Raw genomic sequence first — 80783 nt, 5'->3', positions numbered from 1 at the left:
CCTCACCCTCCCACGCTTCGCGCGGGCCCCTCCCTCTCCCTAAAGGAGAGGGGTCTTGGCGTTTAAGCCGTCATGCTCACCATCGACCCCGCCCCCTTCGGCATCTGGACCTCGTCCGTCGCGTCCGGCCCCTCCACCGCCTTGGCGGCTTCGGTCAGGGTCTTCTTGGCGTCTTCCATCTCGTCGGCGCCGTCGTCCTTGCCGCCCTTGCCAGTCAGCTTCTTGAACTTGGCCTCCTGGACGGCGGCCTCGTACATCTGCTTGGCGGCGCCGGCGAAGGTCTTGATCTCTTCCATGTAGATGTCGGCGGCGAAGCGCGGCTTGGCGCCCGACATCATCAGCGGCGAGGTGGTCGGTTGAGCCAGCTGAGCCCCCGTCGCGTCGGGCGCGACGACCTGGGCCTGAGGGGCGGCCTGGGCCTGCGGATCGACCGGGATCGGCGTCCCGTCGGTGGCCACCGCCGGCGGCGCGTTCGGATCGACCGGCTGGCCGGCCGCTTGAGCGGCATTCTGGGCCGCGTTCTGGTCGCTCTGCGCCTGGGCCGCCTCGCGGCCGCCGGCCGTGGCGTCGGCATAGTCCTTGGCCACCTGCGAATAGTCCTTGTAGAGCTTGGCCGCCGCCTTGGCGCGCTCCACCGGGTCCTGGATCAGGGTCAGGGCGATCAGCGCCTTGCTCATGTCCTTGAGCTTCTTGGCCACGTCCTGGCCGGGCGAGGAGCCTTCCTTCGCCGAGCCATAGGCCGAGGTCGAAGTCGGCGAGGCGTCCTTGGCCTCGTCGGCCTTGGCGCCGTCGGTCTTCGAGGGATCGACCGGCGTGAGCACCTTGGCCAGCGACAGCGAGGCGGCGAAGGTCGAGGACGTGACGTTCATGGCGAACACCTGACGCTAGGGAACTGCACGCGTTTAGAGCAGAATTCGGTTACACGATCGTTGCATGAGCTACACCGACGCCGAGATCGCCGCCCTGGTCGAGGGCCTGCTGGACCGCAGCCTGCCGAAAGAGCAGTGGACCCACGCCGCCCACCTGACCGCCACCCTGAAGCTGGTGCGCCTGCGCGACGCCCATCTGGAGCGCGACCTGCCGTGGGTGATCCGCACCTACAATGTCGCGGTCGGCGGCAAGAACACCGAGACGATGGGCTATCACGAGACCATCACCCAGGCCTATCTGGCCGCCATCCGCGCTTTCGAGGCGGCCCTGCCGGCCGGGACCTCGGACGCCCAGGCCGCGGCCCTGCTGCTGGCGACGCCGCTGGGCGACAAGGACTGGCCGCTCACGCACTGGTCGCGCGAGCGGCTGTTTTCCGTGGACGCGCGCCGCTGGTGGGTGGACCCGGACCTGAAGCCCTTGGCCCACCAGCCGACGCTGCCGCAGGTCTAGCCCGGCAGGCCTAGGGCTTGGGCCAGGGGATGAAGGCGCCCAGCTGGACGCTGCCGGTATAGCCGGCCGCGGCGCCGCGACCGCCGTTGTCGCCGGTGAACATGTTGTTGCCCTCGCACAGGCTGGGGGTGTCGCCGACGATCATCGTGTTGTTCGAGTTTAGCGAATCCACGCCGGCCGTCGGGCGGTTGACGTACAGCGTCGGGCTGCCGCGCAGGCGGTAGACGATGGCCGTGCCATTGATGATCTGGGTGGTGATGATCTTGCGCGTGTCGATGCAGTTGACGCTGGACAGCGCCGTGCGCCCTTCCAGCATCTTGGCCAGGGTCGCCTCGCCCTTGGCGTTCTCGGCCTGGGCGCCAGACGCCGCCAAGACTCCCAGCGCCGCCATCGCGACCACTGCCTTACCCCGAATACCCATGAAGCCCTCTGTACGATTCCGACTGTCGGAACCGGAGACGCTCAACTTTAAATAATCGAGAGTCAATGCGCGCTCGCGACCCCGGCTTTCCTTGAACAGCCTGTACAAAAATCGAAAGGACCCGCGCGGCCATTCGGTCTAAGACCGCCGTCCGATGACCTCGCTCCACGCCCTCGTTCGCGGCAAGACCCCCATCCGTCCGCTCGACGCCCTGCGCGGCGGCGGCGGCGCCCTGCTCGGCCTGCTGTTCGCGGGACTGCTGGGACGTTTCGCGGTTGGCGGAGGGGATTGGCTGCATCCGCTGCTGGTGGCGCCGATCGGGGCCTCGGCGGTGCTGGTGTTCGCCGTCCCGGCCAGTCCGCTGGCCCAGCCGCGCGGCGTGCTGGGCGGCAACATCGTCTCGGCCTTGATCGGCGTCACCGTGGCGATGCTGGTCCCGCAGACCCTGATCGCCGCGCCGCTGGCCGTCGGGCTGGCGATCGGGACCATGATGCTGCTGGGCTGCCTGCACCCGCCCGGCGGGGCCGTGGCGCTGATCTGCGTGATCGGCGGACCCAAGGTCGCCGAGGCCGGCTATCTGTTCGCGCTCAATCCGGTGGCCGTGGACAGCCTGCTGCTGACCGCCGCCGGCATGGTATGGGGCCGGCTGACCGGCCACTCCTATCCGCACCGCGCGCCCGCCCCGCCGCCGCGCGCCGTGGGCTACAACGCCGTCGACCTGGATGCGGCCCTCTCCCGCTACGGCGAGCTGCTGGACGTCAGCCGAGACGACCTGGACGCCCTCTTCCGCCAGGTCGAGCTGTCGGCCGCCCAGCGCCTGCACGCCCAGATCCTGTGCGGCCAGGTGATGACCAGGGACGTCATCAGCCTGCACCACGACCAGACCGGCGACAGCGCCTTGGCCTACCTGCGCGAACACGACCTGCGCGCCGCGCCGGTGGTGGACGCCGACAACCGCGTGATCGGCATGGCCCGCCGCGCCGAGCTGCAGACCAACCGCCATCGCACCGTCGAGGCGGCGCTCGATCCGTTCGTGCACAAGGTGATGGAGACCACGCCGATCGCGGCCCTGCTGCCGATCCTGTCCAGCGGCCATACCCACGAGGCCATGGTGGTGGACGGCGACCGGCGGCTGATCGGGGTGATCACCCAGACGGACCTGCTGGCGGTGCTGTACCGCGCGCATGTGGTCGAGGCGGTGGTGGCGGCGGAGTAGGCCGAGCGCCCCCTCCGTCTCGCTGCGTATCCGCAGCGATCCACCTCCCCCGTTTCACGGGGGAGGAGAAGACGCTCCCTCCTGCCCCGCTTGCGGGGGAGGTGGCGCGGCGCCGATAGGCGACGTGACGGAGGGGGCGCTAAGCCGCCCGGCGCACCCGCTCGCGCCCCAACCGGAACCGTCCCACCAGCTCCATCAGCCGCGCGCCCTCGCCCGCCAGCGCTTCGTCGGCCACCCGCGCCTGATCCACCATGGCCAGGTTCTCCTGCGTGAAGCGTTCGATCGCCGACACCTCGGCATTGACCGAGGTCAGGTCCTGGGCCTGCTCGCGGACCGACGAGGCGATGCGCGTGGCCGCCGCGTCGATGCCGGCCATGCGGTCCGCGACGCCATGCAGGGCCGCGCCGGTGCGCTCGACCTGGGCGACGCCCGCCTCGACCCGGGTGTTGGACTGGCTGATCAGGTCCTTGATCTGCTTGGCCGAGCCCGCCGAGCGTTGGGCCAGAGCTCGCACCTCTTGCGCCACCACCGCGAAGCCGCGACCGGCCTCACCGGCCCGCGCCGCTTCCACGCCGGCATTCAGCGCCAGCAGGTTGGTCTGGAAGGCGATCTCGTCGATCAGGCCGACGATGTCGCCGATCTGGCGCGAGGAGGCGTCGATCTGGTCCATGGTGCGGGCGGCCTCGGCGACGACGCCGCCGCCCTCGTCGGCCTCGCCCCGGGCCGAAGCGACCAGGCGGCGGGTCTCGTCGGCCCCGCCGGCCACTTCCCCCATCGCGCCGGTCACGGCGTTGAGCGAGCCCGAGGCGCGCTCCAGCCCTTGCGCCTGGCGCTCGGTGCGGCGGGCCAGTTCGGTGGAGGAGCGGCTCAGCGTGTCGCTGGCCGCGCCGATGGCGTCGGCCGCCTCGGCGATCTCGCCGATGGCCTGCTCCAGGCTCTGGACGGCGGTGTTGAAGTCGGCGCGCAGCGGCTCGTAGACCTCCGCGAACGGGCCGGCGATGCGGCGGCTCAGATCCCCGTCGGCCACGGCGGCCAGGGCCTCGCCCACCTGGCGGACCACGGTGGCCTGCTCGTCGATTGAGAGGGTCAGGGCGGCGGCGCGATCGCGGTCGGCGTCGGCGGCGCGGCGCAGGGCGTCCTGCTCGTCGCGCAGGGCCTGGGCGCGGGCCAGCTCCGCGCGCAGGGTTTCCAGCGCCCGGGCGATGGCCCCGATCTCGTCGGCGCGGTCGGTCTCGGCCACGGCCTGGTCGTAGCGGTGTTCGGCCAGCTGGCCGACGGCGGCGCGCAGGCCCAGCAGGGGCCTGGCGATCAGCTTGCGCGAGGCGACGGCCAGCACCGACAGCGCGGCGGCCAGCAGCACCAGGCCGCCGATCGCCAGGCCCAGGGCCAGCTTGCGCGCGGGGGCCAGCAGGGCCGCCTCCGAAACATCGGCCACCACCGCCCAGGTCGCGCCCGAGGCCAGCCTGACCGGCGCCACCAGGCGCTGGGCCTTGTGGCCGTTCAGCTTGACGCCCTGGATCAGGGCCGGCTTGCCGTCGGCCATCACCTGCTTGACCACGTCCAGGCCGGGATCGGCATAGGCCTTCATCCGCAGCGCCGCGTCGGGGTGGCTGACCCACAGGCCACCGGGCGAGACCAGCATGGCGCGGCCGTCGTCGAAGGGCTTCAGCGCGTTCAGGCGCGCGGCGATGTCGCCCAGGGCCAGGTCCGCGCCCATCACGCCCACGGTCTTGCCGCCCGCGATCACCGGGTAGGTGATCGAGGTCATCAGCACCATCTTCTGCTGGCCGCCGTCGGCGACATTGTCGGAATAGGGCTCCAGGATCGCCGGCTTGCCGCTCTTGAAGCTGGTGGTGAAGAAGGCCTCCTCGAACTCGCCGTCTTCCCCCTGTTCAGCGGTCAGGTTGGCGCCGTCGCGCACCCAGTAGCCGACGAAGCGGCCCAGCGGCGTCGAGCCCAGCTCGGCCTTGCCGGCCACGGCGGCGTCTTCGCCCAGGGCGTTCGGCTCGAACATCAGCCAGCCGCCCAGCATGCCCTTGGACGCGGTGGCGATCGGCTTCAGCTGGGCCATGTAGATGGCGCGGTCGCGCTGACCGGCGGCGTAGGTGGCCGAGAACATGCCTGCGGCCGAGCGCACCACGGCGTCGGCGTCGTCGAGGTCGTTCTTGACCCCCATGGCCGTCTCGCTGGTCAGGCTGGCGGCGTAGCGCTCGGCCAGGGTCCGCACGGCCTGGCCGCTGCCGACGCTGATCAGCAGTGACGCGACCAGCAGCAGAACGCCCAGGGCGGCGCCGCCCGCGGCCATCAGCTTCCCCGCCAAAGACAACCGCTTGAACGCTCCGGTCATCCGCACTCCCCGACTCGACTAGGGGGCGAGAAGAGCGAGCTAAACCTTGCCGAACGTTGAACGAACAGCGATCGTCGGTGCGACAAGTTATCCATAATGGGGACAACCCGATGCTCGTGGTCCATCACCTCAACAATTCGCGCAGCCAGCGCGTGCTCTGGCTGCTCGAGGAGCTGGGGGTCCCCTACGAGGTCAAGCGCTACCAGCGCGACGCCCAGACCATGCTGGCCCCGCCCGAGCTGAAGGCCATCCATCCGCTGGGCAAGTCGCCGGTCATCACCGACAATGGCCACGTGATCGCCGAGACGGGCGCGATCGTGGAGTACATCCTCGACACCTACGGGAACGGCCGGCTGATCCCGCCGGCGGGCAGCCCTGAGCGCCTGCGCTTCACCTACTGGCTGCACTACGCCGAGGGCTCGGCCATGACGCCGCTGCTGTTGAAGCTGGTCTTCACCGCCCTGCCGGCCCGCGCGCCGGGCCTGCTGAAGTGGCTGGTGACCTCGATCGCCGACAAGGCCCAGCAGGGCTTCGTCGATCCGCAGCTCAAGACGCATGTCGACTACTGGGAAGCCGAACTGACCAAGACCCCATGGTTCTGCGGGCCGGAGTTCACCGCCGCCGACATCGTGATGAGCTTCCCGCTGGAAGCCGGCGCGGCGCGGGCCGGGGCGGCGAGCCGGCCGCATGTGAAGGCGTTCCTGGAGAAGATCCATGCGCGGCCGGCCTATCAGCGGGCGCTGGAGACGGGCGGGCCGTACGACTACGCGTGATCAGCCCCCCCCAACACCGCTCATCCCCGCGAAAGCGGGGACCCAAGCTGGGTCAGCAGCTATGTCAACGGCGGCGCCACCTTCCCGAAGATCAGCTTGGGTCCCCGCTTTCGCGGGGATGACCGGATAGTGGAGAAGTTTTAGCCACTGCATTTCACGTAGCGTCGTTCTCCGGACTTTGCGTACACTCCCCCAACGAACGACGGCGGGGGCTCTCGTGAATACCGACACCATCACGCTCGGCCCGGTGGCCAAAGGCGCGCGCATCGACGCGCTCGACATCCTGCGCGGGGTCGCCGTTCTCGGCATCCTGCTGATGAACATCCCGGAGATGGGCCTGCGGTTCGACTGGGGCAAACCGCCCCTGCCGGTCGCGGCCAATGCCGACTGGATCGCCTTCGCCATCCAGACCGTCGGCTTCTCAGGAACCATGCGCGGCCTGTTCACCCTGCTGTTCGGAGCCGGCATGGTGATCATGCTGCGCCAGGCCGACGCCGAGCGCGCGAGCGTGGCGCGGCAGGCCTACTACACGCGCTGCTTCGCCCTGATGGGGCTGGGGGTGATCAACTTCGCCGTCTTCCTGTGGCCCGGCGAGATCCTGTTCAACTACGGCCTGTGCGGCCTCGTCTTGCCGCTGTTCCTGCGCGCGCCGCCGCGCATGCTGGTGACGGCGGCCGTGGCCATGCTGGCGGTGATGACCATCGGCATCGCGGGCCCGGCGCTGAAGAACGTCGAGGCCATGCGCACGACCGAGGCGGCGATGGCGGCCAAGGCGGCCGGCAAGACCCTGACCAAGGAGCAGAAGGCGGCGATCGAGAAGCGCGAGGCCCGGATCAAGGAGCGCCTGGGTCCCGAGGCCCGCGAGAAGGAACGCCAGACCCGCACCCACATGCCCGACCTGCTGGCCTGGAGCCTGCAGCAATGGAGCAACTTCAATCTCGACCTCAATGAAGGCGCCCATATGGGAATATTGGAGTCGCTGGCCTTCATGCTGCTGGGCGTGGCCCTGATGCAGACCGGCGTGCTGACGGGCGAGCGACCGGCCTCGACCTATTGGACCCTGCTGGCGGTCGGGCTGGTGGTGGGCGTCACGGTGCGGACCGGGGTCGTCTACGCGCGTTGGACCACCGGCTACCTGGCCAACTCGTTCGCCACGCCGCTGGAGCCGCTGACCTACGAGCTGGGTCGCCTGTTCATGACCCTGGCCTGGCTGGGCGGCCTGCTGCTGCTGATCAAGGCCCGGCTGCTGGGGGCGCTGGGCGGGGTGCTGGCGGCGGTCGGGCGCATGGCGCTGACCAACTACATCCTGCAGTCGGTGGTGACCTCGGTCCTGTTCTATGGCTTCGGCTTCTACGACAGGTTCGGCTTCGCCCAGCTGATGGGCGTGGCGGCGCTGATCTGGGTGGGCCAGGGGATCGCCAGCGTGCTGTGGCTGAGGGCCTTCGAGATGGGTCCGGCCGAATGGCTGCTGCGCTCGCTGACCTACGGGACGTGGCGCGCGATGCGGCGGGCCTAGAACCGTCCGTACAGCGCCAGGCGCGCGGTGCGGCCGATCGGGTCCTGGTCGTTGCGGCCATAGCCCGGGGCCGGACGACCGTCGCCCAGCCGAGCCTTGGCCCGGGTGTCGAACAGGTTGTTCAGCTCGAGGGCCAGCGACAGGCCGCGATTGCGACGGCGGGTCACCGCCGTGTCGCCGACCGGCGGCGGCGTGCGTTGGCTGAATTCGTAGGCCAGGGACAGGTTCGCCGACTTCAGGGGCGCGATCACCAGGTCGTTGGGCCCGTCGCGACCGGTCGCGGCGCGGCTGCGTCGCCCGCTGGTCCAGCTGCCCGCGACATTGACCTGCCATGGCCCGACCCCGCCACTGGCGAACAGACTCAAGGAGCGCCTCGCCACGCCGCCGCCGTCCCCCGCCAACCTGTCCATCCGGGGCAGACCGTCGCGGATCAGCGTACTGTCGGACAGGCGCCAGGTGTGGTTCAGCCCCACCTGGGCGAACCGCCTCCGCCCGCCGGGCGTCGCGGGCGCGCCGAGCGGGACCGACAGGTTCAGGCGCGTGGACAGGCTGGTCGAGGACGACGACTGGATGTTGATCGGCCGCTGGTCGATCGCCACCAGGCGGCCGGTGGCGTCGCGGGTGAAGCGCTCGGGGAAGGCCGCCTCGACCTCGGCCGTCGGTTCGGGCAGGCCGCCGATCGTGTCGGCGGCGACGGCGTGGCTCAGCTTGGTCGAGACGGTGGCCCGCCAGGGGGAGAACGGACCGAACCGCGCCCCGAAGTCCACCGAATCGCGCCGCGACGCGCGCAGGTCGGGATTGCCCCCGATCATCGGGGTGATCTCCACCGATTGGCCAGTCCGGAAGTCGTAGACCAGCCTGGGGTCGCCATAGTTGACCGGCGCGAAGCGCTGCGTGTCGGCGGGCGCATCCGTGCCGCGCGACCACGATCCGTCCAGGCCCACATACCGGCCTTTCGTCCAGTACAGCCCGGCCCGCAGGCTGTCGCCATGACCGGCGTCGGAGTCGATGCGGCTGGCCGACAGTCCAAGCGACAGGTCGCCCAGCCGGCCGCCCCACTGCTTGCGATCCGCCAGCGGTATGGAGACCGTCCCCCCGACCTGGCTGGTGCGGGAGGAATAGTCGACCTGGGACAGCCTGGTCCGGGCGCTGGTGCGCAATCCCGAGACCTGCCCAGACAGGTTGAGGCGCAAGGCGCCCGCCGGCAGGACCTTGAAGCCCCGCGAAAGGTTGACGCCCAGCGTTCCGCCCTGGCTGATCGTGCGCGACGCGGCCAGGCCCGAGACCCGGGTCCTTGTCGCCTGTCCCGTGGCGTTGGCCTGGATGTTCCACCGGCGGATCTCGCCGCCCCCGCCGGTCGACAGGTTCAGGCTGTCGACGCCCGTGCGGTTGACCACGGGCTGGCCGCCGGAGACCACGACCGAGCGGCTCTCCTGGGTCTGCGCCTGGAGGCCGAACACGCCGTTGGCCCGGCCAACCGTGCGCATCATGGCCAAGCTCGCGCCCTGCGACCGCGCTTCGGGCCGCAGGGTGGAGCCCTCGGCCGTGGGATGGGCCGCGACATAGTCCGGCCGCTCGTCGGCCCGCAGCGAGCTGGTCTGGCTGGCCTGGACGCCGGTGCTGGAGATGTTGTTGTTGTCGATCCGCCCCAGGGTGAGGTTCTCCACGACCGTGGCGGTTCCTCCCCGGATCGGCCCGTTGCGGCTGAACGTGGCGTCCTTGCTGACGAAATGGCGCTGCAGCACGACATTGATCACCCGCTGGCCAGGGGCCGTCGCGCCGTAGATCGGACCCGCGCCCGGCGGCAGAACCTCCAGCCGGACCAGGGCGTCGGGCGGAAAGGCCCGGACGATGGCGCCGTCCGCCACCCGCTGGCCGTTGATGATGACCACAGGCCCGCCCTCGCCGCCGTTACGGGCGTTGAGCTGGCTGATGACATCGCCGATGGTGTTGACGCCCAGGCCGTCGATCTCGTCGGCGCCGTACTCGACCTCGGGCGCAACCTCGGCCGCGCCGCGCCGGGCGATGACCTTGACGGGATCGACCAGGGTGACGGAATCGACCAGGGTCGCGCTCTCGGCGCTCTGGCGCGAGGCCTCGGGCGCCGGAGCTTCGACCTGGACGCCGGCCTCGGCCGCGCCGATCATCCGCGCCTCGCTCACCGCCGGCGCGGGACCCCACCAGACCATACGCCCCAACCCATACTGAATGGCGGGATGCAGACCACACCCGCCCCAAGGATGCAATCATCGACACCGCAGCCCTGGAACGAGTAGCCCCGCCCTGAATCCAAGCGCCGCCACGCCCCTCTTGCCTATCAGGGACTGGGCGCCTATCCTCCCAGCCCCCGGTTGCGAGCGCCCGCGACCGGAAGAATTTCCTCCCAAAGGCGTCCGAGCTAAAATCCGCAATGGAAAAAGTGCCGATGACCGTCGGTGGGTATCAAACCCTCGACGAAGAACTGAAGCGTTTGAAGACCATCGAACGACCGGCCGTGATCGCCGCGATCGCGGAAGCGCGCTCGCATGGCGATCTGTCGGAAAACGCCGAGTACCACGCGGCCAAGGAGCGTCAGGGCTGGATCGAAGGCCAGATCGCCGAGATCGAGGACAAGATCGCGCGCGCCCAGGTGATCGACGTGTCGAAACTGTCGGGCAAGCAGGTCAAGTTCGGCGCCACCGTGTCGGTGGTCGACGAGGACACCGAGGACGAGGCTCGCTACCAGATCGTCGGCGAACACGAAGCCGACGTGAAGTCGGGCCGCATCTCTGTCAGCTCGCCGCTGTCGCGCGCGATGATCGGCAAGGAAGTCGGCGAGGTGGTCGAGGTCAACACGCCCGGCGGCACCAAGGCCTACGAGATCCTCAAGGTGGAGTGGCTGTAAGGCGGCCCGCCGCCCCAGCTGCGCCATAAATCGAGTACAATGGAGCGAGGTCGCCATATCAGCGGCCTCGTTTCGTTTGCGTTGTCCGGGGTCGTCGATTTGACCGAAGCTCCCAAGCGTCCCTTGCCAAACCGCCCGCTGAAGGTCTGGGCCTTGTCCGACGGCCGTTCGGGCATCGAGGCCCAGGTCGTGGGCCTGTCGGACGCCATCGCGCGCCTGGTCCCCTGCGAGGTCACGGTCAAGCGCGTGGGCTGGAAAGGCGACACCGGCCGCCTGCCCTGGTGGCTGAATCTGCTGCCCAGGCGCTGGCTGACGCCCGAAAGCGGCATTCCCCGCGGCAAGGGCGAGGACTGGCCCGATGTCTGGATCGCCGCCGGCCGCGCCACCCTGCCCCTGTCGATCCGCGCCAAGCGCTGGTCTGGCGGCAAGACCTTCGTGGTCCAGATCCAGGACCCGCGCGTGCCGGCCACCATGTTCGACCTGGTGATCCCGCCCAAGCACGACCGCCTGACCGGTGACAACATCCTGCCGATCACCGGCTCGCCGCACCGGGTGACGCCCGCGCGGCTGGAGGCCGAGTACGCGGCCTTCGCCGATGTCATCGATCCCCTGCCCCGTCCGCGCGTGGCGGTGCTGGTCGGCGGCAAGTCCAAGGCTTTCGACCTGTCCAGCGAGCGGGCGGCCCAGATCGCCCACTCGATCCAGATCCCGCTGGAGCAGGACGGCGGGTCCCTGCTGATGACCTTCTCGCGGCGCACGCCCGAGCCGGCCCGGGCGCTGATGGCCGCCCGCCTGCGCCACCTGCCCGGCATGGTCTGGCCCAGCCGCAGCGGCGACAGCGAAGCTCCCAACCCCTATTTCGCCTTCCTGGCGGCGGCCGACTACATCCTCGTCACCGAAGACTCGACCAACATGGCCACCGAGGCGGCCTCGACCGGCAAGCCGGTGTTCGTGCTGAAGATGGACGGCTCCAGCCTGAAGTTCCGCCTCTTCCACGAGGAGCTGGAAAGCCAGGGCGCGGCGCGGCCGTACGGCGGCGCTTTCCACGGCTGGACGTATCAGCCGGTCGACGAGACGGGCCGAGCGGCGCGCGAAGTGCTGGCGCGGATCGGGGTGGAGATCCCGGAGCCGGTAGTCGAGGTCCCGGCGATCGAAGAGCCGCCGAAGCCGAAGCGCAAACCTCGGGCGAAGAAGGTCGAGGCGGTCGTGGAGGCGCCCGTCGAGAAGCCCGCGCCGAAGCCGAGAAAACCCCGCGCGGTGAAACCAAAAGCCTGATTTTTGCTGCTTGCGAGCACGCGAATGTTCGCGTTACGTTCGCAACATGGTTGAGACTGAGCTCCCACGTCCGATCAGCAAAGCCGCTCGCAACGAGCGGCGGAAGGCAATCGCGACTACCTGCAACGCCGTGTCCGTCGCGCTGATCGTCTCAGCAGGCCTTCAACCGCTAACGGCTGGCCATTTCAGCCTGCCGAACTTCGTCAGCGCCACCGCTGCCTTCATTGCTCTGCAGGCCGTTCTCCACTATGTTTTGACAACGTTGGAGGACTAATGGACCCTTTCCTTCAGTTCACCCTGACGATGGTGGGCGGCGCTGGCCTCGCGCTGTTGGTGTTCTGGCTGTCCATGCGCAGCGACCGCCGCTGAGCCTCGCCATCCTCCTGACATGACCCGCATCCTGTTCGTCTGCGCCGCGGGCCCCAGCGTCGGCGGCGGCCACGTCATGCGGTCGCTGACCCTGGCGCGGGCGCTGGAAGCACGCGGCGCGACCTGTGCGTTCCTGGTCTCGCCCGAAGTCGCCAAGGTGCTGGACGCCTTCGCCCCCGACATGCCCCGCGCTCAGGCCGATGAGGGCTTCGACGCCCTGGTGTTCGACAGCTACGCCCTGAGCGCCGACGATCACCGCGCGCTCGCCAGGGGCCGACCGAGCCTGGTCATCGACGATCTCGCCGACCGGCCGCTGGCCGCCGACCTGGTGCTGGACTCCGGCCCGGCGCGAAAACCGCAGGACTATGCCGGCCTCGTCCCACCAGCCGCCCAGCTGCTGCTCGGCCCGGCCTACGCCCCCGTCCGCCCCGCCTTCCCGGCCCTGCGCGAGGCCGCCCTGGCCCGCCGCGCTCAGCGTCCACCGGTGCGCCGCATCCTGGTCTCGTTGGGCCTGACCGACGTCGGCGGCGTCACCGGCCGCATCGTGGACCTGCTGCGCCCGATCGCCGGCGAGGCGACGCTGGACGTCGTCCTGGGCGGCGGCGCGCCCAGCTTGCCCGCGCTCTGGGCCCTGGCGGCCGACGACCCGCGCCTGACGCTGCATGTCGACACCCAGCACATGCCGGAGCTGGTCTTCGACGCCGACCTCGCCATCGGGGCCGGCGGCTCGACGACCTGGGAGCGCTGCGTCCTGGCCTTGCCGGCCCTGACCCTGATCCTGGCCGACAACCAGATCGCCTCCGCCCGCGCCCTGGACGCGGCCGGCGCGACGCCGTGCCTGGCGATCGACGCGCCCGACTTCGACGCCGCCTTCGTCCACACGGCCCAGGAGCTGCTGCTGAGCGCCGACCGCCGCGCGACCCTTTCGACCGCCAGCGCCGCCCTCTGCGACGGCCAGGGCGCGGATCGAGCGGCCGAGATCTTCCTGGCCTCCCTCTAGCGAACAGCGTTCACCTGGCTCTATCCTGGCCTCAACCCAGGGAGGGGCGAACATGGCGAAGAAATCGGTGGTGATCACCGGCGTGTCCACCGGCATCGGCTGGGGCGCGGTCAAGGTGCTGACGGGCAAGGGCTTCCACGTCTTCGGCAGCGTCCGCAAGCAGGCCGACGCCGACCGACTCAAGACCGAGTTCGGCGACGCCTTCACCCCGCTGATGTTCGACGTAACCGACGGCCCCGCCGTCCGGGCCGGCGCGCGCCAGGTCGAGAAGGCTTTGGCCGGGGCCACCCTGGCGGGCCTGGTCAACAACGCCGGCATCGCCGTGGCCGGGCCGCTGCTCTACCTGCCGGTCGACGAATGGCGCCAGCAGCTGGAGGTCAATCTCACCGGCGTCGTGATCGCCACCCAGGCCTTCGCCCCGCTGCTCGGCGCGGGCGGTTCTCAACCGGTCCAGGACCCCGGCCGCATCGTCAACATCTCCTCGGTCGGCGGCCGCAACGCCAACCCGTTCATGGCCCCCTATTGCACCACCAAGTTCGGGCTGGAGGGCCTGTCGGAGTCCCTGCGCCGCGAACTCCTGCCCTTTGGCGTCGATGTCGTGGTCGTCGCCCCCGGCGCGGTCGCCACCCCCATCTGGGACAAGGCCGACGAGACCGACACCGCCCGCTACGCCAACACCGTCTACGCGCCGGCCCTTGAGCGCCTGCGCCAGTACATGCTGGGCATCGGCAAGTCGGGCCTGCCGCCCGAGAAGATCGGCGAGGCCATCCACACGGCCCTGACGGCGGCCAGCCCCAAGGTCCGCTACGTCGTCTCGCCCTCGCCGATGCAGGTGCTGATGACCGAGGTCCTGCCCAAGCGGACGCTGGACAGGGTCACGGGCAAGCGGTTGGGGTTGATCGAGGGCTGAAGCGTATCGCGTCGCGACACCATTTCTTTGACAAACGTATCGCTCCACGATACATTCATCTCTGGAGGCGTTGATGGCTATCCAGAGCTTTAAGGATGAACGCGCGAAGGCGATCTTTGGCGGGGTTCACCCCGGCAAGGGTTTTCCTTCCGATCTTATCCACGTTGTGAGACGCAAGCTCCGAATGCTGAAAGACGCCGTATTTTTGAACGACCTTCGCTTTCCACCCGGCAATCGTCTCGAAGCGTTATCGGGTGACAGGCAAGGCCAGCATTCGATCCGAGTGAACGATCAGTTCCGATTGGTCTTTATCTGGACGGAAGCAGGCCCAGCCGACGTGGAGTTTGTGGATTATCACTGAGCGCACCAACCCGCTCAAGACAAAGGACGACGCGATGGCCGCCAACATCGCCGACGCCAGCGATCCCTTCGCCCCGATCCATCCGGGGGAGATTCTGCTGGAAGAATTCATGAAGCCGTATGGATTAACCGCTGGTCGGGTCGCGGCGAGGCTGAACATCGCGCGCCCCCGTATCGAAAAGCTAGTTCGCGGTCAGACGCCGATCACGATTGACACGGCTCTACGTCTCGAGCGCCTTTTCGGCTCCAGCGCCCAGTTCTGGCTGAACCTGCAGAACAGCTATGATCTAGAGATGGCCCAGCGCGGCGTCTCGCCAGACATCGCCAGCATCGAGCCCTTCGCGGCTTAGGGCGCCGCCTAGCCCACCATAGACCAGTCCAGCGGTTCCCCGCGCGCGATGTCGCGCGTCGCGGTCTTGCCCAGGACGTTGTCCAGCTCGGCCGGCGGCAGGCCGTTGCCCGGGCGGACCGAGCGGATGTTGGCGCGAGACAGCGGCTCGCCAGCCTTGATGTCGGACGTGACGTAGAGCGAGCGGCGGAACAGCAAGCTGCCCTGCTCGGCGCCCAGCACGTCGTAGTGGGCCGCGCCCAGGGCGGCCCAGGCGTTCTTGGTGTCGTCGACCAGGGCCTTGAACTCGATCGGCTCCAGGCTGAAGGCCGCGTCCGGGCCGCCGTCGGCGCGGGCCAGGGTGAAGTGCTTCTCGATCACGCAGGCGCCGACCGACACCGCCGCCACCGAGGCGGCCGTGCCCGGCGTGTGGTCCGACAGGCCGATCGGGCAGCCGAAGCGGGCGGCCATGTCCGGCACGGTGCGGACATTGGCGTCGCCGAACGTGGCCGGATAGCTCGACACGCAGTGAAGCAGCAGCACCCCTGCCGCGCCGGCGGCCAGGGCGGTGTCGCGCGCCGTCTGCATCTCCTGCAGATTGGCCATGCCGGTCGAGATGATCAGCGGCTTGCCCTTGGAGGCGGCGTACTTGATCAGCGGCAGGTCGACGGCCTCGAACGAGGCGATCTTGAAGGCCGGCGCGCCCAGGCCGTCCAGTAGATCGACGGCGGTCTCGTCGAACGGGCTGGAGAAGATCGTCACCCCGCGCTGCTTGGCGCGCTCGAAGATCGCCGCATGCCATTCGAACGGCGTCTGGGCTTCCTGGTACAGCTCATAGAGCGTGCGCCCGTCCCACAGGCCGCCCCTGATCTTGAACTCGGGCCGGTCGACGTCCAGCGTGATGGTGTCGGCGGTGTAGGTCTGGATCTTGATCGCATCGCAGCCGGTGTCGGCGGCGGCGTCGACCATCTGCAGGCAGCGCTCGAGGCTGCCGTTGTGATTGCCCGATAATTCACAGATGAGATAGGGCGAGAAGTCAGCGCCGATCTTGCGGCCGGCGATCTCGATGAAGGGGGCGGACATGGCGCAGAACTCGTTGAGCTTTCGCCCATATTAACCCTGAATTCGTGGACGAGACGTCAACCGGCGACGCAAGCCTATCGCCCGACCTCGACGATCGTCACGTCGCTCTCCAAGGCTTCGGACAGCTTGGGCCAGACCGCATCGATCCTGGCGAGCAAAGCCTCGCGTCGGATATTGCCAAACCGGACCCAGAGGATGCGCGCCTTGGGCGTTCGAGCCAGCGCCCAGTCCACGAAATCGCGGTCCTTGGTGACGATCATGGAATCTTCGGCGATCGCCCGCGCCCAGATGGCGGCGTCGGGCGCATCCGCCAAGTCCACATCGATCACGTGATGGGCTTCATGGCCTTTCGAGCGCAGCCAGGACGCCAGGCTTGGCGGGAGCTGGGCGTCGACCAGGAATCTCAAGCGGCGACGACGGCGGTGTCACCCACCGCCGCGGCCGCATAGGCCAGCGCGGCGCGAACGTCATCGGCTTCGAGATAGGGATAGTCCTCGACGATCTCCGCCGTGGTCATCCCGTTGGCCAGCATTTCCAGCACGTCCTGGACACGGATCCGCAGGCCACGAATGCACGGCCGCCCTCCGGCCTTGCCCGGTTCGATCGTGATGCGTTCCAGCAGCGGGTTCATGATCGCAACATAACCCCAATGACCAAGGGTCGCCACCGAGGTGAAAAGACTTCGACACGGTGTGAGTTTTTCACCGCCGCCTAGCCCATCGCCTCGCGGTGGAATCGACACTATATCTGCGGCCATGTCCACGACCACTCCTCGCCAGACCCGCTGCCTGATCATTGGTTCGGGCCCCGCCGGCTACACCGCCGCCATCTATGCCGCCCGCGCGCTGCTCAAGCCCGTGCTGATCGCCGGCATCCAGCCCGGCGGCCAGCTGACCATCACGACCGATGTCGAGAACTATCCGGGCTTCGCCGACGTCATCCAGGGTCCCTGGCTGATGGACCAGATGCGCGCCCAGGCCGAGCATGTCGGCACCGAGTTCGTCAGCGACATCGTCACCAGCGTCGATCTGTCCAAGCGCCCGTTCGCGGTCAAGACCGACAGCGGCCAGGACTGGATCGCCGAGACCATCATCATCGCCACGGGCGCCCAGGCCAAGTGGCTGGGCCTGGAGAGCGAAGCCAAGTTCCAGGGCTTCGGCGTCAGCGCCTGCGCCACCTGCGACGGCTTCTTCTATCGCAACAAAGAGGTCATCGTGGTCGGCGGCGGCAACACCGCCGTGGAAGAGGCCCTGTTCCTGACCAGCTTCGCCAGCAAGGTGACCCTGGTCCACCGCAAGGACGAGCTGCGGGCCGAGAAGATCCTGCAGGAGCGCCTGCTGGCCCACCCCAAGATCGAGGTGATCTGGGACAGCGCCATCGACGAGGTGAAGGGCGACTCCAATCCCATGGGCGTCACCGGCGTGCGCCTGAAGAACGTCAAGACTGGCGAGACCCGGGACGTGGCCGCCGACGGCGTGTTCATCGCCATCGGCCACGCCCCGTCGTCGGAGCTGTTCAAGGACCAGCTGGAAACCCACGCCGGCGGCTACCTGACCGTCAAGCCGGGCACGGCCTCGACCGCGATCGAGGGCGTCTACGCGGCCGGCGACGTGACCGACGACGTCTACCGCCAGGCCGTGACCGCCGCCGGCATGGGCTGCATGGCCGCCCTGGAGGCGGTGCGCTTCCTGGCCGAGGAAGACCACAAGGCCGCGCATCATCCGATCAGCCACAACGAGGCCAACAAGATCGGCGTCTGGTAGCGGCCCACTACATCGGCAGGCGCGGCCTTTCGTTGGGCTTGCCGGAATAGCTCTTCTTGGCCGGCGGCGGCGCGGCCTGCGACGCCGGCGGCGCCTCGACCACCGCTGGCGCCGGTTCGCTCACCGCTTCCAGCGCCTTGTTGATCCTGGCGATCTCGTCCGCCGTCGGGATCCGCCGGCCTGCCACCGTCCCCTGCATCGTGATCCGCTCGCCCGTCGGCGAGTTGGCGTCCGGCACCGAGACCAGCTTGGCGTCGGGCAGGACCAGGTTCGATACCCCCAGCATCTGCGCCATCGCGCCCGTCGGGACCGGTGTCCCGGCCGGGGCGTTCTGGGCGGCCAGCACCTCCGGCGGCGCGGCCTCCAGGGTGCGCGGGTCGGCGGCCATCAGGATGTCGGCGCTGACCGTCTCATTGCCCGAATACTTGCCGGTGAAGGCCTTCAGCATCCCGGCCGGACCGGTCCAGCGATAGAAGATGTGCTGGCCGAACTGCTTCAGCTTCACCAGCGTCGGGGCCCAATAGGGCGAGACGTAGTCGGCGTGGTAGTGGGTCGCCACGCCCACCGGCTTGAACACGAAGCCGTTCAGCGCCCGCTTGGCCACGGCCTGGGCGTTGGCCCACAGGACCGGCGGCGGCGTGCGGGCCAGCGAGCCGTCGCAGGCGAAGCTGAACTGGCAGCCGGTCGAGCGCGCCGCGCCCTCGTAGATCACCCCGCAGATCGACTTCGGATAGCCGGGGTGGCGCATGCGGTTGATCACCGTCTGGGCCACGGCCATCTGGCCCTCGCCCGGCTCGAACCCGGCCTCGTAGTAGACCGCCTGGGTCAGGCAGTTCAGCGCCTTGGCGCGAGCGTCGGCCGTGCCGGTCAGCACGAACGGCTTGGCGTATTCCAGGTCCTCGGGGACCGCCGGTCGCAGGGCGTTGATCACGCGGGCTTCGTCAAAGTCCGGGACGCGGTCGCCCAGGCGCGGAATGGCCTTCAGGTTGATGACCTCCCAGCCCTCGACGCGGCCCCAGTAGTCCTTCCTCGGGCGCGGATCGTGGCGCTTGGCCAGGGCCAGCATGGCCGGGTCGAAGTCCGCGACATAGTGGCGCAACCCACGCTCGCTGAAACTGCCGGTCACCCGCATCAGTCCGCCCTCGCGGCCACTACCGGAGGGCACGTAATAGGTCGCGCAGGCGGAAAGGCCGCCGACGACCAGCAGGGTCGCGGCGGCCTTCCAGGCTTGATGCGCGGTCAGGGTCCCCACCCCGTCCTCGGTCAGCTTACTTGCTACCGAGGGTCGAGCGGATCATCCAGGCGTGCTTCTCGTGCGCCTGCAGGCGCTGGGTCAGCAGGTCGGCCGTGGCCTCGTCGCCGGCGTCGTCGGCCACCGGGAAGGCGTCGCGCAGGGTGCGGATAACCGTTTCGTTGTCGGCCTTCAGCTCGCTCAGCATGGCTTCCCACTCATTCTCGGGATTGCCGTCCTTGAGGCTGGAGAGGTTGCCGAAGGCGCCGTAGCCCATCGGGGCCAGCTCACCCAGAGCGCGAATGCGTTCGGCGATATCGTCCAGCGCCGCCCATTCCTCCTGGTACTGACCTTCGAGCAAGACGTGCAGGGATTGGAAGTTGGGACCGCGAACATTCCAGTGATAACCGTGCGTCTTGAGATAGAGCGCGTAGCTGTCGGCCAGCACCTTGTTCAGCGAAGCGGCGATGTCCGCGCGTTGCTTGGCGCTCAATCCGGTGTTCAAAGCGTCGGCCATCGTGATCTCCTCGGTTGCGTGTCCTAGGTAAGCTCGTCCATGCTCTTGGCAAGACTTTTACGGGGAGCGGCAATGGAGAAAAAGGACGCCCCATCCTTGGTCTCCGATCAACGAACCGACGAGCTTGGCCCTGTCTACGGGCTGATTAGCGCCTGGTTGATCCCTCCGGTTCCGCCGCCCGCGTGGCGGTGCGCCGTGGCGTCGCTGATCGGCGTGGCCATGGCCGTGCTGATGCGCGTCGCGCTGCTGGGCCTGCACGGCGGCGTCGGCGCCACCCAGCCCTTCTTCCCGGCCATCATGCTGGTGACGCTGTACGCCGGCTGGCGCTGGGGGCTGGTCCCCCTGGTCGCCGGGGCGGGCTTCGGCTGGTGGCTGTGGAGCGACCAGGGCAGCGTCCCGATCTCCGAGGACGAGCTGGCCACCCTGGTCATCTACCTGCTGTGCGCGATCATGATCGTCGCCGTCGCCGAGGGCCTGCGCGGCGCGATGCGGGGCCTGGCCGAAGCGCGCGAGGAACGGGCCGAGGCCGAGGCCCGGCTGCGCGTCACCCAGACCGCCGCCGGCGTCGGTCCGTGGGACTACGACCTGCTGACCGGCGAAGTGAACATGTCGCTGCCCGCGCGCCGGGGCATGGGCATGCCGGACGACGCGGTGATCCGCCTGGACGACATCCCCCGCTACATCCACCCCGACGACCGCGCCATGATCCAGGAGCACGTGCGGCGCGCCCTCACGACCTTCGGGGACTACGAGGTCGAATACCGCCTGGCCGACACCAGCCAGGGCGAGCGCTGGATCCATGGTCGCGGCGAGGTGGTCCGCGACGAGGACGGCAAGCCGATCCGCATGATCGGCCTGAACTTCGACGTCACCAATCGCCGCCGCGCCGAGGAGAACGTGCGCGAGAGCGAGGCCCGCTTCCGCATGCTGGCCGACAGCGCCCCGGCCCTGATGTGGGTATCGCGCCCCGGCGGCATCCGCGAGTTCGTCAACAAGGCCTATGTCGAGTTCACGGGCCTCGACTACGAGGGCGCGGTGACCATGGACTGGCGCACGCGGCTGTACCCCGAGGACCTGCCCGACATCCTCAAGGCCCAGGTCCAGGGCGAGGCCTCGCGCAAGCCGTTCCACCTGGAGGGCCGCTATCGCCGGGCCGACGGCCAGTGGCGCTGGATGAAGTCGTTCTCGCAGCCGCGCTTCGGGCCGGACGGGGCCTTCACCGGCTTCATCGGCATCGCCTTCGACACCACCGACGCCAAGCAGGCCGAGGCCAAGCTGACGGGAGTCAACGAGCTCTTGGAAGAGCGCGTCGAGGCGGCCGTGGCCGAGCGCGACGCCGCCCAGGCCGCTCTCCTGCAATCGCAGAAGCTGGAGGCCATCGGCCAGCTGACCGGCGGCGTGGCCCACGACTTCAACAACCTGCTGACCGTGATCATCGGGGCGCTGGACGTGGTCGAGCGCCATCCCGGCGACGAGCGCCGCCGCGAGCGGATGATCAGCGCCGCCCTGGCCGCCGCCAAGCGCGGGGAGAAGCTGACCCAACACTTGCTGGCCTTCGCCCGCCGCCAGCCGCTGAAGCCCGAGGTGTGCCGCGTCGACCGCCTGATTGCCGAGTGCGAGGGCCTACTGAAACGCGCGCTGGGCGACGCCTACACCTTCAACCTGCGCCTGGGGGCGGGCGTGCGCGCCACCCGCATCGACGCCGGCCAGTTCGAGGCGGCCCTGTTGAACCTCGTCGTCAACGCCCGCGACGCCACCCCGCCTGGTGGCGAGGTGACCATCGAGAGCCGCCCGATCACCATAGCCAAGAAGCAGGGCGAGCTGGAGCCCGGCCGCTATCTGCGCGTGGCCGTGCGCGACACCGGCATGGGCATGGACCCGGCCACCATCGCCCGCGCGGTCGAGCCGTTCTTCACCACCAAGGCCCCCGGCGAGGGCACGGGCCTGGGCCTGTCCCAGGTCTACGGCTTCGCGCGGCAGTCGGGCGGCTCGGTCGATATCGAGAGCAAGCCGGGCCAAGGCGCCAGCGTGGCCCTGCTGCTGCCGATCGACGAGGGCGCACCGACGGGCGACACCGCCCCGGCCGTCGACCACGTCCAGGCCCAGGTCCCCTCGCGGGTGCTGCTGGTCGAGGACGACCCGCAGGTCGCCGAACTGGTCGGGGTGATGCTGCACGACCTGGGTCACTCGGTCGTCCGCGCCGGCGGCGTCGAGGAGGCCCTGGCGCGCCTGGCCCAGGACGACGGCATCCAGCTGGTGCTCAGCGACGTGATCATGCCGGGCGGCAAGAGCGGCGTGGACCTGGCCGAGAAGTTGGCGGCGGATCGGCCGGGCCTGCCGGTGGTGCTGTGCTCGGGCTACACCGGCGGCGACCAGGGCCGCGCCCGGGCCGGCGACTGGCCGTTCCTGAGCAAGCCGTTCTCGCTGGAGAGCCTGGCCCAGGCCTTGGCGCAGGCCCGGCCGCACTAGGGACGGTACGCCGAGCCCGGGCGCTCTAGGGCGGATCGACATTCAAGTCAGCGGGTCCGTCCTCGTCCTTCGACAAGCTCAGGATGAGGACGACTTCTCAGATCGGTTCAGTAGAAAACCTCATCCTGAGCTTGTCGAAGGACGAGGTTTTCGGCCCCTCGGCCTGAGTGTCGATTGCCCCTAGGCCGGCTTGCCCAGCAGTTCCTTGAGGCGCGGACCAGCCTTGGCGGCCATGGCCTCGCCCACTGCGGCGGCGGCGTTGGCCGGGCGGATCATCACCTCGAACTCCTTGATCTTGCCGGCGTCGTCGAAGGAGATGATGTCGATGCCCTTCAGCTTCTTGTCGCCGACGCGGGCGCTGAATTCGAGCACCACGGCGTCATGGTCGTCCGACCAGAACTCACGATTGTAGGCGAAGTCCTCGAAGACGGTGTTGACCGTGGCGATGATGTGGACCAGCGGCTCGACGCCGGGATAGGGCGAGAAAAAGGCCGGAGAGCGGAACACCACCGTCTCGGCGGCCAGCGGCCGGAGGCGATCGAACTCACGCTTCTCCAGCAGGTCATGCCAGGTTTCCAGCGCTTGCAGCGCCTGTTCGCGGGCCATGCCGCCCCTCCCTTGTTGATCCCGGCGTTCGAGCGCCGGCGGGCCGAGACTGGGAAATCCCCGGCCACGCGTCAATCTCGGCTCCGCCGCGCTACTCGGCGCGCGGCGTCACCCGCCGCCACAGGTCGTTGAACGCCAGGCTGTCGAAGAAGGCCGAAGCTTCGATGACCTTGCCGTCCTTCATCCGGAAGAACCAGGCATAGGTGTTGGCGTACGGCTGGCCGTCGCGCGCGGTTCCGGCGGCGTCGAAGAAGATCACCACCGCGTCGCCGTCGGCGTGGATCTGGCGGATCGTCGGCTTGATGCCCTGGCTCATGCGGGCGTTGAAGGGGCCGATCACCTTGGTCATGAAGGCCTCGCGGCTGGGATAGGTCCCGGCGGCGTCGGAATTGCCCACGATCGTCCAGCTGGCCTCGTCGGCCAAAAGGGCGAACGGGCCGCCCGTCCCGGCCCGCCAGGCGTCGAAGCTGGCCTGGACCGCGGCCTTGTTGCGAAGTTCGATCTGGGTGTTGGCGTCGGCCGACTGGGCCATGGCGGGGGCTCCGATGAGGACGGCGAAGGCGAGCGCGGCGAGCGTGCGATGCATGGGGATATCTCCAGGCAAGACGCCGCCGCCGGACGAGCCGGCGGCGGCCTTGGGGTTGGGCGAGACGCTAGATCTGGTTGTCCCAGGCGGCCGTCTGGTGGGCCTTGAGCATGTCCTCGATGACCTGCGGCACCACGTTGCGGAACTTGCCGGTGTCGGCCGGGACGATGTCGATCATGCGATCGATCATCTCCTCGGCGTCCATCTTGCCCTCGGGCGTGGCGAAGAAGTCGTCGAAGCCCTTCCGCAGATCGGCGCGCTTGGTGAAGTTCTTGGCGTCGTCCAGCCAGCGGAACGGATTGTCGGCCATCGTCTCGTTGTAGCCGGTGTAGTAGGCGCCCGGATTGATGGTCTGGATCTTGATCCCGTAGGCCGCCAGCTCCTGCTGCATGGCCTCGGCCACAGACTCCAGGGCGTGCTTGGTCGAGACGTAGGTCCCCCAGTTGGCCGGGGTGAACAGGCCGCCCATCGACGAGGTGAAGACCACCTTCTTGCCCTGGCTCTTGCCCTCGCGGACCCACTTCTGGACGACGCCCTGGGTCAGGGTCAGCGGCAGGAAGACGTTGACCTCGAAGTTCTTGCGCACCAGGTCGACGGGGATCTCCCAGACCGGCCCGGCCTCGCCCATGCCGGCGTTGTTCCACAGGATGTCGAAGTCCAGGCCGATGGCCTGCTGGATGTCATAGGGGTCGGTCAGGTCCAGGCGATAGACGGTGATGCGGTCGGAAAGCCCGAGGGCGGCGACCTCCTCGCGCAGGGCGGTGACCTGCGAGGAGACTTGCACCGTGGCGATGACGTCGTGGCCGTTCTTGGCCATGCCGAGGGCGGCGCCCTTGCCGAAGCCGCCGGCCGCGCCGGTGATCAGGATGGTCTTCTTGGTCATGGTCTTGGTCCTTCTGGATTTGGGTTGGGGTTCAGGGGTTTGGAAAAATCAGATCGTCAGCGCGGCGATGGCGGCGTGGGCGATTTCGGCGTCCTGGTCTGGACTGCCGCCGGACACCCCGACGGCGCCGAGCAGACGGCCCGCCGGGTCCCGCACCGGCGCGCCGCCAGGGAAGGTCATCAGGCCGCCGTTGCTGCGCTCCAGGCCGGGGGCCGGGGCGCCGGGCTTGCAGTAGTCCCAGACGGCTTCGCTGGTGATGCCGAACAGGGCCGAGGTGCGGGCCTTGCCCAGGGCGAGGTCGATGGAGCCCAGCACGGCCTCGTCCATCCGCCCGAAGGCCTGGAGGTGCGCGGCCGCGTCGAGGACGGCGATATTGACCGGGACGCCGAGGGCGGCGGCGCGGGCTTGGCCGGCGGCGATCGCCGCCTGGGCCTGGCTCAGGGTGAGCATGGCGTTTCCTTTCTCGAGGTTGAGGGTCTTGGAGGTTCAGGCGGCGGGGTAGGTCCGCTCCCAGCCGGCGGCGGGATCGTTAGCCAGGTCCCAGAAGGCGTCGGCGACACCGGCGGCTTCGACCGAGGCCGGCGCCACCAGGGTGGCGACGGTGGTCAGGCCGATCCGGACGTTCCGTTCCCGCAGGGCCGGGACCAGACCTTGGACAACGTTGCGCAGCGCGGCCTTGCCCAGGCCCAGGCTGGCCCAGTCCGCGTGAGGCGAGAGCGCCAGGCCGCCGCCGGTCACCAGGATGGTCCCGCCCCGATCCGCGAACAGGTCGGCGGCGGCGCGGATGGTGTGCAGGCCGCCGGCGATGTTGACGGCGAGGTCCGTCTCGACCTCGGCGTCGGTCATGCTGAAGAGGTCTTGGTTACGGACCTTGGCGGCGTTGTAGAGCACCGCGCTCAGCCCGCCGGTCAGGCGGTCGGCGGCGCGAAGTCCGCTGCGCACGGCCTCGGCGTCGGTGGCGTCGATCACCAGGGCGTGGGCGTCGACACCCCGGCCGACCAGCCGGGCCACCATCGGGTCCACCGTCCGGGGGCTGCGGCTGGCCAGCACCACGGTCCAGCCTTCGCGGCCGAACCGCTCGGCGGTCGCCTCGCCGATGCCGGGACCGGCGCCGACGATCAGCAGCGCGCCGCTCACGACAGCACCTCGGCCAGCTCGATCAGGTTGCCGAAGGGGTCGCAGAAGAAGGCCAGCTTGCGGCTGATGGCTTCCAGCACGAACGGCTCGGTGACGATCGTCACGCCCCGGCCGCGCAGCTTCTCGACGGTCTCGTCGACGCTGGCGACGTTCAGGCACAGATGGTGGTAGCCGGCGTATTTAAGGCTGTCGCCCAGGTCCGTGTACGGCTTGACGTCGACCGGCGTCGGTTCGCCGCCGCCCAGGACCTCGATGTAGAAGTGGTCGTCCGTGGCCGGGGCCAGATAGGCCAGCTTCTCGTCGGCGTAGTCCCATTCGGCCACGACGCGGAAGTCCAGCTTGCCGACGTAGAAGGCCTTGGCCTCGTCCAGGCTGGGCGTGCGGATCGCGACGTGATGGCCGCGCATGTCGGCGAAGATCGAGCCGGTGTTCGGGGCCGGCGGAATGAAGTCTGGCATCGCGTTTCTCCTTGTTTCGCTTGGGGCCGCGTCAGCGCCGCCCGTCTGTGAGGAGGAGAATTGCGCCGATCGATCTCGGCGATTAGATTTGAAATATTCCGATCAATGCTGAGTCATATTCAGTAATGAGAACCACCGATCTTTCCGAGCTGGCCGCCTTCGATGCAGTGGCCCGGCACAAGAGCTTCCGCCGGGCCGGCGAGGAGCGCGGGGTCACGGCCTCGGCCATCAGCCATGCCGTGACCAACCTGGAATCGCGGGTCGGCATCCGCCTGCTGAACCGCACCACCCGCAGCGTGTCGCTGACCGACGCCGGCGCCATGCTGCTGTCGCGGCTGTCGCCGGCCTTCGACGACATCGGCTCGGCGATGGACGGGCTGAACCAGTTCCGCGACACGCCCTTCGGCAAGGTGCGGATCAACGCGCCGATCTCGGTCGCCTCGTTCGTGCTGGGTCCGGCCGTGGGCCGCCTGGCCCAGGCCCATCCGCACCTGCAGCTGGAAATCATCGCCACCGACCGGCTGGTCGACATCGTCGAGGAGGGCTTCGACGCCGGCGTCCGGCTGGGCGAGAGCCTGCGCGACGGCATGACGGCGGTGCGGATCAATCCGCGCCTGCGCTTTTCCCTGGTCGGTTCGCCCGCCTATTTCGAGAGCCGGTCGGTCCCGCGCACGCCGGCGGACCTCAAGGACCATGTCTGCTTCCAGAACCTCTATCCCAGCGGCGTGCGCTACGCCTGGGAGTTCACGCGCGACGACCGCACCGTCGAGTTCCAGCCGTCCGGCCCGTTCGGCTCCGACGACCACGAGCTGTTGATCGCCGGCGCCCTGGCCGGGGCGGGCCTGGCCTATGTCTGGGAGCACCGCGCCGAAGCCCATGTGCGCGACGGCCGGCTGGTGCGCTGCCTGGAGCCCTGGTGCCAGCCCGAGGACTGGCTCTATCTCTACTATCCGACCCGAAAATACCTCTCGGCGGGCCTGCGGGCGGTGATCGAGCTGCTGCGCGCCTAGGCTCCGTCCCGCCTACGCAAAATCCTTCCAACCTCCACCGTGACTCCGGCCGACTTCCCTCATAGGGTCCCGTTCCGCGCTCGCGGATTGCGCTTGAGGGGTATTGGGAATGGATCGTCGGCTGACGGCGCTGGCCGCCTTGTTGTTGATGTCGGGCTCGGCTCTGGCGCAGACCGCGCCGCCCGCGGCGGGCGCCGCCCCGGCCGCGGATGCGGCCAAAACTGACAAGCCCGCGAAGTGGGACGTCAACGCCCCGCCCGGCGTGACCACCCGCGAGGTCAAGATCGCCGTCGACAACGGCACCTGGATGAACGTCGACGTCTCGCGCGACGGCAAGACCATCGCCTTCGACCTGCTGGGCGACATCTACACCATGCCGATCGCCGGCGGGACGCCGACGCGGATCGCCGAGGGCCTGGCCTATGACCACCAGCCGCGCTTCTCGCCGGACGGCAAGCGCATCGCCTTCACCTCGGACCGGGGCGGCGGCGACAACATCTGGGTGATGAACCTGGACGGCAGCGACAAGCGTCAGGTGACCAAGGAGGACTTCCGCCTCCTGAACCAGCCCAGCTGGAGCCCGGACGGCCGCTACATCGTGGCCAAGAAGCACTTCACCACCGGCCGCTCGCTGGGCACCGGCGAGGTGTGGATCTACCACGTCTCGGGTGGCGGCGGCGTGCCGCTGGTCAAGCGCCCCAACGAGCAGCTGCAGAAGGAGCTGGGCGAGCCGATCTACGCCGCCGACGGCAAGAGCATCTTCTACGTCCGCAACGTCACCCCGGGTCCGATCTTCGAATACGCCCAGGACTCCAACACCGACCTGTTCGACATCGAGCGCTATGAGCTGGAGACCGGCGAGGTGACCACCGCCGTCTCGGGCGTCGGCGGCTCGGTGCGCCCGACCCCGTCGCCGGACGGCAAGAAGATCGCCTTCGTCCGCCGCGAGCGCGCCAAGTCCAAGCTGTATGTGAAGGACCTGGCCTCGGGCGAGGAGAAGAAGATCTATGACGCCCTGGACCAGGACGTGCAGGAGACCTGGGCGGTCACCGGCGTCTATCCGAACATGGCCTGGACGCCGGATGGCTCGACCGTGGTGTTCTGGGCCGGCGGCAAGATCCGCCGCGTGAACGTGGCCGATGGCGCGAGCAGCGTCATCCCGTTCAAGGTCGACGACACCCGCGTGGTCATCGACGCCACCCACCCGCAGATCGAGGTCGCGCCGGACAAGTTCCAGACCAAGATGCCGCGCTGGGCCAATGTCTCGCCGGACGGCAAGACCGTGGTGTTCGAGACCCTGGGCAAGCTGTGGGTCAAGCCGACGGCCGGCGGGACCGCGCGTCGCCTCGTGACCAACGACGAGGCCGAGTTCGAGCTCTATCCGGCCTGGTCGCGCGACGGCAAGACCATCGTCTTCGTCGGCTGGACCGATGCGGGCCTGGGCCACATCCGCACCGTCTCGGCGGCCGGCGGCGCGGCCAAGGACGTGATGAGCCAGCCGGGGCACTTCGGCTTCCCGCAGTTCTCGCCCGACGGCAAGACCATCGTGTTCGAGCAGCGCCGCAGCGGCGGCCTGACCTCCGGGCGCTGGTCGCAGAACCCGGGCGTCTACCGCGTCGCCGCCTCGGGCGGCACGCCGGTCCGCATCTCGCGTGAAGGTTCGGAGCCGCAGTTCGGCGCCAGCAACGACCGCGTCTTCATGCTGATGTCCGAGAAGGGCAAGCGCCAGCTGGTCAGCACCAATCTCGACGGCGAGGCCAAGCACGTCCACGCCAGCGGCGAGCTGGTCAACGACTACCAGGTCGCGCCGGACGGTGCGAACGTGGCCTTCCGCCAGAACTACGAAGCCTTCGTCATGCCGCTGCTGCCCGGCACGCAGGACGTCTCGGTCGACCAGAAGGGCGGCGCCCTGCCCGTCACCCGGGTCAGCGCCGAGGGCGCCGAGTTCATCAACTGGTCGAACGGCGGCGCGCAGATCCACTGGAGCATGGGCCCGACCCTGTTCACGGCCAATACCGAGGCGCTGTACGCCAACGCCCCGGCCGCCGCTGACGCCCCCAAGGACGCCGGCAAGTTCAAGCCGATCTCCACGGGCCTGTCGCTGTCGATGGAAGTCACGGCCGACAAGCCGACCGGTGTCGTCGCCCTGACCGGCGCGCGCATCGTGACCATGGCCGACAAGAGCGGCGGCGTCATCGAGGACGGCGTCATCGTCATCAATGGCGACCGCATCGTCTCGGTCGGTCCCAAGGCCAGCGCGGCGATCCCCGCCAACGCCAAGGTCATCGACGTGGCCGGCAAGACCATCATCCCGGGCCTCGTGGACGCCCACGCCCACGGCCAGCAGGGCGAGGACGACCTGGTCCCGCAGCAGAACTGGTCGTCGATGGTCAACCTGGCCATGGGCACGACCACGATCCACGATCCGTCGGCCCGCGCCGCCGAGATCTTCGTGGCCGGCGAGATGCAGCGGGCCGGCAAGATCCTGGCCCCGCGCACCTTCTCGACGGGCGAGATCATCTACGGGGCCAAGTCGCCGGAGGTCTATGCCGAGATCAACAGCCTGGACGACGCCCTGGCCCACGTCCGCCGTCTGAAGTCGCAGGGCGCCCACAGCGTCAAGAACTACAACCAGCCCCGCCGCGAGCAGCGCCAGATGGTGGTGATCGCCGCCCAGAAGGAGGGGATGGAGGTCGTGCCGGAGGGCGGCTCGCTCTACAGCATGGACATCAGCCTGGTGCAGGACGGCAATTCGACGCTGGAGCACAACCTGCCGGTCGAGCACTTCTACGACGACGTCGTGAGCCTGTGGTCGCAGACCAAGACCAACTACACCCCGACCTTGGTGGTGGCCTACGGGGGCCTCGCCGGCGATCCCTACTGGCGCCAGCACATGGACGTCTGGAAGCACCCGCTGCTGTCCAAGCACGCCCCGCCGGCCCTGCTCGCGGCGCGCAACGTCCGCCGCGCCTCGGCGCCGGAAGAGGACTATGTCGACGGCCAGACCGCCCGCGAGGCCAAGAAGCTGGCCGATCGCGGCGTGCAGGTGTCGATCGGCGCCCACGGCCAGCAGGCGGGTCTCGGCCCCCACTGGGAGCTGTGGTCGTTCGTGCGCGGCGGCTGGACCCCGGTCGAGGCCCTGGCGGCCGGCACGATCAACTCGGCGCGTTCGCTGGGCTACGCCAAGGACGTCGGCTCGCTCGAAGCCGGCAAGCTGGCCGACCTGCTGGTGCTGGACGCCGACCCGACGGTCGACATCCGCAACAGCGACAAGATCAACCGCGTGATGCTGGGCGGGCGGATGTACGACCCGACCACGCTGAACGAGGTCGGCACCGGCAAGCGCGTGCGTCAGCCGTACTGGTGGGAACGCTCGGGCGAAGCCTTCAGCGGCGCTCAGCCGGCGGAAGCCGATAGCGAGGACGTGGGGTAAACTCCCTCTCCCATAGGGAGAGGGTTGGGGTGAGGGGTTACGGAGTTCGACAGGGCGCCGGCACGCCGTCAGACCTCGTAACCTCTCACCCTCCCACCGCTTCGCGGCGGGCCCCTCCCTCTCTCTAAGAGAGAGAGGGATTCAGCCTCGCTCCATGATCCACGACTGCGCCGACCACAGGTCGCAGCGGTGCTCGAGCTCGAAGGCTCGCGCCGATCGCACCGCGTCACGCCCCGGCCGCAGCGCCATCAGCGCCCCGTCCTTCGCCGCCATCCGGGGCCAGCCGCCCCCCGGATCGCCCGTGCGGACGAACCGGCTCCAGTAGGCGATCATCCGGTCCGACAGGGTCCGCTGCTCAGGCTGGAGCCGCGCGGTGCGGCTGGCGAACCCGCCGCCGGGCCAGAGATAGGTCAGCTCGGCGCTGTGGGCCGCGCCGAAGCGGAAGCCGTCACCCCGCAGGTCGAACGGCGGGTCGGGGTCCTCGAACTGGTAGTAGTAAACGGTCGCCCGGCTAGACATCGCTTCCGCCAAAGCCAGGCTGGTGCAGCCGCCGAAGCCGCGCATGCCGCTGTCGGTGAGCACAGCGCTGACCGCATAGGCCGCCTCAAGGCCCGGTGCGCTCACCGGGTAGGCGGCTTCGATCCGCTGGGCGAAGGCCTCGGGGACCAGGCGGCGCAGCCAGGCGCGATAGGCGGCCGCGTCGAACCCCAGATAGGCCGGCCCGCCGATCCGGCCCTCCTCGCGATTGGCGCCCAGCAGCACGGGGACCGCGTTCCAGTCGCCGTGCTGGATGCGGTCGAAGGTCGTGGCGTCCACCCCGCCCGGGCCGCCGACATGCGGCGCGGAGAAGCCGCCGATATCGACCAGTTTCCCGGCCGGCAGGGCCCGCAGGCAGGCCGCGTCGGCGCAGTCCGCGCGCTGGGCCAGCGCCACGCCCCGCGCCTGGCTGGCCGCCCACAGGTCGACGTCGTGCAGGCAGTCGTCGCTGGAGATGATCGCCGCCCGGAACAGCGGCCGCGCGCTCGCCGAGGTCAGCAGCGGGCACAGCAGCGTGCCGCCGGCCGACTCCCCGCCCAGGGTGACCTTGGCCGGATCGCCGCCGAACGCTTCGATGTTGCGGGCCGTCCAGCGCAGGGCCGCCTCGACATCCTGCAGGGCGTAGTTGCCCGCCCGCCCCTCGCGGTCGGCCAGGGCCGGATGGTTCAGGAAGCCCAGCGCGCCCAGCCGGTAGTTGACGGTGAGGACGACGATGTCGCCCTGCCGCGCCAAGGCCGAGCCGTCGTGATCGATGCCCGCGCCGTTCGTCGCGCCGCCGCCGTGCACATAAACCAGCACCGCGCGCGGCGAACGGTTGGGCGTGGTCGGCCGATAGACGTTGAGGGTCAGGCAGTCCTCGACCTCGGACCGGGGCGCATCGCCGATCGGGGTCTGCGGACAGCGCGCGCCGGCGACGCTGGCGTCCCGCTCGCCGCTCCAGGCCGCGGGCGGGGACGGCGCGGCCCAGCGCAGCGGTCCCACGGGCGGCGCGGCGTAGGGCACGCCCAGGAACTGCTCGACGCCCTGGCGCACCGCGCCGCGCAACGCTCCGGTCTCGATCCGGGCGGTCGGCTCGGCATGAGCGCGAACGCCGCTGAGCAACGTGGCCAGCAGGATCAGGAACGGGATCAAGCGCATGTGACGCCCTCACAAGAAAAGAAGCCGCGTCCGGCAGGGGAGCTAAACGAACAACACCGGACGCGCCCCGGCCCTGACTGAACGCCAAGGCCGGGGAAGTCGATCGAGGATCAGAACGACTTGCTGATGCTGCCGTACAGGAACCGGCCGTACGGATTGTAGAGGCCGCCGTTGAAGCCGCCGGCCGACAGCGGCGGCAGGCGGTCGAACAGGTTGCGGGCCCCCAGGCGCAGCTTAGTGTTGTCGGTCCAGCCGTCGCCCTTCAGCTCGTACTGCACATAGCCGTTCCACAGCACCTGGCTCTTGGTGCGCCAGGGCGTGCCGTCCGAGGCCAGGAAGCCGGGGTCCTCGACATAACCGGTGAAGGTCTGCGACACGCCGACCTGCCAGTCGCCGCCCTTCCAGGTCAGGTTGGCCGACTGCTTCCAGCGCGGTTTGCCGTTGACGCGGATCTGGTTGCCCGGGTCCGACAGCGGCGTGGCGGCGTTGATGATCCCGGCGGCGCGGGCGACGAACAGGTCATCGACCCCCACCAGCGGCGAGCGCTGATAGCGGTCCATCAGCGACACCGTGAAATTGGCGTCGAAGCGGCCGAAGCGCTCGGTGCGCTTGCGCCAGGTCCCCGACAGATCCCACCCGCTCAGCTTCTGGGGCTGCAGGTTCTGGAAGGTGTCGCGCACGTCGGTAATGTTGCCCACCGCCGCCAGACCGGTGCCGGCGAAGGCCGCCACGTCGTCGGCGTTCGGGGCGGCGCGGACGATGCCAGGGATGCCCGAGCCTCCGGTGACGCGCGACAGATAGTCGGCGGCGACCACGTTGCCGGCCCCCAGCACGCCGACGATGCCTTCCTGGTTCAGCCGCCAGCGGTCCAGGGTGAAGGTGAACTGGCCCAGGGCTTCGGGGATGAAGGTCGGCATGAAGACCACGCCGACATTGGTCGAGGTGCTGGTCTCGGGACCCAGGTCCGGATTGCCCGAGATGAAGTAGCGGGCGGTCAGGCCGCGCGAGCAGGCGTTGAAGTTGGTTAGACGGCCCGCACGGATGTCGGCGTCGCACTTGTAGTAGTCGGTCACGCCCACGGCGCGGCCATAGGTGTAGTTGGCGGTCGTCTCCAGGTTCGGGGCCTTGAAGCCCTCTTGGTACGAGGCGCGGATACGGACGCTGGGAATGACGTCCCAAGCCATGGCGATCTTGGGCTTCGCGACCGAGCCGAAGTCGCTATAGTGCTCGTAGCGGCCGGCGACCTGGAAGTTCAGGGCGCGGACCAGGGGGATGTTCATCTCCGGCGAGACCAGCGGCACGGCGAACTCGGCGAAGGCCGAGAACACGTCGCGCGATCCGTGGCTGGAGGGCGTGACATTGACGCCGGTGGCGCTGGACGGCTGGGTCAGGCCGGTGACCGCGTCGAAGAACGGCAGGTCGCCGTTGACGTGCGGATCGCGATTGTCGCGCTGGGTCTCGTGGCGGGCCTCGACGCCGGCGGCCATGCCCAGGCTGTTGCCGCCCCACAGGTTCAGCACGTCCTTGTTGGAGACCTTGAAGTCGGCCAGCAGTAGGCCCGTCTTCGACCTGCGGGTCAGGCGGATCTTGGTGGCGTCGATGGCCGCCTTGGAGCTGGGCGTGCAATCGCCGCCGCCCGCGCCGTCCAGGCAGCTGCCGTTGAACGGGTTGTAGGCGTCGGGGGTCGACAGGGCGAGCTGTTTGTAGAGGGCGTTGCTGTCGACGCCGTCCGACACGTCCTTGGCCGTGGCGTACGAGTAGAGCAGCCCGCTATCCCAGTCCCAGCCGAACTTCTCGCCCTTCAGGCCGGCAAGGTAGCGCCACTGGTAGTTTGCGTTGTCGATATTGTCGGGGCCGTAGTCGTTGAAGCGGTAGTTGTTGAACGTCAGGGCCAGGCCCGAGGCCGGCACGTTGGTCAGGCCCGGCAGGCGGTTGGGATTGACCTGGCCGTTGGCGAAGGTCACCGGGCCGAACGGGTTGTAGTAGTTGCTCGCCGGCACGCCCACCGGCACCAGGCTGGTCGGCTGGGTCGTCAGCGAGTGGGCGGTGGCGTGATACAGCCCGAACTCGCCATAGGCCGTCAGGGTGTCGCTGATGTCGTAGTGGGCCGCCGCATAGACGTTCTGCCGGTGGATCGACGGCGAGATGGTCGTGTAGTTGTTGGCTGGCGCATTGTACTTGAGGATGTTGCCCGCGCCGGTGTTGCCCTGGGCGTTGCCGCCGGTGCCCAGGCACAGGCCATTGCCCAGCTGGGTGGCGCAGCCGGCGATGGTGTTGGGCTGGATGTGGAAGGCCCCGGCCGCCGTGGTGATGGCCGTCGTCCCCTGACGGATCGCCGTCGAGACCCCGACCAGGCTGCCATTGATCCACGAGCTCTGGTTGCCGCGCCCGTCGGCCGTGGCGCTGCCGGCCCACTTGGTGTCGGCGAACAGCGAGCGCAGGTCCTGATTGGCCGTGAACGGCATGTCGCCCGGATACTGCTTGGTGCGGTCCACCAGGCTCAGCGACATCGAGATGTTGCCCTTGCCGCCGGCGAAGTCATGGCCGGCGAAGACGTTGGTGCTGGTCTCCTTGCGATGCGTGCCCTCGGCCGCGCCGTACTGGGAAGAAACCGTCAGGCCGGTGAAGTTGGACTTCATGACGGTGTTGATGACCCCGGCCACCGCGTCCGAGCCGTAGATGGCGCCGGCGCCGTCGAATAGCACCTCCAGGCGCTCCAGGCCCGAGGCCGGGATCGAGCTGGAGTTGAAGCTGATCAGCGGCACGGTGTTGTTGCCGTTGCTGGTGGGGTGGGCCACCAGGCGGCGGCCGTTCAGCAGCACCAGGGTGTCGCCGATGCCGGCGTTGCGCAGGTCGATCGAGCTGATGTCGCCGCGGGCGGTGTTGCTGGTCTGGGCCTGGTTGGTTGGGTTGAAGAACACATCGCCCACCTGCGGGATCTGCCGCATCAGGTCATCGCCCGACACCGCGCCGGTGGCCTGGATCTGGTCCGAGGTGACGACCTGCACCGGCAGGGCCTCGGTGGTCTTGGCGCCCTTGATCTGCGAGCCGACGACGACGACCTCCTCGACCTTAGTCGCCTCCGACGCCGTCTGGCCGTATGCGCTGGAGCCCGCCAGCAGGACCGTGGCGGCCACGCCGTGGATCAGGACGCGCTTGTAGTGCCTGTTCATGGTTGTTCCCCTTCCTAGGTTTTCGGCCCTTGAGACCGTGGTCTTGGCGCGCGAACTCACGCGGAGCCGCGCGCAGCTTCCGTCCGGCGCGAGGCGCCGAGCGTTCTGATGTCGAGGGTCGCGCGGGCCTCCCGGCGCCGCGACGAGGCGTCCCCCTAGGACGCGATGTCTGGCGGTATCGTCTTCACACTGATGGATGGCATGTGTTGCCCCTGTTCCTGCCGGTCCTCTCGGACCGCGCTCCCTGCCGCGCTCGTGATCAGCGCCTGGGAAGAACCATGTTCGGTCATGGGAAATGCCGCAACGGGCAATGCAAAAACTTTAAGCCAATGATCTTGTTGGCATAATCGGATTGTTGCAAAATTTGTCTCAAGACATCGGTCGGCGTTTCCGCGCGGATTTCCGCCAGTTTGTGCGGAACGCCGCACAAGTTGGGAGCGCTTCCGGACAACGTTGTCAGGCGGCCGGCGCGAAGTAACCGGTGTCTATCCCTGGCGCTTTTTTGAGCGAGCAGCGGTTCGCGAGCAGATCAGGACGCCCTGACCAATGGCGCCAAAGCAACACTCGCTAAAAGTAAGTAATCTTTCACTGAACTGACATCGATTTCCCTCTATAGCGCGGAAGCGCTCGGGCGCGGGGAGCTTGCTCCCTCGCCGCCGGCGCGTCCTAGACGGCCACAAAGGCCGCGAACCAGGGGTCTCTCAACACCATGCGCACTACCCACACCAACAAGCTCGCCCTGCTCCTGGGCGCGGCCGCCGCGACCCTGATCGCCGGCGCCGCCCACGCCCAGCAGGTCGCCGCCAACGACGCCCCGTCGACGGCGCTGGACGAAGTCGTCGTCACCGCCGAGCGCCGCTCGGAAAACCTGCAGAAGGTGCCGCTGTCGGTGGCCGCCGTCGCCGGCGACCAGCTGCGCGCCATCACCGCCGACGGCAGCGACATCCTCGCCCTGTCGGGCAAGGTCCCCAGCTTCTACGCCGAGACCACCACGGGCCGGATCTTCCCGCGCTTCTACATCCGTGGCCTGGGCAACATCGACTTCTACCTCGGCGCCTCGCAGCCGGTGTCGATCATCCATGACGACGTGATCATGGAACACGTGGTCCTGAAGTCGAACCCGCTGTTCGACATCGGCCAGGTGGAAGTGCTGCGCGGCCCGCAAGGCTCGCTGTTCGGCCGCAACACCACCGCCGGCATCGTCAAGTTCGACACCATCAAGCCGAGCGAGGACTTCAACGCCCGCTTCTCGGCCTCGTACGGCACCTACGGCACGACCACCTTCGACGGCGGCGTCGGCGGCCCGATCGCGCCCGGCCTGATGTTCCGCGCCGCCGTGCTGTACCAGCACCGCGACGACTATGTGGACAACACCTTCGCCGGCGTCAGCGCCGACGGCACCAAGACCCCGCAGAAGAACGCCATGGGCGGCTTCAGCGAAAAGGACGCCCGCATCCAGGTGCTGGCCAAGCCGAACGACAAGCTGTCGGTCCTGGTCTCGGCCCACGCCCGTGAATATGCCGGCACCTCGACCCTGTTCCTGCGTCAGGCCCTGACCAAGGGCTCGAACAAGAGCAGCGCGCCGCGTGACCAGGTCGCCTTCGACGAAGCCAACAACAACCCGCAGGCCTACGACACCCAAGGCATCTCGGCCCACGTCGACTACGATTTCGGCCCGGTGACCCTGACCTCGATCAGCGCCTACGAGCACACCTCGGGCTACAGCCGTGGCGACACCGACGGCGGCGCGGCGGCCAACTTCCCGGTCGGCGGCGTGCCGAACGGCTTTGGCCAGTCGCAAGGCCGCGTCCACGACCTGGACCAGCTGACCCAGGAAATCCGCCTGGCCAGCAACGGCGAAGGCAAGCTGAAGTGGCAGGTCGGCGGCCTGTACTTCGACTCGCGCGACAACACCGAATTCGCCCAGCGCGGCGTGTTCCTGCTGCCGACCTCGGCCGGCTACAACCCCAACAACTACGTGCTGCTGAACAACCTGAACACCTCGTGGGCGGTGTTCGGCCAGGTCAGCTACCAGCTGACCGACGCCCTGACGATCACGGGCGGCCTGCGCGACACCTACGACGCCAAGAAGACCGTCCTGGTGAAGACCTCGAACAACGCCGCCAACGTCTCGACCTATACCGGCCGCCGCTATGTCCGCCTGGCGGACGAGCAGGTCAGCTGGGACCTGTCGGCCAACTACCAGGTCAATCAGGACGTCAGCGTCTACGCCCGCGCGGCCAAGGGCTTCCGCGGCCCGACCATCCAGGGCCGTTCGGCGGTGTTCAACGCCGACTTCACCACGGCGGACTCGGAAACGATCCAGTCGTACGAAGTCGGTTTCAAGAGCTTCCTGCTCGAGAACACCCTGCGCTTCAACGCCTCGGCCTTCACCTATGATGTCAAGAACATCCAGCTGAACGGCAACGACAGCAACGGCAACGGCGTGCTGTTCAACGCCGACAAGGCCCAGGCCTACGGCGTGGAAGCCGACCTCGAGTGGCGTCCGGTCCGCAACCTGCTGCTGACGGCCGGCGCCAGCTACCTGCACAGCGAGATCAAGGACAAGCGCGTCTACGCGCAGGTCTGCGCCCTCAACGGCATCGTGGTCTGCACCGTCGAAAACCCGACGATCAAGGTGGGCGCCAACACCTTCGCCCAGATCGACGGCCAGCCGCTGCCGAACGCTCCGAAGTACAACCTGAACTTCACGGGCCGCTATGACATCCCGGTCGGCGAAGCCGGTCGCGTGTTCGTTTCGACCGACTGGAACGTCCAGGGCTACACGAACTTCGTGCTCTACAAGACCAAGGAGTTCTACTCGAAGGGTTCCTTCGAGGGTGGCCTGAAGCTGGGCTACGAGAACCTCGACAAGGGCTACGAGATCGCCCTGTTCGGCCGCAACATCACGAACGAGAAGAACCTCAAGGGCGTGATCGAGAACTACATGGCCGCCGTCTACAACGAGCCCCGCATCGTCGGCGTCTCGCTGAGCGCCAAGCTGAAGTAAGCGGAAACCGTTTCCTCCCCGTCCGGCCGACTATCCCCGGCCGGACCCTTTCTCACCCCGGAGCGCAAGCTCCGGGGTTTCTTTTTGCCAAAAGGTCCGGATCATCCGTAATCTCAGACAGGTTCTGAATTATGGATCGTCCAGCATGGATCCGCTCAGCGACATCATCGCCCTGCTCCGCCCCAGCGCGGCCATGTCCAAGCCGATCAGCGGCAAGGGCCGCTGGGGCGTGCGCTACGCCGCGCACAAGGCGCCGGGCTTCACGATCATCCTGAAGGGCGTCTGCTGGATCGCCTTCGACGGCGGCCCGCCCGTGCGGCTGAGCCAGGGCGACTTCGTCCTGCTGCCGTCCGCGCCGGCCTTCACGCTCTCCAGCCATCCCTATGAGCCCAGCGTCCCGCGCGAGCCGACCGACGCGCCCGTGCGCCATGGCGACCCGGACGGCGATCCCGACTTCGTCTCGCTGGGCGGGGCCTTCCGCATCGAGCCGGTCAACGCGCCCCTGCTGCTGGCCCTGCTGCCCGACATCATCCGCATCCCCGCCTCTGAGGGCCGCAGCGACCGGCTGACGCGGGTGATCGCGCTGATCATGGAGGAGTGCGCCAGCGACGATCCCGGCAAGGACATGATCCTGCAGCGCCTGCTGGAAGTGCTGCTGGTCGAGGCCCTGCGCCGCGATAGCCTCGCCGAGGATGCCGCGCGGGCCGGCCTGCTGAACGGCCTGCGCGATCCGGCCCTGGCGCGGGTGCTGCGCGCCGTGCACGCCGACGTGCGGGCCGGATGGACGGTCGCCAGCCTGGCGCGGATCGCCGGCCAGTCCCGCTCGGCCTTCGCCGCGCGCTTCGCCGAGGTGCTGGGCTGCGGGCCGATCGAATATCTGTCCCGCTGGCGGATGGCCCTGGCCAAGGACGCCCTGATCGGCGGCGACAAGACCCTGGACCGCATCGCCGAAGACATCGGCTACGAGTCCGCCAGCGCCTTCAGCACCGCCTTCCGCAAGCGCCAGGGCTGCTCGCCGGGCCGGTTCGCGCGCGAACCGCTGACTTTGGACAGTTGAGCAATAATTCCAGACTTCCGATTATGTAACGTCCGATCCGATCGCCGTATGCCGTGACCATCCCAACCCCACGGAGATCCCATGCAAACGATCCTGATCACCGGCGCATCCTCGGGCTACGGCCTGGAGACCGCTCGCCGCTTCCTGGCCGAAGGCTGGAGCGTCATCGCCACCATGCGCACGCCCAACCCCGAGGTCCTGCCGCCCTCGGAGCTTTTGCGTATCCTACCGCTGGACGTCACCGATGACGCCAGCATCGCCGCCTGCCTCGCGGCCGCCGGGCCGATCGACGCCCTCGTGAACAACGCCGGCATCGGCGTGATGGGCGCGTTCGAGGCCACGCCGATGGCCCATATCCGCAAGGTGTTCGACACCAACACCTTCGGCGTCATGGCCATGTGCCAGGCGGTGATCCCGCGGATGCGCCAGCGTCGCGCGGGGGCGATCGTCAACGTCACCTCCAGCGTCACCCTGGCGCCCTATCCTCTGGCCGCGCCCTACAAGGCCAGCAAGCAGGCGATCACCGGCTTCTCGCAGTCGCTGGCCCGGGAGCTGGCCTATTTCGACATCCGCCTGAAGATCGTCGAGCCCGGCTACGGCCCGACCACCCGCTTCACCCAGAACACGGCGATCAGCCCGATGGACCTGATCCCCGAGGCCTATCAGGGCTTCGCCGCGCCGATCTTCGCCAAGTTCGGCCAGCCGCAGCTGACCACCCAAGAAAGCGACGTCGCCCAGGCGGTGTGGGCGGCGGTCAACGACACCAGCGGCCAGCTGCATTTCCCGGCCGGCGCGGACGCGCTGCACCTGGCCAACGGCGGCGGCCTGGACGACTGACGAGCGCGGGCCGGTCCTCCGGGATCGGCCCATTTTTTCGCGGCGGGTTTGCAATTCCCGCCGCAAGGTCTATATGTGACGGGATGGTTATGCTCACTTTCAGCATAACCTCAGGCGCCGGAAGCCGAGAGCGGGAACGCTCAAGCTGGCCCGGCGTTTTTTGAGGCCCTGGAAATGCTCAGTTTGAGCATAACGGAGATTCAAATGGCCGACGGGTTTGCCGCTCCCCTGGAGTTCACCGCCGAGATCGAGGCGGAGACCAGCGGGATCTGGGACAAGGTCAAGCACCACGTCACCCCGCTGGAGTGGCGCGCGCAGGCCCCGTTGATCGCCGAGATCAACCGCCTCAAGCGCGAGAAGAACGCCGCCATCCTGGCCCACAACTACATGACGCCGGACATCTTCCACGGCGTGGGCGACTTCGTCGGCGACAGCCTGGCCCTGGCCAAGGAAGCCGCCAAGAGCGACGCCAAGATCATCGTCCAGGCCGGCGTCCACTTCATGGCCGAGACCAGCAAGGTTCTCTCGCCCGAGAAGAAGATCCTGATCCCGGATCTGAAGGCCGGCTGCAGCCTGGCCAGCTCGATCACCGGCGCCGACGTGCGGCTGATCAAGCAGCGCTATCCGGGCATCCCGGTCGTGACCTATGTCAACACCACCGCCGACGTGAAGGCCGAGACCGACATCTGCTGCACCAGCGCCAACGCCGTGCAGGTGGTCGAGTGGGCCGCCAAGGAGTGGGGCGTCGACAAGGTCATCCTGATCCCCGACGAATATCTGGCCCGCAACGTCGCGCGCCAGACCGACGTCAAGATCATCGCCTGGGCCGGCCACTGCGAAGTGCACAAGCGCTTCACCGCCAGCGACATCGCCGACATGCGCGCGGCCTGGCCGGGCGCGGAAGTCCTGGCCCACCCCGAGTGCCCGGCCGAGATCCTGGAAGCCGCCGACTTCGCCGGCTCGACCGCTGCGATGAACGACTATGTCGCCCAGCGGAAGCCCGCCCAGGTGGTGCTGATCACCGAGTGCTCGATGGCCAGCAACGTCCAGGCCGAAAGCCCGCTGACCCAGTTCATCGGCCCCTGCAACATGTGCCCGCACATGAAGCGGATCACCCTGCAGAACATCCACGACGCCCTCGTTTACGAGCAGTTCGAGGTGACGGTGGACGCCGACATCCTCGACCGCGCGCGCCTGGCCGTGCAGCGGATGGTCGACCTGCCGCCGCCGGCCGTTCCGGCTCGGTACGACCTGGTGAAGGCGCGGCATCACGTGAATGTCGAGCTGATCTGAAAACCCCCTTCCCCCTCGATGGGGGAAGGGTTGGGGATGGGGGTGACGCGGCCGATCCGCTTCCACCCTGTCCTTCGTCTTTCTCGGATGGTCGGACCGCCGTGTTCACCCCATCCCCGGCCCTTCCCCATCAAGGGGAAGGGAGTGGAGCGTGAGATGACCCAGTATCGCGTAGATTTCGACGGCCCCGTGATCCTCGGGGCCGGCTTGGCCGGTCTCTCGGCCGCGCTCGCCGCGCACAAGGCGCTGGTGCTGTCGCCGACGCCGCTGGCCACCGGCTGCTCCAGCGCCTGGGCGCAGGGCGGCATGGCCGCCGCGCTGGCCGCTGACGACACGCCGGCCCTGCACGCCGCCGACACCATCGCCGCCGGCGCGGGCCTCTGCGATCCCAAGGCCGTGGAACTGCTGACCACCGAAGGCCCGCAGGCCGTCCGCGACCTGGCCGCCCTCGGCGCGCCGTTCGATCGCAAGACGGGCGGGGAGTTCGTGCTCAGCCTCGAGGCGGCCCACGCCAAGGCCCGCGTCGCGCGGGTCGGCGGCGACGGGGCCGGCGCGGCGATCATGGCCGCCGTCATCGCCAGCGTCCGCGCCACCCCGACCATCGAGGTCCGCGAGAACGCCCGCGCCCGTCGGCTGCTGCAGGACAAAAGCGGCCGCATCGTCGGCGTCCTGGCCGAGATCGACGGCGAACTGGTCGAGATCCGCGGCCACAGCGTCATCCTGGCCACCGGCGGCATCGGCGGTCTCTACGCCGTCACCACCACGCCGAAGGAAGTGCGCGGCGAGGGCCTGGGCCTGGCGGCGCTGGCCGGCGCGACGATCGCCGATCCGGAGTTCGTGCAGTTCCACCCCACGGCCATCGACATCGGCCGCGATCCCGCCCCCCTGGCCACCGAGGCCCTGCGCGGCGAGGGAGCCATTCTTCGAAACGTCGATGGCGTGGCGTTCATGGCGGGCTACCACCCGGCCCGCGAGCTGGCGCCCCGTGATGTCGTCGCCCGCGCCATCCACGCCGAGCGCGAGAGCGGTCGCGGCGCGTTCCTGGACGCCGTCGCCGCCGTCGGCCCACACTTCCCCAAGGAATTCCCGGCCGTGTTCGAGGCCTGCCGCGCCGGCGGTCTGGACCCGCGCCGCGAGATGATCCCGGTCGTCCCGGCCGTGCACTACCACATGGGCGGCGTGGCCACGGACCTGGACGGCCGCACCAGCCTGCCGGGCCTCTACGCCGCCGGCGAGTGCGCCTCGACCGGGGTGCAGGGCGCCAACCGCCTGGCCTCCAACAGCCTGCTGGAAGCGGCCGTGTTCGGGGCCCGCGCCGGTCACGCGGCCGCGGCCGAGGAGGCTCAAGGCGGCGAACCGGTCAGCCTGGCGCCCTATCCCGACCTGCCCGACGCCAGCCTGCAGGTGCTGCGCAAGGCCATGAGCCGCGACGCCGGCGTGATCCGCGACGCGGCGGGCCTGACCCGCCTGCTGGAGGTGATCGAGACCCTGGCGCCCGGCTATACGCCCTGCCCAGTCCTGATCGCCGCGCGGCTGATCGTCGAAGGCGCCCTGGCCCGCCATGAAAGCCGGGGCGGCCACTTCCGCTCGGACTTCCCGGCCGCGGCCGAACCGGTCCGGACGTTCGTGACGCTTGAGGCGGCGCACGCGCTGCGCCAGCAAGCCGCCTGAAGGACCTTCCATGCCCGCCAATCTCGTGACCCCGCTGGACGACGTCCTCGTGCGCCCAATCGTCGACCACGCCCTGGCCGAGGACCTGGGCCGGGCCGGCGACATCACCGGCCAGGCCTGTATCGATCCGGACGCGAGGCTTTCGGTGGTCTGGGCCAGCCGCCAGGACGGCCGCGTCTCGGGCCTGTCCTGCGCGCGCCTGGCGCTGGCCGCCCTCGACCCGACCGCGACCTTCGAGGTGCTGACCCCGGACGGCGCCGACGTGCTGCCGGGCGCGGTGCTGGCCCGCGCCGAGGGCAATGCCCGCGCGGTGCTGGCCGCCGAGCGCACGGGCCTGAACCTGCTGGGCCGCCTCTCCGGCATCGCCACCCTGACCCGGGCCTATGTCCGCCTGGTCGAGGGCACGGGCGCGACCATCGTCGACACCCGCAAGACCACGCCGGGCCTGCGGGCGCTGGAGAAATACGCCGTCCGCTGTGGCGGCGGGGTCAACCACCGCTTCGGCCTGGATGACGCCATCCTGATCAAGGACAACCACATCGCCGCCTGCGGCGGGGTCGGCGAAGCCGTCCGCCGGGCGCGGGCGCATGCCGGCCATCTCGTGAAGGTCGAGGTCGAGGTCGACAGCCTGGACCAGCTGGAAGAGGCCCTGAAGCACGGCCCCGACGTGGTGATGCTGGACAATTTCAGCCTCGACCACCTGGAGATCGCCGTCGCCCTGGCCAAGGGCCAGGCGGTGCTGGAGGCCTCGGGCGGGGTGAACCTGACCACGGTGCGGGCCATCGCCGAGACGGGCGTGGACGTGATCAGCGTCGGCGCGCTGACGCACTCGGCGCCGGTGCTGGATATCGGGCTGGACGCCAACTAGCGGCAAAGCGAGCTCCCTCTCTCTTAGAGAGAGGGTTGGGGTGAGTGGTTACGAGGTCTGACGGAGTGCCGGCACGCCGTCGACCGGCGTACCCACTCACCCTCCCACCGCTACGCGGCGGGCCCCTCCCTCTCTCCATGAGAGAGGGGTTCTTAATCAGAAAATCCGCACCAGCTCCCGCACCACCATCGCCCCCAGCACCCCGGTGGAAATCACGAACAGCAGGAACCGCACCGGCACCAGGTTGACGCTCACCTGCAGCAGGCTGTGCAGCACCCGCACCCCGACATAGACCCAGGCGAAATGCACCGCCATCGGGTCCGCATGGCCCGCCACCTGAATAGCCAGGGCCGCCGCGTAGAAGATCGTCGGCTGCTCCATCAGGTGGTTGTAATTGTCGGCCGCCTGCCGCGCGGTGTCGGGCAGCCCGTCCAGCGAGCCCGGGAACCGGGCCTCCTGCGGCTTGATCCCGGCCTTGTGCATGGCCGGGATGCGGTGGATGTACATCCACACCCAGATCAGCAGCGACCAGGCCACCAGCACCATCACCGGCGCGATCATCGAGCTATTCACGTGAACCCTCCCCGTCTTTTGCCAGGAGGGTAGACGGAGAACGCCGGTATCGGAAAGGGTGACGTTCGGAGAGGCTGGCGCCGTCCCCTCCACCAGCTTCGCTGGTCCCCCTCCCCCAAAGGGGGAGGAGAGCCGCTCTATCCTCCCCTTTTGGGGGAGGGGGACCGCCGAACGGCGGTGGAGGGGCCTTACCCCCGATCCCTGAACGGATCGGCCGGATAAACCCCCAGAATCTCGAACTTCTCCGAGAAGAACCGCAGCTCGTCGAACGCCAGCGCCAGGCTGCGATCCTCCGGCCGGCCATCGACCTCGGCATAGAAGAACGTGGCGGTGAACGCCCCGTCCTCCATGTAGCTTTCCAGCTTGGTCATGTTGACGCCGTTGGTCGCGAAACCGCCCATGGCCTTGTAGAGCGCCGCCGGCAGGTTGCGGACCTTGAACACGAAGCTGGTCACGCAGCGGTGGGTGAACGGCGGCGGCGTGGGGCTCTTGTCGGCCGTCATCACCAGGAAGCGGGTGGTGTTGTGGCGCTCGTCCTCGATGTCGCTGGCCAGGATGTCCAGGCCATAGATCTCGGCGGCCAGGGCCGGGGCCACGGCGCCGCGGGTCGGGTCGGGCTTCAGGGCCAGGGCCTTGGCCGCGCCGGCGGTGTCGCCCGCGCCCTCGGTCGCCACGCCCAGCTTGCGCAGGCTGTTGCGGCATTGGGCGAGCGCGATCGGCATCGAGGCCACGACCTTGATGTCGGAGAGCTTGACGCCCTTGTTGGCCATAAGCTGGAAGCGGATCGGCTTGAAGCGCTCGCCGATGATCTTCAGGCCCGAGGCCGGCAGCAGGTGGTGGACGTCGGCGACGCGCCCAGCGATCGAGTTCTCGATCGGGATCATGCCCAACTGGCACACGCCGGTCTTGATGGCCTCGAACGCCTCCTGGAACGTGGCGCAGGGATAGGCCTCGTAGTCCGGGAAATAGGTGCGGCAGGCCTCATGGCTGTTGGCGCCGGGCTCGCCCTGGAAGGCGATCTTCTTGAGGATGCTCATCAATTCTTCCCTGCGGCTTGTCGCGCCGCTTCGAGGTCCGAGGGGTTGTCGACGGAGATCGGCGCTTCGACCGCCACGGCCGCGCGGATGGTCAGGCCCAGCTCCATGGCGCGCAGCTGCTCCAGCTTCTCGCGCTTTTCCAGCGCCGAGGGGGCGGTGTCGTTGAACACCACCAGCGCCTCGCGGCGATAGCCGTAGATGCCGATGTGGCGCCACACCGGCGCGTCGCCATAGAGGGTCGAGCGGGTGAAATAGAGCGCGCGGCCGCTTTGGCCGTCGTCCTCCATGGCCAGCACGGCCTTGACGACGTCGGGGTTCGAGCGGTCGGCGGGCGAGGCCTCGGGCGCCACGACGGTGGCGATGTCGGCGTCGTCGAACTCCTTAAGTATCCGGGCGCAGTCACTGAGCACGGCCGGATCGACGAACGGCATGTCGCCTTGCAGGTTGATCACCACGTCGTGCTCGAACCCCGGATCCAGCTGCGCCAGCGCCGCCAAGATGCGGTCCGAGCCGGAGGGCAGGTCGGGGTCGGTCAGCACCGCCACGCCGCCAGCGGCTTGAACCGCCTGGACGATTTCCGGATCGCCCGCCGCCACGGCCACGGGACCGATATTGGCCGCCAGCGCCTGCTTCAGCACCCGGACGATCATCGGCAGCCCGCCGATGTCGGCCAGCGGCTTGTTGGGCAGGCGCGTCGCCGCCATGCGCGCGGGGATCAGGACGATCGGGTTCATGGCTGTTCTGGGCCTCAAATCTTTGCGGACCGGTTGCGCGAGGGGCGGTAGCGTGTAAGAGACGCGAGCGCAACATGACGCGCGTTGGGGACTCGTCCTGGCGATTCCGACGCGCTGGTTTCAAGCCCGTCCTCGGTCGGGCCGACAAGAGGCTGACTAGGCTGAAATGAGCGACCTGACGTTCAACAAGATCGCTGGCGGCGTGCTGCTGACCGGCCTCGTAATCTTCGGTCTCCGCGAAGCGTCGGACATCGTCTTCAAGAAGCATGAAGTCGAGAAGGCCGGCTACGAGATCGCGGTCCAGGAAGAATCGGCCGGCGGCGCCGCCGCTGCCGACACCCCGCCCGATTGGGCCGCCGTGCTGACCCCGGCCAACGTGGCCGCCGGCGCCGCCGTCTCGGCCAAGTGCGCGGCCTGCCACAAGCTGGACGCCTCGAACGCCAACGCCACCGGCCCGGGCCTGTGGGACGTGGTCGGCCGCAAGCCCGCCGCCCACCCGGGCTACAACTATTCGGGCGCGATGAAGGACTTCTCGGGCAAACAGGCGGTGTGGGACTACGACGCCCTGTACACCTTCCTGAAGGCCCCGGGTAAGGACGTCCCCGGCACCAACATGACCTTCGTGGGTCTGAAGAAGCCGGAAGACCGCATCGCCATGATCGCCTATCTGCACAGCCTCGGCTCGAAGCTGCCGGTCCCGCCGCCGCGTCCGGCCGCCGCCGCGGCGGCTCCGGCTGCTGGCGCTCCGGCCGCCGAGGGCGCCGCCGCCCCGGCCGCTGCTGGCGCTGCTGCTCCGGCCGCCGCCGCTCCGACGACCCCGGCTGCCGCTCCGAAGGCCTAAGCCTTCCAGGCATCGAAGATCGAAGAGGCCGCGAAGCGAAAGCTCCGCGGCCTTTTTGTTTGGTATTCGCGTTAGTGGGGACGTCATGAGGGGTTTGGTCGTAGCCGCGCTGTTGGCGCTGGCTGTGGGTGGCGTCGCGCAGGCCGAGACGCTCAGCCCCGCGTGCAAGACGAACGGCCCAACGGCAGGCAAGCCGGTCGACCAGCAGGGCTATGTCGAGATCGGCGGCCTCAAGCAGTGGGTGGTGGTCGAAGGCCAGGCCTGCGCCAATCCGGTGCTGCTGATCGTCCATGGCGGTCCGGGCAATCCCAACACCCCCTTCGCCCATACCCTGTTCGGCGACTGGGCCAAGGCCTTTACGGTCGTCCAGTGGGACCAGCGCGGCTCGGGCAAGACCTACGAAGCCAACAAGCCCGCCGAGGACGAGGTGCTGACGATGCAGCGCCTGACCGCCGACGGCGTCGAGATGGCGCGGTGGGCTCAAGCGCGGTTCGGCAAGCGCCAGGTGATCCTGATGGGCGGCTCCTGGGGCTCGGCCCTCGCCACCAACATGGCCATGGCCGCGCCGGACCTGTTCAGCGCCTATGTCGGCACGGGGCAGCTGGTGGACTACCAGGCCAATGTGAAGATCGGCTACGCGCGAGCCACGGAACTGGCCACGGCGGCGGGCGACACCGACTCGCTGGACAAGCTGAAGGCCCTGGGCCCGCCGCCCTGGACCAATCCCCGCGCCTTCGGGATCCTGCGCCGCATCACCCGCAAGTACGAAGCCCTGAAGACCGACCCGCCGCCACAGGGCTGGTTCAAGTTCGCGCCGGGCTACGACACCCCGGCCTATGAAGCCGCCTATGAAGCCGGCGAGGACTATTCGTTCTCCCAGTTCGTCGGCGCCAAGGGCGACGGCATCGGGCCAGGCATCGACCTGCGCAAGCTGGGCATGCGGTTCGCCATGCCGGTCTACCTGATCCAGGGCGAGGAAGACCTGGTCACGCCGCCGGAGGTGTCCAAGGCCTATTTTGACGCGATCACCGCCCCGAAGAAGCAGTACCTGCCCCTCCCCCGCGTCGGCCACGACCCGAACCGGGCGATGCTGGAGGCGCAGTACCGCGTGCTGGAAACGGTGCGCAGCGGCCTCAAGTAAGCCCGCTAGGCGATCGAAATCCTCCGCGCCATACAATTTAACATTGCATAGCGACCTTCGCCGTGATCGTCTCCGGTCCAGTATCCGGAGTAGCGTTCATGTTGTCATCCGCCTTGGCTCTTGGATTGCTCTTGGCTGGACAGGAGACTGTCGCGGGCCTGGGCCCCGGTCAGGATCATGTCTCCGCGCCATGGGTGTCGCTGGAGTACGGCGGCGCCAGCTACGGTGGCGAGACGCGCAATCGGGTGGTTTTCAGACGCCAGGTCACTGTCGGGCCAAACGGCGCGCCGCTCCCCCGTCCCGCTCCGGTCTGGTTCGTCCGCAAGGACGTCTCGCGCAGCACCGGTCTCTCGCCCGCCGGTGAACCGCCGGCGGCCAGTGTCCAATGGATCGACGGCCGCGCCTGTCCGGGCCTCGCCACGGTGATGACGGACCTCGAACATCTGCCCGCCTTCTCACCCTATCCGCTCGCCAAGATCGCCAAGCCCTTCCCGGATCCTCCGCCGACCCACAGCAGCGGCTGGGTCCTCAGCCGCTGGGGCCTGATCGGGGGCGCGGAGTCGAACATGACGATCACCGACCCCAGCGGCGCGGTGATCGGCAAATGGTGGGTGCGCGCCGAAAAGACCCTTGCGCCGTGCTGGCGTGACGCCCAGCCGCGCTACCCCTGAGCGCCGCCGCCCCCTTCCGCGCACTGAAAAGCTTCCCCCTCAGTTCCTCCCGAGTATCGGAGCCATCAACCATGTCCGCGAACCTGACCCGCGATCCGCCACCCGAACAGCCACCGGCGGCCGACGCCGTGGCGCCGCTGATCATCTATAGCGCGCCCAACACCCAGGGCTCGCTCGCGGGCATCCAGATCATCGGCTACCGGTCGACCGTCGCGGGCACGGTCGAGGCCGCGCGCTTCAACGCCGCCGACGTCACCGCCGCCAACTACGTCACCGAACACGTCCACGTCGCGATCAATACGGATGACCCCGTCGAGCGAGCGATGGCCGACGAGATCATCGAGACCATCTTCAACAACGTTCGCGAAGCCGCCTTGAAAGGCGCGAAGACCTTCCAGGACTCGCTGGGCAACATCTATCGCGGCTCGGATCTAGTGAAGCTGATCAAGAACGTCGACTTCAACATCTACGACCCGCAATCGGCCAACGCGGCCGGGATCACCACCGAACGCGGCGCGCATACGACCTACGCCAACTTCGCGGACATCAATTCACACGCCACCGTCACCATCGAGCTGGGCGGCCTCGCGGCGAACCTGGGCGGCCAGCTCTGGACCGGAGGCCTCGAATACGCGGTGAACCACGAACTGGGACACGCCCTGCCGGCCGGCCACCAGATCGCCTACCTCGATCGCAAGTCCTTCCTGGAAGGACCCGACGGCGGCCTTAGCGGGGCGGCGCAGGACGCGGCCTGGGAAGCCTCGAGCCAGTACAAGGACAACGAGCAGTTCGCCAACACCCTGGGTCATCAGATCGAGCTGTTCACGGGCTCGGGCTGGCTGGTCGGGCAACCGCCTCGGGGCTACTGGCACGACGGCACGGTCTAGACCCGCCGGTACCCCAGCACGCCGCCCGTCGGCGTGGCCTCGATCCGCGCGATCGCCTCGGCCAGCGGCTCGACGGCGGTGGCCATGTGGTGGGCGTTGGCGTGGAGGATGGTGTCCGCATCCAGCAGCACCGCCACGTGGCCTTTCCAGAACACCAGGTCGCCGCGCTTCCGCTCCGCCTCGTCCACCTCCGCGAAGAAGGCGCGCTGCATGTCGGTATCCCTCGGGCAGGCGCGGTTGCAGGCGTAGAGCGCCTGCTGGATCAGGCCCGAGCAGTCCAGGCCCAGACTCTCGCGGCCACCCCACTGGTAGGGCGCGCCGACGAAACGCTCGGCGACGGACACGTAGTCCTTCTCGCCTCGACCGATGGGGGTGAGGTGCGCCTCGACGAACCAGCCCGTGCCGGCGGCCTTGGCGAAGCGGCCTTCGCGGGCCTCGATCGTGACCAGGCTGTTGAGGCTGTAGAGCCCCGCAGGCCGCGACTTGATGTCGGGCTTTGAGAACGCATAGGTGCGGATCGCCGACACCGCGTGGGTCGGCGGGTGGCCCTGCTCGACCAGGTCGGAGGTCGCGACGTAGCCGACATAGCCGTCGCGCGGGGCCTGGCCCCAGGCGAAGCCGTCCTTCTCCTCCAGCACGCGGAAGACCTCGCCGAACAACAGCTGGTCCCACTGCTCGGCGTCGGCCTGCGGGGCGGCGCGGATGGCGCTGACCGGCGCGGCGCAGACCATCACCCGGCTGGGGGCATAGCGCTCGGCCGGGGCCAGCCCCTCCAGGCGCTGGTCGGCCAGGTCGGGCCGGGCCAGGGTGATGCGGGTATCGAGCGTCATGCGAAACGGCCCTTGAGCATGGCGAAGGCGGCGCGGATGGCCTGGACTTCGCCGCCTACCGGGAATCCGGGGCGGCCCTTGGGGTTCCAGGCGAAGACGTCGAAGTGGGCCCAGGGTCCCACATCTTCACCAGATGGCGCAAACCGTTGCAGGAACAAGGCCGCCGTCGTGGCGCCGGCCTGGGCCCAGGCGTCGGGGTCGTTCTTGAGGTCGGCGATGTCGCTGTCCAGGGCCTCGCGATAGGCCTCGGTCAGAGGCAGGCGCCACAGCGCGTCCGACACCGTCTTCGAGGCTGTCTCGATCTGGCCGGCCAGCTTGTCGTCGGGGGTCCAGAACGGGATCACGAACGGGCCCATGGCCATGCGCGCGGCGCCGGTCAGGGTGGCGAAGTCCAGGGTCAGGGCGGGCTTCAGCTCGGCGGCGCGGGTCAGGGCGTCGGCCAGGATCAGGCGGCCTTCCGCGTCGGTGTTGCCGACCTCGACCGACAGGCCGGCGCGGGTCTGCAGCACGTCGCCCGGCCGCATGGCGTCGCCGGCGATGGCGTTCTCGACCACGGGGGTGAGGATGACCAGGCGCACCGGCAGCTGCGCTTCCATGACCATCCGGCCAAGCGCCAGGGCGTGGGCGGCGCCGCCCATGTCCTTCTTCATCAGCCGCATGCCGGCCGAGGGCTTGATGTCCAGGCCCCCGGTGTCGAACACCACGCCCTTGCCGACCAGCGCCACGACCGGGTGCGAAGCGTCGCCCCAGGTGATCTCGATCATCCGGGGGCTGCGGGCTTCGACGGCGGCGCGGCCGACGGCGTGGACGGCCGGATAGCCTTGCGTCAGCAACTCATCGCCGGTGACCACCGAAACCGCCGCGCCGTACTTCTCGGCGATCTCGCGGGCGATGGTCTCGATCTGCAGCGGCCCCATGTCGTTGGCCGGGGTGTTGACCATGTCGCGGGCCAGGGCGCAGGCGTGGGCGAAGGCGGTCACCTGGGCGACGTCGACGCCCTTGGGCGCGACCAGCCGGGCGATCGGCTCGCCGCGCTTCTTGTAGCGGTCGAAGCGATAGGTCCCGAGCGCGAAGGCCAGGGCCGCCTGCTCCGGATCGACGCCCTTGGGCAGCTTGGAGAGCGCGTACTCACCGGCCGGCAGCTTGCCCGCCAGGGTGCGCAGCAGCGACAGATCAACGCGGCCAGAACCCGTCCCCAGCAGCACCTGCTCGACCGCGCCGCTCGATCCGGGCACCGCCAGCACCTGTCCGGTCTTGCCTGAAAACTTGTTGGCGGCGGCGTAAGTCCTTACCGAAGCACGCTTTCTGGCCAGGAAGCCCTCAAGCTCTCCCTCCGACATCGGATGGACCGGGATCGCCTGGCCCTCGGCGTGCTCAAGGATCGGATGCGTCGCGTCGGACATCGGCGGAGTCCTTTAAAATTATGCTTAACGATTCCTTGAGGGCCGCGCCCGGACAATGGGCGAACCTTCTGGAGACATGTCTTTCATGTGTCGCAACCAAGCCCTTGTCGCAAGCCTGCTGGCCTCGCTGGTGATCGCGCCCGCGGCTTTCGCCGCCGACGCGCCCAAGCCCGTCCCCGCGGCGGCTGAAGCGCCCCAAGCGGCGCCCAAGCCGCCGATGAAGGCCTCGCCGCAGCAGCGCGCCGAGGCTCGCCGCCTGGACCCGCTGGCGCAGTCGGCCTTCTGGGGCGCCGAGTTCGAGGCCGACGCGGCCGACGCCGAAGCCGGCGCCGGTCTGGCCCGCAGCTTGCGCGCCCTGGGCCGCAACGACGAGGCCGCCGAGGCCGCGACCAAGGCGCTCGTTTCGCATCCCGATGACTCGGCGCTGCTGCTGGAGCTGGCCCGCGCCCACATCGCCCGCGGCCAGGGCTTCTACGCCATCGAGCCGGCCCGCAAGGCCGCCGCCGCCAATCCCAAGGACTGGCGTCCGCAGACCCTGCTGGGCGTGGCCTACGAGCAGGCCGAGCGCGACGAGGAGTCCGAGATCGCCCACCGCCAGGCCATCGCCCTGGCGCCGACCGAGGCCACGCCGCTGGCCAACTACGCCATGCACCTGGCCGCCAAGGGCGACCTGGCCGGCGCCGAGGCCCAGCTGCGCCACGCCGTCGCCCTGCCCTCGGCCGGCATCCAGGTGCGCCAGAACCTGGCCCTGGTCGTCGGCCTGCAAGGCCGCCTGCCGGAAGCCGAGAAACTGGCCCGCGCCGACCTGCCGCCCGAACAGGTCAACAACAACCTGGCCTACCTCCGCGCCGCGATTGGGCAAGCGGGGGCGGGCAGGAGTTGGGAGTCGCTGAAGGCTGGGGGCGGGCAGTAAGCCTACCGCTCGCCTCGAGGCCCAACCTCCCCAGCGCTTCGTCGTTCCTACCCTGAAATGACGGTGGCGCGCCGCTGCCGGCAAAGTCGGCTCACGACCCAAGTCGGACCTTTGGTCAACTCCGTGCCTAAGCTAACCTCGTCGCATGGACAGCTTCGCTCTCGTAGATCAGTTGGCTCGGGATGTTCCCGGTCTTGCGCCGATGCTCGAAGACCACATAGCCGGCTACGACGAGGTGCTTCCCCATGTTTTCTTCTTCGGCGAACTGACGCCCTTTCTGATCGGCCTCAAGGATGGTTCGGACGCTGACAGGGCAGTTCTGGTGAAGGCGCTTTCCATGTTGGAGGATGCGTGGAGAGAAGGCCACGAAGACGTCACCAACGTGATCGCGGTTAGCTTCATCGAGAACCTGCAAGGACGTGGAGAACTTAGAGCGATGCAGGCGTTCTTTGGTCCAGCGATGTCGAGTTGGGCCGACCGTTATTGGGGGGGCGGCTCAACCCGCGCTGGTTGCTTCGCAAAACTTTTGATCCGTTTGCGGTCGTAACGACCGCACTCTCCATCCATGGCGGACGTTGACGGCGGCCCTACGAGTTCATCAAGTCGGCTTAGACGCTCCCCAGCCTCATCGGCCCATTGACCGGCCTGCATGACGGCCGATTGAGGTCGATACGCGTCAGCGAAGGGCGCGCCTCGCTCGGGGTGAAATGACGGTGGCGACCGCTACCGGCAAAGTCGGCTCACGGCCCTTGGCGGAAGACAGCGCACCGCTTGTCGCGAAGGACAATGGCGAGATCAATTTGACGCTGGGGAGGTACATACAGTAGTTAGAGGCAACGATCTCCACCTGAGCGTGCAGCTTATGTCCGGTAAGGATTTGCCCTCTTGACTATTGTTTACGGCACCAGCGGCAGGGATGATCTCATCCTGCCATCAGACGATAGCGATACCGAAGTCTTCGCAGGGGCGGGTGACGACTACATCACGATCAAACGACGTTTGTGGCAGCCGGGAACTCTGAGCGTTGACGCTGGAGACGGCGACGACAAGATCTGGGTCGAGGACTATGCGACAAGCCAGGCCGTTGTTCACGGTGGTGCTGGATCCGACACAATTTATCTAAATGGCGGAGGCCTCATATATGGCGATTCCGGCTCCGACACATTCAGGCTAAAGGACGGCGGAGGCATTAAATACTTCACCGTTGCGGACTTTTCTTACGAAGATAAGCTGGACATCCTGTCTTATTTCGAAGGAAACAGCACCAGTCCGTTTGCAGACGGCCTCATACGGTTTGTTCAGTCAGGCGCCGACGCATTACTGCAACTCCCTTACAATAACTGGCAGACCTACGGCATCTTTAAGAACGTGGACGCCAGCAAGCTTACGCCCGCTCAGCTTGGCGGCCTTCGCCCCGTCGTCATCAATGCCGATCAACCGTTGTCGATGTCAGTGGACGTGACCACGGTCATGGAAGGCGGCAAGATCCTGGTGCAGGTCACACTACCCGCGCCCATGAGCAAGCCTGTGCAGGTCGCCATCTTCAATTCCGGGATGGGGAATGAAAGCAAGATAACGTATCTGGACTTGGCGGTTGGCCAGACAAAAGCACAGACCTATGTCGTCGTTGAGGAAGAAAACTTCACCGGTCCACGAAATTCGCTCAAGATCACGGCGGGCATCTCTGGCGCGATTGCTGATCCATCGAAGGTAGTGTCCGCCACAATCAATGTCATCAATAATGACCAGAATGGTTTTGTCGTAAACATTCCCGACTTGAGAACTGTATACCTCAACCTGACAGGTCTTGACGCCATAAAACCTGGCGACCAGGCCCAACTGCCTGGCCTTGCGCTGATGGCCACGCGCGACCTCGTTCGAGCGCTGGAAACCCTTATCCTTCCGACCACCAGCGTGGCGCTGACGGCCTACCAGTTCTTCACGGGCAAAAGCCCGGGCCAGGCGGGCCTGAAGTACCTCGTCAACTCGCCCGACAACGCCAGCGACCTGAACGATGCGGGCGGCATCTACGCCGCGATGAACACCGAGAACCGCTACATCAACTTCGCCGCCAACCTGGGCCTGGTCGGCGAAGGCAAGGCAGCCTTCGCGGCGGCGTACGGCGGCCTCACCTTCCGTCAAGCGATCGACAAGGCCTATGACGCGGTGATCGGCAAGGCCTACGCCCAGGCAGCGGGGATCAACATCTCCGCCGCTATCGACAGCGTCATGGCCGCGCAGGGATATTTCGACGCCCTGGCGACCCAGCGCATGGGGGGCTTCGACCACGACCTGGCCATGAAGGCCGGCATGGTCGGGTACCTGATCGCCGAGGGACAGAAGGCCCATATCGGCGCCTATGCCCGCGCGGTCGAGAACTTCTACATCGACTTCATGGATGGAACGGCCCAGCACAACGTCAATCTGGTTGCGGTCTACGGCCCAGGGACTTTCCTGGACGCGATCTAGGACTTCTACCTCCGCAACTCGCCCTCGTGGCGGGAATGACGGTTGTTAGGGCGACGGACCTCTAACGGGTCTCCGTCTTCAGATACGCCGTCAACGGCACGATCAACTCCCCCTGCAGCCGCGCCTCGAACTGCGGCGTGGCCTCGCGGTCCAGGATCGAGCGCACCGGGCCGACCAGGGCGTTCAGCGCGATCGAAGCCGGCATGGCCGGGTCCTCGAACGTCACGTCCGGGGCCGTGGCCAGCAGGTCCGGGGCCGCCGTCTTCATGCGTTTGTAGACACGGCCCGCCAGCACCGCCCGCCACGCTCGCCGCCTAGGGCTTAGGGCGCTCGGGACTCGCCGGCGGCGGGCGGCAGGCCTTCGGGCTCAGAGCTTCACGACCTCGCCGTCTTCCTTGGTGAAGCTGACGGGCTTGCGGTCCAGCAGGTCGAGCACGGCTTCGGACGGCCGGCACAGCTTCACGCCTTTCGGCGTCACCACGATCGGCCGGTTCACCAGGATCGGGTGCTCGACCATGGCGTCGAGGATACGGTCCTCGCCGACGTCCTCGGCCAGCAGGCCCAGCGCCTCGGCCGGCGTACCCTTCTCGCGCATCAGCTGGCGGAACGTCAGGCCGGCTTCGGCGGCCAGCTCGCGCAGCTGGTCGTGGGTCCAGCCGGCTTGCAGGTACTCGACGACCGTCGGCGCATAGCCGGCGGCCTCGACCATGGCGACCGTGTTGCGCGAGGTGCCGCAGGCCGGGTTGTGGAAGATGACGATGGGGAAGTCGGTCATGCGGGCGTCTCCGTCCTGAGGAGCCAGCCGAAGACGGCGGCCGCGAGCAGCGCGCCGACGATCTGGGCCAGGATGAAAGCCGGCGCGCTGGACGGCGCGATCCCGGCGAAGGTGTCCGATAGCCCGCGCGCGATCGTCACCGCCGGATTGGCGAACGACGTCGAGGCGGTGAACCAGTAGGCGGCGGTGATGTAGAGCCCGACCGCCATCGGCGTGCTCTCCGGCCTGAACCGCACCGTGGCGAGGATCGTCGCGACCAGCCCGAACGTCGCCACGACCTCCGAGAACGCCTGGCCGCCGCCGTCCCGCAGCTTGGTCGAGACCTGCAGGATCGCCTCGCCGAACATGGCGTGCGCGGCCCAGACGCCCAGCACCGCGCCGAGGACCTGGGCGATCGGATAGGCCAGGGCCAGCCGCCACGGCAGCTCGCGCCGCAGGGCCGCGACCAGGGTCACGACCGGATTGAAGTGCGCGCCCGAGATTGGCCCGAACACCCCTATCAGCACGACCAGCGCCGCGCCGGTGGCCAAGGTGTTGCCCAGCAGGGCGATGGCGACGTTCCCGCCGGCCAGGCGCTCGCCCATGATCCCGGAGCCGACCACCACGGCCAGCAACAGCGCCGTGCCCAGGGCCTCGGCGACGAGGCGGCGCACGAAGGTCACGGACAGCAGGCCTTGGCGCGGGCGACGACCTCGCCCAACGGCGCGCAGATCTCGGGCGCGCCGTTGCAGCAGTCCTCCATCAGGAAGCCCAGCATCCCGCTCATCGCCGCGTAGTCCGCCGCGTAGAGGATCGACCGCCCCTCGCGCCGCGAGGTCAGCAGGCCCGCGTGCGACAGGACGTTGAGATTGGCCGACAGGCTGTTGGGCAGGACCTCCAGCGTCCGGGCGATCTCCCCGGCCGCGACGCCGTCCGGTCCGGCCTTCACCAGCAGGCGGAAGATCGCAAGACGCCCCTCGTGGCCGAGGGCGGACAGCATGGTGACAGCGGCTTTTGATTCCATATTTCTAGATTATTCGAAATATTAGAAGCCGCAATGCGCCTCACGCGCATCCCGTCCTCAGATACGCCGTCAGCAACACGATCAGCTCCCCCTGCAGCCGCGCCTCGAATTGCGGCGTGGCCTCACGGTCCAGGATCGAGCGGACCGGGCCGACCAAGGCGTTGAGGGCGATCGAGGCGGTCATGGCCGGGTCCTCGAACGTCGCGTCCGGGGCGGTGGCCAGCAGGGCCGTGACCGCTGTCTCCATGCGCTTGTAGACGCGGCCGGCCAGCGCGGCGCCGCCGCGCTCGCCCGCCACCGCATAGAGCGCCCGGGACTCGCCGGCGTCGCGCAGCTTGGCGGCCAGGTAGCCCTCGACCAGGGCCTGGGCCATCCGCGCGACCGGCTGGCCGTGGTTGTCGAGGCAGACCTGGACCATCGTGTCGGCGATGTCGCTGAGGTGCTTTTCCAGCACCGCCGCCAGCAGGGCGTCGCGGTTGGGGTAGTACTGGTAGACGCTGCCGACCGACATGCCGGCCCGCTCGGCGATGCGGGTGGTGGTGCAGCGGCTGAGACCCTCGCGGATCAGAACCTGAATCACGGCGGTGTGCAGCGCCTCGATCGTGGCGGCCGATCGGGCCTGGACCGGCTGTTTGCGGGGCTTCAGGGGGCTTGCGAGGGCGGTCATCGAAAGCGAATTCCAAAACTGAAGGATTCTTCAGATGCTACGCCTCGCTCCACAACGCAAGGAACGGGACGCATGACTACCGCCATCGACACTTCCAAGATTGATGGGGCCGGGACCTTCAAGCTCGGCGACCGCACCGTCCGGCGGCTGGGCTACGGGGCCATGCAGCTGGCCGGCCCGCACGTGTTCGGCCCGCCCAAGGATCGCGCCGCCGCCGTCGCCGTGCTGCGCGAGGCCGTGGCGCTGGGCGTCAACCACATCGACACCAGCGACTACTACGGCCCCTTCGTCACCAACGAGATCATCCGCGAGGCGCTGCACCCCTATGCCGACGACCTGGTGATCGTCACCAAGATCGGCGCGCGGCGCGGCGACGACGCCTCGTGGCTGCCGGCCCAGACGCCCGACGAGCTGCGCTCGGCGGTGCACGACAACCTCAAGCGCCTGGGCCTGGAGGCGCTGGACGTCGTCAACTACCGCGCCATGTTCGGCATGGGTCCGGCCGAGGGCTCGATCTCCGAGCAGGTGGGCGTGCTGGCCGACCTCAAGCGCGAAGGCCTGGTGCGCCACATCGGCGTCAGCAACGTCACCGCGGCCCAGGTGGCCGAGGCGCGGAGCATCACCGAGATCGCCTGCGTCCAGAACCTGTACAACCTGGTCCACCGCCACGACGGCGCCATGGTCGACCACCTGGCCGAGGCCGGCATCGCCTACGTGCCGTTCTTCCCGCTGGGCGGCTTCTCGCCCGTGCAGTCGACGGCCCTCTCGGCCGTGGCCCAGCGCCTGGGCGCGACGCCGATGCAGGTGGCCCTGGCCTGGCTGCTGCGGCGCTCGCCCAACATCCTGCTGATCCCGGGGACCTCGTCGGTGGCCCACCTGCGCGAGAACCTGGCGGCGGCGGATCTGGTGCTGTCGGACGCGGTGATGGCGGAGTTGGAGGCGGTGGCGACCTAAGCGCCCTAGCTTCGCCGCAAAGCTGGCGCTGAACGCGAGCCGTGATCGCCGCCTTGCCCCCCATCCCCGACCAGGTCGTCGTCGACCTCTCCGCCGGCAAGCCGGCGAACGTCTTCCGTCCCGACGAGGCGTTCGGCGGCGGGCTGGACGGGATGGGCCAGGGCGAGGTGGCGGCGACCTATACGCCCGGCAACATCAAGGCCATGCGCCAGGTGGGCCTGCGCAAGATCACCTATCGCCTGCGGACCGAGCTGGGCAACCAGGTCTGGCACTGGAACCCGCAAGGCCGCTGGAGCGACGCCGCCCACGCCCAGGGCTACTGGACGTCCAGCGACAAGCCCGGCGCGTTGATCGCCCTCTCGCACGGCTACGACCTGCCCCGGCGCGGCATGACCAAGGACAACGCCAACAACGCCGGCTATTCGCGGTTGGACGACGGCGACGTCCGCACCTTCTGGAAGTCCAATCCGTATCTGGACAGTCGCTACACCCACGCCCCGGCGCGGCCGCAGTGGCTGGCCGCGGAGCTGGGCGACGCCAAACAGATCGACGCCGCGCGGCTGACCTGGGCCACACCCTACGCGGTCGACTACCAGGTGCAGTACTGGACCGGCCACGACGACTGGGACCCGGACGGCGCCTGGGTGACCTTCCCGCACGGCGACATCAAGGGCGCGACCGGCGGGGTGGCGACCTTGAAGCTGGCCGACGCGCCGGTCTCGACGGTCATGGTGCGGGTGCTGATGAGCCGCGCCTCGGGGACCGCGCCGAAGGGCTCGACCGACGTTCGCGACGGCCTGGGCTACGCGCTGGCCGAGGTCGGGTTCGGGACCCTGGACGCCAAGGGCTTCCACGACGCGATCCGCAAGGGCCGCTCGCGCACGACCCAGAGCGTCATGCACGTGTCCTCGACCGACCCGTGGCACCGGGCGGTCGACAAGAACCTGGACCTGGAGCAGCCGGGCCTGGACATGGTCTATCGCAGCGGCCTGACCAGCGGCCTGCCGATGATGGTCCCGGTCGGGGCGCTGTTCGACACGCCCGAGAACGTGGCGGCCGAGATCCGCTGGCTGAAGCGGCGCGGCTATCCCGTTGACCAGGTCGAGATCGGCGAGGAGGCCGATGGCCAGTACAACGCGCCCGAGGACTATGCGGCGCTCTACGGCCAGATGGCCGACGCCGTCCACGCGGCGGACCCGCAGATCACCACCGGCGGTCCCAGCCTGCAGAACGCCGTCGCCGACATGTGGGGGCCGGACGCCGGCGAGGACCGCTCGTGGACCCGCCGCTTCGTGGACGCCCTGGCCGCGCAAGGCCGGCTGAAGGACCTGGGCTTCGTCTCGTTCGAGCACTATCCGTTCGACGACGTCTGCGGCGACACGGCCGGCAAGCTGCTGGACCACGACGCCCTGCTGGACGCCGACCTGCAGCGCCTGCGCGACGACCATGTGCCGGCCGGCACGCCGCTGGTGATCAGCGAGTATGGCTTCTCGGCCTATTCCGGGCGGGTGATGTCGGAAATGCCGGCGGCGCTGCTAAACGCCGACATCGTCGGACGCTTCATGGCCAGCGGCGGGAGCCAAGCCTTCCTGTTCGGCTTCACGCCCAACCAGCCGATCAACCAGCACCTGGCCTGCGCCGGCTACGGCAACATGATGACCTGGCAGACCGACGCCACCGGCGCGGCGCGGTGGCGCAACCCGACCTTCCACGCCGCCTGGCTGTTGGCCAACGCCTGGAGCCAGCCGGGTCACGGCGAGCATGAGGTCTGGCCCGCCGCCGCCAGCGTCCGCGACGCCAAGGGGCGGCCGGCGATCAGTTCCTACGCCGTCCATCGCCCCGACGGCCGCTGGTCCGTGATGCTGGTCAATCGCGACCCCAAGGTCGCCCACGCGGCCTCGGTCACGTTCCAGGGCGGTCCCGCGCGAGGCTTCGCCGGCCCCGTCGAGGTCTGGCGTTACGATCGCTCGCGTTATGCCTGGAAGGACGCGGGCGAGAAGAGCCGGCCGGTCCGCGACCTGCCGCCCCTGAAGCTGCGCCAGGACGGGACGGAGCCCGTGCTGCTGCCGCCGTGGTCGATCGTCGTCGTGCGCGGCGCGCTCAGCCCGACAGCGCCTCGCTGAGCGTCCGCATCGCCTTGGTGAAGAAGCTGAGCATCGGCAGCGCCACCAGCTCCTTCATCGTCAACGCCAGGATCGCCCCCAAGGCGGCGATCAGCGCCGTCTCCAGGGTCGCGCCGCCCTTCTCCTCCGCCGCAAACGCGCGCAGGCGAGAGCCCTTCCTCGAGCCGTGATCCATCCCACTGTCCCAAACCGAAACTGAACGGCGGGACCCGCGCAAGGCGGGCGCCAACTTGGGGTGGAGTGGAGGGGGCGGAGCGGAGGAAGCCTAGTGCTTCCCGTAGATGTCCTGCACCTTCATGATCGCCGGGCCCAGGATCATGACGAACAGCACGGGCAGGAAGAACAGGATCATCGGCACGGTCAGCTGGGCCGGCAGGGCCGCGGCCTTCTTCTCGGCGGCCGAGAGGCGCAGTTCGCGGTTTTCCTTGGCCATGACGCGCAGGGCCGTACCCAGCGGCGTGCCGTAGCGCTCGGCCTGGATCATGGCCGTGGCCACCGACTTGATGCCCGGATGGTTGGTCCGGCGGGCCAGGTTCTCATAGGCCTGGCGACGGTCGGGCAGGTAGGACAGCTCGGCGGTGAGCAAGGACAGTTCCTCGGCCAGCTCCATCGACTGGCCGCCGACCTCGGCGCCGACCTTCTGGATGGCCGCCTCGATCGACATGCCGCTTTCGACGCAGATCAGCAGCAGGTCCAGCGAGTCCGGGAAGGCCGCCACGATCGACTCGCGGCGCTTCTGGGCGACGTTGCTGATGTAGACGTTGGGCGCGTAGTAGCCGACCGCCAGGGCGGCCACGCAGGCGCACAGCTTCTGGATCGGCAGGAAGCCGAAGTCGTTGACGACGTTGAGATAGAACCCCACCACCGCGGCGAACACGAACGGCGCCACGAAGCGAAAGAAGTAGAAAGTGGTCACCGGACGCGGGCCACGGAAACCGGCCTGGGCCAGGTTGTCGACGACCTTGGGATCCTCCAGCAGCCGCGACAGCTGCAGCCGGTCCACGACGTTCTTGTACAGGCCCTCGTCCTGGTGGCGCAGGGTGCTGGCGCCGGGCGCCGCGCCGCGCGTGGCGATGTTCTGGCGCGAGCGGCGGCGCAGTTCCTCGCGGCGGTTGGCCACCGACTTCAGGCGGCCTTCGAGGCTGTTGTTGCGCAGCGCCGGCGAGGCCAGGGTGATGATGGTCGCGAACGTCACCAGGGCGATGAACGCCGTCAGGAGGTTCGAGGGATTGGTCAGGGTCTCGACGATGCTCACGGCGGCCCCCTAGAACTTGAAGTTGATCATCTTGCGCATCACCAGGATGCCCATGGACATCCAGACGACCCCGAACAGGATCATCAGGTGACCGCGCGGGTCGCTGAACATCGGCTTCATGTAGGCCGGCGAGGTGACGCTGATCAGGCCAACGACGCCCGGGGGCAGGCAGCCGATGATCGAGGCCGAGGCGATGGCTTCGGCCGACAGCGCCTTGATCTTCTCCTTCATCAGCTTGCGCGCGCGCAGCACGGTGGAGAGGTTGCCCAGCGCCTCGGCCAGGTTGCCGCCGGTCTTGGCCTGGATGCCCAGCACGATCGAGAAGAAGCGCAGCTCGCTGGTGGGCATGCGCTCGTACATCTTCTCCAGGGCCGCATCCATCGGCACGCCCATGGCGATGTTCTCGGTCAGGGTGCGGAACTCGCCGCCCAGGGGCTCGGGGCTCTCCTTGCCGATGATCTTCAGGCAGTCGTGGACCGGCAGGCCCGACTTGACGCCGCGCACGATGATGTCGATGGCGTCGGAGAAGGTCTCGGTGAACTTCTTGATCCGCCGCTTGGCCAGGAAGCCCAGCACCCAGCGCGGCAGGCCCAGGCCCGCGGCGAAACCACCCAGCAGGGCGAACAGCGGGTTCTGGCCCAGGATGATGACGATCAGGGCGACGATCACGGCCAGGACGCCGCTGATGATCCAGAACATCTTGACGTTCTGGCCCAGGCCCGCGGCCAGCATGCGCGCGCTGATGCTCAGCGTGGCCTTCTTCTGCTTGCGCTCCTGTTCCTTGAGCGCCTTGAGGATGTTCTGGCGACGGGCGTCGGGGGTGTTGGCGGCGGCCTTGGCGCGCACGGCGACCTGGCGCTCGCCGCCCCCGGCGATCAGCTGGGCGCGCTTGGCGGCCTTGGCCGAGCTGTTGTCCCCACCCGCGAAGGCGAAGCCGAGGCCGGCGATGGTGATGAAGCCCAGGATCCCGGCCAGGATGAACAGCATCGCCGCCTACTCCGCCGCGTCGAGGGCTTCGGCCAGCTCGCGCTCCAGGCCGTAGTAGCGGGCGCGATCCCAGAAGCGCGGGCGGGCGATGCCGGTCGAGCGGTGCTTGCCCACGACCTTGCCCGCCTCGTCCTCGCCGGTGATCTCGTAGACGAAGAGGTCCTGGGTGACGATCACGTCGCCTTCCAGGCCGACCACCTCGGTGATGTGGGTGATGCGACGGCTACCATCGCGCAGGCGCGCGGCCTGGACGATGACGTCGACCGAGCCGACGATCATCTCCTTGATGGTCTTGGAGGGCAGGCCGTAGCCGCCCATGGTGATCATCGACTCGATACGGCTGATGGCTTCGCGCGGGCTGTTGGCGTGCAGCGTGCCCATCGAGCCGTCGTGGCCGGTATTCATGGCCTGCAGGAGGTCGAACGCCTCCGGGCCACGGACTTCGCCGACGATGATGCGTTCGGGACGCATCCGCAGACAGTTCTTGACCAGGTCGCGCATGGTGATCGCGCCCGAGCCTTCCAGGTTCGGCGGACGGGTTTCCAGGCGCACCACGTGCGGCTGCTGCAGCTGCAGTTCGGCGGCGTCTTCGCAGGTCACGACCCGTTCGGTGGGGTCGATGAAGGCGGTCATGGTGTTGAGCAAGGTGGTCTTGCCCGAGCCCGTACCGCCGGAGATGACGATGTTGCAGCGGCAGGCGCCGATGACGCCCAGGACCCGCGCCCCTTCCGGACTGATGGAGGCGAACTCCACCAGGTTCTTCATGGTCAGCTTGTCCTTCTTGAACTTCCGGATGGTCAAGGTCGGACCATCCAGAGCCAAGGGGGGCGCGATCACGTTGACGCGCGAGCCGTCGGGCAGGCGGGCGTCGCAGATCGGCGAGCTTTCGTCGACGCGGCGGCCGACCTGGCTGACGATCCGCTGGCAGATGTTCATCAGCTGCAGATTGTCGCGGAAGCGCACGTTGGTCAGCTGGACCTTGCCGCCCACTTCGATGAACACGCGGTGCGCGCCGTTGACCATGATGTCGGCGATGTCGTCGCGGGCCAGCAGCGGCTCCAGCGGGCCATAGCCGAGGACGTCGTTGATGATGTCCTGAACCAGGTGCTCCTGCTCGGAGACCGACATCGAGACGTTCTTGATCGCCACCAGTTCGGCGACGATGTCGCGGATTTCCTCGGCCGCCTGCTTCTGGTCGAGCTGGGCCAGCTGGCTCAGGTCGATGGTGTTCAGCAGGGCGTTGAAGATCGTGGTCTTGGTGGCGTGGTAGTAGTCGCTCTGCTCACGGACGATGTTGGTCGTCTGGGCGGCGGCGACGCCTTGCGCGGCGCGCAGCTGGTCGAGACCGACCGTGGCCTTGGGCGCGGCGGCGCCCTTGGCGGACGGGCTGTTGACCTTGGGGGCCGGCGCGGTCGGGGCGGGCGCGGCGGCGGCGGGCTCGACCCGCTGCGGACGCGTGGCGATGGCCGCGCCGCCCGCCGGGGCGGGGGGCGGCGCCTTCTGTTCGGCGGGGGCTGACTGATCGCGCTTGCCGAACATCTATTTCTTCTTGAACAGGCCCGAGAGCACGGAAGACTTTTGCGAGGGCGGCGGCTCGCGGCGGCTGATCAGGCGGGCCAGGTGCTCCAGCCCCTCGGCGGCCTTCGACTTGGGCGCCACCTCGGCCAACATCTGGCCGTTGTTGGCGGCCATGCCGTAGGGCTTGGGGTCGAACGGCAGCACCAGCGAGGGCTGGACGCCCAGGGCCTCGCCGAAGTCCTTGACCGGGATCTCCGGACGGCCGGGCACGCCGACCTGGTTCAGCACCAGGCGCGGCGGCACGTCGTTGGGGCGCGAGCCCTTGACCAGGTCGATGATGTTCTTGGCGTTGCGCAGGGACGCGAGATCCGGCGTGGCGACCACGACCAGGTCGTCCGAGCCCACCAGCACCCGGCGCGAGGCCGCGTTCCAGACGTGCGGGATGTCCAGCACCACGAAGGGCGCGGCGCCGCGAATCTTCTGGGTCACTTCCTCATAGGCGTCGGCGCCGAACTCGTAGTCGTCGTCCAGCGAGGCCGGGGCGGCGAACAGCGACAGGCGGTCGCCGCAGCGGACCATCATCCGGTCCATCAGCACCGGGTCCAGGCGGTCGGGCTGGCTCAGCGCGTCCAGCACGCCCTGCAGCGGGTCCTGGTTGAAGTCGAGGCCGGCGGTGCCGAAGGCCAAGTCGAGGTCGACCAGCACGGTGGCGGTCTGCATCTTCTCGGCCATGGCCCAGGCGAAGTTGTGCGAGAGCGTCGAGGCCCCCACCCCGCCCTTGGCGCCGACGAAGGCGATCTGGCGGCCGATGAACGGCGCGGACGGGTCGGCATAGAGGCCGCCGACGGCGCGGATCACCTGCAACGGACCCAGCGGCTGGGTCAGGTACTCGCTGACCCCGCGACGCATCAGCTCGCGATAGAGGGCGATGTCGTTGGTCTGGCCCAGCACGACGACCTTGGTGCCCGGGTCGCAGACCTGGGCCAGGCTGTCGAGCAGGTGCAGCAGGCGCTGGGCGCTGTCATTGGTCTCGACCATGACCAGCGAGGGCGTCGGCTGGTTCTGGTAGTATTCGACCGCCGCTTCCAGGCCGCCGTCGCGGACGATGGTCGAGGCCCGGGCCATGCGGCGGTCCGCGGCGGCGTGCTCGACCATGGCCGCCGTTTCCGGACGGGCGCAGAAGGCGTGGATGGTGATGCGCGGGATAGCCGCGTCGCCCATGCCGCCGTCGGCGATGGGCTCGTGATAGACCGGCGCGGCCGGTGCGACCTCGGCGACGTCCAGATCGTGATCCTCATAGGCGGCGGCGACGGCCGGCTGCGGCGCGCGCTGCGGCTGGGATTGGGGCTGGACGGCCCGCGGCTGCTGTTGCGGCTGGGGGGCGCGTTGCATCTGGGGCTGGGCCGGACGCGGGGCCTGGGGCTGGACCTGAGCCTGGGGCGCCTCCGGGCGCGCCGGCGGGAAGTCGGCGAACGGGTCGTCGAAGCCGCCCACGGCGGGGTTCAGCGACGGCGGCGCGGACGCGCGCCAGGGATCGGACGCGCCGGTCGTGAACTCGTCGGCGGCGTCGAAGCCCAGATCGAAGGGGTCGTTGTCGGAGGGCCGCATTACGGGATCGCCTTCGTGAGCGTGGCGTTGCCCTGCTCATCCTTCTTGGAACTGGTCACATCGCCCTTGCGGTAGAGGCCCAGCACGTTGCCGCGACGGCCGGTGTCGGGCGGCGTCATGTCGCGCGGCCGGACCAGGTCCTCGGGATTGGCGACCTGGGCCGCCAGGTTGGCGGCGATGGCGCAGCCGAAATTGTCATAGGCGGTGTTGTTGCGGGTGGCGGTCAGGTTCTCCCACCGCTCGCCGCATCTGATCTTCTCGGCCTCGTAGCGGAGGAAGCCGACGCGGATGGTGGCGTCGTCCGGACCGGCCGGGGTGAAGCCGACGACCCGCACGCGCGAGCCCGCCGCGCCCAGGGTGATCAGGCGATCGCGGATCTGGGTGGCCATGGCGCCGGCGTCGTTGGGCGTGGTGACGACCAGCTCGCGCGCCTCGGCGTCGAGCCAGCGGCTCACCAGGGCCTCCAGCGCGGCCGACTGGTTGGCCGACAGGCCCGTGGCGTGCGGAGCCAGCACGATCTCGTCCGGCGCGGAGGTGACCTTGATGCGGTCCATCCACTGCTGGGTGTCGGTCGCGGCGGTCTTCGACGGGCCCTCGTCGGGCGGCGTCGTGGCGCAGGCGGCGAGGCCCGACATGGCCAGGGCCACGAGGACGGTCTTGACGAAAGGCTTGTGCGTCATGGCGGCGTCCTACTCGATCACATAGCCGACGGGGCCCTGGTACGCGCGCCCCGCGTTGGCGCCGGCCGGCGCCTTGACCACCTTGTTGAGCCGGCCCAGCAGGACCGTGCTCATGTCGCTGGCGAACTCCAGGCCGTCGGCCGGCGTCTGCAGGTTCTGCGGACGGGTCGGGTCGACGATGTAGGGGGTGACGATGATCACCAGCTCGGTCTGGCCGTTCAGGAAGTCGCGCGACCGGAACAGCGAGCCCAGGATCGGCATCGAGGTCATGCCCGGCACCGAGTCGATGGTCTGCTTGGTGGTCTGCTGCAGCAGGCCGGCGATCATGAACGAGCCGCCCGAGGGCAGTTCGACCGTCGTCTCGGCGCGGCGGACCGACAGGCCCGGCACCACCAGCGTCGCGCTGGTGCCGTTGCTGAGCGAGAAGGCGCCCAGGTTGGAGAGCTCGGAGACCTCGGTCGAGATCTTCAGCGAGATGCGGCCGCCCGACATCACCACCGGGGTGTAGCCCAGGCCCACGCCGTACGGCTTGAACTCGATCGAGACCTTGCCGGTGTCGTCGTTGCCGGTCGGGACCGGGAACTCGCCGCCGACCAGGAAGTGGCCGGCCTCGCCGGACACGGCGGCCAGGTTCGGCTCGGCCAGGGTGCGCACCAGGCCCACCCGCTCGAACGCCTGGATCATGCCCTTGGCCGAGTTCAGGCCCGCGCTGCCGGCGGTGTTCTGGACCGTGGCGATGTCGCTCTCGCGGTCCACGGCCGGCAGGTCGTACTTGCCGGTCAGGGGGTTGTAGTGCAGCACCTGCGGCTGCTTGGTGGTGTCGCTCTGGTAGCCGCCGATCGCGCCGCCCAGCAGGCTGCCGTTGACGCCGAAGGTCGGGGTCAGGCCGAACTTGTACTGGGTCTCGCCCAGCTGGCCGAGCACCGCGTTCAGGTCGACGCCCAGCTGCTTGATGACGTTGCGCTGCACCTCGACGATGCGGACCTGCAGCATCACCTGGTCCTTGCCGGCGATGGTCAGCATGTTCAGCACGTTCTCCGGCTTGCCGGTGAACTGGGCGGCGATGCGCGAGACCGCGTCGGATTCCGAGGCGTTGCGGACGGTGCCGGTCAGCACGACGCTGTCGCGGATCGGCTGCACGTGGATCTTGGCGTCGGGCAGCACGCGCGACAGGGTGGTGGCCAGCTGCTCGACCGGCTGCACCACACGGATGTTCAGCGACACGATCCGGCGGCCGGCGGCGTCGAAGAAGGCCGCGTCGGTGACGCCCTCGGTCAGGCCCAGCACATAGACGCGGCGCTTGTCGCGCAGCACGGTGTCGGCCACCAGCGGGTTGGTGACCAAGAGGTCGCGGACGTCGCTGGGCAGCTCGATGATCGCCGACTTGCCCCGGACCAGCTCAACCGTCGCGGCGCTCTGGTCGGCGTTGAGGACGATGCGGGTCACCTGCTCGCCGACCGGCGGCGGCGGGGCCATCGGCATCGCCGGCAGGACCGGAGCCGGGGCCGGACGCGAGACGCGGGCGGCGGGGCGATAGACGTGCGAGCCGCCCACCGGACCGTCGGCGAAAGCCGGCGCGGTCGAGGACAGGCCCAGCAGGACGGCCAGATTGGCCGTCAGGATGCGGCGCTTGGGGTGCATGGCGACTTTCACCGGACGGCTCATGGACGCACCGGAACGCTGGTGGTCTGACCGCCGCGATTGATGCGGATGACGGGTTCTTCGGCGGCGGCGGGCGCGACGGACTTGGCGCCGGTCATGCCCGAGGGGCCGCCCAGGTCGGTATAGGCGCGCAGGGCCAGGGTGATCGGACCGCTGGCCTTGGCGCGGGCCAGGGCCTCGGCGTCGGCCGGGCCGACCTCGAGGGTGGCGGTGGCCGCGACGATGGACTTGGCGTCCTTTTCGGCGGAGGTCGATTGGTCCAGGGCCAGCACGCGGATGTTCTGCAGCACCGTCTCGGCGCGGATCGTCTTGTTGCCGCCGCCGGTCGGGCTGGCGTCCTGCAGTTCGCGGGTCGTCAGCACGTCGACGCGGTCGCCGGGCAGGATGAAGCCGCCGACCGCGGTCTCGGAGGTGACCGGCACGGCCATGGCGCGCTTGCCGGGGGTCAGGACGACGGACAGGTAACCGCCCTCGCCGCCGCGCACGATCTTGCGGTTGGTGATCGGCTCGCCGGTCAGGACGGGGTCGCGGACGATCGCGCCCTCGACGACCTTGGCGGGATCGCCGCCGATCATCTGGTCGGCGGCGCCGCTGACGGCGGCCTTGGCGGCCTCGACCTTGCCGTCGGGAGCGGCCGGGGCCGCGCCGTTGGTGATGAAGGCGCTGTTGATGGCGTCGGAGGGCCAGGCCTGCCAGGCGACGTCGGCGGCCACCAGGCGCGTGCCGATCGGCAGGTCGCGCTTGGCGACCAGGACCTGGGTCATGGGTTTGCCCGGCGCCGCCGGGGCCGCGGCGGCGGCCGGCGCGGCCGGCTTGCCGCCCAACGCGCGCTGCAGGACCACGGCCAGGCCGATGGCCGAGACGGCGGCGATCAGGACGATCAGGAGACGAACGGGGCTCATGGCGCGGGCTGAAACTCTAGGGGGAGCCGAGCGGCCGCCAATTCGGCGAGGCGCACGATTCGTCAGTCAGCCTTTCTGGCCACGTCCCATGCTCGCCTGTGCATGGTTAACGGCTGCTAAAAGTTTTCGCCGTTCGCGGAACGGAACACGCGGCAGGGTGTCGCGGGATGAGTCAGTGCGCGGCCGGGCTCAACTATAAGGAGTCTCAACCCAGGGCGGCGACGGCCAGGGCGCCTTGCGGGAAGGCCCAGAGGGCGCCGATGGCGATGGCGACGCCGTAGGGCAGGTCGCCGCCTTCCGAGCCCAGCTTGCGCAGCCAGGACGGCCCGCCGGCCACGGCCGGAGCCAGGTAGCCCGAGCGCAGGGTCAGGATGGCCAGGGTCAGGACGCCGCCCGCCAGACCGGTATAGACGAGGAACATGAAGGCGCCGGGCCAGCCCATCCACAGGGCGCAGACCGCGAACAGCTTGCCGTCGCCGCCGCCGATCCAGCCTGCGGCGAACATCCCCATTCCGAGGACGAGCGCGCCGACGCCCACGGCCAGGCACAGGCCGATCTGGGCCAGAGGCGCGCCGCAGATGAGCGCGGTCGGCAAGAAGGCCGCGATCAGGGCCAGCGAGATCCAGTTGGGGATCGTGTAGCTGGTCAAGTCCTTGAGCCCGCCCAGGATGGCCAGGATCGGGAAGATCAGCAGCAGCGGGATCTGGATGGCTTGCATGGTCTCGCGCCTTCTTAGGCTCGGTTGGGCTCGGTTCTGATCGCCCCATCTTGAGGCGTACGGGTGAAGTAATCGTTTCCCGCCAACGGGATGACGTCCGCCTCCACGCAAAGAAAAAAGGGCCGAGGCGTGAGCCTCGACCCTTCTTTTTTCGAGCGCGTAGTGCCTCGGATCAGGTGCCGCCAGCGGCCGAGACCTTACCGGCGATCGAGGTGAACTTGGCGTTCAGGTTGTTACCCAGCAGGGTGACGCCCGAGATGATGACGACGGCGATCAGAGCCGCGATCAGGCCGTATTCGATGGCCGTGGCGCCCGATTCATCCTTCAGGAAGCGAGTGACAAACTTCGTCATGTCTTGATCTCCTAAAAACCAAAGCTGGTTGATTTGAGGCTTCAAGCCGAACGACTTGGTCACCCCCGAAAACACGATCAATTTCGCCCACCTCACTTAATGGCCAGTAAACAGCGAATAGTTTCGCGTATTTTTCTTTTGGTTTATTTGTATTTACCGTTATTTGTTCTTAACCATGGGCGCGACAAACGAGCCCAATCCCTTCTGAATCAAGGACTTTCTCAAGCGGCGCTTGGACGCACGCAGTCGAGCTTTAGTCTTTTGTTGACCAAACAAAGTGATGCTGAGGAACATTCGGATCCCAGATCGGAAACCCCATGCGTCGCTTTTCGCTCGCCATCGCCACCGCGCTGACCCTCTCGGGCCCTCTCGCGAGCGCCCCCGCCAACGCCCAGACGGGCGCCCTGCCGGTCACGCCGGCCTCCGTCGAACTGCCGATCGGCCAGGGCGAGACCTCCTATGTGACCGTGGGCGGCGCGGTGCGCGACGTCGTGGTCGCCGATCCGGCGGTCGCCGACATCAGCATCGTCAACGAGCGCACCCTGCTGGTCATGGGCAAGCGCCCGGGTGTCACCGCCCTGATGATCTTCGGGGCCGGCGGCCGCACCCTGGCCGCGCGCCAGGTGGTGGTCTCGGAAGCCGGCGACAGCGGCGTGACCATCTATCGCGGCGTCACCGGCGCCGGCTATGCCTGCGCCAGCCGCTGCACCCGCGTGGCGGCCGCCGCGGCGCCGGGCGGCGCGGCCGCGGCCCCGACCGCCTCGGGCACGCCGTAAGCGCCCTCACACACGCCCTCACATACGCGGGCGCGCGTTCTCACTCCCGTTGGCCAGTCAGCCTAACCAGTTGGTAGGATCGCTCGACTAACCTGCGGGACGATCAATTCAGGGTCCGCGCGCCGCATGGCCTACAGCTTCATCCCCGTTCGCGCCCGACGTCGGCTGGCCCGCCTGGCCGGCCGCTTCACGCGCGCCGAGCAGGGGGCCACGGCGGTCGAGTTCGCCCTGGTCTTCATGCCGTTCCTGATGCTCATCTTCGCGATGATCGAGCTGGGCCTGGCGTTCCTGGTCTCGCTGCTGCTCGAGAACGCCATCATCGACGTGGGCCGCACCATCCGCACCGGCGAGGTGCAGACCACCGGCGGCACGTCCGCCACCTTCAAGACCGCCGTCTGCAACAAGATCGGGGTGATCGGCTCGATGAGCTGCGCCAGCGCGCTGCAGCTCGACGTGCGCACCTATGCCGACTACTCGGCCAGCAACAGCTCGTCGGCCGCGACCGGCACGGTGCCGACCACCATGCAGTTCAGCCCCGGCACGGCCGGCTCGATCGTGCTGATCCGCGCCTACTACACCTGGCCGCTGGTCACGCCGCTGCTGCAGACCGGTCTGCAAAGTTCCGGCGGCAAGCGGATCATCTACGCCGCCACCGCCTTCACCAACGAGCCGTACGACCCATGACCGCTCGCCCGCCCCGCGCCCTGAAGAAGACCTCGTGGAAGACGTTCTGGCGTGATCGCCGGGGCGTCACGGCCATCGAGTTCGCCCTGATCGCCCCAGTGCTGATCCTGATGTACTGCGGCTTCGCCGAGACGACCCAGGCCATGATGGCCCAGCGGCGTCTGTCGAACCTGACCTCGCAGATCGGGGACCTGGTGGCCCAGGGCACCCAGACCGGCCCGTTGAAGATGAACGACAACTTCAACATCGGGAACCTGATCATGGCGCCCTACCCGACGGCCACGCTGAAGATGTGCGTCTACAGCGTCACCTCGGACGACAAGGGCAAGGACACGGTCGCCTGGGTGCAGCCCAACGCCGCCGGTGCCGGCATGACCGGCTGCCCCGCCAAGTCGGGCATCACCGTCACCGACATCCCGGTCGGCGCGCTGCCGGCCAGCCAGAGCATCATCGTCGCCAAGGCCAGCTACGACTACACCTCGCCGATCAAGCTGGTCATGCCGACCACCATGACCTTCAAGCGCACCTACTATCTGCGCCCGCGCCGCACCGACGCGGTGGCCTGGATCACCACGCTCTAGCCAAGCGTTCCACCAGCGGGTGCGGCGCGAAGACGCGCTCGCCCAGCGTCGAGACGGGCCGAACGCCGATCAGGCTGTTGGTCAGGAACACGGCCTGCGCGCGGTCCAGCGCCTCGACCCCGGCCGCGACCTCCTCGACCGGCTCCAGCGCCAGCAGCCGCGCCCGGGTGATCCCCGCCAGCACGCCGCAGTCCAAGCGCGGGGTGAACAGCCGCCCGTCCTCGACCCAGAAGATGTTGGCCGCCGCCGCGCAGGCGATCTCGCCGCGATTGTTCAGCATCACCGCCTCGTCGACGCCGGCGGCCTTGGCCTCGGCTCGGGCCAGGACGTTGTCGAGATAGCTCAGGGTCTTGAGCCGCGAGGCCGGCGAGCCCTCGTTGCGGCGCGTGGTCGCGACGATCGCGCTTGCCGGCTCGACGACCGGCGCGGCCGGCGCGGCCGTGGCGAACAGGCGTGGCAGCGGCACGGCCGGCTGGTCCAGCCCACGTCCGCCCGAGCCGGCGGTCAGGGTCAGGCGGACCGCGAACCGCCCCTCCCCCGGCGTGGCGTCGCGCACCCGGCGCTCGGCCTCGGCGCGGACAAACGGCAGGTCGAGCAGCGCGCAGCCGGCGGCCATGCGATCGAGGTGGGCGGCCAGATGCGGCAGATCGCCGTCCGTCGCCAGCAGGGTCTCGAACAGGCCCTCGCCCAGCAGCAGGCCACGGTCGTTCTGTGGGATCATTCGGTCAGGGCCCTCTTCAGCGCGGCGATCTTGGCCTCGGTCTCCAGGCGCTCGCCATACGGGTCGCTGTCGGCGACGATCCCGGCTCCGGCGCGAGCCTCCAGCGTCCAGCCTTGGCCGTCCTCGACCAGACCGACTGTGCGGATCAGCACGCTGGAGTCGAACGCCCCGTCGAAGCCGGCCCAGAAAAGCGAGCCGCAATAGGGTCCGCGCGGCGGTTCCAGGCCAGCGATGACCTTCATCGCCTGGACCTTGGGCGCCCCGGTGATCGAGCCCGGCGGGAAACTGGCCCGCAGCAGGTCGGCGACGGTGCGGCCGCGGGCCAGCTGGCCCGACACCGTCGAGACCAGGTGATGGACGTTGGCGAAGCTCTCGACCTTGAAGAGCTCCGGGGCCTTGACGCTGCCCGGCGGGCTGACGCGCGCCAGGTCGTTGCGCATCAGGTCGACGATCATCAGGTTCTCGGCCCGGTCCTTGTCGCTGGCCAGGAGCTCGGCGGCGAGAGCGTGGTCCTCGACGGCGTCGCGACCCCGAGGCCGCGTGCCCTTGATCGGCTGGGTGACGATGGCGCCGGTCGCATCCACCTTCAGGAAGCGCTCGGGCGAGTTGGAGACCAGAGCCCGCCCCGGCAGGCGGAGATAGGCCGAGAACGGCGCCGGGCTCTGACCGCGCAGACGGGTGAAGAGGTCGAAGGGGTCAGCGCCGGCGGCCAGGCGTCCGGTCCAGGCGCGGGCGATGTTGGCCTGGAAGATCTCGCCGGCCAGAATGCGTGTGACCACCTCGGCGACGACGGCCTCGTAGGCTTCGCCGTCGGAGGCCGTGAGGTTCGGGCACAACGGGCCTTCGAAGGTTGGCTGGTCGGCCGAGGCGTCGAGCCAGGCCAGGGCGTCGCGGGCGCGGCCTTGGGCCTGAGCGTCGGTCTCGCCCCTTCCGACCGCGACGACCTGCCGCGCGTGGTGATCGAAGGCCAGCAGGGCCGGATAGCGGGCGCAGGTCAGGTCCGGCCAGGCGGTGCGGGGAAGGTCCAGCGCCTCGACATGGTCGCCCAGTTCATAGGCCGCCAAGCCCACGACGCCGCCCTGGAATGGCGGACCTTCGGGGACGGCCGGCAAGCGGGGGCCGAGCAGGTCGGTCAGCGCGGCGAACGGATCAGCGGCGACGTCGAACGTCTGATCCGGCTGCCGCAGCAGATAGGACCACCGCCCGCTCCCACCGGTGACCAGCGCGCAGGCATACGCCTCGTCCCGGAACGGGGCCAGCGCCCACACCGGCTCGCGCCAGGGGGCGGTGATGAGGGCGACGCGGCGCATGGGCGGGGTTTAGCAGGCGGAGCCGGCCCCCTCCACCGGCTTCGCCGGTCCCCCTCCCCCAAGAGGGGGAGGAGAGGGAAGGCCCGGGCGGGCAGCGCTTAGCTCTCCGCCCCGCTTGGGGGCGGACAGACCTGCGGAGCAGGTCAGGTGGGGGCTAGTGCTGAGTCTCCCGCTCGCCGCCCTTCACCGTGAACAACCCCACCAGCCCCAGGGCCAGCAGCCCCGCGATCGGGATGAAGCCCGCCACCTGGCTGGCGAACACCTTGGTCGCCAGGGCCACCAGCAGCGAGCCCAGCCACATGGTCGCCGTGCCCGACAGCGAGAACAGGCCAAAGAACGCCGCCATCCGGTCCGGCGGCGCCAGGCGCACCAGGAGTGTGCGGCTCGAGGCGTATTGCGCCGTGACGAACACCGCGATCAGCAGGCCCAGGCCTAGATAGATGATCTCCGGCAGGGTGCGGAACAGCGGACCGTTCCAGACGGCCGGGTGGGTCGCCGCGTCCCAGGTCCAGAAATAGAGAATCTTCTCGCGGCCCATGCCCAGCGTGCCCAGCAGCACCAGGATGCAGACCCCGACCTCGACCTGGATCGCCCGGCGCGGCCCCAGGGTCTTGTCCAGCCACGGCGCGATCAGCCCGCCCAACACGCCGAAGATCGACAGCGAGATGCCGTAGGCCAGCATCTCCAGCTCGCCCCACTTCATCAGGCCGGCCGCGAACAGGCCGCCGAAGATCAGCAGCGCCGTCATGCCGTCGCAGTACAGCATCCGCGCGCCCAGGAACTTGGCGACGTCGGCATGGCCCTTGAGGTTGCCGAAGGTGTCGAGGATCAGCCGGATCCCCTCCTTGATCGACGCGCCCAGCGAGACGCCGGTGCGGGGGGCGTCGCGGGTCCACAGGAAGAACGGGATCGCGCCCAGCAGCATGACGGCCGCCGACAGCGGGCCGACGATGCGGCTGGGCTCGTGCTCGGCCTGGTTGAGGCCGAACAGCGGGGCGCTGGGCACGAACGACCAGGGCACCAGGCCCGGGAGCACGAAGGCCCACATCACGAAGATCAGCAGGGACACCGACAGGCCGTTGGCGAGCGCATAGCCCAGGCCCGACAGCACCGGCTCCTGGCCCTTCCCCGCCGAGCGCGCCAGCAGCGAATTGTTGAGCACGTCGCCGCAGTTATAGGCCACGCCCAGGACGATCAAAGCCAGGCCCACCAGATCGACCGGCAAGCCGCCGGGCTTGGCCAGCCACAGGGCGAACAGCAGCGGGGCCATGATCGCCAGGATCCCGGCCATGAACGGCTTGCGCGGCCCGTACCGCTCGATCGAGGCGCCCAGGATCGGCGCCAGGGCGGCGGTCAGCAGGCCATAGACGGTGGAGATGTCGGCGACGGTCGCCTGGCCCTTGACCGGATCGCCGACCAGCACCCGCGAGAAGTACGGCGAGAAGACGTAGATGGTGACCAGGATGACGTACGGATCGCGCGAGCCCTGGTGCAGGATCCAGCTGAGCGCGCTTCGGGAGAGCTTCTGTTTGGGCGCGGGGACCAGTTCGTCCTCGGCCACGACTTCGCTCAAGCCCGGAGGGGCGCCCGCCAACTCGCTCATACCGCACCCTGATGACGCCTGGCCCTCTGGTGGGGCCGTCGGGTGAGGCTGGACCTTAAACGGGCGTTTGTCACCTCCCCACCTTGTCATCCCGGCCGAAGCGAAGCGTAGAGCCGGCACCCAGGGGGTGACGAAGCGCTGCGCGCGCCGCCCCTGGGTCCCGGACAAGCCCTGCGGGCTTTCCGGGATGACAAACGTGAGTGGCGATTAGAGCAGAATATGAGCTCTGACAGCTTCCCGCGTCGCCGCATCGATCCCCACCGCCTGCTCCAGATACCCGTCCAGCCCCCCGTGCGCGGCCTTGATCACCTCGAACGCCGCCGCCAGGTACCGCGCCTCGACGCCCATGGCCGCGCGCATGGCGGCTTCGTCCGGGCGGCGGCCGGTCATGCCCTGGATGTGGTCCATGAACATCGCCCCGCGCCGGTCGAAGCGGGTGGGGTCGTTGGTCAGCAGGTAGTCGTCGATGACATCGTCGTCGCTCACCCCGGCGATGTGGTGGGTCAGGGCGGCCAGCACGCCGGTGCGGTCCTTGCCCGCCGCGCAGTGGATCAGGGCCGGGCCCTTGCCTTCCGCCAGCGCCAGGAAGTAGCGGCGGAAGAGGTCGATGTGCCGTTCCTTGAACGGCAGGCGACGGTAGTACTCGTCCATGTAGTCATGGACGGTCTCGACGGTCAGGTCGGTGCTGGTGATGAACTCCAACCAGGGATCGACGCCGGTGACGCCCAGGTCGTTGTCGATCACCTGGGCCGCGAAACCCGTCCAGCGGCGCGAGGGCGAACGCTCGCGCTCGTTGGGTCGGCGCAGGTCGACCAGGGTGACGATGCCCATCGCCGCCAGGGTTTCCAGGTCGGCGTCCGTCGCCTCGGCCTGGTGGGCGGCGCGGAACAGCACGCCCCTCTTCAGGCGCCCCTCGCCCGCGGCATAGTCGCCGAAATCGCGGAAGTTCTCGACGCCTTGGAGGGGGATGTGTCTGGTCATGCAGGAGCGTCTAGCGCTCCCGCGCGACATTGGCGAGACCGCTGGGCTATTCCGCGAACGGCCCCTCCATGATCCGCTCGACCCAGGACGTGGCCGCATAGCCCTGCACGAACCGCTCGCCGAAATCGCGGACGAAGTTGTCGTAGTTGGCCTCGGGCGCCGTGCGGGCCAGGTGGCAGGCGCAGGTCTTGAAGGCCTGTTTCATGTCCAGCCGCGGCAGGGCCTCGACGATGGCGTCGATCTCGGCGGGCGGGAAGCTGGCGTGGTCGGGCGCGCCGAAGTCGACGCCGATGCCGCGCGCGCACAGCGAGACCTCGGCCTCCTTGAACACCCCGATCGACGGGGTGGCGTGCAGGGCGACGCCGTCCCAGACCAGCTGCGCGCGGCGGTCGTCGAAGCCCTGCTCGCGGGCGAAGCTCATGGCCAGGTTGGCCCCGTTGACCTCGAACCGATGGGGACCCTCGCCGTGCGGCGTCAGGCCCAGGTCGTGGAACAGCGTCGCCACGGCCAGCACCTCGGCGTCATAGGCCAGGCCGCTGCGCTCGGCGACCTGGACGGCGAACACCCACGAGCGGACGACGTGGTTGAACAGCACCGCCGGCATCAGTTGGCGGACATGCTCGAACGCCCGGACGATCACCGGCGTCTCGGGCAGGTTGGGAAAGCGGCCGCGAAGCGCGTCGTAGCGCGGCGATGAGATGTCGGACATGGCGAGGCTCCTGCCGCCCGAAGGCCGTTCGCCTTCTTTCGGGGAGATAGTTCTCCGACCCGCTGGTATGGATCGGCGGAACCGACAATCACCAAGGCGAAAGCGACAAATGGCGCGTCCGGACCAGCCCGCCGAGGTGGCCCTGCTGCTGCACCCGCAGGTGCAGATGGCGGCCGTCCACGGGCTGACCGACCTGTTCGCCTTCGCCGACGACCTGGCCCGCAAGCCGCCCGGCGCGGCGGGACCCTTGATCCGCCTCTCGCACTACAGTCTGGCCGAGGACGGCGGGGTGCGGCGCGGCTTCGACAGCGCGCCAGGCCCGGACGGCGAGCCTCTGATCGTCATCGTGCCGCCCTGCCACGCGCCGCCGACCCGCGACGCCTCGACCGAGCGGCTGGCGGACTGGCTGCGCGGTCGCGAGGCGGCCGGCGCGACGCTGGCGGCGGTGTGCGGCGGCACGTTCCTGCTGGCCGAGACCGGCCTGCTGGACGGGCGGCGAGCCACGACGCACTGGGCCTTCGCCAACGCCCTGGCCGACCGCTTTCCCGCCGTCACGGTCGATACCGATCCGCTGGTCATCGACCATGGCCGCGTGCTGACCGCCGGCGGCATGATGGCCTGGATGGACCTGGGCCTGACCCTGGTCGAGCGCCTGCTGGGGCCCGCCGCCATGGTCGAGACGGCGCGGTTCATGATGATCGACCCGCCCAGCCGCGAGCAGCGCTACTACAGCGCCTTCTCGCCCCGCCTGGATCATGGCGACGACCCCATCCTGAAGGTCCAGCAACACCTCCGGACGCCCGAGGCTCAAGGCCTGCCCGTCACGGCCCTGGCGCGCCTGGCCGGGCTGGAGGAGCGCACCTTCACGCGGCGCTTCGCCAAGGCCACGGGCCTGAAGCCCAACGCCTATCAGCAGCACCTGCGGATCGAGCGGGCTCGGGCCCTGCTGGAGAGCGCCTCGCTGAATGTCGACAAGGTGGCCTGGGATGTCGGCTACAGCGATCCGGCGTCGTTCCGGCGGGTGTTCGCGCGGATCACCGGCCTGGCGCCGGGCGTCTACCGCCAGCGTTTCGGCCGCGCCGGCGCCTGATCCCTATCGCCGCAGCAGCGGCTGGATGCGGTCCTGCAGCGGTTGGTCGACATAGGTGTGGAACAGCCAGGCGAAGCCGTAGGCGATCGGGAAGCCGGCCAGCCACATCAGCCACTGCCAGCCGATGCCGATCGGCACGGTGTCGATCAGCGCGTGGACGGCGCTCCAGTAGATCACGCCGACGAAGATGTGGGTGATGAACAGGGCGAAGGACAGCTTGGCGCCCTCCTCGATCCACTGGCGGGGATGCCTGACCGGCAGGCGGCCGGCGCCCAGCACGATCATGGCGATGGCCAGCAGCGACGGGGCGTCGAACATCCAGGTGTCGGGCAGGGCGTAGCGGTCCAGCGGCTGGGTGATGACCAGCAGGGCCACGCCGCCCCACAGCAGCGCCTTGGCCGCCGTCTCCGAGGGCCAGCGCATGTCGACCGCGCGGGCCAGGCAGACGCCCAGCACGAACAGCGGCAGGGCGCGCACGACGCCGTACTGGAACTGCAGGTCCGGCAAGGCGTGGTGGAAGACGTGGCGGGCGATCACCTCGAACACCCCCAGGATCGCCGCCGCGCCCAGCGGCAGGACCCAGGCGTGGCGCACCTTGCTGACCGTCTTCCAGAAGACCGGGAACAGGGCGTAGCAGACGATCAGCGCCGACAGCGACCAGCTGGGCAGGTTCCAGCCGTCGCTGGTGAAGCCCCAGGCATGGACCAGGAAGGCCTGGGCCGGCAGCTGATCCCAGGCGAAGCGGCTGGGCTTGTGGGCGTCGGTGCCGACGGTGTTGAGGATCAGGACCAGCACGGCCAGGAAGCCCAGCACCACCAGGTGCCCCGGCCACACGCGCCCGGCCCGGCGCATCCAGAAGCGCAAGGGGCTGACCCGCCCGCTCAGCACCGAGCCGCCATAGGCCCGGCCCAGCACATAGCCGCTCAGCATCAGGAAGAAGTCGGTGGCCAGGAACCCGCGCGAGAACACCTGGCCGAAGCGCTCGATCCGCATCGGGCTCTCGGCGCCGTAGTGGTAGACGACGATCAGCAGCGAGGCGAGGAAGCGCAGGAAATCCAGCGCGCCGCCCCGCACGGCCTCTTTGTCGGGGCGTTCCAGGACGACCGCGGCTTGCGGTTCGTCGGCGTCCGGGACTGGATCGGGGGAAAGCGGAGCGGTCACGGGTCCCGCCATAACAAAGGCGTCGCGCCCGGAAAAGCCGTCTCCGGAAGGTCGTCTTGCGGTATGGCGTCACGGCCACTATCTGCAACTTCTACTGTTTCCAATAGGTTCCGCCATGTCCCGCATGCCCGTCCTGTTCGTCGGCCACGGCTCGCCGATGAACGCCATCGACGACAACGCCTGGAGCCGCGACTGGCGCCGGCTGGGCGACACCCTGCCGCGTCCCAAGGCCGTGCTGATGGTCAGCGCCCACTGGGAGACGCGCGGCGCCTCGGCGGTGAGCAGTTCGGCGGCGCCCGAGACCATCCACGATTTCGGCGGCTTCCCGCAGGCGCTGTTCGACGTCCAGTACCGCGCGCCGGGCGATCCGGCGCTGGCTGGGCGCGTGGCGGAGCTCTTGTCGCCGGACGTGGTCGTGCAGCACCCGACGCGGGGCCTGGACCACGGCGCCTGGGGCGTGCTGAAGCCGATGTATCCGGACGCCGACGTGCCGGTGGTGCAGCTCAGCATCGATCGTGGGCGGGACAACCGCTGGCACTACGAGGCCGGCCGTCGTCTCGCGGCTCTGCGGGACGAGGGCGTGCTGATCATGGGCAGCGGCGACATCGTCCATAACCTGCGGGCCGCCGATTTCCGCCGGCCCGAGGCGCCGGAGTGGGCGGATCGGTTCAATGAGAATGCCAAGGCGCTGATCGCGGCGGGGGATCATGATCCGCTGATCGACTGGCGGAGCCTGGGCCCGGATGCGGAGATCTCGATCAACAGCGCCGAGCATTATCTGCCGCTATTGTATGTGCTCGGCGCGCAGGCGGCTGGCGAACCGGTGAGCTTCTTCACCGATGATGTGTTCGCGGCGATTTCCATGACGGGCGTGAAGGTCGGCTGAGGCAAACTCCCTTCCCCCTTGATGGGGGAAGGGTCGGGGA

At 68.8% G+C, this 80783-nt stretch carries 77 protein-coding genes and 3 pseudogenes; 36 read left to right on the top strand and 44 right to left on the bottom strand.

Annotated features, from left to right (window positions below):
- Nucleotides 1-62: 62 nt before the first annotated feature.
- A complete protein-coding gene (locus AC07YH_RS19555) occupies nucleotides 63-869 on the bottom strand; it encodes a hypothetical protein (protein WP_494748625.1) in 807 nt (268 codons plus the stop codon).
- A 64-nt stretch (nucleotides 870-933) separates the two neighbouring features.
- Here AC07YH_RS19555 and AC07YH_RS19550 point away from each other — a divergent pair, with 64 nt between their 5' ends.
- A complete protein-coding gene (locus tag AC07YH_RS19550; protein WP_494748624.1) occupies nucleotides 934-1380 on the top strand; it encodes a hypothetical protein in 447 nt (148 codons plus the stop codon).
- 10 nt (nucleotides 1381-1390) lie between these two features.
- On the opposite strand, the gene AC07YH_RS19545 is transcribed toward AC07YH_RS19550, so the two are convergent.
- Nucleotides 1391-1801: a hypothetical protein gene (locus tag AC07YH_RS19545; RefSeq protein WP_494748623.1), complete on the bottom strand. Its 411-nt coding sequence runs from the start codon at nucleotides 1799-1801 to the stop codon at nucleotides 1391-1393.
- 154 nt (nucleotides 1802-1955) lie between these two features.
- Here AC07YH_RS19545 and AC07YH_RS19540 point away from each other — a divergent pair, with 154 nt between their 5' ends.
- Nucleotides 1956-3017: an HPP family protein gene (locus AC07YH_RS19540; RefSeq protein ID WP_494748622.1), complete on the top strand. Its 1062-nt coding sequence runs from the start codon at nucleotides 1956-1958 to the stop codon at nucleotides 3015-3017.
- A 3-nt stretch (nucleotides 3018-3020) separates the two neighbouring features.
- Nucleotides 3021-3136: pseudogene (locus AC07YH_RS19535) on the top strand (hypothetical protein); the annotation flags it as partial.
- A 20-nt stretch (nucleotides 3137-3156) separates the two neighbouring features.
- Here the strand turns inward: AC07YH_RS19535 and AC07YH_RS19530 are convergent.
- Nucleotides 3157-5370 (bottom strand): methyl-accepting chemotaxis protein, encoded by a 2214-nt coding sequence (locus tag AC07YH_RS19530; RefSeq protein ID WP_494748621.1) that lies wholly within the window; start codon nucleotides 5368-5370, stop codon nucleotides 3157-3159.
- Nucleotides 5371-5474: 104 nt separating this feature from the next.
- On the opposite strand from AC07YH_RS19530, the gene AC07YH_RS19525 reads away from it, so the two are divergent.
- Nucleotides 5475-6137, top strand: a complete 663-nt coding sequence (locus AC07YH_RS19525; protein WP_494748620.1) for a glutathione S-transferase family protein — start codon at nucleotides 5475-5477, stop codon at nucleotides 6135-6137.
- Between the two features lie 217 nt (nucleotides 6138-6354).
- Nucleotides 6355-7653, top strand: coding sequence for a DUF418 domain-containing protein (locus AC07YH_RS19520; protein WP_494748619.1), 1299 nt, complete (start codon nucleotides 6355-6357; stop codon nucleotides 7651-7653).
- Here the strand turns inward: AC07YH_RS19520 and AC07YH_RS19515 are convergent.
- Nucleotides 7650-9842 (bottom strand): hypothetical protein, encoded by a 2193-nt coding sequence (locus AC07YH_RS19515; protein WP_494748618.1) that lies wholly within the window; start codon nucleotides 9840-9842, stop codon nucleotides 7650-7652. The two genes, AC07YH_RS19520 and AC07YH_RS19515, sit on opposite strands and share 4 nt — an antisense overlap.
- A gap of 221 nt (nucleotides 9843-10063) precedes the next feature.
- Here AC07YH_RS19515 and greA point away from each other — a divergent pair, with 221 nt between their 5' ends.
- From greA to AC07YH_RS19485, 6 genes are all read left to right on the top strand, one after another.
- Nucleotides 10064-10537 (top strand): transcription elongation factor GreA, encoded by a 474-nt coding sequence (gene greA, locus AC07YH_RS19510; RefSeq protein WP_494748617.1) that lies wholly within the window; start codon nucleotides 10064-10066, stop codon nucleotides 10535-10537.
- A 99-nt stretch (nucleotides 10538-10636) separates the two neighbouring features.
- Entirely contained in the window at nucleotides 10637-11812 is a 1176-nt protein-coding gene (locus tag AC07YH_RS19505; RefSeq protein ID WP_494748616.1) for a mitochondrial fission ELM1 family protein, read from the top strand.
- A 388-nt stretch (nucleotides 11813-12200) separates the two neighbouring features.
- A complete protein-coding gene (pseG, locus tag AC07YH_RS19500; protein ID WP_494748615.1) occupies nucleotides 12201-13181 on the top strand; it encodes a UDP-2,4-diacetamido-2,4,6-trideoxy-beta-L-altropyranose hydrolase in 981 nt (326 codons plus the stop codon).
- Nucleotides 13182-13233: 52 nt separating this feature from the next.
- Nucleotides 13234-14091 carry an SDR family NAD(P)-dependent oxidoreductase gene (locus AC07YH_RS19495; protein ID WP_494748614.1) on the top strand — a complete coding sequence of 286 codons (858 nt, stop codon included), beginning with the start codon at nucleotides 13234-13236 and terminating at the stop codon, nucleotides 14089-14091.
- 73 nt (nucleotides 14092-14164) lie between these two features.
- Nucleotides 14165-14452, top strand: a complete 288-nt coding sequence (locus AC07YH_RS19490) for a type II toxin-antitoxin system RelE/ParE family toxin (RefSeq protein ID WP_494748613.1) — start codon at nucleotides 14165-14167, stop codon at nucleotides 14450-14452.
- Nucleotides 14453-14486: 34 nt separating this feature from the next.
- The gene (locus AC07YH_RS19485) at nucleotides 14487-14801 is read left to right on the top strand and encodes a HigA family addiction module antitoxin (protein WP_494748612.1); all 315 of its coding nucleotides are present in this window, start codon (nucleotides 14487-14489) and stop codon (nucleotides 14799-14801) included.
- Nucleotides 14802-14809: 8 nt separating this feature from the next.
- On the opposite strand, the gene pseI is transcribed toward AC07YH_RS19485, so the two are convergent.
- The 3 genes from pseI to AC07YH_RS19470 all read right to left on the bottom strand — a co-directional run bounded on the left by pseI (nucleotide 14810) and on the right by AC07YH_RS19470 (nucleotide 16493).
- The gene (pseI, locus tag AC07YH_RS19480) at nucleotides 14810-15862 is read right to left on the bottom strand and encodes a pseudaminic acid synthase (protein ID WP_494748611.1); all 1053 of its coding nucleotides are present in this window, start codon (nucleotides 15860-15862) and stop codon (nucleotides 14810-14812) included.
- 74 nt (nucleotides 15863-15936) lie between these two features.
- Nucleotides 15937-16269, bottom strand: a complete 333-nt coding sequence (locus AC07YH_RS19475) for a DUF5615 family PIN-like protein (protein ID WP_494748610.1) — start codon at nucleotides 16267-16269, stop codon at nucleotides 15937-15939.
- Entirely contained in the window at nucleotides 16266-16493 is a 228-nt protein-coding gene (locus AC07YH_RS19470; RefSeq protein ID WP_494748609.1) for a DUF433 domain-containing protein, read from the bottom strand. Before AC07YH_RS19470 ends, AC07YH_RS19475 begins: the two co-directional genes overlap by 4 nt.
- Before the next feature lie 124 nt (nucleotides 16494-16617).
- On the opposite strand from AC07YH_RS19470, the gene trxB reads away from it, so the two are divergent.
- Nucleotides 16618-17625 (top strand): thioredoxin-disulfide reductase, encoded by a 1008-nt coding sequence (trxB, locus tag AC07YH_RS19465; RefSeq protein WP_494748608.1) that lies wholly within the window; start codon nucleotides 16618-16620, stop codon nucleotides 17623-17625.
- Between the two features lie 7 nt (nucleotides 17626-17632).
- Here trxB and AC07YH_RS19460 read toward each other — a convergent pair whose 3' ends face one another.
- Together AC07YH_RS19460 and AC07YH_RS19455 are read right to left on the bottom strand one after the other, a co-directional pair.
- A complete protein-coding gene (locus AC07YH_RS19460) occupies nucleotides 17633-18877 on the bottom strand; it encodes a cell wall hydrolase (RefSeq protein WP_494748607.1) in 1245 nt (414 codons plus the stop codon).
- A gap of 16 nt (nucleotides 18878-18893) precedes the next feature.
- Nucleotides 18894-19373: a Dps family protein gene (locus tag AC07YH_RS19455; RefSeq protein ID WP_494748606.1), complete on the bottom strand. Its 480-nt coding sequence runs from the start codon at nucleotides 19371-19373 to the stop codon at nucleotides 18894-18896.
- A gap of 39 nt (nucleotides 19374-19412) precedes the next feature.
- Between AC07YH_RS19455 and AC07YH_RS19450 the strand changes: the two genes are divergently transcribed.
- Nucleotides 19413-21842: a hybrid sensor histidine kinase/response regulator gene (locus AC07YH_RS19450; RefSeq protein ID WP_494748605.1), complete on the top strand. Its 2430-nt coding sequence runs from the start codon at nucleotides 19413-19415 to the stop codon at nucleotides 21840-21842.
- Nucleotides 21843-21898: 56 nt separating this feature from the next.
- Here the strand turns inward: AC07YH_RS19450 and AC07YH_RS19445 are convergent.
- The 7 genes and pseudogenes from AC07YH_RS19445 to AC07YH_RS19415 all read right to left on the bottom strand — a co-directional run.
- Nucleotides 21899-21994 (bottom strand): annotated as a pseudogene (locus tag AC07YH_RS19445) (hypothetical protein); the annotation flags it as partial.
- A 28-nt stretch (nucleotides 21995-22022) separates the two neighbouring features.
- Entirely contained in the window at nucleotides 22023-22448 is a 426-nt protein-coding gene (locus AC07YH_RS19440) for a nuclear transport factor 2 family protein (protein WP_494748604.1), read from the bottom strand.
- Nucleotides 22449-22539: 91 nt separating this feature from the next.
- Entirely contained in the window at nucleotides 22540-23034 is a 495-nt protein-coding gene (locus tag AC07YH_RS19435) for a nuclear transport factor 2 family protein (protein WP_494748603.1), read from the bottom strand.
- Between the two features lie 67 nt (nucleotides 23035-23101).
- Nucleotides 23102-23917: an SDR family oxidoreductase gene (locus tag AC07YH_RS19430; RefSeq protein WP_494748602.1), complete on the bottom strand. Its 816-nt coding sequence runs from the start codon at nucleotides 23915-23917 to the stop codon at nucleotides 23102-23104.
- Between the two features lie 48 nt (nucleotides 23918-23965).
- Complete coding sequence (locus AC07YH_RS19425; protein ID WP_494748601.1) at nucleotides 23966-24367, bottom strand: GlcG/HbpS family heme-binding protein; 402 nt, start codon at nucleotides 24365-24367, stop codon at nucleotides 23966-23968.
- Nucleotides 24368-24403: 36 nt separating this feature from the next.
- A complete protein-coding gene (locus AC07YH_RS19420) occupies nucleotides 24404-25054 on the bottom strand; it encodes an SDR family oxidoreductase (protein ID WP_494748600.1) in 651 nt (216 codons plus the stop codon).
- Entirely contained in the window at nucleotides 25051-25512 is a 462-nt protein-coding gene (locus AC07YH_RS19415; RefSeq protein WP_494748599.1) for a VOC family protein, read from the bottom strand. The genes AC07YH_RS19420 and AC07YH_RS19415 overlap by 4 nt, the downstream gene beginning before the upstream one ends.
- Before the next feature lie 125 nt (nucleotides 25513-25637).
- Here AC07YH_RS19415 and AC07YH_RS19410 point away from each other — a divergent pair, with 125 nt between their 5' ends.
- The 3 genes and pseudogenes from AC07YH_RS19410 to AC07YH_RS19400 all read left to right on the top strand — a co-directional run.
- Nucleotides 25638-26522: a LysR substrate-binding domain-containing protein gene (locus tag AC07YH_RS19410; RefSeq protein ID WP_494748598.1), complete on the top strand. Its 885-nt coding sequence runs from the start codon at nucleotides 25638-25640 to the stop codon at nucleotides 26520-26522.
- A gap of 109 nt (nucleotides 26523-26631) precedes the next feature.
- Nucleotides 26632-29955 (top strand): amidohydrolase family protein, encoded by a 3324-nt coding sequence (locus AC07YH_RS19405; RefSeq protein ID WP_494748597.1) that lies wholly within the window; start codon nucleotides 26632-26634, stop codon nucleotides 29953-29955.
- A gap of 29 nt (nucleotides 29956-29984) precedes the next feature.
- Nucleotides 29985-30077, top strand: a pseudogene (locus tag AC07YH_RS19400) (hypothetical protein); the annotation flags it as partial.
- A 19-nt stretch (nucleotides 30078-30096) separates the two neighbouring features.
- Here the strand turns inward: AC07YH_RS19400 and AC07YH_RS19395 are convergent.
- Entirely contained in the window at nucleotides 30097-31629 is a 1533-nt protein-coding gene (locus AC07YH_RS19395; protein WP_494748596.1) for a carboxylesterase/lipase family protein, read from the bottom strand.
- Between the two features lie 110 nt (nucleotides 31630-31739).
- Complete coding sequence (locus AC07YH_RS19390; protein ID WP_494748595.1) at nucleotides 31740-34802, bottom strand: TonB-dependent receptor domain-containing protein; 3063 nt, start codon at nucleotides 34800-34802, stop codon at nucleotides 31740-31742.
- A 709-nt stretch (nucleotides 34803-35511) separates the two neighbouring features.
- Between AC07YH_RS19390 and AC07YH_RS19385 the strand changes: the two genes are divergently transcribed.
- From AC07YH_RS19385 to nadC, 6 genes are all read left to right on the top strand, one after another.
- Nucleotides 35512-37812: a TonB-dependent receptor gene (locus AC07YH_RS19385; protein WP_494748594.1), complete on the top strand. Its 2301-nt coding sequence runs from the start codon at nucleotides 35512-35514 to the stop codon at nucleotides 37810-37812.
- Nucleotides 37813-37957: 145 nt separating this feature from the next.
- Nucleotides 37958-38869 carry an AraC family transcriptional regulator gene (locus AC07YH_RS19380; protein ID WP_494748593.1) on the top strand — a complete coding sequence of 304 codons (912 nt, stop codon included), beginning with the start codon at nucleotides 37958-37960 and terminating at the stop codon, nucleotides 38867-38869.
- A gap of 81 nt (nucleotides 38870-38950) precedes the next feature.
- The gene (locus tag AC07YH_RS19375; protein ID WP_494748592.1) at nucleotides 38951-39706 is read left to right on the top strand and encodes an SDR family oxidoreductase; all 756 of its coding nucleotides are present in this window, start codon (nucleotides 38951-38953) and stop codon (nucleotides 39704-39706) included.
- A gap of 204 nt (nucleotides 39707-39910) precedes the next feature.
- Nucleotides 39911-40999 (top strand): quinolinate synthase NadA, encoded by a 1089-nt coding sequence (gene nadA / locus AC07YH_RS19370; RefSeq protein WP_494748591.1) that lies wholly within the window; start codon nucleotides 39911-39913, stop codon nucleotides 40997-40999.
- A 156-nt stretch (nucleotides 41000-41155) separates the two neighbouring features.
- Nucleotides 41156-42670 (top strand): L-aspartate oxidase, encoded by a 1515-nt coding sequence (locus AC07YH_RS19365; RefSeq protein ID WP_494748590.1) that lies wholly within the window; start codon nucleotides 41156-41158, stop codon nucleotides 42668-42670.
- A gap of 10 nt (nucleotides 42671-42680) precedes the next feature.
- Nucleotides 42681-43538, top strand: a complete 858-nt coding sequence (gene nadC / locus AC07YH_RS19360) for a carboxylating nicotinate-nucleotide diphosphorylase (protein ID WP_494748589.1) — start codon at nucleotides 42681-42683, stop codon at nucleotides 43536-43538.
- Nucleotides 43539-43694: 156 nt separating this feature from the next.
- Here the strand turns inward: nadC and AC07YH_RS19355 are convergent, their stop codons facing one another.
- From AC07YH_RS19355 to AC07YH_RS19345, 3 genes are all read right to left on the bottom strand, one after another.
- Nucleotides 43695-44111 carry an MAPEG family protein gene (locus AC07YH_RS19355; RefSeq protein WP_494748588.1) on the bottom strand — a complete coding sequence of 139 codons (417 nt, stop codon included), beginning with the start codon at nucleotides 44109-44111 and terminating at the stop codon, nucleotides 43695-43697.
- A gap of 188 nt (nucleotides 44112-44299) precedes the next feature.
- Nucleotides 44300-45148, bottom strand: a complete 849-nt coding sequence (locus tag AC07YH_RS19350) for a prephenate dehydratase (protein ID WP_494748587.1) — start codon at nucleotides 45146-45148, stop codon at nucleotides 44300-44302.
- The gene (locus AC07YH_RS19345; RefSeq protein ID WP_494748586.1) at nucleotides 45148-45882 is read right to left on the bottom strand and encodes a 3-deoxy-manno-octulosonate cytidylyltransferase; all 735 of its coding nucleotides are present in this window, start codon (nucleotides 45880-45882) and stop codon (nucleotides 45148-45150) included. Before AC07YH_RS19345 ends, AC07YH_RS19350 begins: the two co-directional genes overlap by 1 nt.
- A gap of 166 nt (nucleotides 45883-46048) precedes the next feature.
- On the opposite strand from AC07YH_RS19345, the gene AC07YH_RS19340 reads away from it, so the two are divergent.
- The 4 genes from AC07YH_RS19340 to AC07YH_RS19325 all read left to right on the top strand — a co-directional run bounded on the left by AC07YH_RS19340 (nucleotide 46049) and on the right by AC07YH_RS19325 (nucleotide 49422).
- Nucleotides 46049-46723 (top strand): c-type cytochrome, encoded by a 675-nt coding sequence (locus AC07YH_RS19340; protein ID WP_494748585.1) that lies wholly within the window; start codon nucleotides 46049-46051, stop codon nucleotides 46721-46723.
- An 85-nt stretch (nucleotides 46724-46808) separates the two neighbouring features.
- Nucleotides 46809-47864, top strand: a complete 1056-nt coding sequence (locus AC07YH_RS19335; RefSeq protein WP_494748584.1) for an alpha/beta fold hydrolase — start codon at nucleotides 46809-46811, stop codon at nucleotides 47862-47864.
- A 98-nt stretch (nucleotides 47865-47962) separates the two neighbouring features.
- Complete coding sequence (locus AC07YH_RS19330) at nucleotides 47963-48535, top strand: hypothetical protein (RefSeq protein ID WP_494748583.1); 573 nt, start codon at nucleotides 47963-47965, stop codon at nucleotides 48533-48535.
- Between the two features lie 71 nt (nucleotides 48536-48606).
- A complete protein-coding gene (locus AC07YH_RS19325) occupies nucleotides 48607-49422 on the top strand; it encodes a hypothetical protein (RefSeq protein WP_494748582.1) in 816 nt (271 codons plus the stop codon).
- On the opposite strand, the gene AC07YH_RS19320 is transcribed toward AC07YH_RS19325, so the two are convergent.
- Both AC07YH_RS19320 and AC07YH_RS19315 read right to left on the bottom strand, forming a co-directional pair.
- On the bottom strand, nucleotides 49419-50252 hold the full coding sequence (locus AC07YH_RS19320; RefSeq protein WP_494748581.1) for a C40 family peptidase: 834 nt from the start codon (nucleotides 50250-50252) through the stop codon (nucleotides 49419-49421). The genes AC07YH_RS19325 and AC07YH_RS19320 overlap by 4 nt on opposite strands.
- Nucleotides 50249-51655, bottom strand: coding sequence for a leucyl aminopeptidase family protein (locus AC07YH_RS19315; RefSeq protein WP_494748580.1), 1407 nt, complete (start codon nucleotides 51653-51655; stop codon nucleotides 50249-50251). The genes AC07YH_RS19320 and AC07YH_RS19315 overlap by 4 nt, the downstream gene beginning before the upstream one ends.
- Before the next feature lie 85 nt (nucleotides 51656-51740).
- Here AC07YH_RS19315 and AC07YH_RS19310 point away from each other — a divergent pair, with 85 nt between their 5' ends.
- The 3 genes from AC07YH_RS19310 (at nucleotide 51741) to AC07YH_RS19300 (ending at nucleotide 55037) form a co-directional block, all read left to right on the top strand.
- The gene (locus AC07YH_RS19310; RefSeq protein WP_494748579.1) at nucleotides 51741-52568 is read left to right on the top strand and encodes a tetratricopeptide repeat protein; all 828 of its coding nucleotides are present in this window, start codon (nucleotides 51741-51743) and stop codon (nucleotides 52566-52568) included.
- A gap of 145 nt (nucleotides 52569-52713) precedes the next feature.
- Entirely contained in the window at nucleotides 52714-53115 is a 402-nt protein-coding gene (locus AC07YH_RS19305; protein WP_494748578.1) for a DUF7674 family protein, read from the top strand.
- 338 nt (nucleotides 53116-53453) lie between these two features.
- Nucleotides 53454-55037, top strand: a complete 1584-nt coding sequence (locus tag AC07YH_RS19300; RefSeq protein ID WP_494748577.1) for a hypothetical protein — start codon at nucleotides 53454-53456, stop codon at nucleotides 55035-55037.
- A gap of 61 nt (nucleotides 55038-55098) precedes the next feature.
- On the opposite strand, the gene AC07YH_RS19295 is transcribed toward AC07YH_RS19300, so the two are convergent.
- The 5 genes from AC07YH_RS19295 to AC07YH_RS19275 all read right to left on the bottom strand — a co-directional run bounded on the left by AC07YH_RS19295 (nucleotide 55099) and on the right by AC07YH_RS19275 (nucleotide 57482).
- The gene (locus AC07YH_RS19295; protein ID WP_494748576.1) at nucleotides 55099-55305 is read right to left on the bottom strand and encodes a hypothetical protein; all 207 of its coding nucleotides are present in this window, start codon (nucleotides 55303-55305) and stop codon (nucleotides 55099-55101) included.
- A gap of 99 nt (nucleotides 55306-55404) precedes the next feature.
- The gene (gene arsC / locus AC07YH_RS19290) at nucleotides 55405-55812 is read right to left on the bottom strand and encodes an arsenate reductase (glutaredoxin) (protein WP_494748575.1); all 408 of its coding nucleotides are present in this window, start codon (nucleotides 55810-55812) and stop codon (nucleotides 55405-55407) included.
- Nucleotides 55809-56474 (bottom strand): MIP/aquaporin family protein, encoded by a 666-nt coding sequence (locus AC07YH_RS19285; protein WP_494748574.1) that lies wholly within the window; start codon nucleotides 56472-56474, stop codon nucleotides 55809-55811. The genes arsC and AC07YH_RS19285 overlap by 4 nt, the downstream gene beginning before the upstream one ends.
- Nucleotides 56471-56815 (bottom strand): ArsR/SmtB family transcription factor, encoded by a 345-nt coding sequence (locus tag AC07YH_RS19280; protein ID WP_494748573.1) that lies wholly within the window; start codon nucleotides 56813-56815, stop codon nucleotides 56471-56473. The genes AC07YH_RS19285 and AC07YH_RS19280 overlap by 4 nt, the downstream gene beginning before the upstream one ends.
- A 40-nt stretch (nucleotides 56816-56855) precedes the next feature.
- Nucleotides 56856-57482, bottom strand: a complete 627-nt coding sequence (locus AC07YH_RS19275) for a TetR/AcrR family transcriptional regulator (protein WP_494748572.1) — start codon at nucleotides 57480-57482, stop codon at nucleotides 56856-56858.
- Nucleotides 57483-57554: 72 nt separating this feature from the next.
- Here AC07YH_RS19275 and AC07YH_RS19270 point away from each other — a divergent pair, with 72 nt between their 5' ends.
- Both AC07YH_RS19270 and AC07YH_RS19265 read left to right on the top strand, forming a co-directional pair.
- Entirely contained in the window at nucleotides 57555-58436 is an 882-nt protein-coding gene (locus AC07YH_RS19270; RefSeq protein WP_494748571.1) for an aldo/keto reductase family oxidoreductase, read from the top strand.
- A gap of 53 nt (nucleotides 58437-58489) precedes the next feature.
- The gene (locus AC07YH_RS19265; RefSeq protein ID WP_494748570.1) at nucleotides 58490-60559 is read left to right on the top strand and encodes a discoidin domain-containing protein; all 2070 of its coding nucleotides are present in this window, start codon (nucleotides 58490-58492) and stop codon (nucleotides 60557-60559) included.
- On the opposite strand, the gene AC07YH_RS19260 is transcribed toward AC07YH_RS19265, so the two are convergent.
- The 10 genes from AC07YH_RS19260 to AC07YH_RS19215 all read right to left on the bottom strand — a co-directional run bounded on the left by AC07YH_RS19260 (nucleotide 60537) and on the right by AC07YH_RS19215 (nucleotide 70241).
- Nucleotides 60537-60734, bottom strand: a complete 198-nt coding sequence (locus AC07YH_RS19260) for a hypothetical protein (protein ID WP_494748569.1) — start codon at nucleotides 60732-60734, stop codon at nucleotides 60537-60539. The two genes, AC07YH_RS19265 and AC07YH_RS19260, sit on opposite strands and share 23 nt — an antisense overlap.
- Before the next feature lie 90 nt (nucleotides 60735-60824).
- Nucleotides 60825-61814 (bottom strand): type II secretion system F family protein, encoded by a 990-nt coding sequence (locus AC07YH_RS19255; protein ID WP_494748568.1) that lies wholly within the window; start codon nucleotides 61812-61814, stop codon nucleotides 60825-60827.
- A gap of 9 nt (nucleotides 61815-61823) precedes the next feature.
- On the bottom strand, nucleotides 61824-62801 hold the full coding sequence (locus AC07YH_RS19250; protein WP_494748567.1) for a type II secretion system F family protein: 978 nt from the start codon (nucleotides 62799-62801) through the stop codon (nucleotides 61824-61826).
- Nucleotides 62802-62807: 6 nt separating this feature from the next.
- The gene (locus AC07YH_RS19245) at nucleotides 62808-64340 is read right to left on the bottom strand and encodes a TadA family conjugal transfer-associated ATPase (protein WP_494748566.1); all 1533 of its coding nucleotides are present in this window, start codon (nucleotides 64338-64340) and stop codon (nucleotides 62808-62810) included.
- Nucleotides 64341-65927, bottom strand: a complete 1587-nt coding sequence (locus AC07YH_RS19240) for a CpaE/TadZ family protein (RefSeq protein ID WP_494748565.1) — start codon at nucleotides 65925-65927, stop codon at nucleotides 64341-64343.
- Nucleotides 65927-66607: a CpaD family pilus assembly lipoprotein gene (locus tag AC07YH_RS19235; RefSeq protein WP_494748564.1), complete on the bottom strand. Its 681-nt coding sequence runs from the start codon at nucleotides 66605-66607 to the stop codon at nucleotides 65927-65929. Before AC07YH_RS19235 ends, AC07YH_RS19240 begins: the two co-directional genes overlap by 1 nt.
- Before the next feature lie 9 nt (nucleotides 66608-66616).
- Nucleotides 66617-68272: a type II and III secretion system protein family protein gene (locus AC07YH_RS19230; protein WP_494748563.1), complete on the bottom strand. Its 1656-nt coding sequence runs from the start codon at nucleotides 68270-68272 to the stop codon at nucleotides 66617-66619.
- On the bottom strand, nucleotides 68269-69171 hold the full coding sequence (gene cpaB / locus AC07YH_RS19225; protein ID WP_494748562.1) for a Flp pilus assembly protein CpaB: 903 nt from the start codon (nucleotides 69169-69171) through the stop codon (nucleotides 68269-68271). Before cpaB ends, AC07YH_RS19230 begins: the two co-directional genes overlap by 4 nt.
- 205 nt (nucleotides 69172-69376) lie before the next feature.
- Nucleotides 69377-69889, bottom strand: a complete 513-nt coding sequence (locus AC07YH_RS19220; RefSeq protein ID WP_494748561.1) for an A24 family peptidase — start codon at nucleotides 69887-69889, stop codon at nucleotides 69377-69379.
- 172 nt (nucleotides 69890-70061) lie between these two features.
- Nucleotides 70062-70241: a Flp family type IVb pilin gene (locus AC07YH_RS19215; protein WP_494748560.1), complete on the bottom strand. Its 180-nt coding sequence runs from the start codon at nucleotides 70239-70241 to the stop codon at nucleotides 70062-70064.
- A gap of 317 nt (nucleotides 70242-70558) precedes the next feature.
- Between AC07YH_RS19215 and AC07YH_RS19210 the strand changes: the two genes are divergently transcribed.
- The 3 genes from AC07YH_RS19210 to AC07YH_RS19200 all read left to right on the top strand — a co-directional run bounded on the left by AC07YH_RS19210 (nucleotide 70559) and on the right by AC07YH_RS19200 (nucleotide 72282).
- Nucleotides 70559-71017, top strand: a complete 459-nt coding sequence (locus AC07YH_RS19210) for a pilus assembly protein N-terminal domain-containing protein (protein ID WP_494748559.1) — start codon at nucleotides 70559-70561, stop codon at nucleotides 71015-71017.
- Nucleotides 71018-71143: 126 nt separating this feature from the next.
- The gene (locus AC07YH_RS19205) at nucleotides 71144-71701 is read left to right on the top strand and encodes a TadE/TadG family type IV pilus assembly protein (protein ID WP_494748558.1); all 558 of its coding nucleotides are present in this window, start codon (nucleotides 71144-71146) and stop codon (nucleotides 71699-71701) included.
- Nucleotides 71698-72282, top strand: a complete 585-nt coding sequence (locus AC07YH_RS19200; RefSeq protein ID WP_494748557.1) for a TadE/TadG family type IV pilus assembly protein — start codon at nucleotides 71698-71700, stop codon at nucleotides 72280-72282. Before AC07YH_RS19205 ends, AC07YH_RS19200 begins: the two co-directional genes overlap by 4 nt.
- On the opposite strand, the gene AC07YH_RS19195 is transcribed toward AC07YH_RS19200, so the two are convergent.
- The 5 genes from AC07YH_RS19195 to AC07YH_RS19175 all read right to left on the bottom strand — a co-directional run bounded on the left by AC07YH_RS19195 (nucleotide 72269) and on the right by AC07YH_RS19175 (nucleotide 77606).
- Nucleotides 72269-73003 (bottom strand): aminotransferase class IV, encoded by a 735-nt coding sequence (locus AC07YH_RS19195; RefSeq protein WP_494748556.1) that lies wholly within the window; start codon nucleotides 73001-73003, stop codon nucleotides 72269-72271. The two genes, AC07YH_RS19200 and AC07YH_RS19195, sit on opposite strands and share 14 nt — an antisense overlap.
- Complete coding sequence (gene pabB / locus AC07YH_RS19190) at nucleotides 73000-74313, bottom strand: aminodeoxychorismate synthase, component I (protein ID WP_494748555.1); 1314 nt, start codon at nucleotides 74311-74313, stop codon at nucleotides 73000-73002. The genes AC07YH_RS19195 and pabB overlap by 4 nt, the downstream gene beginning before the upstream one ends.
- A 154-nt stretch (nucleotides 74314-74467) precedes the next feature.
- Entirely contained in the window at nucleotides 74468-75916 is a 1449-nt protein-coding gene (locus AC07YH_RS19185) for an MFS transporter (protein WP_494748554.1), read from the bottom strand.
- Between the two features lie 207 nt (nucleotides 75917-76123).
- Nucleotides 76124-76897 (bottom strand): tyrosine-protein phosphatase, encoded by a 774-nt coding sequence (locus AC07YH_RS19180; protein WP_494748553.1) that lies wholly within the window; start codon nucleotides 76895-76897, stop codon nucleotides 76124-76126.
- 46 nt (nucleotides 76898-76943) lie between these two features.
- Entirely contained in the window at nucleotides 76944-77606 is a 663-nt protein-coding gene (locus AC07YH_RS19175) for an HD domain-containing protein (RefSeq protein ID WP_494748552.1), read from the bottom strand.
- A 109-nt stretch (nucleotides 77607-77715) separates the two neighbouring features.
- Here AC07YH_RS19175 and AC07YH_RS19170 point away from each other — a divergent pair, with 109 nt between their 5' ends.
- A complete protein-coding gene (locus AC07YH_RS19170; RefSeq protein ID WP_494748551.1) occupies nucleotides 77716-78696 on the top strand; it encodes a GlxA family transcriptional regulator in 981 nt (326 codons plus the stop codon).
- A 3-nt stretch (nucleotides 78697-78699) separates the two neighbouring features.
- On the opposite strand, the gene AC07YH_RS19165 is transcribed toward AC07YH_RS19170, so the two are convergent.
- Nucleotides 78700-79857: an acyltransferase family protein gene (locus AC07YH_RS19165; protein WP_494748550.1), complete on the bottom strand. Its 1158-nt coding sequence runs from the start codon at nucleotides 79855-79857 to the stop codon at nucleotides 78700-78702.
- Nucleotides 79858-79972: 115 nt separating this feature from the next.
- Between AC07YH_RS19165 and ygiD the strand changes: the two genes are divergently transcribed.
- The gene (ygiD, locus tag AC07YH_RS19160) at nucleotides 79973-80743 is read left to right on the top strand and encodes a 4,5-DOPA-extradiol-dioxygenase (RefSeq protein ID WP_494748549.1); all 771 of its coding nucleotides are present in this window, start codon (nucleotides 79973-79975) and stop codon (nucleotides 80741-80743) included.
- Nucleotides 80744-80783: the final 40 nt, after the last annotated feature.

The organism is Caulobacter sp. GW456-12-1-14-TSB4 (genome assembly GCF_059424195.1).
Note: the sequence above shows the minus strand (reverse complement) of the source record. Positions and strands in the feature narration are given on the sequence as shown.

Excerpts from the sequence above, each read along its gene's own strand:
- AC07YH_RS19555 (WP_494748625.1), bottom strand. The coding sequence starts at position 869 with ATGAACGTCACGTCCTCGACCTTCGCCGCCTCGCTGTCGCTGGCCAAG.
- AC07YH_RS19550 (WP_494748624.1), top strand. The coding sequence starts at position 934 with ATGAGCTACACCGACGCCGAGATCGCCGCCCTGGTCGAGGGCCTGCTG.
- AC07YH_RS19545 (WP_494748623.1), bottom strand. The coding sequence starts at position 1,801 with ATGGGTATTCGGGGTAAGGCAGTGGTCGCGATGGCGGCGCTGGGAGTC.
- AC07YH_RS19540 (WP_494748622.1), top strand. The coding sequence starts at position 1,956 with ATGACCTCGCTCCACGCCCTCGTTCGCGGCAAGACCCCCATCCGTCCG.
- AC07YH_RS19525 (WP_494748620.1), top strand. The coding sequence starts at position 5,475 with ATGCTCGTGGTCCATCACCTCAACAATTCGCGCAGCCAGCGCGTGCTC.
- AC07YH_RS19515 (WP_494748618.1), bottom strand. The coding sequence starts at position 9,842 with ATGGTCTGGTGGGGTCCCGCGCCGGCGGTGAGCGAGGCGCGGATGATC.
- greA (WP_494748617.1), top strand. The coding sequence starts at position 10,064 with ATGGAAAAAGTGCCGATGACCGTCGGTGGGTATCAAACCCTCGACGAA.
- pseG (WP_494748615.1), top strand. The coding sequence starts at position 12,201 with ATGACCCGCATCCTGTTCGTCTGCGCCGCGGGCCCCAGCGTCGGCGGC.
- AC07YH_RS19495 (WP_494748614.1), top strand. The coding sequence starts at position 13,234 with ATGGCGAAGAAATCGGTGGTGATCACCGGCGTGTCCACCGGCATCGGC.
- AC07YH_RS19490 (WP_494748613.1), top strand. The coding sequence starts at position 14,165 with ATGGCTATCCAGAGCTTTAAGGATGAACGCGCGAAGGCGATCTTTGGC.
- AC07YH_RS19485 (WP_494748612.1), top strand. The coding sequence starts at position 14,487 with ATGGCCGCCAACATCGCCGACGCCAGCGATCCCTTCGCCCCGATCCAT.
- pseI (WP_494748611.1), bottom strand. The coding sequence starts at position 15,862 with ATGTCCGCCCCCTTCATCGAGATCGCCGGCCGCAAGATCGGCGCTGAC.
- AC07YH_RS19470 (WP_494748609.1), bottom strand. The coding sequence starts at position 16,493 with ATGAACCCGCTGCTGGAACGCATCACGATCGAACCGGGCAAGGCCGGA.
- trxB (WP_494748608.1), top strand. The coding sequence starts at position 16,618 with ATGTCCACGACCACTCCTCGCCAGACCCGCTGCCTGATCATTGGTTCG.
- AC07YH_RS19455 (WP_494748606.1), bottom strand. The coding sequence starts at position 19,373 with ATGGCCGACGCTTTGAACACCGGATTGAGCGCCAAGCAACGCGCGGAC.
- AC07YH_RS19450 (WP_494748605.1), top strand. The coding sequence starts at position 19,413 with ATGCTCTTGGCAAGACTTTTACGGGGAGCGGCAATGGAGAAAAAGGAC.
- AC07YH_RS19440 (WP_494748604.1), bottom strand. The coding sequence starts at position 22,448 with ATGGCCCGCGAACAGGCGCTGCAAGCGCTGGAAACCTGGCATGACCTG.
- AC07YH_RS19435 (WP_494748603.1), bottom strand. The coding sequence starts at position 23,034 with ATGCATCGCACGCTCGCCGCGCTCGCCTTCGCCGTCCTCATCGGAGCC.
- AC07YH_RS19430 (WP_494748602.1), bottom strand. The coding sequence starts at position 23,917 with ATGACCAAGAAGACCATCCTGATCACCGGCGCGGCCGGCGGCTTCGGC.
- AC07YH_RS19425 (WP_494748601.1), bottom strand. The coding sequence starts at position 24,367 with ATGCTCACCCTGAGCCAGGCCCAGGCGGCGATCGCCGCCGGCCAAGCC.
- AC07YH_RS19415 (WP_494748599.1), bottom strand. The coding sequence starts at position 25,512 with ATGCCAGACTTCATTCCGCCGGCCCCGAACACCGGCTCGATCTTCGCC.
- AC07YH_RS19410 (WP_494748598.1), top strand. The coding sequence starts at position 25,638 with ATGAGAACCACCGATCTTTCCGAGCTGGCCGCCTTCGATGCAGTGGCC.
- AC07YH_RS19405 (WP_494748597.1), top strand. The coding sequence starts at position 26,632 with ATGGATCGTCGGCTGACGGCGCTGGCCGCCTTGTTGTTGATGTCGGGC.
- AC07YH_RS19395 (WP_494748596.1), bottom strand. The coding sequence starts at position 31,629 with ATGCGCTTGATCCCGTTCCTGATCCTGCTGGCCACGTTGCTCAGCGGC.
- AC07YH_RS19390 (WP_494748595.1), bottom strand. The coding sequence starts at position 34,802 with ATGAACAGGCACTACAAGCGCGTCCTGATCCACGGCGTGGCCGCCACG.
- AC07YH_RS19385 (WP_494748594.1), top strand. The coding sequence starts at position 35,512 with ATGCGCACTACCCACACCAACAAGCTCGCCCTGCTCCTGGGCGCGGCC.
- AC07YH_RS19380 (WP_494748593.1), top strand. The coding sequence starts at position 37,958 with ATGGATCCGCTCAGCGACATCATCGCCCTGCTCCGCCCCAGCGCGGCC.
- AC07YH_RS19375 (WP_494748592.1), top strand. The coding sequence starts at position 38,951 with ATGCAAACGATCCTGATCACCGGCGCATCCTCGGGCTACGGCCTGGAG.
- nadA (WP_494748591.1), top strand. The coding sequence starts at position 39,911 with ATGGCCGACGGGTTTGCCGCTCCCCTGGAGTTCACCGCCGAGATCGAG.
- AC07YH_RS19365 (WP_494748590.1), top strand. The coding sequence starts at position 41,156 with ATGACCCAGTATCGCGTAGATTTCGACGGCCCCGTGATCCTCGGGGCC.
- nadC (WP_494748589.1), top strand. The coding sequence starts at position 42,681 with ATGCCCGCCAATCTCGTGACCCCGCTGGACGACGTCCTCGTGCGCCCA.
- AC07YH_RS19350 (WP_494748587.1), bottom strand. The coding sequence starts at position 45,148 with ATGAGCATCCTCAAGAAGATCGCCTTCCAGGGCGAGCCCGGCGCCAAC.
- AC07YH_RS19345 (WP_494748586.1), bottom strand. The coding sequence starts at position 45,882 with ATGAACCCGATCGTCCTGATCCCCGCGCGCATGGCGGCGACGCGCCTG.
- AC07YH_RS19340 (WP_494748585.1), top strand. The coding sequence starts at position 46,049 with ATGAGCGACCTGACGTTCAACAAGATCGCTGGCGGCGTGCTGCTGACC.
- AC07YH_RS19335 (WP_494748584.1), top strand. The coding sequence starts at position 46,809 with ATGAGGGGTTTGGTCGTAGCCGCGCTGTTGGCGCTGGCTGTGGGTGGC.
- AC07YH_RS19330 (WP_494748583.1), top strand. The coding sequence starts at position 47,963 with ATGTTGTCATCCGCCTTGGCTCTTGGATTGCTCTTGGCTGGACAGGAG.
- AC07YH_RS19325 (WP_494748582.1), top strand. The coding sequence starts at position 48,607 with ATGTCCGCGAACCTGACCCGCGATCCGCCACCCGAACAGCCACCGGCG.
- AC07YH_RS19320 (WP_494748581.1), bottom strand. The coding sequence starts at position 50,252 with ATGACGCTCGATACCCGCATCACCCTGGCCCGGCCCGACCTGGCCGAC.
- AC07YH_RS19315 (WP_494748580.1), bottom strand. The coding sequence starts at position 51,655 with ATGTCCGACGCGACGCATCCGATCCTTGAGCACGCCGAGGGCCAGGCG.
- AC07YH_RS19310 (WP_494748579.1), top strand. The coding sequence starts at position 51,741 with ATGTGTCGCAACCAAGCCCTTGTCGCAAGCCTGCTGGCCTCGCTGGTG.
- AC07YH_RS19305 (WP_494748578.1), top strand. The coding sequence starts at position 52,714 with ATGGACAGCTTCGCTCTCGTAGATCAGTTGGCTCGGGATGTTCCCGGT.
- AC07YH_RS19295 (WP_494748576.1), bottom strand. The coding sequence starts at position 55,305 with ATGAAGACGGCGGCCCCGGACCTGCTGGCCACGGCCCCGGACGTGACG.
- arsC (WP_494748575.1), bottom strand. The coding sequence starts at position 55,812 with ATGACCGACTTCCCCATCGTCATCTTCCACAACCCGGCCTGCGGCACC.
- AC07YH_RS19280 (WP_494748573.1), bottom strand. The coding sequence starts at position 56,815 with ATGGAATCAAAAGCCGCTGTCACCATGCTGTCCGCCCTCGGCCACGAG.
- AC07YH_RS19275 (WP_494748572.1), bottom strand. The coding sequence starts at position 57,482 with ATGACCGCCCTCGCAAGCCCCCTGAAGCCCCGCAAACAGCCGGTCCAG.
- AC07YH_RS19270 (WP_494748571.1), top strand. The coding sequence starts at position 57,555 with ATGACTACCGCCATCGACACTTCCAAGATTGATGGGGCCGGGACCTTC.
- AC07YH_RS19260 (WP_494748569.1), bottom strand. The coding sequence starts at position 60,734 with ATGGATCACGGCTCGAGGAAGGGCTCTCGCCTGCGCGCGTTTGCGGCG.
- AC07YH_RS19250 (WP_494748567.1), bottom strand. The coding sequence starts at position 62,801 with ATGCTGTTCATCCTGGCCGGGATCCTGGGCTTCATCACCATCGCCGGC.
- AC07YH_RS19245 (WP_494748566.1), bottom strand. The coding sequence starts at position 64,340 with ATGTTCGGCAAGCGCGATCAGTCAGCCCCCGCCGAACAGAAGGCGCCG.
- AC07YH_RS19240 (WP_494748565.1), bottom strand. The coding sequence starts at position 65,927 with ATGCGGCCCTCCGACAACGACCCCTTCGATCTGGGCTTCGACGCCGCC.
- AC07YH_RS19235 (WP_494748564.1), bottom strand. The coding sequence starts at position 66,607 with ATGACGCACAAGCCTTTCGTCAAGACCGTCCTCGTGGCCCTGGCCATG.
- AC07YH_RS19230 (WP_494748563.1), bottom strand. The coding sequence starts at position 68,272 with ATGAGCCGTCCGGTGAAAGTCGCCATGCACCCCAAGCGCCGCATCCTG.
- cpaB (WP_494748562.1), bottom strand. The coding sequence starts at position 69,171 with ATGAGCCCCGTTCGTCTCCTGATCGTCCTGATCGCCGCCGTCTCGGCC.
- AC07YH_RS19220 (WP_494748561.1), bottom strand. The coding sequence starts at position 69,889 with ATGCAAGCCATCCAGATCCCGCTGCTGCTGATCTTCCCGATCCTGGCC.
- AC07YH_RS19215 (WP_494748560.1), bottom strand. The coding sequence starts at position 70,241 with ATGACGAAGTTTGTCACTCGCTTCCTGAAGGATGAATCGGGCGCCACG.
- AC07YH_RS19210 (WP_494748559.1), top strand. The coding sequence starts at position 70,559 with ATGCGTCGCTTTTCGCTCGCCATCGCCACCGCGCTGACCCTCTCGGGC.
- AC07YH_RS19205 (WP_494748558.1), top strand. The coding sequence starts at position 71,144 with ATGGCCTACAGCTTCATCCCCGTTCGCGCCCGACGTCGGCTGGCCCGC.
- AC07YH_RS19200 (WP_494748557.1), top strand. The coding sequence starts at position 71,698 with ATGACCGCTCGCCCGCCCCGCGCCCTGAAGAAGACCTCGTGGAAGACG.
- AC07YH_RS19195 (WP_494748556.1), bottom strand. The coding sequence starts at position 73,003 with ATGATCCCACAGAACGACCGTGGCCTGCTGCTGGGCGAGGGCCTGTTC.
- pabB (WP_494748555.1), bottom strand. The coding sequence starts at position 74,313 with ATGCGCCGCGTCGCCCTCATCACCGCCCCCTGGCGCGAGCCGGTGTGG.
- AC07YH_RS19185 (WP_494748554.1), bottom strand. The coding sequence starts at position 75,916 with ATGAGCGAGTTGGCGGGCGCCCCTCCGGGCTTGAGCGAAGTCGTGGCC.
- AC07YH_RS19180 (WP_494748553.1), bottom strand. The coding sequence starts at position 76,897 with ATGACCAGACACATCCCCCTCCAAGGCGTCGAGAACTTCCGCGATTTC.
- AC07YH_RS19175 (WP_494748552.1), bottom strand. The coding sequence starts at position 77,606 with ATGTCCGACATCTCATCGCCGCGCTACGACGCGCTTCGCGGCCGCTTT.
- AC07YH_RS19170 (WP_494748551.1), top strand. The coding sequence starts at position 77,716 with ATGGCGCGTCCGGACCAGCCCGCCGAGGTGGCCCTGCTGCTGCACCCG.
- ygiD (WP_494748549.1), top strand. The coding sequence starts at position 79,973 with ATGTCCCGCATGCCCGTCCTGTTCGTCGGCCACGGCTCGCCGATGAAC.